This window comes from Rhodococcus sp. 5A-K4, assembly GCF_046097995.1.
Classification (GTDB): Bacteria; Actinomycetota; Actinomycetes; order Mycobacteriales; family Mycobacteriaceae; genus Rhodococcus_F; species Rhodococcus_F erythropolis.
The window spans coordinates 112,887-196,953 of sequence record NZ_JBJURM010000012.1; the positions used below are offsets into that span (position 1 = coordinate 112,887).

The 84,067-nt window shown below is 62.3% G+C and carries 80 protein-coding genes and 2 riboswitches (1 of these 82 running past the window's edge); of the genes, 39 read left to right on the forward strand and 41 right to left on the reverse strand.

Annotated features, from left to right (window positions below):
• Positions 1-353, reverse strand: the 5' portion of a protein-coding gene (locus tag ACKAMS_RS17535; RefSeq protein ID WP_141487504.1) for an NAD(P)H-dependent oxidoreductase. 262 nt of this gene lie to the left of the window's left edge; only the first 353 of its 615 coding nucleotides appear in the window; its start codon is at positions 351-353; its stop codon lies beyond the left edge, outside the window.
• A 77-nt stretch (positions 354-430) separates the two neighbouring features.
• Between ACKAMS_RS17535 and ACKAMS_RS17540 the strand changes: the two genes are divergently transcribed.
• Positions 431-1,015 (forward strand): TetR/AcrR family transcriptional regulator, encoded by a 585-nt coding sequence (locus ACKAMS_RS17540; protein WP_141487503.1) that lies wholly within the window; start codon positions 431-433, stop codon positions 1,013-1,015.
• Between the two features lie 25 nt (positions 1,016-1,040).
• Here the strand turns inward: ACKAMS_RS17540 and ACKAMS_RS17545 are convergent, their stop codons facing one another.
• Positions 1,041-1,955 (reverse strand): LysR family transcriptional regulator, encoded by a 915-nt coding sequence (locus ACKAMS_RS17545; protein ID WP_042951331.1) that lies wholly within the window; start codon positions 1,953-1,955, stop codon positions 1,041-1,043.
• Between the two features lie 81 nt (positions 1,956-2,036).
• Between ACKAMS_RS17545 and ACKAMS_RS17550 the strand changes: the two genes are divergently transcribed.
• A complete protein-coding gene (locus ACKAMS_RS17550) occupies positions 2,037-3,026 on the forward strand; it encodes a threonine/serine dehydratase (protein WP_408989302.1) in 990 nt (329 codons plus the stop codon).
• A gap of 380 nt (positions 3,027-3,406) precedes the next feature.
• Here ACKAMS_RS17550 and ACKAMS_RS17555 read toward each other — a convergent pair whose 3' ends face one another.
• From ACKAMS_RS17555 to ACKAMS_RS17570, 4 genes are all read right to left on the reverse strand, one after another.
• A complete protein-coding gene (locus tag ACKAMS_RS17555; RefSeq protein WP_408989303.1) occupies positions 3,407-3,730 on the reverse strand; it encodes a hypothetical protein in 324 nt (107 codons plus the stop codon).
• A gap of 169 nt (positions 3,731-3,899) precedes the next feature.
• Positions 3,900-5,894 (reverse strand): SDR family oxidoreductase, encoded by a 1,995-nt coding sequence (locus ACKAMS_RS17560; RefSeq protein ID WP_408989304.1) that lies wholly within the window; start codon positions 5,892-5,894, stop codon positions 3,900-3,902.
• Between the two features lie 50 nt (positions 5,895-5,944).
• Positions 5,945-6,067, reverse strand: a complete 123-nt coding sequence (locus ACKAMS_RS17565; RefSeq protein ID WP_019747629.1) for a hypothetical protein — start codon at positions 6,065-6,067, stop codon at positions 5,945-5,947.
• A 129-nt stretch (positions 6,068-6,196) separates the two neighbouring features.
• Positions 6,197-8,317 carry an MMPL family transporter gene (locus ACKAMS_RS17570; RefSeq protein WP_020906965.1) on the reverse strand — a complete coding sequence of 707 codons (2,121 nt, stop codon included), beginning with the start codon at positions 8,315-8,317 and terminating at the stop codon, positions 6,197-6,199.
• A 71-nt stretch (positions 8,318-8,388) separates the two neighbouring features.
• A riboswitch (cobalamin riboswitch) is annotated at positions 8,389-8,535 on the forward strand.
• Positions 8,536-8,650: 115 nt separating this feature from the next.
• On the opposite strand from ACKAMS_RS17570, the gene ACKAMS_RS17575 reads away from it, so the two are divergent.
• Genes ACKAMS_RS17575 through ACKAMS_RS17590 form a run of 4 tightly spaced genes read left to right on the forward strand, consistent with a single transcriptional unit; the run spans position 8,651 to position 12,298 of the window.
• Positions 8,651-9,646, forward strand: a complete 996-nt coding sequence (locus ACKAMS_RS17575) for an ABC transporter substrate-binding protein (protein WP_031330943.1) — start codon at positions 8,651-8,653, stop codon at positions 9,644-9,646.
• On the forward strand, positions 9,643-10,683 hold the full coding sequence (locus ACKAMS_RS17580) for a FecCD family ABC transporter permease (protein WP_408989305.1): 1,041 nt from the start codon (positions 9,643-9,645) through the stop codon (positions 10,681-10,683). Before ACKAMS_RS17575 ends, ACKAMS_RS17580 begins: the two co-directional genes overlap by 4 nt.
• Before the next feature lie 50 nt (positions 10,684-10,733).
• Positions 10,734-11,531: an ABC transporter ATP-binding protein gene (locus ACKAMS_RS17585; protein WP_179154659.1), complete on the forward strand. Its 798-nt coding sequence runs from the start codon at positions 10,734-10,736 to the stop codon at positions 11,529-11,531.
• The gene (locus tag ACKAMS_RS17590; RefSeq protein WP_408989306.1) at positions 11,528-12,298 is read left to right on the forward strand and encodes a (2Fe-2S)-binding protein; all 771 of its coding nucleotides are present in this window, start codon (positions 11,528-11,530) and stop codon (positions 12,296-12,298) included. The genes ACKAMS_RS17585 and ACKAMS_RS17590 overlap by 4 nt, the downstream gene beginning before the upstream one ends.
• A gap of 37 nt (positions 12,299-12,335) precedes the next feature.
• On the opposite strand, the gene phoA is transcribed toward ACKAMS_RS17590, so the two are convergent.
• Complete coding sequence (phoA, locus tag ACKAMS_RS17595) at positions 12,336-13,868, reverse strand: alkaline phosphatase (protein WP_021343627.1); 1,533 nt, start codon at positions 13,866-13,868, stop codon at positions 12,336-12,338.
• A gap of 269 nt (positions 13,869-14,137) precedes the next feature.
• Here phoA and ACKAMS_RS17600 point away from each other — a divergent pair, with 269 nt between their 5' ends.
• The 4 genes from ACKAMS_RS17600 to ACKAMS_RS17615 all read left to right on the forward strand — a co-directional run bounded on the left by ACKAMS_RS17600 (position 14,138) and on the right by ACKAMS_RS17615 (position 19,840).
• Positions 14,138-17,425, forward strand: coding sequence for an error-prone DNA polymerase (locus tag ACKAMS_RS17600; protein ID WP_408989307.1), 3,288 nt, complete (start codon positions 14,138-14,140; stop codon positions 17,423-17,425).
• 216 nt (positions 17,426-17,641) lie between these two features.
• Positions 17,642-17,989 carry a hypothetical protein gene (locus tag ACKAMS_RS17605; protein WP_007727425.1) on the forward strand — a complete coding sequence of 116 codons (348 nt, stop codon included), beginning with the start codon at positions 17,642-17,644 and terminating at the stop codon, positions 17,987-17,989.
• Between the two features lie 14 nt (positions 17,990-18,003).
• On the forward strand, positions 18,004-18,774 hold the full coding sequence (locus tag ACKAMS_RS17610) for a glucose 1-dehydrogenase (RefSeq protein ID WP_020906972.1): 771 nt from the start codon (positions 18,004-18,006) through the stop codon (positions 18,772-18,774).
• A gap of 58 nt (positions 18,775-18,832) precedes the next feature.
• Complete coding sequence (locus ACKAMS_RS17615) at positions 18,833-19,840, forward strand: zinc-dependent alcohol dehydrogenase family protein (protein ID WP_408989308.1); 1,008 nt, start codon at positions 18,833-18,835, stop codon at positions 19,838-19,840.
• Here ACKAMS_RS17615 and ACKAMS_RS17620 read toward each other — a convergent pair.
• Both ACKAMS_RS17620 and ACKAMS_RS17625 read right to left on the reverse strand, forming a co-directional pair.
• Positions 19,827-20,717 (reverse strand): alpha/beta hydrolase, encoded by an 891-nt coding sequence (locus tag ACKAMS_RS17620; RefSeq protein ID WP_378667330.1) that lies wholly within the window; start codon positions 20,715-20,717, stop codon positions 19,827-19,829. The genes ACKAMS_RS17615 and ACKAMS_RS17620 overlap by 14 nt on opposite strands.
• Positions 20,718-20,750: 33 nt before the next feature.
• Positions 20,751-21,590, reverse strand: a complete 840-nt coding sequence (locus ACKAMS_RS17625; RefSeq protein ID WP_031330946.1) for a CPBP family intramembrane glutamic endopeptidase — start codon at positions 21,588-21,590, stop codon at positions 20,751-20,753.
• An 85-nt stretch (positions 21,591-21,675) separates the two neighbouring features.
• Between ACKAMS_RS17625 and ACKAMS_RS17630 the strand changes: the two genes are divergently transcribed.
• The gene (locus tag ACKAMS_RS17630) at positions 21,676-21,984 is read left to right on the forward strand and encodes a rhodanese-like domain-containing protein (protein WP_019747641.1); all 309 of its coding nucleotides are present in this window, start codon (positions 21,676-21,678) and stop codon (positions 21,982-21,984) included.
• 48 nt (positions 21,985-22,032) lie between these two features.
• Here the strand turns inward: ACKAMS_RS17630 and ACKAMS_RS17635 are convergent, their stop codons facing one another.
• Both ACKAMS_RS17635 and ACKAMS_RS17640 read right to left on the reverse strand, forming a co-directional pair.
• The gene (locus ACKAMS_RS17635; RefSeq protein ID WP_029254966.1) at positions 22,033-22,674 is read right to left on the reverse strand and encodes a dihydrofolate reductase family protein; all 642 of its coding nucleotides are present in this window, start codon (positions 22,672-22,674) and stop codon (positions 22,033-22,035) included.
• A 74-nt stretch (positions 22,675-22,748) separates the two neighbouring features.
• Complete coding sequence (locus ACKAMS_RS17640; protein ID WP_153213034.1) at positions 22,749-23,834, reverse strand: TDT family transporter; 1,086 nt, start codon at positions 23,832-23,834, stop codon at positions 22,749-22,751.
• A gap of 90 nt (positions 23,835-23,924) precedes the next feature.
• On the opposite strand from ACKAMS_RS17640, the gene ACKAMS_RS17645 reads away from it, so the two are divergent.
• Positions 23,925-24,836: a LysR family transcriptional regulator gene (locus ACKAMS_RS17645; RefSeq protein WP_019747644.1), complete on the forward strand. Its 912-nt coding sequence runs from the start codon at positions 23,925-23,927 to the stop codon at positions 24,834-24,836.
• A gap of 25 nt (positions 24,837-24,861) precedes the next feature.
• On the opposite strand, the gene ACKAMS_RS17650 is transcribed toward ACKAMS_RS17645, so the two are convergent.
• Positions 24,862-25,533, reverse strand: coding sequence for a TetR/AcrR family transcriptional regulator (locus ACKAMS_RS17650; RefSeq protein WP_408989309.1), 672 nt, complete (start codon positions 25,531-25,533; stop codon positions 24,862-24,864).
• Positions 25,534-25,617: 84 nt separating this feature from the next.
• On the opposite strand from ACKAMS_RS17650, the gene ACKAMS_RS17655 reads away from it, so the two are divergent.
• From ACKAMS_RS17655 to ACKAMS_RS17665, 3 genes are all read left to right on the forward strand, one after another.
• Positions 25,618-26,781, forward strand: a complete 1,164-nt coding sequence (locus ACKAMS_RS17655) for an FAD-dependent oxidoreductase (protein ID WP_408989310.1) — start codon at positions 25,618-25,620, stop codon at positions 26,779-26,781.
• A 7-nt stretch (positions 26,782-26,788) separates the two neighbouring features.
• Positions 26,789-27,622, forward strand: a complete 834-nt coding sequence (locus ACKAMS_RS17660) for a DUF3626 domain-containing protein (RefSeq protein ID WP_020969117.1) — start codon at positions 26,789-26,791, stop codon at positions 27,620-27,622.
• 180 nt (positions 27,623-27,802) lie between these two features.
• On the forward strand, positions 27,803-31,987 hold the full coding sequence (locus ACKAMS_RS17665; protein WP_408989311.1) for a molybdopterin-dependent oxidoreductase: 4,185 nt from the start codon (positions 27,803-27,805) through the stop codon (positions 31,985-31,987).
• 6 nt (positions 31,988-31,993) lie between these two features.
• Here the strand turns inward: ACKAMS_RS17665 and ACKAMS_RS17670 are convergent, their stop codons facing one another.
• Positions 31,994-32,458: a tRNA (cytidine(34)-2'-O)-methyltransferase gene (locus ACKAMS_RS17670; protein ID WP_019747649.1), complete on the reverse strand. Its 465-nt coding sequence runs from the start codon at positions 32,456-32,458 to the stop codon at positions 31,994-31,996.
• A gap of 136 nt (positions 32,459-32,594) precedes the next feature.
• Here ACKAMS_RS17670 and ACKAMS_RS17675 point away from each other — a divergent pair, with 136 nt between their 5' ends.
• Together ACKAMS_RS17675 and ACKAMS_RS17680 are read left to right on the forward strand one after the other, a co-directional pair.
• Positions 32,595-33,275, forward strand: coding sequence for an excalibur calcium-binding domain-containing protein (locus ACKAMS_RS17675; protein ID WP_020969120.1), 681 nt, complete (start codon positions 32,595-32,597; stop codon positions 33,273-33,275).
• Positions 33,276-33,308: 33 nt separating this feature from the next.
• Complete coding sequence (locus ACKAMS_RS17680) at positions 33,309-33,929, forward strand: pentapeptide repeat-containing protein (protein WP_003940770.1); 621 nt, start codon at positions 33,309-33,311, stop codon at positions 33,927-33,929.
• A gap of 6 nt (positions 33,930-33,935) precedes the next feature.
• Here the strand turns inward: ACKAMS_RS17680 and ACKAMS_RS17685 are convergent, their stop codons facing one another.
• Both ACKAMS_RS17685 and ACKAMS_RS17690 read right to left on the reverse strand, forming a co-directional pair.
• Positions 33,936-34,211: a DUF1905 domain-containing protein gene (locus tag ACKAMS_RS17685; protein ID WP_408989312.1), complete on the reverse strand. Its 276-nt coding sequence runs from the start codon at positions 34,209-34,211 to the stop codon at positions 33,936-33,938.
• Positions 34,212-34,242: 31 nt separating this feature from the next.
• The gene (locus ACKAMS_RS17690) at positions 34,243-34,722 is read right to left on the reverse strand and encodes a GNAT family N-acetyltransferase (RefSeq protein WP_081328952.1); all 480 of its coding nucleotides are present in this window, start codon (positions 34,720-34,722) and stop codon (positions 34,243-34,245) included.
• 64 nt (positions 34,723-34,786) lie between these two features.
• Here ACKAMS_RS17690 and ACKAMS_RS17695 point away from each other — a divergent pair, with 64 nt between their 5' ends.
• The gene (locus ACKAMS_RS17695) at positions 34,787-35,644 is read left to right on the forward strand and encodes a bifunctional methylenetetrahydrofolate dehydrogenase/methenyltetrahydrofolate cyclohydrolase (protein ID WP_007727401.1); all 858 of its coding nucleotides are present in this window, start codon (positions 34,787-34,789) and stop codon (positions 35,642-35,644) included.
• A 5-nt stretch (positions 35,645-35,649) separates the two neighbouring features.
• Positions 35,650-35,934 carry a DUF3017 domain-containing protein gene (locus ACKAMS_RS17700; RefSeq protein ID WP_003940740.1) on the forward strand — a complete coding sequence of 95 codons (285 nt, stop codon included), beginning with the start codon at positions 35,650-35,652 and terminating at the stop codon, positions 35,932-35,934.
• 5 nt (positions 35,935-35,939) lie between these two features.
• Here ACKAMS_RS17700 and ACKAMS_RS17705 read toward each other — a convergent pair whose 3' ends face one another.
• From ACKAMS_RS17705 to ACKAMS_RS17720, 4 genes are all read right to left on the reverse strand, one after another.
• A complete protein-coding gene (locus tag ACKAMS_RS17705; protein WP_099697306.1) occupies positions 35,940-36,515 on the reverse strand; it encodes a hypothetical protein in 576 nt (191 codons plus the stop codon).
• Positions 36,515-38,344: a DEAD/DEAH box helicase gene (locus ACKAMS_RS17710; RefSeq protein ID WP_408989313.1), complete on the reverse strand. Its 1,830-nt coding sequence runs from the start codon at positions 38,342-38,344 to the stop codon at positions 36,515-36,517. Before ACKAMS_RS17710 ends, ACKAMS_RS17705 begins: the two co-directional genes overlap by 1 nt.
• A 118-nt stretch (positions 38,345-38,462) precedes the next feature.
• Positions 38,463-39,599: a homoserine O-acetyltransferase gene (locus tag ACKAMS_RS17715; RefSeq protein ID WP_408989314.1), complete on the reverse strand. Its 1,137-nt coding sequence runs from the start codon at positions 39,597-39,599 to the stop codon at positions 38,463-38,465.
• Positions 39,596-40,921, reverse strand: coding sequence for a bifunctional o-acetylhomoserine/o-acetylserine sulfhydrylase (locus ACKAMS_RS17720; RefSeq protein ID WP_113683047.1), 1,326 nt, complete (start codon positions 40,919-40,921; stop codon positions 39,596-39,598). The genes ACKAMS_RS17715 and ACKAMS_RS17720 overlap by 4 nt, the downstream gene beginning before the upstream one ends.
• A 143-nt stretch (positions 40,922-41,064) precedes the next feature.
• A riboswitch (SAM riboswitch) is annotated at positions 41,065-41,205 on the reverse strand.
• Between the two features lie 305 nt (positions 41,206-41,510).
• Between ACKAMS_RS17720 and ACKAMS_RS17725 the strand changes: the two genes are divergently transcribed.
• From ACKAMS_RS17725 to yhjD, 7 genes are all read left to right on the forward strand, one after another.
• Positions 41,511-42,734, forward strand: a complete 1,224-nt coding sequence (locus ACKAMS_RS17725; RefSeq protein ID WP_019747659.1) for an NADP-dependent isocitrate dehydrogenase — start codon at positions 41,511-41,513, stop codon at positions 42,732-42,734.
• Positions 42,735-42,863: 129 nt separating this feature from the next.
• A complete protein-coding gene (locus tag ACKAMS_RS17730; RefSeq protein WP_021332495.1) occupies positions 42,864-44,072 on the forward strand; it encodes an MFS transporter in 1,209 nt (402 codons plus the stop codon).
• A 36-nt stretch (positions 44,073-44,108) separates the two neighbouring features.
• A complete protein-coding gene (locus tag ACKAMS_RS17735) occupies positions 44,109-44,954 on the forward strand; it encodes an exodeoxyribonuclease III (RefSeq protein ID WP_099697309.1) in 846 nt (281 codons plus the stop codon).
• A gap of 26 nt (positions 44,955-44,980) precedes the next feature.
• Complete coding sequence (locus ACKAMS_RS17740) at positions 44,981-45,514, forward strand: ribonuclease domain-containing protein (RefSeq protein WP_099697310.1); 534 nt, start codon at positions 44,981-44,983, stop codon at positions 45,512-45,514.
• Entirely contained in the window at positions 45,514-46,008 is a 495-nt protein-coding gene (locus tag ACKAMS_RS17745; protein WP_092763762.1) for a barstar family protein, read from the forward strand. The genes ACKAMS_RS17740 and ACKAMS_RS17745 overlap by 1 nt, the downstream gene beginning before the upstream one ends.
• 26 nt (positions 46,009-46,034) lie before the next feature.
• The gene (gene trpS, locus ACKAMS_RS17750; protein WP_003941025.1) at positions 46,035-47,069 is read left to right on the forward strand and encodes a tryptophan--tRNA ligase; all 1,035 of its coding nucleotides are present in this window, start codon (positions 46,035-46,037) and stop codon (positions 47,067-47,069) included.
• Between the two features lie 51 nt (positions 47,070-47,120).
• Positions 47,121-48,155 carry an inner membrane protein YhjD gene (gene yhjD / locus ACKAMS_RS17755; protein WP_020969131.1) on the forward strand — a complete coding sequence of 345 codons (1,035 nt, stop codon included), beginning with the start codon at positions 47,121-47,123 and terminating at the stop codon, positions 48,153-48,155.
• On the opposite strand, the gene ACKAMS_RS17760 is transcribed toward yhjD, so the two are convergent.
• On the reverse strand, positions 48,152-49,465 hold the full coding sequence (locus tag ACKAMS_RS17760) for a D-alanyl-D-alanine carboxypeptidase family protein (RefSeq protein WP_029254980.1): 1,314 nt from the start codon (positions 49,463-49,465) through the stop codon (positions 48,152-48,154). The two genes, yhjD and ACKAMS_RS17760, sit on opposite strands and share 4 nt — an antisense overlap.
• Before the next feature lie 198 nt (positions 49,466-49,663).
• Here ACKAMS_RS17760 and ACKAMS_RS17765 point away from each other — a divergent pair, with 198 nt between their 5' ends.
• Positions 49,664-50,236, forward strand: a complete 573-nt coding sequence (locus ACKAMS_RS17765) for a dihydrofolate reductase family protein (RefSeq protein ID WP_019747666.1) — start codon at positions 49,664-49,666, stop codon at positions 50,234-50,236.
• A gap of 61 nt (positions 50,237-50,297) precedes the next feature.
• Here ACKAMS_RS17765 and ACKAMS_RS17770 read toward each other — a convergent pair whose 3' ends face one another.
• Genes ACKAMS_RS17770 through iolC form a run of 8 tightly spaced genes read right to left on the reverse strand, consistent with a single transcriptional unit; the run spans position 50,298 to position 59,500 of the window.
• Positions 50,298-51,803, reverse strand: coding sequence for a CoA-acylating methylmalonate-semialdehyde dehydrogenase (locus ACKAMS_RS17770; RefSeq protein ID WP_019747667.1), 1,506 nt, complete (start codon positions 51,801-51,803; stop codon positions 50,298-50,300).
• 24 nt (positions 51,804-51,827) lie between these two features.
• On the reverse strand, positions 51,828-52,712 hold the full coding sequence (locus ACKAMS_RS17775; protein ID WP_069145856.1) for a sugar phosphate isomerase/epimerase family protein: 885 nt from the start codon (positions 52,710-52,712) through the stop codon (positions 51,828-51,830).
• A gap of 2 nt (positions 52,713-52,714) precedes the next feature.
• Positions 52,715-53,755 carry a Gfo/Idh/MocA family protein gene (locus ACKAMS_RS17780; RefSeq protein ID WP_019747669.1) on the reverse strand — a complete coding sequence of 347 codons (1,041 nt, stop codon included), beginning with the start codon at positions 53,753-53,755 and terminating at the stop codon, positions 52,715-52,717.
• Between the two features lie 26 nt (positions 53,756-53,781).
• Positions 53,782-54,687 carry a sugar phosphate isomerase/epimerase gene (locus ACKAMS_RS17785; protein ID WP_019747670.1) on the reverse strand — a complete coding sequence of 302 codons (906 nt, stop codon included), beginning with the start codon at positions 54,685-54,687 and terminating at the stop codon, positions 53,782-53,784.
• Positions 54,688-54,739: 52 nt separating this feature from the next.
• Positions 54,740-56,695 (reverse strand): 3D-(3,5/4)-trihydroxycyclohexane-1,2-dione acylhydrolase (decyclizing), encoded by a 1,956-nt coding sequence (gene iolD, locus ACKAMS_RS17790; RefSeq protein ID WP_408989315.1) that lies wholly within the window; start codon positions 56,693-56,695, stop codon positions 54,740-54,742.
• A 14-nt stretch (positions 56,696-56,709) separates the two neighbouring features.
• Positions 56,710-57,582, reverse strand: a complete 873-nt coding sequence (gene iolB / locus ACKAMS_RS17795; RefSeq protein ID WP_020969138.1) for a 5-deoxy-glucuronate isomerase — start codon at positions 57,580-57,582, stop codon at positions 56,710-56,712.
• 21 nt (positions 57,583-57,603) lie between these two features.
• Positions 57,604-58,503 (reverse strand): aldolase, encoded by a 900-nt coding sequence (locus ACKAMS_RS17800; RefSeq protein WP_133728409.1) that lies wholly within the window; start codon positions 58,501-58,503, stop codon positions 57,604-57,606.
• Positions 58,496-59,500 (reverse strand): 5-dehydro-2-deoxygluconokinase, encoded by a 1,005-nt coding sequence (gene iolC, locus ACKAMS_RS17805; protein ID WP_153213022.1) that lies wholly within the window; start codon positions 59,498-59,500, stop codon positions 58,496-58,498. The genes ACKAMS_RS17800 and iolC overlap by 8 nt, the downstream gene beginning before the upstream one ends.
• Positions 59,501-59,699: 199 nt before the next feature.
• Between iolC and ACKAMS_RS17810 the strand changes: the two genes are divergently transcribed.
• From ACKAMS_RS17810 to ACKAMS_RS17830, 5 genes are all read left to right on the forward strand, one after another.
• Positions 59,700-60,437: a GntR family transcriptional regulator gene (locus ACKAMS_RS17810; RefSeq protein WP_003941006.1), complete on the forward strand. Its 738-nt coding sequence runs from the start codon at positions 59,700-59,702 to the stop codon at positions 60,435-60,437.
• Positions 60,438-60,543: 106 nt separating this feature from the next.
• A complete protein-coding gene (locus ACKAMS_RS17815) occupies positions 60,544-61,692 on the forward strand; it encodes a Gfo/Idh/MocA family protein (RefSeq protein ID WP_408989316.1) in 1,149 nt (382 codons plus the stop codon).
• 30 nt (positions 61,693-61,722) lie between these two features.
• Positions 61,723-63,108 (forward strand): MFS transporter, encoded by a 1,386-nt coding sequence (locus ACKAMS_RS17820; protein ID WP_134998747.1) that lies wholly within the window; start codon positions 61,723-61,725, stop codon positions 63,106-63,108.
• A gap of 121 nt (positions 63,109-63,229) precedes the next feature.
• Positions 63,230-64,666, forward strand: a complete 1,437-nt coding sequence (gene iri, locus ACKAMS_RS17825) for a rifampin monooxygenase Iri (protein WP_408989317.1) — start codon at positions 63,230-63,232, stop codon at positions 64,664-64,666.
• Between the two features lie 58 nt (positions 64,667-64,724).
• Entirely contained in the window at positions 64,725-65,150 is a 426-nt protein-coding gene (locus tag ACKAMS_RS17830; protein WP_029254990.1) for a hypothetical protein, read from the forward strand.
• A gap of 97 nt (positions 65,151-65,247) precedes the next feature.
• On the opposite strand, the gene ACKAMS_RS17835 is transcribed toward ACKAMS_RS17830, so the two are convergent.
• The 3 genes from ACKAMS_RS17835 to ACKAMS_RS17845 form a co-directional block, all read right to left on the reverse strand.
• The gene (locus ACKAMS_RS17835) at positions 65,248-65,565 is read right to left on the reverse strand and encodes a hypothetical protein (RefSeq protein ID WP_037119347.1); all 318 of its coding nucleotides are present in this window, start codon (positions 65,563-65,565) and stop codon (positions 65,248-65,250) included.
• A gap of 61 nt (positions 65,566-65,626) precedes the next feature.
• Positions 65,627-66,811 carry a phytanoyl-CoA dioxygenase family protein gene (locus ACKAMS_RS17840; RefSeq protein WP_408989318.1) on the reverse strand — a complete coding sequence of 395 codons (1,185 nt, stop codon included), beginning with the start codon at positions 66,809-66,811 and terminating at the stop codon, positions 65,627-65,629.
• Positions 66,812-66,906: 95 nt separating this feature from the next.
• The gene (locus tag ACKAMS_RS17845) at positions 66,907-67,902 is read right to left on the reverse strand and encodes a Gfo/Idh/MocA family oxidoreductase (RefSeq protein WP_408989319.1); all 996 of its coding nucleotides are present in this window, start codon (positions 67,900-67,902) and stop codon (positions 66,907-66,909) included.
• An 80-nt stretch (positions 67,903-67,982) separates the two neighbouring features.
• Here ACKAMS_RS17845 and ACKAMS_RS17850 point away from each other — a divergent pair, with 80 nt between their 5' ends.
• Positions 67,983-69,023: a Gfo/Idh/MocA family oxidoreductase gene (locus ACKAMS_RS17850; protein WP_317559268.1), complete on the forward strand. Its 1,041-nt coding sequence runs from the start codon at positions 67,983-67,985 to the stop codon at positions 69,021-69,023.
• Here ACKAMS_RS17850 and ACKAMS_RS17855 read toward each other — a convergent pair.
• Complete coding sequence (locus ACKAMS_RS17855) at positions 69,020-69,796, reverse strand: TIM barrel protein (protein WP_080945650.1); 777 nt, start codon at positions 69,794-69,796, stop codon at positions 69,020-69,022. The two genes, ACKAMS_RS17850 and ACKAMS_RS17855, sit on opposite strands and share 4 nt — an antisense overlap.
• The gene (locus ACKAMS_RS17860) at positions 69,793-70,818 is read right to left on the reverse strand and encodes a Gfo/Idh/MocA family oxidoreductase (protein WP_283568008.1); all 1,026 of its coding nucleotides are present in this window, start codon (positions 70,816-70,818) and stop codon (positions 69,793-69,795) included. Before ACKAMS_RS17860 ends, ACKAMS_RS17855 begins: the two co-directional genes overlap by 4 nt.
• 116 nt (positions 70,819-70,934) lie before the next feature.
• Here ACKAMS_RS17860 and ACKAMS_RS17865 point away from each other — a divergent pair, with 116 nt between their 5' ends.
• From ACKAMS_RS17865 to ACKAMS_RS17880, 4 genes are all read left to right on the forward strand, one after another.
• Entirely contained in the window at positions 70,935-71,936 is a 1,002-nt protein-coding gene (locus ACKAMS_RS17865) for a LacI family DNA-binding transcriptional regulator (protein WP_019747686.1), read from the forward strand.
• Positions 71,937-72,096: 160 nt separating this feature from the next.
• Entirely contained in the window at positions 72,097-73,098 is a 1,002-nt protein-coding gene (locus tag ACKAMS_RS17870) for a substrate-binding domain-containing protein (protein WP_007727338.1), read from the forward strand.
• Positions 73,099-73,161: 63 nt separating this feature from the next.
• Positions 73,162-74,220, forward strand: a complete 1,059-nt coding sequence (locus ACKAMS_RS17875; RefSeq protein WP_003940759.1) for an ABC transporter permease — start codon at positions 73,162-73,164, stop codon at positions 74,218-74,220.
• A 3-nt stretch (positions 74,221-74,223) separates the two neighbouring features.
• Positions 74,224-75,036 (forward strand): ATP-binding cassette domain-containing protein, encoded by an 813-nt coding sequence (locus tag ACKAMS_RS17880; RefSeq protein ID WP_007727336.1) that lies wholly within the window; start codon positions 74,224-74,226, stop codon positions 75,034-75,036.
• A gap of 58 nt (positions 75,037-75,094) precedes the next feature.
• On the opposite strand, the gene ACKAMS_RS17885 is transcribed toward ACKAMS_RS17880, so the two are convergent.
• The 4 genes from ACKAMS_RS17885 to ACKAMS_RS17900 are packed head-to-tail and all read right to left on the reverse strand — an operon-like array spanning position 75,095 to position 78,787.
• Positions 75,095-76,096, reverse strand: coding sequence for a Gfo/Idh/MocA family oxidoreductase (locus ACKAMS_RS17885; protein WP_336504797.1), 1,002 nt, complete (start codon positions 76,094-76,096; stop codon positions 75,095-75,097).
• Positions 76,093-76,959 carry a TIM barrel protein gene (locus ACKAMS_RS17890; protein ID WP_408989320.1) on the reverse strand — a complete coding sequence of 289 codons (867 nt, stop codon included), beginning with the start codon at positions 76,957-76,959 and terminating at the stop codon, positions 76,093-76,095. Before ACKAMS_RS17890 ends, ACKAMS_RS17885 begins: the two co-directional genes overlap by 4 nt.
• A complete protein-coding gene (locus ACKAMS_RS17895; RefSeq protein ID WP_080909718.1) occupies positions 76,956-77,996 on the reverse strand; it encodes a Gfo/Idh/MocA family oxidoreductase in 1,041 nt (346 codons plus the stop codon). Before ACKAMS_RS17895 ends, ACKAMS_RS17890 begins: the two co-directional genes overlap by 4 nt.
• Positions 77,996-78,787 carry an SDR family oxidoreductase gene (locus ACKAMS_RS17900; protein ID WP_408989321.1) on the reverse strand — a complete coding sequence of 264 codons (792 nt, stop codon included), beginning with the start codon at positions 78,785-78,787 and terminating at the stop codon, positions 77,996-77,998. Before ACKAMS_RS17900 ends, ACKAMS_RS17895 begins: the two co-directional genes overlap by 1 nt.
• A 75-nt stretch (positions 78,788-78,862) precedes the next feature.
• Here ACKAMS_RS17900 and ACKAMS_RS17905 point away from each other — a divergent pair, with 75 nt between their 5' ends.
• Positions 78,863-79,885 (forward strand): LacI family DNA-binding transcriptional regulator, encoded by a 1,023-nt coding sequence (locus ACKAMS_RS17905; protein WP_408989324.1) that lies wholly within the window; start codon positions 78,863-78,865, stop codon positions 79,883-79,885.
• A gap of 58 nt (positions 79,886-79,943) precedes the next feature.
• On the opposite strand, the gene ACKAMS_RS17910 is transcribed toward ACKAMS_RS17905, so the two are convergent.
• From ACKAMS_RS17910 to sdhC, 4 genes are read right to left on the reverse strand one after another with little or no spacing between them, the layout of a single operon-like run.
• On the reverse strand, positions 79,944-80,711 hold the full coding sequence (locus ACKAMS_RS17910; protein WP_003940925.1) for a succinate dehydrogenase iron-sulfur subunit: 768 nt from the start codon (positions 80,709-80,711) through the stop codon (positions 79,944-79,946).
• Positions 80,711-82,462 carry a succinate dehydrogenase flavoprotein subunit gene (gene sdhA / locus ACKAMS_RS17915; protein WP_019747692.1) on the reverse strand — a complete coding sequence of 584 codons (1,752 nt, stop codon included), beginning with the start codon at positions 82,460-82,462 and terminating at the stop codon, positions 80,711-80,713. Before sdhA ends, ACKAMS_RS17910 begins: the two co-directional genes overlap by 1 nt.
• Before the next feature lie 15 nt (positions 82,463-82,477).
• Positions 82,478-82,933: a succinate dehydrogenase hydrophobic membrane anchor subunit gene (locus ACKAMS_RS17920; RefSeq protein ID WP_003940699.1), complete on the reverse strand. Its 456-nt coding sequence runs from the start codon at positions 82,931-82,933 to the stop codon at positions 82,478-82,480.
• A 1-nt stretch (position 82,934) separates the two neighbouring features.
• Positions 82,935-83,339: a succinate dehydrogenase, cytochrome b556 subunit gene (gene sdhC, locus ACKAMS_RS17925; RefSeq protein WP_020969155.1), complete on the reverse strand. Its 405-nt coding sequence runs from the start codon at positions 83,337-83,339 to the stop codon at positions 82,935-82,937.
• A 253-nt stretch (positions 83,340-83,592) separates the two neighbouring features.
• Between sdhC and ACKAMS_RS17930 the strand changes: the two genes are divergently transcribed.
• On the forward strand, positions 83,593-83,997 hold the full coding sequence (locus ACKAMS_RS17930; RefSeq protein WP_019747693.1) for a cytidine deaminase: 405 nt from the start codon (positions 83,593-83,595) through the stop codon (positions 83,995-83,997).
• The last annotated feature ends 70 nt before the right edge of the window (positions 83,998-84,067 follow it).

Consider the following 84,067-nt stretch of genomic DNA (forward strand, 5'->3'; position numbering starts at 1 on the left):
TTCACGAATTCGCTTCCCGGGGTGAACTCGTACGCCCATCCGCTGACGAAGACTCGATCGATCCAACCTTTGAGTAGTGCGGGCATCGACCACCAGTACATCGGAAACACGAGAATCAGATCGTCTGCTCGATCGATTCGGTCCTGCTCGGCTACAACGTCGGCCGGGGGAGTCCCCTTGCCGCGGAACAGGTTCACATCGGCTTTGGAGAATCGGGGATCGAAATTCTCGGCATGTAGGTCCGCGATGTCGACATCGCCACCCAGGTCGCGGATCGCGTCGGCGGTAGAACGGGCGACATGCTGGGTAAGTGACTGTGGATCGGAGTGGGAGACTACGACGAGTGTGGTCATGAGCGTTCCTTCGGTAGATGGTGCGCTTATGTACTAAGAGTAGGTTACTATTGGTATATAGCGCAAGGAGGTGTCCGATGGCACGAACGAGACTGTCGCGGGCCGACAGGTACGAACAACTCGTGGAGGTGTCGTGGGCACTGGTGCGAGAGGAGGGCGCGGATGCGCTGACCCTCGGCCGGTTGGCTGAACGTGCCGGCGTTGCAAAGCCGGTCGTCTACAGCCATTTCGCCTCCCGCGCTGCGCTGTTGGCGGCCCTCTTCAAGGAATTCGACGATCGTCAGACGGTGATGCTCGGGGAATACCTCGAAGCTGCGGAGGAGTCTGTGAACGGGCGGGCGAATGCCATCGCCGACTCCTATGTCGGATGTTCACTGGCACAGGGGCGTGAACTGACGGGAGTGCTTGCAGCGCTGGAGGGCTCGCCCGAGCTGGAGCAGGTCAAGCGCGAGTCGGAACGCGCCTATTCAGAGCGTTGTCGCGAGGTGCTGGCTCCTTTCAGCGCCGACGGGCTTGGACAATCATCGATGACTGCGATATTCGGTGCTGCAGAGGCCCTCTCGCACGCGGCGGTAGTCGGAGTGCTCTCGCCCGAGGACGCCGAAGGTGAACTTGCCGCGCTGATCGTCGCGGTCGTCGGCAGGCCATCACTGACTGGGTAGTGCGGTGCAGCCGTGATCTCATCGCCTACAGGTGCCCATCCAGTTCGAACCGCTCTCGCACGGAGTCGGATATCGCCGCGAGGGTGCTGACGAACGCGTCGATGGCGGGAGCGAGCGGAGGTTTCCCGTAGGTTGCGACGGAGACAGTGCGTCGCTCGCCGGGAATGCGGTGTGCGCGGATACCCGGGTTCTGATGTGCATGGAGAGCGAGGGCCGGAAGGGTGCTGACTCCGCTTCCGGAGGCGACCAGCGCTTGGACCGCGACGTAGTCGTCGGTCTCGAACTCGATCCGTGGAACGAACCCAGCTCGATTGCAGGCGGTGAGAAGGTGGGCGCGGCAGCTCGGACAGCCTGCAATCCAGGTCTCACCGGCGTAGTCCGTGATCTCGTTGGCGGCATCTGCATTCCGCGCAGAGGTGATCAGGTACAACGGATCGTCCAGCAACGTCGTTAGGGTGACGTGCTTCAGCCCCACATCCGGGGTATCCGCGTGTGCGAAAACGACAGCTACGTCGACGTCGTTGTTACGAAGCATTGCAAGTGCTTTGGGTGGTTCTGCATCAACGAGGCTGATGGACACGTCGGGGTACTGGGATGTGAACGCTGCCATCGCCTGCGGAATCAAACTCGCCAGGGCTGACGGGAATGCGGCAAGTCGTACCCGCCCCGCCCTCAGTCCCGCGTACGTTTCGACTTCGGCTACGGCAGCGTCGACGTGACCGAGAATTTCCGTGGCGCGCCGAACCAGTACCGCACCGGCATCCGTCAGACGAAGCCCACGACCGGCTCGCTGGAACAGCGGAACTCCGACTTCCGATTCGAGCTGTCGAAGGTGGTGACTGATGGAGGGCTGCGCGTAACCGAGCGAATCGGCGGCGGCTGTCACCGATCCTTCCTGCGCGACAGCGACCAAGACCCTAAGTCGAATTAGATCGAGCATGACGAAATCATAGAGGATTTCGATGCTTTCGACGAAAACATGTATTAGACCTATGAATCAGTGTTTGACAGGGTGATCCACATGGCACAGGTACCTGATCTCGCGGCAACAACCGGGCTACAACCACCCACATGGGCGGACATTCAGCGTGCAAGTCAGGTTGTCCGACGCCACCTACCGGTCGCGCCCCTGATATCGCACCCGACCTTGGGAGCGGGCTCGTGCAGCCAGTTGTTCGTCAAACATGAGAACGTGCAACCCACAGGTGCGTTCAAGGTTCGTGGTGGACTGAACCTGGTGGCTGGACTCGATGAGCCGACGCGGGCCCGAGGCATCATCGGCTACTCGACGGGAAATCATGCTCAGTCCCTGGCATATGCCGCAGCGGATGCGGGCGTGCGGTGCGTAATTGTGATGCCGGCTGGGGCGAATCCGGTCAAGGCTCACGCTGTCCGCATGCTTGGGGCCGAGCTCATCGAGCACGGCGCAAACTTCGACGAGGCACGCGCTCACGCAGAGTTCATCAGCGAACGTGACGGCCTGCGTCTCGTCAGCGCCGCCAATGAGCCGGCAATCCTCGCCGGTGTTGCCACGGCGTACGTCGAACTCGTCGAGCAGCAGCCAGATCTGGACGCCGTGGTCGTCCCCGTCGGTGGTGGCAGTGGTGCGGCGGCCGCTTGCCTCGTCGCCAGTGCGCTTGCACCGCACCTGGAGGTGTTCGCGGTGCAGTCGGAGGCCGCACGAGCGGCGCACGACTCGTGGACTTCCGGCACTTGTGTCGAGCGCCCGAACGCCACTCGTGTCGAAGGGCTCGCGACCGGGGCCGGATTCTCATTGACTCAACGTGTCATGCGAGAACGGCTAGGTGGTTTCCTGCTCGTCACGGACGATGACATCACCCTCGCTCAGCGGGCTCTCCTCTTCGACGCACACACATTGAGTGAGGGCGCCGGTGCGGCCGCACTTGCTGCGGTCTACGCACATCCGAACACCTTCGCGGACAAGCGTGTTGCCGTCGTCTGTACGGGCGCCAATGCCTCCGAGAGTGAGATCCGCAGGGTCGTCAGCTAATTGATCTCGCATTCGGAACAATGTGCAGTGTCAGCGAACTGACGGAAAGCCGAAGTACTGTGTGCCAATGACTTCACCCCGAGAAAAGTCACGTACTCTCAATATTTGCGCACTCATGCTGGTCGTCGGTGTTCTTGGATTGATCGTGAGTTTCGGAGTGACCTCACGTTGGGGGTTCCCAGCGTCCGCATCGGAGCTTTGTAGATCAAGTTCGTATGGAATCGGATTACTCGAAGAAACACGATGGGCCTGGATCCCGTTTCCCGTAGCCTCTTGCAAGGCAGTGGATTTCGATTCTTCCGCAGTTTACTTCGCCCTCGGATGGGAAAACTCGATCACTGCCGCAGTATCGATCGCATTCATCGCCATGGCTCTGAAACTCATTTGGGGTGCAGGAGTTCAGTGATGCTTATGTGCCCGGCCTTGGGTTCGTTCGGAAGGCTGACCGGCACAAGCCCCATGCTTTCCCGACGCTCGTTGACCGAAAAGACGTACTGGGCAAATTCAGGTTTGACGTGCACGTCCGGAAACCGTGCGCGAAGTTCGCCCACGATCCGATAGCCCTCGTCGTACCAGTCGAAAACGTTGATCCCTGGACGCCACCTCGGTCGCATCGCGAAGCCGTCGATCTCAGTCACAAAGAACTTTTGGAAGTGATCAGTCCACGCCAGTATCTTCTCTCCGAGTTCGTCGTCGATCCCCATTTGGCTCGGGAGAACGTATGCCTGCGGGAACCGTTGCGGCGGGACGACAATCAATTCCTTCGACGGCCATAGTGAACTGGGATGGCCATGGTCAGGATAGATTCTGATGACTAGCACTGCAGATCCCTTGCAGTGGCCAACACGCTACGAGGCGAAGTCACACCACCGGTCACCAGTGCGTTCCGGGCACGAGTCGGGCGGCGCGTCGGCCGAGTTTGCGGATGCGTGAGCGTGAATGGCGTTGACGCGACGGTGTTGCCGGAACGTCTGACGGAGTTTCTTTGTCTACCTGCCCCTTTGCCGCCGGAGAGTCGGGGAAGGCCTGGTACATCTGGTTGAGAATCCGGTCCTTGGTGTGCGGTGCGAACAAGGTTCCCAGATCACCCAGAGTGCCCAGTGGCACGTCGATGCGCTTGGGGCGTTCGATCAGCGCGCGGATCACCATTGCCGCAGCCTTTTCCGGGCTGGTGATCGGGCCGTTGTTGTATTCGCCGGTCGGAGCGATCATCGGCGTTTCGACCAGCGGCATGTGGATGGTCGTGAAAGTGATTCCGTCTGCCAGGGTTTCGGAGGCCGCTACGTCGGAGAAACCGTCGAGGGCGGCCTTGCTCGCCACGTAGGCCGAGAATCTAGGCGTTGCCGCTTGGACTCCCGCGCTGCTGATGTTCACGATGTGACCGAAGCGGCGAGAACGCATGGTGGGCAACAATGCGAGAACCAATCGCACAGCGCCGAAGTAGTTCACGGCCATCGTTCGTTCGTAGTCGTGGAAACGATCCGTGGAATGGTAAATGCCGCGCCGAATGGATCGGCCGGCGTTGTTGACCAACATGTCCACGTGATCATGTTCTGTCAGAATGCTTTTGATCGTGTGCTGGACCGACTCGTCGTCGGTGATGTCGCAGGGATAACCGAACGCTTTGCCTCCGCTTGATCGAATCTCCTGTACCGCGGCATCGAGTTCGTCGGTGCGGCGTGCGATCAGGAGAACTGTGGCGCCTTTCTGGGCGGCGGCGATGGCAGAGGCCTTGCCGATTCCGGACGAGCCACCGGTGATCAGGACTATCCGACCGACAAGTGGTCCTTCGGGATGGTTGCGACGTGCGCGATTGGGATCGAGGTTTGCGCGCCAGTACTTCCACAAGACCGTCGAGTAGGAGCCGAACTCGGGGACCGTCAGGCCTGATCCGGCGAGGGCGGCAACGGTTCTCTCGGAGGTGAAGGTCGGCGCCATCGTCATGTTGTCGAGCAACGCTGCAGGCATGCCGATGCGATCGAGGAAGACTTTCCGTGCCGATTCTGCCGAGTCCATCGGCAATGGCGAGACAAAGGGTTTGGCGATCACGCCCGGCAGGCTGAGCGCGGGCCGCGGTGCTCCGGCGGCCTTGGCGAGGCCGGCATAGATTTCGCGTACCGGTTGAGGTTTCGGATTGACGAGATGGAATGCTTCGCCGTCACGGCCGGGCACATGCATCAACTCGACGAGGGCAGCGGCCACATAATCGACCGGCACCACGTTGGTTGCCCCGAGGTTGGGGATCGGGACAGGTAGTGCTGCAGGTAGTTTCGCGAGTAGCGCCAGACCTGGGAACAAGTAATACGGTCCGTCGATCTTGTCCATCTCTCCGGTGACGGAGTTGCCGACCACGGCAGACGGCCGATAAACACGCCAGGTGAGGCCTTCTCGTTCTCGAACGAGCTTCTCGGCCTCGAACTTGGTTCGGTGGTACGGCGTCGGAAAGCCTTGGCCGCAATCGAAATCGGTCTCGCTGAACGTGCCCGGATAGTCGCCTGCGACTGCGACCGATGACACGTGATGAAGGGTGGCTCCCAGTTTCGCAGCAAGTTCGACCACGGAGCGTGTGCCCTCGACATTCGTCGAAGCCTGCTCGTCTCCGGCCGTGATGTCGTAGATCGCGCCGAGGTGAAGGACATGGTCGGCCGGCGGGGGAGAGTCGATGCCCAGCTCGGGCTCGGTCAGATCGCCAACGAGCGGATGCACTCGATCGCCGCCGGGAATTGCCGACACCTGTGCTTCGAGTTTTGCGACAGAACCCGCTCTGACCAGCACGTGGATCTGAGCAGTTTCATCATGCTCGAGCAGGAGCGGTAGTACAGCTCGTCCGAGGAACCCGGTACCGCCAGTGACGATGTATGTGGCCATGGTCGGTAACTTACTCCAAAGTAAGATCGACGGCTAGAGGGAACCGGACATCAGTGCGTCATGACGCCATCCTCGGTGTCGAAGTCGATGCCCGCAGTGATGATTCCGGAAAACAGGAACGCGACGGCAAGTGCAAGAGCGGGGATTGCAAGGATCCATTCGAAAATTGTCATGCTCCAAGTCTGACGAAATCAGCTTCGGAGAACATCGCCCTGCGGAGCGATTTCCCTGATCGGGCAGTCATCCTCGAGGACGACTGCCCGATCAGGGAAATCCACTAGTGCGTGATCAGTGGCCCGAAATCAGTGGCCGATGCCGACCTTCGCGTGAACTTTTTTCATCCAGGCCGGAGCCCACCAGTTCGCTTCGCCCATCAACTTCACCAGCGAGGGCACGAGCAACATGCGGATGATGGTCGCGTCGACGATCAGCGCGACGATCATGCCGACGCCCAGGAACTTCATCACCGACAACCCGGACATCGCGAATGCCCCCGTCACCACGATCAGGAGTAGGGCGGCGGCCGTCACGATTCGGCCGGTGCGTTCGGTTCCGAACTTGACTGCTTCCTCCGTCGTCGCTCCCGCGTTCTTGGCCTCGACCATCCGGGACATCAGGAAAACCTCGTAGTCCGTGGACAATCCGAACACCACCGCCAGGATGAGCACGACGAACGTCGCCTCCAGCGGAGTTTGACTGACCCCGAGGAGTTCGACGCCGTGACCGTCCTGGAAGACGAAGGTGAGGACACCGAAGGTGGTCGCGAGGCTCAGCGCGGCCATCAGTACCGCCTTGATGGGCAGGACCACCGAACCGAACGCGAGGAACAACAGGATCAAGGTCGATCCGACCATGATGAGGATCATCACCGGCAACCAGTGCAGGACGGCGTTGTTGCCGTCGTCGACCATGGCTTGACCGCCACCGACAAGCAGCACTGTTCCGTCAGGAGCGGAGATCGCACGCAGATCTGTCACTGCGGTGCTCTGTGATTGGGGCGTAGAGCCCTCGCTGTAGAGAGCCTGAACCGCGATGAGTTGATTGGTGCTCGCGACGACGGTCGCCTGACCGATGCCCTCGACCTGACCGGCGGACTCGGCGATCGCTGCACCTTCGGCCGGGGTGAGAGTGTTCCCGTCCTCGGCCTGAAGGATCATCGTCGCGCCGTTGCCGGTCTGCGGGAAGTCGTTGACCAACGTGTCCATTGCGACGCGAGCGGGGTCGTTGTCCGGGAGTGCGGTGTACGAGAGTTCTCCCAAACGGGCACCGAGCAGCGGCGAGGCCATCACGAGCAGCACGGCCACGATCGTCACCGAGACCGCGACCGGACGCTTCATCACCCACGTGACGACGCGGCCCCAGAACTTGCGCGAGCGTTCCTCGCCGCGTTGCGCCGCATCCTTGCGCCACGTCAGGGCGTTGATGCGATGCCCCAGAATGGCAAGCAGCGCAGGCACAGCGGTCAGCGACAGAACCGCCGCGCTCAGTACTGCTGCGATCGCACCGAAACCCAAAGACCGGATGACGGCCTGCGGGAAAACGAGCATGCCGCTGAACGCGCAGATCAGCAGCAGACCCGAGAACATGACGGTGCGACCCGCGGTCAGAACTGTCCGCTGCGCAGCCGCTCCCGGGTCCGAGCCCGAATTCAGTTCTTCACGGAACCGACCGACCACGAACAGTCCGTAGTCGATTGCAAGTCCCAACCCGAGAAGAGAAGCGACGTTGATCGAGAACGAGGACACATCGGTGATCAACGTGAGGATTCGCAGAACCGCCAAGGCGCTCAAGACACTGAGTACACCCACGAATACCGGAACCGCCGCAGCGACGATGCCGCCGAAGATGAAGACCAACAGCACCAGAGTGATCGGAATGGCGATGGCTTCGGCGACCACCAGATCCTTCTCGAGCTTGGTGTTGAAGGCAACGCCGACGACGGTATTGCCCGCGAATTGTGCCTCGGCACCTTCAACTTCGAGCTTCGGCAAGAGATCGGCGAAAGTAGCAGGTGTGACGCCCGAGTCCGGTGCCAACGTGATCGCAACGGCCGCCATGGATCCGTCGTTCGAGAGCAGACTGGCCTTGGCCGCGGCGTCCGTTCCCCAATACGACTTCACCGACGCGGTCGGCACTTCCGTTTTGAACTGGTCGACGGCGGCCGTCACTGCCGGCCCGATGTCGTCGAGGGTCTTGCCGTCGGTGGGTGAGTAGATCGCGATGATGTCCGGGGTCTGCGGCCCAAGATTGTCTTCGATGATGTCCGCAACCTTCGCGGAGTCGCTGCCCGGATCGATGAAGCCGCCCTGGCTGAGCTTGCCGAACACTCCGAGTCCCCACACCCCACTGATGAGAACTATCAGAACCGCGAGGCTCAGTACCCACCATTTCCGGGCGACGACGGTTTGGGCCCAGCGTGTCATGTATCAACTCCGGTGTGTGGGGGCGTCTGGCCAGATCGACTGTAGTGGGCGTTTGGTCTTGAATCGGAAACGTCATGCATACTGCTCGAAGCACTTGCAAGCCACGCGTGTGGGGGAAGCCGGTCCGAATCCGGCGCTGACCCGCAACGGTAGGTCGATTCTCGGTAGTCACCGAGCGTCGGCAAGCCCGATTACCCACCGCGCGGTGTGCGACATCCATTCGTCGTGGTCTACGAAAAGGAAGTCCAGCAGGAGCTCTGGCCGAGTATCAGTGTGCGGGCGGAGTTGTCTGTCGGATTCTCATTCGTGGCTCAGAGCCCTTACGAGGTCCCCGTGTCACTTCAGTTCTCCCCGTCCCGCGCCGCCGCCGTTCTCATCGCGGTCGCCTTGGTTTCGGCAGGTTGTTCCAAAGGCCAGGAATCAGAGTCCGCGTCTGCGGCGGAATCCTTCGCACAGCCTGTGTCCGTGACCAACTGCGATCGAGAGATGACCTTCGACTCGCCGCCGCAGCGCATCGTGTCTTTGAACGGGCATGTCACCGAGGCGCTCATCGAAATCGGTGCGGGTGACCGGATCGTCGGTCGGGCGTACAGCGACAACCCGCCAACTGCCGAGACCGCCGATGTATTCAACAAGATTCCCAGCCTCTCCGATACGTTCCCCAGCATGGAGCAGGTTCTCGACGTCGACCCGGACTTCGTGGTCGGAGGAATGACCAGTGCCTTCAACGAGAAGCAGGGCCGTTCCCGAGACGCCTTCGGCGAGCGCGGAATCAACACCTTCTTGTTCTCCGAATACTGTGGCACCGGTTTCCCCGACATCGGATTGCTCGAGAACGACTACACGCAACTCGGTCGAGTCCTGGGCGTTGAAGATTCCGCCCGCGAGGTCGCAGAGGAGATCAGCGATGGTCTCGATACCGTCCGCGCTTCGGTCGGGGACGCGGCGCCGGTACCGACCTTCTTCTACGACAGTGGTGACCAGGTTCCGACGACTATCGGCGGAGTCGGCGTCGGTCAATTGGTCGCGGAATACTCCGGTGTCTCGAACATCTTCGCCGAAGGGACAAAGCCCTACATCGACGCATCGTGGGAAGCTGTTGCCGAGCGTGCACCCCAGGCGATCGTGGTCATCGACTACGGCGACAAGACGGCCGACCAGAAGATCGACTTCCTCCGTGCCCAGCCGTTGATGGCGACCACCCCTGCTGTGCAGCAGAACCGGTTCGTCGTGGTTCCTCTCGCGGACCTGTTCGAGAGTTCACGGTTGGTGCGTTCGGCACAGACCATCGCGACGGCCTTCCATCCGGGCGCTGACGCGGCGAAGTGACCCGCACGCGTTACGGGTACGGCGCCCTACTTGTCGGCTTGGCGGTCGCCTTGGCGATCGTCCTGGGGTTGGCCGTCTCCTTGGGATCGGTTCGCATTCCCGTCGGTGACGTCTGGGCGATAGTCGGAGCCCGTTTGGCGCCAGGGACTTTCGAAACGTGGTGGACCGCGGCGCGGGAGTCGATCGTGATCGACTCCCGCCTGCCACGTGCACTCACGGCTGCGGTCGTGGGTGCTTCCTTGGCGATGTCGGGTGCTGTTGCTCAGGCTGTCACACGGAATCCTCTTGCCGACCCGTATCTGCTCGGAGTTTCGTCGGGTGCGGGATTCATGGTGGTGCTCGTGTCGGTGCTGGGTTTCGGCGCCGGCCTCCTCGGGGTTTTCACGATTCCGGTCGCAGCATTCGTCGGGGCGATGATCCCGTTGTTTCTCGCACTGCTGATCGGCGGCCGGTATCCGCAGCCGACCGCGATCATTTTGGTGGGTGTAGCGCTCGCCCAGATATTCTCGGCGCTCATCACCTTTTGCATCCTGGTGTTGGCCGATGATCGGCACGTGACGTCGGTGATGCACTGGATTGCCGGCGGATTCGGTGATGCGCGATGGTCGACGCTGATCTTCCCGACGATCGCACTGGTCGTCGTCGGCACGGCCCTTCTGTTCAGTTCGCGGTGGATGGACGTCTTGCAGACCGGTGACGACGGGGCTGCAGCACTCGGTATGAACGTCCGACGGTTCCGAGTGTTGTCCTTGCTTGCGGTCTCCGTACTGGCGGGCGCGGCAGTCAGCGTTGCCGGTGGAATCGGATTCATCGGCCTCCTGATCCCACATCTAGCCGGTTTCATCGTCGGCACCAGAGCAATTCGACTGCTCCCTGCTGCAGCCCTTCTGGGCGCCGTCGCGATGGTTGCCGCGGATACCGCTGCGCGCTCGGTGGCACAATTCACCGAAGTTCCGGTCGGAGTGATCACCGCCCTCGTGGGTGCACCGATCTTCGTCTGGATGCTCTACCGGCAGTATCGGAGGCTCGAACAGTGACGCAGACCAGAACAGTGACACAGGCCAGAACAGTGACACAGACCAGAACAGTGACACTCCCGAAGGACGCCGAAGCTGCGCCTCTGCTCGAACTCGTCGAGACCCGGGCGCGGCTCGGTAATCGCGAAGTCTTGCGCGGCATCACTTTCGCGGTGACGTCCGGTGAAATATTGGGCTTGGTCGGACCCAACGGCAGTGGCAAGACGACGGCGCTGCGCTGCTGCTACAACGCTTTGACTCCGACAGGTGGCGCAGTTCTGATCGATCAAGCCGACTCGACGACGCTCTCGCGTAAGGACATCGCCAAAACCATTTCGGCGAGCGTCCAGGAACCTACTGTCTCGGCAGGACTTTCGGTTCGTGAATCGATCGCGCTCGGACGAACTCCGCACCGTAGCTGGTTGGACCGAAGCACTGAGCGAGATACCGCCATCGTGGACCGGTGCATCGAGCAGGTTGGTTTGGTCGAGCTTGCCGGACGCGACGTGTCCACCCTGTCGGGTGGTGAGCGGCAACGTGTCTCGATAGCGCGCGCATTGGCTCAGGAGCCCAAGGTTCTGTTGTTGGACGAGCCGACCAATCATCTCGATCTTCGTCACCAGTTGATCGTGATGGAATTGCTCGCCGAACTTGCGTCGGCGGGGCTCGCGGTTGTGGTCACGATGCACGATCTACGGTTGGCAGTCGAGTACTGCGACAACCTTGCCGTGCTCACCGAAGGTGAACTCCGCGCGTGTGGGTCTACGGTCGAGGTGTTGGACGAGCCGTTGTTGGCCGAGGTTTTCGGCATCAAGGCGCGAGTCGAACGCGGAGTACGTCCGCGGATGGAGATATTGGGGCTGGCATGACGGAATCGGTAGCCGGGGTCTACGCCCGTATGGCATTAGCGGTGCCGTTCTTCGACAACCTGAGCGCGTATCCGGATACGGTGCCCGCGGTGTTGATGACCGACCCCCAGTGGTTGGCAGCACGTGTCGCCGATACGGCCGAGCGATGGGGGAGTTCGGACAGCCGAGTGAACGGCACGTTGTGGTGGTACTCGGCCAGTTCCACGCTGACTGGCATTCCGATCGGAACCGGAATGGTGACCGGGTTCGCGGCCGATCCATCGTTGGACGGTGGGCGGATCTTCTTGCGTGACAACGGCTATCTGGGCGGGTTTGCTGCCGGGTCGGTCATTCCGATCTCGCGGAGTGTGGCGGAGTTGGGCCACGCGATGTTCCGCTCACTCAGTCCCGTGATCGAGGTACTCGCCGAGGTGTCCGGCGTTCGGCAGCAGGCGCTGTGGGCGATCGCGACGGACTCCATCGCCAATCGCAGCCTCGACGCCGCCGGTAGCGCGAGGGAGCGCGGAAGTGCATTTGCTGCCGGCCTGATCGATGTTCTCCGCGGTGAGAACCCGGGCATTCCGGTTCCGCGTTTCGTCGATGTCGACCGCAATGAAAGTGTTGTTCGCGTTTCTAATCCGTTGACACCGGTGGCATCCGGGCGACGCAGATTCACGCAGCGCGCGTCGTGCTGCCTGATTTACGAGGTGCCCGGTGAAGGTAAGTGCACCAGTTGCCCGAAGCGCGCACCCGAAGATCGGGTGCGTGCCTTGGCTGCTCTGGTGTGACTGGACCCAGGCTTTTACCGGGTCGGGTGTTGTCAGGTCAGTGAGCTGCGACCTTGGAACGGTCGAGTCCCAGCGCATCGGTCATCGTGAAGAACAGGTCGGTCTGGTCCGTGAGGCCGCTGACATTGGCCGCGTGCGGGCCGAAAGCTGCTACGCGCAACTGAGTTCCGGTATGCCCTTCGGATTCGACGGCCGGATCTTCGGACGTTCCGTAGCTGATCGTCATCTCCGAGCCGTCCTTCGTGGTCAGCTTGCGGGTCAGACCGGGGTAGACGATTTCCTGGGCGCGCTCGACCGGGATGTTCTGGTCCTTGGCGATGGTGGCGATGTCGTCTGCGCTGACGTTGGTGACGATCTGGCTGGTGTGAGCGTGGTCGGCTGTGACGATGACCAGGGTTTCTCCGTCGGTCTTCGCAAATTCGAGTGCCTTCTGCACAGCTTCGTCGAGGTCGACGGTTTCACCGATCTGACCGCACGCGTTGGCTGCGTGATCTTGCTTGTCGATCGAGGCACCTTCGACTTGGAGGAAGAATCCGTTGTCGTTGACCTTCAGTAGGTCGATTGCCTTCTGCGTCATGTCCGCGAGCTTCGGTACGTCGGAGGTTCGCTTGGGGTTGTCGATGCAGGTTTCGGCGGGCTGCAGGTAACCGTCGCGGGTGGCGACAGAGCCTTCCCAGCGGACGGGCATGTTGCCGTCGGCGAACAGCCCGAGCACGGGTGCGTCCTGATCGGCCTTGCCGACCTCGTTCATCTCGGCGGCATTCTTCACCAGCTGGTAGCCACGAGCGGCAGCTTGCTCGTTGAGGGTCTTGCCCTGCCAGTCACCGGCTTTCGCGGTTTCAGCGAAGGACTTGGCGCCGCCGGCAAAGGTGACGTCGGCGCGGGTGTCGAGGAGCTGTTCGCTGATCGACCCCTTGCCGCCGTTCTCGATGGCGTTCTCCGGGCAGGACTTGGACGTCGCCTCGGGTCCGTAGCACTTGCGGCCGCTGACGTGCGCGACCTGCACTGCGGGGGTGGCATCCTGCACCTCGGCGGTGGAGACGTTGCCGGTGGCCTTGCCGTTCGCCTTGGCGATCTCGAGGACGGTCGACTGGGCCTGCCCCTTGATGTCGACGGAAATCGCGCCGTTGTAGGTCTTGGTGCCGGTGGACCATGCCGATCCACTGGCAGCGGAGTCGGTGACGTAGTCGGGCTTGCCGTCCTTGGTCAACGCGTAGTGCGTGTACTGGCCGGTGATCGGCAGGGCGTCGAGGCCGGCGAAGCTGCCAGCAGCACCCTCGGCGTAGTTGCGCGCGGCGGTGATCTCCGAGTCGCCCATGCCGTCCCCGATCAGGAGGATGACGTTCTTCGCGCCGGAAGCGTTGACGGCGTCACGCACCGCGGCCGACTGATCACCGTCGATGCGGCGAGCACCACCGTTCGAGGACAGTTCGCCGGTCGCGGCGCGATCGACGGTCGTGCCGTTCGAGCCTGTTGCCTCGTCGGCACTGCTGCTGCAGCCGGCAGCGGCCAGAACGGCGACGGCGCCGGCGACGGCCGTCAACCTACGTGTGTTGCGCGAGAACGACATACGAGTAGTACTCCTGGAAACAGTATGGATGGAGATTATGAACGCCGCTAATGATCTGGGGCCAAAGTGAACGGAGTGCAGACATGCGTACATCTGAATGTGACTAGACGGTGAGGGTTGAGATTCGCTCTGTTGACTGCGGGTGAGTGACCTGTCAGACTGAATCTGCATCGAACATCAGTTCGATGCATGTGGTGCGTCTTCCCTTTCGGCATCCTCGAGCAGTCGGTCGTCCCGTGACGGCCGGCTCGATCAGGTGCGAGGTCAGTGTGGGTTGGGGAAATGGGCCGCCGACGTGGTCCGAGATGGAACGGGTGCTGTCCGGACGGCCAGGCCGCGTGGAACACGAGGATTTGTTCCCGGGCGACGGAAGTGACAGTCCCGCCTGGTCACGAAAGCGCGGCGAGTATCACGCAGGCGAACTCACTCGTGGCACCGGCGTGGTTCCTTACGCAGAACTGCACGCTCACTCGGCCTTCAGCTTCCTCGACGGCGCATCACCGCCGGAAGAACTGGTCGAGGAAGCTGTGCGTCTCGGGCTCGAGGCGATTGCCGTCACCGATCACGACGGGTTCTACGGCGTGGTGAGGTTTGCGGAGGCTGCGCGTGAATGGGGAATGCGGACCGTGTTCGGGGCCGAGTTGTCGCTCGATTCGGTACCCAGAACCGGGACGGCAGATCCCGGTGGAACGCATCTTCTGGTACTTGCCCGTGGGCAGGAAGGATATCGCCGTCTTTCGCGGGAGATAGCCGCCGCACATCTGGCGGGCGGTGAGAAGGGCAAACTGCAGTACAACTACGACGTGCTGACCGAAGCCGCCGGTGGGCACTGGCAGATCCTGACCGGGTGCCGCAAAGGTCATGTGCGGCAAGCCTTGACGTCGGGTGGTCGCGAAGCCGCGGCGGAGGCCTTGCAGGATCTGGTCGAGCGTTTCGGGGCGGAGCGAGTGTCGGTGGAGCTCACTCATCATGGGTTGGCGGAGGACGACGAGCGCAATGCCGTTCTTGCAGAACTGGCGAGAGAACGTGGACTACGTACGGTGGCGACCACCGCCGCACACTTCGCCGCTCCTCCGCGTCGACGCCTCGCCATGGCAATGGCAGCTGTGCGGGCGCGTCAAAGCTTGGATGAGGCAGCTGGATGGTTGGCTCCGACCGGCGGAGCACACCTGCGGTCCGGCGCGGAGATGGCGACGCTGTTCTCGCTCTATCCCGAGGCTGTCAGTGGTGCCGCCGATCTTGGTCGTGAGTGCGCTTTCGATCTCAAGCTCATCGCGCCCAAATTGCCACCGTTCGAGGTTCCTGCCGGGCATACCGAGGCGTCGTGGTTGCGTGAGCTGACCATGGTCGGGGCGCTGGAACGCTACGGACCCCCGGAAGGTGCACCGAAGGCATACAAACAGCTCGAACATGAACTTGCCATCATCGAGGGATTGAACTTTCCCGGATACTTCCTGGTCGTGCATGACATCGTGTCGTTCTGCAAGAACAACGACATCCTCTGTCAGGGAAGGGGTTCCGCTGCGAACTCTGCGGTGTGTTACGCGATCGGTATCACCAACGTCGATCCGGTTCGCAACAAATTGCTGTTCGAGCGGTTTCTTGCGCCCGAGCGCGACGGCCCACCGGATATCGACGTGGACATCGAGTCGGATCGCCGGGAAGAGGCGATCCAGCACGTGTACGCGAAATACGGGCGTACGTATGCCGCGCAGGTAGCCAATGTCATCACCTATCGAGGAAAGTCGTCGGTGCGGGACATGGCCCGCGCGCTTGGCTTTTCGCAGGGCCAGCAAGATGCGTGGAGTAAGCAGGTCGGCCGGTGGGGTGGTATCGACAAGAATGCGGATACCGATATTCCGCGTCCGGTACTCGAACTGGCGGCGCAGATCGAAGGCTATCCACGGCACCTCGGTATCCACTCCGGCGGAATGGTCATCTGTGATCGTCCCATCGCCGACGTTTGCCCGGTGGAGTGGGCGCGGATGGCCAATCGCAGTGTCCTGCAGTGGGACAAGGACGATTGTGCTGCCGCTGGGCTGGTCAAGTTCGATCTACTCGGGCTCGGCATGCTCTCGGCTTTGCATTACATGATGGATCTGGTGGCCGAACACAAAGGCATCACAGTCGATTTGGCGCATCTCGATCTGTCGGAAACAGCGGTGTACGAGATGTTGCAGCGGGCAGATTCGGTAGGGGTGTTCCAAGTGGAATCACGTGCGCAGATGGCGACACTGCCGCGTCTGAAGCCTCGAAATTTCTACGACCTGGTGGTCGAAGTCGCGCTCATCCGTCCCGGGCCGATTCAAGGCGGATCAGTCCATCCGTACATCCGCCGGCGCAACAAACTCGAACCTGTGTCCTATGACCATCCGTCGCTCGAGAAGGCACTCGAACGCACATTGGGGGTTCCGTTGTTTCAGGAACAGTTGATGCAGATGGCCGTCGACGTTGCGGGTTTCACGCCGTCCGAGGCCGATCAATTGCGTCGGGCAATGGGATCGAAACGTTCCACCGAGAAGATGGAGCAACTGCGAGCGAGGCTGTACCAGGGCATGCGAGACCTACATGGCATCGGCGACGAGGTTGCCGACCGAATCTACGAAAAGCTGTACGCATTCGCTAATTTCGGTTTTCCGGAAAGTCATTCACAGAGTTTTGCCGCACTGGTCTTCTACTCCTCGTGGTTCAAGCTTCATCACCCCGCCGCGTTCTGTGCCGGGCTTCTGCGAGCGCAGCCGATGGGTTTCTACTCACCACAGTCCCTGGTCGCCGATGCGCGCCGGCACGGAGTGCAGGTACACGGTGCAGACATCAATGTCAGCCTCGCGCATGCCACCGTCGAGGCAGGTGGATTCGAGGTTCGGCTGGGACTGGGGGAAGTGCGCAACATCGGCGATGCGCTCGCCGAGAAAATTGTCGAACAGCGCGACCTCGGTGGACCGTTCACGTCGTTTCTCGATCTGACCGGTCGGGTGGAACTGACTACCGCGCAAGCTGAATCGTTGGCGACTGCCGGCGCGCTTGCCAGCTTCGGCATCTCGCGTAGAGAAGCGCTGTGGGCTGCGGGCGCTGCGGCAGGGGAGCGTCCGGACCGCTTGCCCGGTATCGGTGCGTCGGTCACAGCTCCCACCCTTCCCGGCATGGGCGACGTCGAATTGGCGGCAGCGGATGTCTGGGCGACAGGAGTATCTCCCGACACGTATCCGACACAGTTTCTTCGCCCACAGCTCGACGCGCTCGGCGTGGTGCCGGCTTCGAGGCTGCTCGACATCCCGGACGGCGACCGTGTGCTGGTAGGGGGAGCGGTCACACACCGGCAGCGTCCGGCCACAGCTGCGGGCGTCACGTTCATCAACCTCGAAGACGAAACCGGCATGGTCAATGTCGTGTGTTCGGTGGGGTTGTGGGCAAAGTACCGAAAACTGGCAAATATGGCGCCGGCGTTGCTTATTCGAGGAAAGGTGCAAAATGCGGAAGGCGCTGTCACTGTCGTGGCAGACCGGATGCAGCTGATGGATCTGCGAGTCACAGCCAAGTCGCGAGACTTTCGCTAATGCCCGATTCTGCTCGGAGTTTTGTGCCGAGAGGACAAATGTGGAGCTCAACTCTGACCTCCGAGCATATGGCGCGGGTCACAATCCCTACCTAGGGTTGTCGCTTGAGCGGCCATCGAATCGCCTGGCACCGCCACGACCAGTGGCCTCGCTGGTGAATATTGTCGCCTTCCAAACATGCTGAATCCAAAGCACTTCGAGTTGAAGAGGAACTCCATGAGCACAGCGATTCTCGTCGCACACGTACACCCTGCCGATCCGTCTTCGGAGGACGCGTTCAACCGCTGGTACGACGACGTGCATATTCCGCAGGTCGTCGAACGAGTGCCTGGAGTTGTCTCCGCCTCCCGATTCTTCCTGGCGGATGTGCAGTTGCTGCCCGAGGATGCATTGCCCGCGCGCCGCTACCTGAGCATCTATCAACTCGACACGGAAGATCTCGCGGGCACGGCGCAGGCGTTGGGAAGTGCTTTGGGCGACGGGACTCTCGACATGTCCGAGGCCATCGCGACTACCGGCGACACCGGACCCGAATTGCTTTTCTACGTCCCGACCGAGAACTGAAGGGGAACGCTGACATGTCCGATCTTCTCGCGAACAAAGTTGCAATTGTCACCGGCGCAGGTGCCGGAATCGGCGCCGCCATTGCCCGGGCATTCGGGGCGGAGGGCGCGAGCGTCGTAGTCTCCGACATCAACGGTGACGCAGCACAGGCAGTGGCGGACTCGATCGACGGAGCTATCGCTGTCACCACTGATGTCACCGACGAACAGCAGGTCAAGGATCTCGTCGCCAGGGCGGTCGAAGAGTTCGGCGGACTGAACGTCGTAGTACCCAACGCCGGCATCGCCACCACGACTCCGCTGATCGAGACCTCGTTCGAGGACTGGCGGAAAGTCATGTCGGTCAACCTCGATGGAGTGTTCTTGACCGTCCGTCATTCGCTACCCGCGCTCGTCGCATCCGGAGGCGGTTCGATCGTGAACATCTCGTCGATCTCGTCGACCACCGGGTCGCCCTTGATCGGTAGCTATGCCGCCGCCAAAGCAGCAGTTCGCAATCTCACCGAAACCCTGTCAGCCGAACTTCGCTTCCACGGAATCCGAGCCAATGCCCTGCTACCCGGATTCATCGACACAGACCTGGTCAAGAGTCACCAACAGGATTTCGAGAACGCACTCGGCCTCGAGTCCGGCGGCTTCGACGACCTGATGGTCACGAAGCAAACCCGCTACGGCCGGACCGAGGAAGTCGCCGCCGCCGCAGTGTTCTTTGCGAGCGACCAGTCGTCGTGGTGCAACGGCAGCAGCCTGGTTCTCGACGGAGGGTTCACCGCTTCTCTCCTCTGAGCAGCGGAACCCTTTCCGAACGTCACCCGAAATCGTCAATCGTGCGAGGATCCACACCATGACCAACCGCGCTGTATACGTACTTCCGCCTGGAGGGTTGAACAACCTCGAATCGAGGACGATCGAGACGCCAGCGCCAGGTGCGGGTGAGGTGAAGATCGCGATCCGCGCGAATTCGCTCAACCACCACGACTACCTCGTGGCGACCGGCGAGATACCGACCGACGGCCCTCGCATTCTCTTGTCCGACGCAGCGGGCGAGGTAGTTGCCGTCGGCGACGGCGTCACACAGTTCGGGGTCGGGGACCGTGTGATGAGCACCTATCTGCCGCATTGGCGCAGCGGTGCACCGGATTTCGACGGATTCGGAAATTCACCCGGTGACGGCGTCGACGGGTTCGCCCGTGACACCGTCACCGTGCCGGTATCGGCAGTGACGTCGATGCCGCGAAACTACACGTACGAAGAAGCCGCTACCTTGCCCACTGCGGGCTTGTCCGCGTGGCGTGCATTGTTTGCCGGCGTCCCGATCATCCCAGGTTCGTCGGTGTTGATTCCCGGGACCAGCACGGTAGCGCTGTTTGCCGTCCAGCTTGCCAAAGCTGCTGGAGCTCAGGTGATCGCAACCTCGTCGGCTCCCGACAAGATGGCTCGATTGACCGAGCTAGGTGCCGATCACGTGGTCAACTACCGTGAGCGCCCGGACTGGGGATCGGAAGCGATGCGGCTCAGCGGCGGGATCGACCTTGTGCTCGACGTGGGCGGGCCGTCCACCCTCGGTCAATCTCTGGCGGCAGTCCGACCAGGCGGCCGGATCTGCGCGCTGGGCATCATGAACGGCCCGTCGTCGTCGATCGACCTGACTTCGCTACTGACCAAACAGGTCACCATCGAAGGTGTTCTGGTGGGCAGTCGTGCACATCAGGAGGAGATGGTTGCAGGGCTGGAGAGCCTCGCGCTTCGTCCCGTCATCGATTCGTCGTACCGTCTGGACGATCTTGCCGAAGCGTTCGAGCAGCAGAAATCCGGGCAGGCCTACGGCAAGATCGTCATCACAAACCCTTGATCGCTTGCCGGTCCCAATGGGGATCGGTGAGGATTTCCGCCGAGTCGCCGACAAACGCACGTCCGGCAGTCTGGTCGCCGCTGAGGGCGAACCTCAGCCACGCGGTCAGGTAACCCCGGAATCCTTCGCCGTCGGCGGCCCAATTGTGGCCGACGCCAAGTAGTCTGCCCCGGACCGCCGGTGCTGCGGTTTTGTCGAAGTACTCAGCTTGTGGATCGGCGGTGGAGACCGGATCGTCGGCGCCGGTCATGAAGAACGTCGGCCCGGTCAACTTCGCCACGTCGACGACATCGACAGGTCGCGAAGCCCACCACGGGTCCGGCAGGTCGAGCACCGCAGTGGCGGTGATCAGATTCGCCGACTGCGTTGCAGCGTTGATCGCGCCACCTGCCCCCTGGGAGTGTCCGACCGAGGCGATGTTGTCGGTATCGATCCTCTGGTGAAAAATGCTCTCAGCGTTGGTGTTCTGATCGACGAGGTACTGAGCGGCACCCAAGATTTCAGTACCGTCGCCGGTCACACTGCTGTCGGCCACCACAACAACAAAACCCCACGACGCAAAGTGTCGGAGGAGGGCCTCGTACTCTTCGAACGTCGCGTAGCTGCCGTTGCCGAACGTGATGACGGGATGCCGCTTGCCATCAGCGGTCAAGTCGGCTGGGTAGAACAATTGGTATCCGGGAACCGAGTCGGCCGCCACCTCGTGCGCACCCTGGGCTGCGTACAGATCGCTGATCGACTCCGATGCGATGGATTCGGTAGTCGCGGCTTCGGGAGCGGCCGGAACCCCCGCACTGGCGTGTGTGACGGCGCCCGATAGTGCCAGAACAAAAGATGCGGTCACGACGGCGATCGAATGTGTGGTCCGAGAAGGCATGGGTACAAGTATGTCTTGTACCCATGCGATCAGTCAGGCCGAGACGCGCGTGGGCTGCTCTTCGCCGACCCGGCCGCGGATGAAGAAGATGGCAACTACGCCGAAGGCGACCAGCACGACAGTGAGCAGTGTGGCGATCGTGGTGGCTCCGCTGGCACCCGTCGTCACCGAGGTGTCGAGCCCGCCGGTCGAGAGAATGGTGGTGGGGTCGGTGAGGCCGTGCAACACGATTGCGGCCCAGATCGTGCCCGTCACGCGCATGGTCAAGTACATGCACATTCCGAATCCGAAGGTGTAGACGACGGTGGCAAGGACTGTTGCCAGTTCCATTCCCGCGATGAAGTTCACCGTGTGCATGAGTGCGAACAGTAGGGACGACACAACAGCGACGAAGCGTTCTCGGTGGCCGGCATCACGAAGCATCTTCACTGCAATACCTCGGGTGACCAATTCCTCTGCGAGACCGACACATACACCGAGGGCGATCAACGAGACGATTTCGCCGGCCGACCACGCGCTCCAGTCGGTTCCGGCCAGGTGGGCAGCGATGGCGGCAACGACGATAATCGGCCCGATCCACATCCAGCCGCGTCCGCGTACCGGTTGAGGACCGAAGATACTGCTGAGCCAGCCGACCTTGACCGTGAAGATCAGCAACGCAACTGCACCGATCGCGATGGGCAACATGACGCCGAAGATGATGCTCGAGGCACTCGAGACCACGTTGTCCGTGTCGATCTGGTCGGCGAAAACACGCGAGATCACCTGCCCGGCGGCAAGGTAGAAGACCAAATAGGCAACGATGAGAAGGAGCAACTTCCACAAAGTGGGTCGACTCCAAAAACCCGACTTTTCGGGAACAGTATTGGTCATTGTCAGATCGTAAAGGCAACCACACGAAATCACGCGGTACCGTCTATTCGGACAGCAGCGAACACGAAGGCAGGACGCAGAAGACATGTTGGAAGTCGACTTGAATGCACTGGACACGGCATTGGCGGCAGGTGAGCCGCTGATCGACGTCCGTGAGCCCGACGAGTTCGCTCAGGTCCGAGTTCCCGGTGCGGCGCTCATTCCGCTCAGCGAATTCGTCTCTCGCGTCGGTGAAATTCCGGACGCGGAAACGGTGTACATCATCTGCGCCGTCGGTGGCCGTAGCCTGCAGGCCGCGGAGTATCTGCAGGCCCGTGGCATCAATGCCGTTTCGGTGGCCGGTGGAACAATGGCGTGGTACCAGTCGGGGCGCCAGGTCGAGACCGGAGCCTAAGACACAACTGATGGGGGCAGTTCCCGTTTCGGGAGCCGCCCCCACCGGTCACTTTCGCCAGAACAGGTGATGCGTCACGCCGCTCGGGCTCGGCACGATTTCGAGGTTGAAGCGGTCGCGCAACTCATCAGGTGTCTCCCACAGGCGTAGACCGGATCCGAATTCGATCGGGCAGACAGCGATGTGCATCGTGTCGACCAGATCGGCGTCGAGGAATTCACGGATAGTGCTGACCCCGCCGCCGAGTCGAACGTCCTTGCCCTGCGCTGCCTCACGTGCCTGCTCGAGGGCCGTCGCCGGGTCAGCGTTGACGAAGTGGAATGTCGTGTCCGATAGCGTGAACGACGGCCGCACGTGGTGGGTCAAGACAAAAACCGGGGTGTGGAACGGCGGCTCGTCGCCCCACCACCCCTGCCACTCGAGATTCTCCCAAGGGCCGCGGTATGGTGCGAATTTGTTGCGGCCCATGATTTCGGCACCGATGTTGTTGGAGAAGTCCCGCGTGAAATAGTCGTCGATGCCTCGGCTGCCGCCGGGATCGGTGCGATTGGGCCAGCTCGCTGTAGCTCCCGCCCACGCAAACATTTCACCGTGGTCCAGGCCGAACGGGCTCTCGAAGCTTTGGTCCGGACCGCAGGCTATTCCGTCACTGGAAACGCTGAAATTCTGTACTCGTAATAACTGACTCACCGTGTACTCCCGCTCTCGACAATGGTCTACGTGAGTACAGACCGTACGGCGAGGTAAAACTCATCGGTGCGAATTCATGCAGCCGCCGGGAGAGCTCCACTGCGGATCGATCGGACGGTCCGCACCGCGACGGTTGCCCAGATGGGGATCAGCACGGTCAGCAGGGCAAGTGCGATTCCCAGAATCAGCGTCGAACCGGTGGCGACTCCGAAGGCATTCGCTCCGACTGCACATGCTCCGATGGGGAAGGTGAAGCTCCACCAGCCGAGCGAGAAGTCCAAGCCGCGGCGCAGTGCGTGGATGGTCACGGTGGTGACGGTGACAAATGCGATGACGCCGATGATTCCGACGACGGTTCCGTATGCGATTCCGAATTCGTGCAGGGTGTCGGCGTGCTCGGTACTGAGTGCATGCCGTGAGGCGGCGGCCAACAGGTTGGATGCTGCGATCGACTGTCCGATCACGCCCAACGGAATCCACAGCGAGGGAATGGCATTGAACGGGATCACGTCGATGCCGGCCGAGCGGTTGCGTGCGAACTGCCTTGCGACGGCTATCAGAATGCCGATAGCGGCGGTCAGTGCCAGAGCGAACAGGATGTAGCAGAAGATCAGTACCGCGATGCGCGGAGCGCCTTCGGGCATGTGGGTGCTGACCGCTGCGCCGGTGGTGGCCGAGACCATCGGAGGTACGACGGGCATCAGCCAGAATGGCATTGCCGTCGCCATCCCAGCATCTCGAACGAGACGAATCATCATCACGACGTAGGTGACCAGGCCGAGTGCCGTGCCGAGTATCCACAGAGTCAGCGAGACGGTGATCGCCACGTCGTGGCCGAGGAAGTCCGGCCCGGTGATGCCGGTTGCCGATCCCACGGTCAGCAGGGCCATGGCGACGGCTCCGTAGAACGGGAACATCGCGGGGCTGTGCAGGTAGGCGAGGGCCTGACATCGATGTTGTGACCAATGGGTGGCAAATGCGCCGATCAAGGCGCACAGTACGAGAACCGCCAGAACCCAGAAGATTTCAGAGACCAGCTTCAAGCCTTCGATCTCCGGTTCGAGCGAAGCTGCGGCCACCGAGACGATTCCCGTTCCCATCGCTGCCGCGAACCAGTTCGGGGTGATGTGGGCGAAGGTGGGACTCGTTGTGGTGGTCATGTATTTCACTGTCGTCTCATCCGGTTCGTACCGGTAGACCGGTTGTCCTTGAATGCCCACAAACTCGCCTTGTGGGTCTAATCTTGGTCTATGTCGTTGTCTCCTCGGGTGCCGGAACTCAGTGCCCTCGACGTCCTGCTTTCCGTAGGGCGTCTAGGCAGCATGGGTGCTGCCGGCCGGGAGCACGGACTCAGTCAGCAAGCGGTCAGCGCCCGGGTGCGTTCGGTCGAACGGCAGCTCGGAATCAAGGTTTTCGATCGAGCGGCGACCGGTGTTCGTCCCACCGCCGAGGGCGGTCTGATTCTCGAGTGGGCAAGTCACATCCTCGTCAGTGCCGAGGAAATGGCATCGGGAGTTGCCGCACTTCGCGGTGAACGCGACGCTGCCGTCACCGTCGCGGCCAGCATGACCATCGCCGAGTATCTGGTCCCCGGGTGGACAGTTGCGATGCGGCACAAGTTCCCCAACGTCGTGGCGTCGGTGAGCTTGCACAATTCCTCGGATGTCTCTGCTCAAGTGCAGGCAGGCCAGGCCGATATCGGATTCGTCGAAGGTCCGGATGTGCCGTCGGCGCTCGCGTCGTGCGAGGTAGCGCGTGATCACCTCGTCGTGGTTGTGCCGCCGGGACACGACTGGGCCAATGGTGTGCCCGTTCCGGTTGCGGACCTCGCACGCACGCCGCTGATTCAGCGCGAGTCAGGGTCAGGGACGCGTCTGACGCTCGAGAATGCTGTTCCCGATTGTGTGCCGCCGTTGCTCGAGCTCACCTCGTGCACCGCAGTCAAGGCTGCGGTGGTGGCAGGCAACGCGCCCGCCGTTCTGTCGTCGTTGGCCGTTGCTGCCGACCTGACGGACGGCCGACTGGTCGCGGTCAACGTCGACGGCTTGCGGATGCCGAGGCGACTCCAAGCCGTCTGGGATCCCGATCGCGGATTGCGCGGTGCGGCAAGAGATTTCCTCGACATAGCGCTCGGCTCCAACACCGCTGTTCACTCGCGTTGACGGCTGCGGCTGACGGGAACGGCTGCTATCGGACGGTGTCGATCCCCGCGAGGATGAGGTCGATGCCTGCCAGAAACTGTTCTCGGTCGTCGTGGTCGCGCAATTGCGCCGTCACCTGATTGAGGAACGGGTACTTCGCGGAATCGAGTTCTTCCCACCGCTGCGCGACGGTGGCGAGGAAGGCGGACCGATCTGTCTCGCGGGGGAGGAGGCGGGCGCCCGCGGCATACTGTCCGGCGAGGCCGAGCACGTAGTTCAGGAGTGCGGACGCACAATCGAACTGTGCCGGTTGGGGAACGCCGAGTGCTTGGAGTTGCCCTCCCAGACTCTCGAAGATCTGCATCACCGCTGATTGCCACGGCTCGCGAGAGAGTTGGGTGCCGACCCACGGGTGCGCGTCGATCGCGTCGAACACACCGAGAGTGATGATCCGGATCGCCTCCCGTGGGGTTGCGCTTTCGGTTCCTTCGGTGGTCACGCGGGCGATGACGTCGTCGGTCGCCGCGGCAAGCAGTTCGCTCTTGTTGGCAACGTGCCAGTAAATCGCCCCGCTACCTGTTGCCAGGCGTGCGGAGAGTGCGCGAAATGTCAGCGCAGCTTCGCCCTCGTCGTCGAGGATCTCGATCGCAGCCTCGACGATTCGCTCCTTCGAGAGCGCGTTCGTACGCCGTTCGGTCCGCTGATTCCTGGTCGCCATGCGCACCATCTTGACATATCTGGAACGCCGTTCCAAGATGGTCACTGGAACGACGTTCCAATCGGAGCCTGAAAGGAAACAAACATGAGCAACTCGATAACGATCATCGGGGCGGGCCTCGGCGGTCTGACCCTCGCGCGCGTCCTACACGTTCATGGAATTCCGTCGAAGATCTACGAGGCGGAACCGTCGGTCGAAGCTCGCACGCAGGGCGGCCAACTCGACATCCACGAACACAACGGTCAGGCGGCGCTCGACGCTGCCGGCCTCATCGACGAGTTCTGCGCGATCATCCACGAGGGCGGTGCCGCGTCGCGCGTACTCGACCAACATGCAGCTGTACTCCTCGACGAACCCGACGACGGCACGGGAGCGCGTCCTGAAGTGCTGCGCGGAGACCTCCGGCGGATCCTTCTCGAATCCCTTCCGGACGGCACGATCGAATGGGGACGCAAGGTCGACAGTGTCCGCTCGCTCGGCTCACGGAACACCGCCGACGAGCGCGCTGACGGCCGACACGAACTGACCTTTGCCGACGGTTCGACGGTGACTACCGACCTCCTCGTCGGCGCCGACGGTGCCTGGTCGAAGATCCGCCCCTTGCTCTCCGATGCGAAGCCCGAATACGTCGGCACCACGTTCGTCGAGACGTATCTGTACGACGTCGACGAGAAGCATTCGGCTGCAGCCGAGGCAGTCGGTGACGGGGCGATGTACGCGCCCGCGCCAGGAAAAGCGATCGCCGCGCATCGAGAGGCGGGGGACATCGTGCACACCTACGTCCAGCTGAACCGTACGGCGGAGTGGTTTGCCGGTATCGATTTCACCGACGCCGCTGCTGCGACAGCGCGGGTCGCGGCCGAGTTCGACGGTTGGGCAACGGAACTCACTGCGCTGATCACAGACGGCGAAACCGCTCCGATTCCGCGCGCGATCCATGCACTTCCCGACGAGCACCGATGGGATCGCGTGCCTGGGGTCACGCTCCTCGGTGACGCGGCACATCTGATGGCTCCGTCCGGTGAGGGTGCGAACTTGGCCATGTTCGACGGCGCCGAACTGGGAAGGGCGATCGCCGCGCACCCGGACGACATCGAAGCGGCACTGAGCGGCTACGAGGAAGCGATGTTCGTGCGCAGTGCATCCGAGGCCGCTGACTCGCACGTGATCCTTGATCTCTGCCTCGGTGAAGGCGCACCGTATTCACTGGTCGACTTCTTCACCGGCGCTGCTTCCGCATCCGGATAATGGACGAATGCCTGTTGATTCCACTCCCTCGTCCGCCGCGATTGCGCACGTGCGCGGTCTCTCGAAGGGTGACCAGGTGGATCGAAATCACCGGGTGACGTTGCACTTTCATCCGGACCTCCCGTCTGAACGTGGTCTGACACTGGCCTCGATCGCACGTCAAGGCACCTACGTGACCCAGTTCGAGACTCGTACCAGCAACGGCGGACTGACGGCGCATCACGGTGGCGACCGTTGGCGTTGGGAGAGTCGGATATTCGGCGGGGCTTACGACGAGCGAGAGCCGTCGGAACGGCCGAAGTACGGATCGTTGAACTTCTCCGCCGATCCGTACGGGGCATCCCCTCGGTTCGGCTCGTCCTACTTCCGGCTTGCCGAGCACACACTCGACCGCACCACCTTCTGCTTTCCGGACAGCGTCTTCGAGCCTGATCTCTTCGGAACGGCCGAAGCGATGAGCTTGGTCGGCGCCGCCAGAGCCGCCGAGTTCGACGATCCGCTCGACCACTACATCGAGGCGCACGTCCACGGCGTCGTCGACATCGGAACGGACGTCGAGGCACTCGTCCTGGACCCGAGTTACCGGGGCACACGGATCGAAGAGATCGCCCACTCACTCACGTGCCCGGTGCTGTGGCACGACGGTTACGCGGTCGATGTCGAAGAGATAGCCGAACATCCCGAATACCGGGGAGCGACCGTCGTCGACCTTGCCCGAGAAATTGCCCGCGGCAGGCGACTGACGCCTGCCGTACTGGGGCTCGCACGGAGCGCGTCCTTCGATCCGCAGGACGTCAAAAAGGTCTGGCACTATATCGCTCGATTCGGCGGCAGGGCGTAGAACTGGGCATTCGCGTATCGCTGCCCGTCGACGACCGCCGGTTCGGAGACCGCACATCGGTCCGAAGGGCGCGGTGAGGAAAGAGTGATTGATACGCAACATCGAGCATGAACTCCCGAAACAACTGCATCCGAAGATAGAAGTCGACCTTGATCCTCGGTCGAAGGGATGCATGAATCGATGGGCGCTCAACTCACCACCACCAGTGTCGACACACTCTGCGCGTACTGCGGGGTCGGCTGTGGTCTTGTCCTCGACATCATCACCGATCCGGAGACGGGACGCCGGAAGGCTGCGAAGTCTTCCGGTCTGAAGACACATCCCACCAACTTCGGGCGTCTGTGCACCAAAGGGACCACGACCGCAGACATGCTCGCAGGTCCGGGGCGAATGGACTCTGCATATCGCCGTCCGCACCGAGGGGATGCGATCGAAGCCGCGGACATGGACGCCGTCATCACTGACACCGCCCAGCGTCTACGGGCAATCATCGACGAGCACGGCCCCGACGCATTTGCGTTGTACGTGTCCGGGCAGATGTCTCTCGAAGCCCAGTACTTGTCGAACAAGCTGGCCAAGGGATTCATCGGGACCAATCAGATCGAATCGAATTCCCGGTTGTGCATGGCGAGTGCCGGCACCGGCTACAAACAGTCTCTCGGGGCCGACGGACCGCCCGGTTCCTATCAGGACTTCGAACACTCCGACGTGTTCTTCGTGACCGGCGCGAACATGGCGGACTGCCATCCGATCCTCTTTCTGCGGATGCAGGAGCGGATCAAGGCAGGCGCGAAGTTGATCGTCGTCGACCCTCGACGCAGTGCCACCGCCGACAAGGCGAACTTGTTCCTGCAGATCGCTCCCGGCACCGATCTCGCGCTACTCAACGGACTACTCCACCTGCTCGTCGTGAACGGCCACACCGACCCTGACTTCATCGCCGACTTCACCGAAGGCTGGGAGGTGATGCCCAGTTTCATCGCGGAGTACACCCCGGAGAAGGTCAGTGAGATCACCGGTATCCCCGAAGCCGACATCCGCACTGCAGCCCAGTGGATCGGTGAGGCTGCAAACTGGATGAGCTGTTGGACAATGGGTTTGAACCAGAGCACCCACGGCACGTGGAACACCAACGCCATCTGCAACCTTCACCTTGCGACCGGTGCGATCTGCAAGCCCGGCAGCGGTCCGTTCTCGCTGACCGGGCAGCCGAACGCCATGGGTGGGCGTGAAATGGGCTACATGGGTCCAGGTTTGCCCGGCCAGCGCGCCGTGATGGTCGACGCCGATCGCGAATTCGTCGAGGAGAGGTGGGGGATCCCGCAAGGCTCGCTGCGCACCGACATCGGCGGTGGCACCATCGACATGTTCTCCCGCATGGCGGCGGGTGACATCAAGGCATGCTGGATCATCTGCACCAATCCCGTTGCAACGGTAGCCAACCGAAAGACCGTCATCGACGGCTTGGAGAAGGCTGACCTCGTCATCACCCAGGATGCGTTCCTGGGCACCGAGACCAACGAATACGCCGATGTTCTGCTGCCCGCGTCACTGTGGACAGAGTCCGACGGAGTGATGATCAATTCCGAACGCAACCTGACGCTCTTCCAGCAGGCACTGGATCCGGTCGGGCAGGCGCTGCCTGATTGGCAGATCATCGCCCGGATCGCCTGCGAGATGGGGTATACCGAGGCGTTCACCTACACCTGTGCCGAAGAGGTGTTCGAAGAGATCAAGCAGTTCTGGAATCCGAAGACCGGCTACGACTTACGCGGCGTCACCTACGAGCGCCTCCGCAAGACATCAATCCAGTGGCCGTGCCCGCCAGACAGTGATCAGGACCGTCATCCCATCCGATACGTCAATAACGGTGTCAGTCAAAGGCTCCTGATCCGCGAGGACGGCAGCACTCCGCGGCTCGCATTTCCCACCGCCACTGGCCGTGCGATGTTCTTCGCACGGCCGCACATGCTTCCCGCCGAAATGCCCGACGACGACTATCCATTCCTGCTCAACACCGGTCGTCTCGCGCACCAGTGGCACACCATGACCAAGACAGGCAAGGTCGCCAAGCTGAACAAACTCAACCCAGGTCCCTTCGTCGAGATCCATCCCGACGACGCCGCCAGGCTCGGCGTCGTCGACCAGGATGCGATCGAGGTTGCCTCACGCCGCGGTCGCGCTGTGCTTCCGGCCGTCATCACCGACCGAGTGCGTCCGGGGAACTGCTTTGCCCCATTTCACTGGAACGACGCCTTCGGCGAATATCTGTCCATCAACGCCGTCACCAACGACGCCATCGATCCAGCCTCGCAGCAACCGGAGTTCAAAGCCTGTGCTGTCACTATGACGAAGGTCGCCGTGAACACACCTGAAACAGTGCTCGCCGAGGCGCCGCTGGTGGCTTCCGCGCCAGCTGATCGGGCTTTGTCGCGAACCGATGTCCTCGCGGATGTCATCGGTCAAACAGGAACACCTGCAGTGGTATTCGATGCGCTCCAGCAGAGCTACCTGGCCGGTCTTCTCGCCGCGTTGCGTGCGGACGCTGATCGCACTGCCGGGGTACCGACGTTGCCGTCGACGGCGCCGTTCGATGCCGAAAAGCGGATGTGGGTCGACGGGGTATTGGCCGGCCTGTACTCGCGAACCTCGCTCCCTGACACCGACGGGCCCGCGTTGTCCTCGGCTCCGAGCATTGCGACAGAACGCGCGCCGATCGTGGTGCTCTGGGCATCGCAGACCGGAAACGCGGAAGAATTTGCCGCCGCCTGCGCTGCTCGCCTTGGGGAAGTTGGCTTGCCCGTGGTGATGCATGCAATGGACGAGTTCCCGGCCGCCGACCTGGCGGCCACCCGAGAGGTCCTGTTGATCACCAGTACCTCCGGTGACGGCGAATCCCCGGACAACGGCAGCGGTTTCTGGGATGCGTTGGCTGCTGACACGGCGCCCCGCATGGCCGAGACACGGTATGCAGTCATCGCTTTCGGTGACTCGAACTATGACGACTTCTGTGGGCATGGACGAAAGCTTGACGCCCGCCTTGGTGAACTGGGGGCCAGTCGTATCGTCGATCGCGCCGACTGCGAGCCCGATTTCGAGGACACCGCTGCTGGTTGGCTGGACTCTGTCACGGCTGAACTTCAGCGCTCGGCGGCTGGTGAGACGGCCGACGTCGTCGTTGCAAAGAAGAATTCTGGGACAACCGTTGCGGCCACGCCGATTTCACCGGCGATGTCGGCGCCGCTGCAGTACAACAAGAAGGCGCCGCTGACCACAGCCTTGACGCGCAATGTCGTGCTCAACCGGCCAGGCTCTTCCAAAGACGTGCGGCAGTTGGGCTTTCACCTTCCGGACGACACGGTCAGTTACGAAGCCGGCGACGCTCTCGGAGTCTGGCCCCGAAACAGCTCTCCGTTTGTCGACGAGTGGCTCACCCTCACCGGCCTCGACGGTGAGGAGGTCGTCGAACTGGGGCAGTACGGCGATATGACCCTGCGTGCCGCGCTCACCGAACGCCTGGAGATCACTCGAATCTCGAGCGAGATGATTCGGTTCGTGCATCAACGAACTCGCGACGCGGACCTCGCCGAGTTGATGAAGCCGGAGAACATCTCCACGCTCAAAGACTGGTCGTGGGGACGACAGTCCGTCGACGTACTTGCGCAGTCACCCGTTCGTGCCTCGACGGACGAATGGCTCTCCCTCCTCAAACCGCTTCAGCCGCGGCTGTATTCGATATCTTCCAGTCCGAAGGAGAACCCACGCGAAGTGCAGCTGACGGTGTCCGCGGTGCGCTACAACGTCGCGGGTGTCCCACGGCGTGGGGTGTGCTCGACCTACCTCGCAGACCACGCCCACGATGATGACATCGGCATCTTCGTGCAGAAGTCGACCCATTTCCGGCCACCGTCCGATCCCGAAACCCCGATGATCATGGTCGGTCCGGGAACCGGCATCGCGCCGTTCCGTGCTTTCCTGCATGAGCGTCGGGCATTGGGGCACACGGGCCCGAACTGGCTGTTCTTCGGGGAACAGCACGCCGCGACCGACTTCTACTACCGCGAAGAAATCGAAGAATTGCGGAAAGACGGATTCCTCACCGAACTCGACCTCGCATTTTCCCGGGATCAAGCCGACAAGGTCTACGTGCAGGACCGGATGCGTGAGCGCGGTGCGCTGCTGTGGGAGTGGTTGCAGAAGGGCGCCCACTTCTACGTCTGCGGCGATGCCAACCGGATGGCCAAGGACGTCGACAGTGCCCTCAACGGGGTGGTCGCTCAACACGGAAAACTGGCACCTCGTAGTGCGGAGGCGTACGTGAAGGCACTCTCGGCCGAGAAGCGGTACGTCCGAGACGTCTACTGACGTCGATCAGACGGCGCCCTTGAACCCGTGCTGACGCCACGCCTCGTACGTCACGAGGGCGGCAGCGTTGGACAGGTTGAGGGACCGGCGTCCGGGAAGCATCGGGATACGCAGGCGCTCGGTGATGTGTTCGTCCGCCAATACCTCTTCGGACAGTCCGGTGGGCTCGGGCCCGAACAGCAGGACGTCGCCGGGTTGGTAGGCGATATCGGCATAGGACGTGGTCGCGTGCGCGGTGAAGGCGAACACGCGCGCGGGCGTGACGGCTTCCCACGCCGCAGCAAGGTTCTCGTGGACCGTGACAGTCGCCAGATCGTGGTAATCCAAGCCTGCGCGCTTGAGTTTCGGCTCCGACAAGTCGAACCCGAGAGGCCCGACCAGGTGGAGTTCGCAACCGGTGCCCGCGACCATGCGGATCGCGTTTCCGGTGTTGGGTGGGATGCGGGGCTCGTGGAACATCACTCGGAACACTCGAGGAACTGTACCGGGCGTCGTATCGGTGCCCGCGTCCGTGAGAAGACCGGTCGGGAAGTGTGGGCGAATTGGTAACAAACCGGCCAGTCCGTGCGAATCTATTTCCGGCACTCTTCGCAGAACGGACATTTTGATGAACCCTCCCGCCGGTTGGAACCCCGACCCCTTCGACCCCACGATCGACCGTTACTGGGACGGTCAGCAGTGGACTGCACAGACACGGCCCAAGGGCGTCGACGCACCCACTCAAGCCTTCGGCACTCCCACCCAGGTCTTCGGTGCTCCCGGTTCGCCGGTGCCGGACGCAAACGCCGAGGAAGGCAAGACGCGGCGTAAGTGGCCGTGGATCGCCGGCGCAGCAGTCGTGGGGCTGGTTGCCATCGCCGCGGCGACGGGCGCGGGCAAGTCGGAAGAATCAACGACGCCTGCTGTGACCTCTTCCACGACAGCGGCGGCGACGACAACCAAAAGCACGGTCCCGTCGACGACGAAGACCACGACGTCGTCCCTCTTGCCGACGACGACAACGATCGTGCCGCCACCAACGACGACAACCGTGGCAATCGTGCCGCTGGTTCCGCAGGTTCCGGTAACCACGACTACGCCGTACGTTCCGCCCGCCCCGGCGTACACCCCGCCGAAGACAACGGAACCCGCGTACGTTCCGCCGCCGGCAAAGGTGCCTGATGCAGGGGTGTATTACGCCAACTGCTCAGCGGTGCGAGCGGCTGGTGCTGCCCCGATCTACCGCGGCGATCCCGGCTATTCGTCCAAGCTTGATCGTGACGGTGACGGCGTGGCCTGCGAGACCTAGGCGATCGAAGCGGTGTCGGTGCGGCGGGGCAGTATGGACGGCATGCTCCCCGAAGAATCCGACGACGTCGTCGGCGAAGACTATTCAGACGCGCGGCTGGCCGGGCAGAAGTGGCGTCAGCGCACTTTCACCAATTGCAATTTCCGAGATGCCGACCTCACCGGACTCACGACGGAGTCGGTGGTGTTCACGGATTGTGATTTCACCGGCACCGATCTGGGGGAGTCCGTGCACACGGGAACGGCGTTTCGCTCCTGCAATTTTGCTCGGACCAGCCTGTGGCACAGTACGTTCCGAAACTGCAGTCTGCTCGGGTCGACGTTCGACGGTTGCCGTATCCGGCCGTTGACGCTCGACGAAGTCGACTTCTCGTTGACCTCACTCGGTGGGGCGGACCTGAGGAAGATCGACTTCACCTCATGCCGATTCCGTGAAGCGAACCTGGTTCGGGCCGACATGCGGGGCGCGGTGCTGGCGTCGGCGGATCTGTCCGGTGCTCGTACGGGTGGACTCAAACTCGAAGGTGCAGATCTGCGCGGCGCGCGGATCGATCCGAGCCTGTGGACGTCCGCATCCGTCGGAAACGCGCAGATCGAGTTGATGCAGGCGGTGGCTTATGCGTCGGCGCACGGTCTTGTCGTAGACATGAAGTAGAGGCGCCTAGCTCTCCACGCGCTCCTTGAGGCGCACTGTCACCATCTCGCCGGTCTCCTTGCCGATGGCCTTGCGAAGATCGGCTTTGACCGGCAGCTTGTGGTTGCCGTCTCCCAGCGCCATGAACGAACTCTGGAACGGATGTCCGTCGATCGTCCCGCGTACCTTGACCAGGCCGCGGGTGCCGAAGAACTCGGCGGACTCCGGCCAGATCACGTAGGTCCACCCACCCTTGGCGTCACTCTTCTGCAAGGTGGCCGTGAATTCCTTGTCCAGCAACATGATGACTGTCCCTTCGGGTCGTACCTTGTGATCAGCGGATGAATTCCCGTGCGAGCAGATCCATCAGCAGTCCGTCCTTCCACACACCATGGCGATCTCGCGAGTACTCGCGCATCACCCCGACGTCTTTGAACCCCACCGATCGGTAGCAAGCGATGGCGACGGAGTTGTCGACTTCCGGGTCGATGACCAGACGGTGGAATGCGAGGTCGTCGATCAGGTGGGCACACAGCACCCGAATCGATTCGCGACCGAACCCTTGGCTGTGAAAGTCGGGATCGAGGAACAAGTCGAGCCCGGCGTGGCGGAAGTCGGGGTTGTCCTCCGCCTCGTACCACTGGATGAAGCCGATCAGGCGGTCGCCGTAGAAGATGCTGTAGCGCGTGGTGCCGGCCTCCGGCGCTGCAGGCCAGTCGTCGTCGGGATTTTGCCACCACTGCACGACGTCCGGGTGCAGGTGAATTGCCCGCAGACGGGCGTGATGATCGGGCGCGACGGGGGAGAGGAGCACCCTCGGGCCGCGTAGTTCCGGAGCCGTTGTCACTCATCGACCCTAACCTGGAACAATGGTCGCCGTGACTGCAACGATCCTCGACGGCAAAGCTACCCGCGACGAAATCTTCGAAGACCTGAAGGTGCGGGTGAGCGCTCTGAAGGCAGAGGGCATCACACCCGGCTTGGGCACCATCCTGGTGGGCGACGACCCGGGATCCGCGGCTTACGTGCGCGGCAAGCACAACGACTGCGCCAAGGTCGGTATCAATTCTTTGCGACGCGACCTGCCTGCCGACATCACGCAGGAACAGCTCAACGCGACGATCGACGAGCTCAATGCCAATCCCGAGTGCACCGGCTACATCGTGCAGTTGCCGCTCCCCAAGCACCTCGACGAGAACGCGGCCCTCGAGCGTATCGACCCCGACAAGGATGCCGACGGCTTGCATCCGGTCAACCTCGGTCGACTGGTGTTGGGCAAGGAAGCCCCGCTGCCGTGCACCCCACGTGGAATCCTCCACCTTCTGCGTCGCTACGAGGTCCCGATTGCCGGTGCACACGTGGTGGTTGTCGGACGCGGCGTCACGGTCGGTCGTCCGATCGGATTGCTGCTGACGCGTCGTAGCGAGAACGCGACGGTCACGCTCTGCCACACCGGTACCCGCGATCTCGCGGCCGAGGTTCGCCGCGCCGACATCATCGTCGCTGCCGCCGGCGTTCCCGGCCTCATCACCGCAGACATGGTCAAGCCCGGGGCAGCGGTCCTCGACGTCGGCGTCAGTCGGACCGACGACGGCCTGCGCGGCGACGTCGCAGCCGACGTGAACGAGGTCGCCGGCTTCGTCTCACCCAATCCCGGTGGTGTCGGACCGCTGACCCGCGCGTTCCTGATCACCAACGTGGTCGAGCGCGCCGAGCGGGTTCTGGCCGGAGTCTGAGTCCGATGTCCTCACTGGTCGGCCTCGCGAAGAAGAATCTGCCCATGCTCGCGGTCCTCGCCGTGATCGCGGCGGCCGTGGTTCTCGTGCTGGCCGACCGGTGGCGTCGCGGCGCCCTCGTCTTCGGTGTTGCCGTCATCATCGGAGCTGCCGCTCGGTGGTTCGTTCCCGAGAATCGTGTGGGGTTGCTCGCGGTGCGTGGAAGGGTCTTCGACACTGCGGCGATGGGTGTGATGGGTGTGTTGATCGCGACGCTCGCCCTGACCATCGATCCGCTCGGCACCGACTGAGAAGATCAGTCTCCGTAGAACGAGCGAATGTCGATATCACTCAAGGGGATCCACTCCGGCGAATCTGTGGATGTCGACTTCTTTCCAGCCTTGACCGGTGCACTTCGCAGCGTCACCGCAAGTGCAGGTTCCTCGTCGATTCGCCCGGCCAGGGCGTAGATCGCGGCGAGATGGTGAACGCACGGCGAGCGTCGACCTGAGCAGTCGCAGCTGGCAGTGCACTCCGAAAGATCAACGGCTACTGCGATATTTCGAGCCTGCAGGTCGGTGACGATGCTGTCCGGCAGTTCGCCGGTGGAGACGGATCTGTTGGCCTTTCCCGCCGAACGGAGAAGGCTCTTCACTGCGGCGATTTCGGATTTGGTCCAGAGCGGGACACAAATTGTCACCGACGAAGTTTTTGCTTTGGTGCTCACCTCCGCGACGACGGTCCCCGATGAGACCACGGTGAACTCCACGGAACCGTTGCGTGCGAGGGTACGAGCCGTCGGCAGGGACGGGTTCGGACCGGATGCCGCGGTCCGCTCCACCGTGCGCAGCCATGCTCGACCCCAAGCAGTGACACCGAATTCGTTGGCCATCAGATGATCACCGCGCCGTCGAGTTCGAGGAGTTCACGCAGTTCGGTGTCAGGTAGATCGGCCAGGGCGGCCTCGACGTTCCCGGAAACAGCATCGGCCACAGCTCGTTTGGACTCGTGCATCGCTGCGATGTGATCCTCGACGGTACCGCCCGTCACCAAGGTGTGGACGTTGACGATGCGCTTCTGGCCGATGCGGTGTGCCCGGTCGGTTGCTTGGTCCTCGACGGCTGGGTTCCACCACCGGTCGTAGTGCACGACGTGACTTGCGCGCGTGAGGTTGAGGCCGAAGCCGGCCGCGCGCAAGCTCAGAATCAGAACCGGTGGTGAATCCGTGTCGTTCTGGAATGCGTCGACCATCGCGTCGCGCTTGTCGGTGTTCAGGCCGCCGTGAAGGAAGGGGATTGCGCCGATTCCCAACTCGGAGCCCAGGTGCCGTGAGAGCATCTCGCCCATCGTCCGGTATTGCGTGAATATCAGCGCGCGATCGCCGTCGTCGACGATCTCGGCGATCATTTCCGTTGCGCGGTCGAGCTTTCCGGATCTTCCGTAGAGGTCGTCCGTATCGCCGGTGACCTGCGCCGGATGATTGCATACCTGCTTGAGGGTGGTCAGCAGTGCAAGGATATTGCCGCGCCGGGCAATTCCCGTACCCAAACCGGTGTCGAAAGCATCTGCAACTGCAGACCGATAGATGCGCGCCTGTTCCGACGTCAGAGTGCACGAGACGGTGGAAAATTGCTTGGGCGGAAGATCCTTGGCCACTGTGTCTTTGGTTCTGCGCAGAATGAAGGGATCGATGACTGCGGCAAGCCTGGTCGCCGCGGTGGCCGATCGACCGGATTCGATCGGTACGGCAAAGCGTTGACGAAACCGTGCGCGAGTTCCGAGGACTTCGGGATTGGCGACGCGAAAGAGCGACCACAATTCTTCGAGACGGTTCTCCACCGGCGTGCCGGTCATCGCTACCTTGACGTCGGCCGACAACTGCATTGCTGCTTTCGCTGCCAGCGAAGAGGGGTTCTTGATCTGTTGTGCCTCGTCGAAGACCACTGAACTCCAATGGATCGGGGCCAATTGTGCTGCGTCGGAACGCAAGACGCTGTAGCTGGTCAGAACCGTGGTGCCGGCAGGAACACGAGTGGGAAGTGTGCGAGCAGTCCCGTGATGAACGTGTAGTGGCAGATGCGGAGCGAATCGCTCGATCTCGCGGCGCCAGTTTCCTATCACCGAGGTGGGACACACAACCAGGTGCGGACCGTCGTCGGCGCGGATCGCGATCATCGAAATCGCTTGCAGTGTCTTGCCCAAACCCATCTCGTCGGCGAGGATTCCACCGCCCGAACCCGACAGTGCAGTCAGCCAGGCAACTCCGTGCACTTGATACGGGCGCAATGTCGCCTGAATCTTTGCTCGGCGAAGACTCTCGATGGCCGCGCGCGCTTCCGTGAACAATTGCACCGTCGACCGGGCGCTTCTGATTCTCGTGTCGTCGCTCTCGATCGCGGCATGCGCTGCAGTCGGAATGTCATGTGCGCCGGTGTCGATGACGCGCTTCCATGCGAGCAACGACGGTCCGAGGTCGTCGCGACGTGCATCGAGGGTGTGCATGGCGTCGATCGCGGTGGCGAGGTCGAGCTGTTGCGCTTCGACGTCGGTCGCTGTGATCGACTCGTCGACCGGGATCGCCAGCCGGCAGATGCCCGGCGATCCCGTCGGCATCCCCAGCGCCGACAAGCGCGCTGCCGGATCTGGGTCACCCCAGAACGCGAAGGACATGTGCTCGGGAATGTACGTAGCCTGCAGGCGCGTCGAGCATGGCTGATTCACGTTCGCCGATGCTAGCCGCGCCGGCTCAGGGACGCCAATGAAAATGTCGGGAAAACCTGCAGATCAGCTGTGGTTTTCCCGACATTGACGGATCCTGAAATTGTGCCTCTGTGCCGGATCAGCGGGCCGTGCGTGCGAACTCCATCGTTCGGCGAAGCAGTCCGGCGACAGCGTCCGCCTCCGTCAGGAAGCCGTCATGGCCGTCTCTGGACTTGAGAATCTCGAGGCCAGTGCACGTCGAAATGCCGTCCGCGATCTCCTCCTGCAAACGAAGGGGATACAGCCGATCCGAGTCCACGCCGCCCACGACGACCTGCGCCGTGATCGATGCCAGCGCCGCTGCAACGCCGCCGCGTCCACGACCGATGTCGTGCCGGTTCATGGCCTCGGTCAGGAGGACGTACGTGCTCGGGTCGAAGCGGTCGACCAGCTTGTCTGCCTGATGTTCCAGGTAACTCTGGACGGCGTATCGTCCACCGTTCCAAGGATTTTCGTCGTTCCGGGCGGAGTTCTCGAAGCGCGCATCGAGTTCGGACTCGGTGCGGTACGTCAGGTGCGCGATGCGACGGGCGATGCCGAGTCCGGCGCGAGGTACCCGCCCCGTTCCGTGGTAGTCACCGCCCTGCCAATCCGGATCGGAGACGATGGCAGCGATCTGCGTCGTCTGGGTGCCGATCTGATCTGCAGTGGCTCGTGAACCGGTTGCGAGAACCAACGCGGAGCGAATGCTGTCCGGGTAGGTAACTGCCCATTCGAGGGTGCGCATGCCGCCCATGGATCCGCCGACTACCGAGGCCAACTGGTCTATCCCGAGGAGATCGACGAGCTTCTTCTCCGCCGCGATCTGATCCCGGATGGAGATCTCGGGGAACCTGCTGCCCCACGGCTTGCCGTCGTCGGCCAGTGAACTGGGACCGGTCGTGCCGCGACAACCGCCGAGGACATTGGTTGCGATGACGCACCATTCGCCGGTGTCGATCGGTTCGCCGGCGCCGACCATCCCGTTCCACCAACCGGGGGAGGGCTGATTTGCGGAGATCGGTCCGGTGACGTGTGAGTCTCCGGTCAGTGCGTGCTCGACGAGTACGACGTTGTCGCGGTTCGGGGACAGCTCACCCCACCGCTGAACGGCGAGCGAAACCGAGGGGAGTACCGCGCCGCTCTCGAGTTCCAGGGCGCCGATGTCGACGAACCCCACCTGGCCGTCGGGCGGGGGAAGGAGGTCGATCCTGGGCTCCAATTCGTTCACGGTCACGAGTTTGCCACCGCAGCCAGGCCGACGGTGATATCGGCGAGGATGTCGTCGATTCCTTCGATACCGACCGCGAGGCGGACGAGTCCGGGCGTGACACCGGAGGCGAGCTGCTCTTCGGGGGTGAGCTGCGAGTGTGTCGTCGAGGCGGGGTGGATGACGAGTGAGCGAACGTCACCGATGTTGGCGACGTGGCTGTGCAGCGTCAGGGCGTTGACGAACGTCTTGCCCGCATCGATACCTCCGGGCAGCTCGAAGGTGACGATGGCGCCGGTTCCCTTGGGCGTCAGCTGCTTTCCGCGTTCGAACCATGGCGAGGAGGGGAGTCCCGCGTAGGAAACGGAGGCCACCTCGCCGTGGCCGTCGAGGAATTCGGCGACCTTCTGGGCATTGGACACGTGGCGCTCGATGCGCAGGCTCAAGGTTTCGATGCCCTGCGCGATGAGGAACGCGTTGAACGGCGCCACGGCGGAGCCGAGATCGCGCAGCAGTTGGACGCGCGCCTTGAGTGCGAATGCCGGCGCGCCGAGGTCTGCGAAGGTGACGCCGTGATAGCTGGGGTCAGGCGTCGTGAAGTTCGAGTGGCGACCCTGCGTCCAATCGAAGGTGCCACCGTCGACGATCACGCCGGCGATCGCGGTGCCGTGTCCGCCAAGGTATTTGGTGGCGGAGTGAACGACGATGTCGGCGCCGTGTTCGAGTGGGCGGAGCAGGTACGGCGTCGCGACAGTGTTGTCCACGATCAACGGAAGACCGTTCTCGTGGGCCAACGACGAGATACCGGGGAGGTCGAGAATGTGGTTCTTGGGATTGGCGATCGTCTCGCCGTAGAACGCCTTCGTGTTCGGGCGAATGGCTTCGCGCCACTGCTCGAGATCGTCGGGATCCTCGACGAAGGTGACTTCGATGCCCAGCTTGCGAAGGGTGTAATGCAAGAGGTTGTACGTGCCGCCGTACAGGTACGGGCTCGAGACGATGTGGTCGCCGGCCTCGGCGATGTTGAGGATCGCGATGGTTTCGGCAGCCTGACCCGAGGAGAGGAGGAGTGCGGCGACTCCGCCTTCGAGGGCAGCGATGCGCTGCTCGACGGCGTCCTGTGTGGGATTCATGATCCGCGTGTAGATGTTGCCAGGCTCGGCGAGGCCGAACAGTGCCGCAGCGTGATCGGTGCTGTCGAAAACGTAGCTGGTGGTCTGGTAGATCGGCAGAGCGCGCGCATTGGTGGCGGTGTCCGCTGTCTGCCCGGCGTGCACCTGCTTGGTCTCGAACGACCAGTTCGCGGTCGGATCAGAAGTTGCTGCGGCGTCGGCTGTGTTGTCGGTCATGATTTGTTCACTCCAGTGGTCTGACGGATAGATGTCGGACGGGGGCGAAGGATCGCCGCCCCGTGCTGGGGTCTATCTACAAGTGCGACACATACTGAGTTACCTCCGTGGGGCTCGGCCCGGTCTGGGGTCCGTCCCTGTCGGACCCGCGCTTGTCACCCGAATTGCGGTGGAACTGCGTGAGCAGATCCACGTCGGGAAACCTGGTCATCACCCGGGGCACCCCACCGCGGTTGGAGGGTTGCCGTCCAGCGAGCCGGGGCTTGACGCTGGCACTCATGACCAAGTCGGATTCTACCGGGAAGTGAGCGCAGTCCTGACGCGGGGCGAATTGTGAGCCGCAACCGCACGCGAGACAGAGCGACGCAGCCCACTAGCAGGCAAAAGTTACTCGCGAGTAGAGACCGATGGGTGGACCTGCCGGTTGCGGCTTCACGGGTTAGCAGTACGCTTGTCTTGTTTGGGACTCATCTCCCGAGATCAGTCCACACCGTCTAGGTTTGATAATCGAACCGTTCGCGGACCCACTCACAAAGTGTGACCGCAACCGTGTAACCAGGGAAACTTCCTAGGAGGACGCGAAGCACCCATGTCCAAAATCAAGGTTGAGGGCACCGTCGTCGAACTCGACGGCGATGAGATGACGCGCATTATCTGGCAGTTCATCAAAGACAAGTTGATCCATCCGTATCTCGATGTGAACCTCGAGTACTACGACCTCGGTATCGAGTACCGCGACGAGACCGACGACCAGGTCACCATCGACGCAGCGCACGCGATCCAGAAGCACGGCGTCGGCGTCAAATGCGCCACGATCACGCCGGACGAGGCACGTGTCGAGGAATTCGGTCTCAAGAAGATGTGGCGTTCCCCGAACGGAACGATCCGCAACATTCTCGGCGGCACGATCTTCCGCGCACCGATCATCATCTCCAACGTTCCGCGACTCGTTCCGGGCTGGACCAAGCCGATCATCATCGGCCGTCACGCATTCGGCGACCAGTACCGCGCCACAGACTTCAAGGTCCCCGGCCCCGGCAAGGTGATGATCACCTACACGCCTGAGGACGGCAGCGCACCGATCGAGCACGAACTGGTCAACTTCCCCGAAGAGGGCGGCGTCGTCCAGGGGCAGTACAACTTCACCACGTCCATCCGTGACTTCGCTCGCGCGTCGCTCACCTACGGACTGCAGCAGAACTACCCGGTGTACCTGTCCACCAAGAACACCATCCTCAAGGCGTACGACGGTGCCTTCAAGGACATCTTCCAGCACGTCTACGAGACCGAGTTCAAGGCTGAGTTCGATGCCGCAGGTCTGACCTACGAGCACCGCCTCATCGACGACATGGTCGCTTCCGCACTCAAGTGGGAGGGTGGATACGTCTGGGCATGCAAGAACTACGACGGCGACGTCCAGTCCGACACCGTGGCCCAGGGCTTCGGCTCGCTCGGCCTCATGACGTCGGTTCTGCTGACACCGGACGGAAGGACCTGTGAGGCAGAGGCTGCTCACGGCACCGTGACGCGTCACTACCGTCAGCACCAGCAGGGCAAGCCCACCTCGACCAACCCGATCGCGTCCATCTTCGCGTGGACCCGCGGACTCGAGCATCGTGGCAAGCTCGACAGCACCCCTGAGGTCATCGGCTTCGCGCAGGCGCTCGAAGACGTTGTCATCAAGACCGTCGAAAGCGGCCAGATGACCAAGGACCTCTCGATGCTGGTCGGCGGCGATCAGGGCTACCTGACCACCGAGGAGTTCCTCGGTGCACTCGACGTGAACCTGCAGAAGGCCATGGCCGCGAAGTAGATTCACTGTTTCACCTTCTGATGGGACGTCCGGGAAACCGGGCGTCCCATTTGTGTTCGCGGTCTCACGTGAGTGAACTCACCCGCTCTCACTTGGAAGTTCAACCAGGTGTGAGACCACAATTGATCAGTGACGTCGTCTACCCTCTCCCGTTCTGACACCTCGACACCCGGGGTTCGTTCCGCCAGAGGTCCGGCGATGCTCGCTCTTGCCCTCGGCGGTTTCGGTATCGGCACAACCGAGTTCGTCGCCATGGGATTGCTCCCGGAAATGGCATCCGGGCTCGGCGTCTCGGAACCCATCGCGGGTCACGTGATCTCGGCGTACGCGCTCGGGGTTGTCGTCGGTGCTCCGCTGATCGCTGCTCTCACCGCACGGGTACCGCGCCGCACCCTGTTGATCGCACTCATGGTCGCATTCACCGTCGGCAATGCCGCTTCGGTCTTTGCGCCCTCGTACACGACGCTGATGATGGCTCGATTCGTCGCTGGATTGCCGCACGGCGCGTACTTCGGAGTCGCCGCACTGGTCGCCGCTCATTTGGCCGAACCAGGCAAACGCGCGAAGGCCGTGGCGATGGTGATGATGGGTCTGTCCGTGGCCAATGTGATCGGGGTGCCGGTCGCGGCCTGGATCGGCCAGGCACTCGGCTGGCGCAGCGCCTTCGCCTTGGTGGCTGTGATCGGGGTGGCAACGGTTGCTTCGCTGTTCGTCTGGATTCCGCGGTTGGACGGTATGCCGGTGACGAATCCGATCACCGAACTCGGGGCACTGGGCCGCGTTCAGGTGTGGATGACCCTGATCGTGGGAATGGTCGGATTCGGCGGGATGTTTGCCGTCTACACCTACATCAGTACGACGCTCACCGACGTGTCCGGTCTCGGTGCTTCGTTCATTCCTCTGGCGCTCATGCTGTACGGACTGGGCATGGTGGCCGGCAACTTCGTCGGTGGATACCTCGCGGATCGCGCACTGATGAAGGGTTTGTTCCTGTCGATGGGATCCCTCGTGGTGATCCTCGCGGTCTTCGTGATCGCTGTACGCAATCCGTACACGGCGCTTGTCTTCGTCTTCCTCATCGGGCTTGCCGGGTCCTCGATGGTTCCTGGCCTTCAAACACGGTTGATGGATGTCGCCGAGGACGCTCAGACCTTGGCTGCGTCTCTCAATCACGCCGCGCTGAACATCGCCAATGCCTTCGGAGCGTGGATCGGCGGCGTCGTCATCGCGGCCGGTTACGGGTATACCGCACCGGCAGCGGTTGGGTCGTTGCTGGCCGTCGCGGGTCTCGTCGTGCTGGCGGTTGCGGTGATTCTGCAGCGTAGGGCCGTGCGCTGACCTGGGCGCCCATCCGCGTCGGTGGAATCGGCTACGGTGCTTGCCGTGCCACAAACTGCTGACTCCCACATTCTTGCGCCCCACACCATCACGTCCGTGAACGTCAACGGCGTTCGAGCAGCTGCCCGCAAGGGCATGCTCGACTGGCTGGAGAAGACGTCGGCGGATTTCATCTGCCTTCAGGAAACGCGTGCGTCGGACGATCAGCTTCGCGAGACTCTCGAACCAGCGCTCGGCAACGGATGGTTCCTCGTCTCCGCCGAGCCGTCCGCGAAGGGACGCAACGGAGTCGCGGTGCTCTCACGCACGGAACCTGACGCGGTGCGGATCGGTCACGGGGACGACGAGTTTCTCGACGTCGGTCGATACATCGAAGCCGACTTCGCGGATCTGACCGTCGCGAGCCTGTACCTGCCCTCCGGTGAGGCGCTCACGCCGAAGCAGGAGGAGAAGGAGCGGTTCATGGCGTCCTTCTCAGTTCACCTCGCCTCCACCGCTGCGGCGGCCGAGGCTGCCGATCGTCACGTGGTGGTCAGCGGCGATTGGAACATCGCGCACACCGAACTCGACCTCAAGAACTGGAAGACCAACAAGAAGTCTTCGGGATTCCTCCCCGAGGAGCGCGCCTGGATGGATCTGCTGTTCGCCGAAGATTCCGCGTGGGTCGATGTCTTCCGCACCCTCCATCCGGGTGTCGACGGTCCGTACTCGTGGTGGTCGTACCGCGGCAAGGCATTCGACAACGATTCGGGTTGGCGTATCGACTACCAGGTTGCCACCCGCGGATACGCCGAGCGGGCCAAGGTTGCCATCGTGGAACGCGCTGAGTCCTACGACCTCCGTTGGTCGGATCACGCGCCTGTCACCGTCTCGTACCGGTAGGAGCGCTCGTGCCTGAAGGACTGAAAATGCCGAGCGCAAAGACGCGCAACGCCATCATCACCGTCGTGGTGGCGGTGGTGGCGCTCGTACTGGCGGTCACCCTTTCTTCACGTGACTCCGACAGTTCGGCGTCGTCGGTTGCGAAGTCCTCGAGTGCCCAGTCCTCGACTGTTCAAGCCAAGCCGGGTGCTACCACCAAGGCCGCGCCGTCGAGTTCCGCGCCGTCGAGTTCCGCGCCCTCCAGCTCCGCCGTCAAGACAACGCAGCAGACGAACAGCGATGCGCCGACGCGCGTTCTCGCCACGCTCGTGGAGATCGACGCCGGGCGGTGGCCGGATTCCGCCAATGCGCCGGGCACCAAGGGCGGCATCACCTTCCGCAACAGCGAAGGGCGTCTGCCCGCTGTCGGTGCCGGTGGCGGACGTGTCGTCTATCAGGAATGGGACGTCAACGCGAAGAAAAACGGCCAAGGTCGTGATGCCGAGCGAATCGTCACCGGTAACGACGGTTCGGCGTGGTACACCCTCGATCACTACGACACGTTTGTGAGGATTCGCTGATGTCCGACTCGTCTACGGTCAGCGTGGCGCAGTGGCTGGATCCGTCTTCGGATGTGGCTTCAGTGGCCCTGCAGAGCGACCCGGCCGTCGCAGATGATCTTGCACGTGAACTCCGTGGCGAGAATTTTGTCGTTCGGGTGGTTCGCGGCGAGAACATGCGAACAACGGCGCAGGTCTTCGACGAGTTCGCGGCAGCCTTCCAGTTTCCGTCCCACTTCGGGCGCAACAAAGACGCTTTCGACGATGTCATGCGCGATCTCGACGGCGTACTCGGACTCGGCGCCGGATATGTAGTTGTGATCCGAGGTGCGGGTTCTCTACTGTCCGAGCAACAGGATCAGTTGGAGTGGTTCCGCGAAACGATGGACTTCTACACCGAAGAATGGGAACCCGTCGTTTTCCGGACCGTCTACCAGTTCGGTGCGGAGGACCTCACCGCCCACGGTGAAGACCTCGTCGAACTCGACTACCCGGGCACCACGCCACTGCACTGATTTCCACTCGTGAAAAGATCGGAACCATGTCGACCCCTGCAGAACAGAAGCCCACCGCAAAGCCTCGCGTGCTTTCCGGAATCCAGCCGACGTCGGATTCTTTCCACCTCGGCAACTACCTGGGTGCGCTGCAGCAGTGGGTTCCGTTGCAGGACGATTTCGACGCTTTCTACTTCATTCCGGATCTTCACGCCATCACGGTGACGCAGGACCCGAAGGAATTGCGTCGTCGCACCAAGGTTGCGGTGGCTCAGCTCCTTGCGGTGGGGATCGATCCGGATCGGGCGACGCTGTTCGTACAGAGTCAGGTTCCCGAGCACGCACAGTTGGCGTGGGTCCTGAACTGCATCACCGGTTTCGGTGAAGCCAGCCGTATGACGCAGTTCAAGGACAAGTCCGCCAAGCAAGGCAGCGACAACGCCAGTGTCGGTTTGTTCACGTATCCGGTTCTGATGGCCGCGGACATCCTTCTGTACCGCCCGCAGCGAGTTCCGGTGGGTGAGGATCAGCGTCAGCACCTCGAACTCGCACGCGATCTGGCCGGCCGGTTCAACACCCGCTACGGCAAGGCGTTCGTTGTTCCCGAGCCGCAGATCATCAAGGGCACGGCAAAGATCTACGACCTGCAGGATCCGACCGCCAAGATGAGCAAGTCCGCCGCCAGTGCGGCCGGACTGATCAATCTGCTCGACGATCCGAAGGTGTCGGCAAAGAAGATCAAGTCGGCCGTCACCGACAACGAGCGCGAGATTCGTTTCGACCCGCAGGCCAAGCCGGGCGTCAGCAACCTGCTCACCATTCAGTCGGCTCTCTCGGGAGTGCCGATCGAGACTCTGGTGGCCGGTTACGAGGGCAAGGGGTACGGCGACCTCAAGACCGATACCGCTGACGTGCTGACCGAGTTCGTCACCCCACTCAAGGCGAAGGTCGACGGTTACCTTGCCGACGAGGCAGAGCTGGATCGCATCATCGCGGCTGGAGCGCACCGCGCCCGTGAGGTGTCTTCACGCACTCTCGCCGCTGTCTATGACAAGGTCGGATTCCTGGCACCGAAGGGCTGACTTACGCGAATTCGGACTCACGACGCCTGACCGAACATGAGGGGGACGGCAATGGCTGACACGGACGACGACGCACCGAGCTTTCTCGAGAAGCAACGAGCAGCGCGACCCTGGCTCGATCATCTGGTTCGCGCCGCAGGACGTTTCCAAGAGCAAAAGGGCGATTACTACGCTGCGGGAATCACGTACTTCAGTGTTCTCGCATTGATTCCGATCATGATGGTCGCGTTTGCAGTGGCCGGTTTCGTATTGGCCGGGCATCCCGAGTACCTGGAGTCGATTCAGGAGCAGATCACCAAGAGCATTCCGGGCAGCTTGGGTGACACCATCAACACGCTGATCGATTCGGCTATCGACTCGCGCGCGAGCGTCGGAATCTTCGGTCTCCTGGGTGCCGCGTACGCGGGTCTCGGTTGGATGGCAAATGTTCGCGACGCGCTGACGGCGATGTGGGAGAGCAAGCGCGAGCCGAAGGGTTTCGTTCGTACCAAACTCGGTGACGCAGGGGCCCTCATCGGTCTGGCTCTCGCCATGGTCGTCTCACTGGGAATGTCGGCGCTGAGCAGCGGGCCGGTTGCGACTCAGATCGTGAAATGGCTCAACCTCGAGAACATCACCGGTGTCGGCGTGGGGCTCAGAGTCGTTTCACTGTTGCTCTCACTCCTGGCGACGTGGGCGGTGTTCCTGTGGGTGATTGCCCGGCTACCGCGCGAGCCTGTCACGCTGCGCAGCGCCGCGCAGGCAGCGCTTATCGCCGCGGTCGTGTTCGAAATCTTCAAGCAGGTAGGTGCGATCTACCTCGCGGCCGTCACCAGTGGCCCGGCGGGCGTGGCATTCGGCCCGATCATCGGTTTGCTCGTGTTCGTGTTCACTGCGTCGAGGATGCTGCTGTTCTGCACGGCGTGGGCGGCGACGACAAAGGAAAGTATGGCTCTCGCCTTCGTTCCGCCGCCGGATCCGGCCGTGATCTCGCCGCGAATCGTTGTCAGTGACGGAGCTTCACCGTCTCGCGTGGCTGCGTTGATCGCCACGGGTGCGGTTGCCGGCCTGGGTCTTTCGGGCTTCATGCGCCGTCGGCCGCGCTAGCGCCTTCGACGGTTCAGGGCAACGGCTCCCGCCACCAGCGCGATCACCACAACTCCGCCGACAGCACCGATGAGGATGCGGTCAGTGGTGTCCGACTCGGTGTCGGTAGCGGTGGGTGCTGCCGAAATCGAGCCTGGTGCAGCGGCAGACGGTGTGCGAGTGACATCGGGCGTGGCATCGTCGGTCGATCGGTCCGTCAACGAGCCGACGGTTGTGCTCGCGGGGAGGGCATATCCGTAGTCGAGTAGACGGGCAGCCTGCTCCCACGGACGGATCGGCTTGGCTTCGCCGCCCATCAATGTCACCAGTAGTTTCCGGCCGTTGCGCTCCGCAGCACCGACGTACGTGTGGCGGGCGTCGTCGGTGAAGCCGGTCTTGCCGCCCAATGCGCCGTCGTAGTTGTAGAGCAACTGATTGTCGTTCGCGAGAGTGAATCCGGGGCGGTCCTGATCGTCAGGAATCGTCGGATCTTTGGGGAAGCCGGGAAACTCGACGGTTTCGGTATGGATCAGTCCGGCAAACGTCGGATTCTGGAGGGCTGTATGGAAGATTACGGCCAGGTCGTACGGTGAGCTGCTCATCCCTGGGCCGTCGAGTCCGGATGGAGTTGCCGTGCGGGTGTCGAGGGCGCCGAGTTCGGCCGCGAGCGCGTTCATTTTCGACACGGCTGCAGCGTCACCGCCGAGTTGGCGGGCAAGAGCGTGCGCGGCATCGTTTCCCGACGCCATGACCAGACCCTGCATCAGTTGCCGGTTGGTGTACTTGCCGCCCTTGCCGATGCCGACAGCGCTACCTTCAGCGTCCGCGTCTTCGGCAGTTGCGGTGATTTCGGTGTCGAGATCGAGTTCGTCGAGCGCGACGAGAGCCAACAGCATCTTGATGGTGCTGGCCGGTCGGTAGCGACCGTGCGGATCTTTCGCGGCGAGGACCTCACCGGTTTCGGCGTCCGCGAGTACCCATCCGGATGCCGCGATGTCGGCCGGGAGCGGGGGAGCGCCGTCAGGAAGTACGACGCCACACTCGCCGAGCTTGTCTCCACCGACGGGGCTTTCCGGAATCGGGACGGCAGTCGGGGCCGTGGATCCGGGCGCGGGTGCTTCGGAGAGATCGATCGCCGGCGCCGGGCTACTCGTGAACGGGCAGCTGTCGGTGTTGGGTGTTGTGAACGGTGCCTCGGTGGTGGTGGTGGGCGGCGGCGGGGCCGGTTGGGCGCCGGCCACTCCCGAGGTCCCTACGACACCGGTAAACGCAATGCTCCCTGAGAGCACTGTTCCGGCCACTGCCACTGCACACTTTCGACGCCACATCATCGATATACGAGGGTATGCGAACGTGAGGGAACGTCCGAATCGCCACGCAAGCAGAGGGATCGAAAACAGGCGATTCGGTTTGTACATCGGTCATAGTGGACGATCGCCGCTGATGAGTTCCACCACCACGCAGAGTCTGTAACAGTGGGGTAGTCGACTACTCGAATGGCGCACACGCACTGACGACAGGGGATCGGTATGGGCAAGATCGTGGTGACAGAATTCGTGTCTTTGGACATGGTTATGGAAGCGCCCGGTGGCGAACCGGGCTATGCGCACACTGGATGGGTCTTTCCGTACCAGGAGGGCGATCAGATGAAGTTCAAACTCGACGAAACCCTCGCCGCGGACGTGCTTCTACTCGGTCGACGGACCTACGAGAGCTTCGCCGGTGCCTGGCCTGAGCGCGAAGACGACCAAGGCTTTGCGGACAAGATGAACGAGATGCCCAAGTACGTCGTCACGAGTTCGACGGAGCCGCTCGAATGGAACAACTCGACGGCGCTCGACGGTCCCATCGAGGAATCCGTTCCGAAGTTGAAGGAGCAGATCGACGGCGAAATCCTGGTCGCGGGAAGTCGGACGCTCGTCCACGCGTTGTTGCTGGCCGGTCTGGTCGACGAGCTACGGCTGATGGTCTTCCCGGTCATTCTCGGGTCCGGCGGGAGAGTGTTCCCCGAATCGGCCGACAAGATCGACCTCGAGTTGAAGGACGATCGTCGGTACGAATCCGGAGTTCAGGTGCTGACGTACCACCCCACGGTCGCGTAGACCTCTCGAAAACATCTGTGGCCGAGCCTCTTCGAGAGTCTCGGCCACAGATGTCTTGCGGCTAACTGTTTTCGGGGAAGCCGAGGTTGATGCCGCCGTGGCTGGGGTCGAGCCAGCGACTGGTGACGGCTTTACCTCGCGTGAAGAAATGAACACCTTCTGTCCCGTGAGCGTGGGTGTCACCGAAGAGGCTGTTCTTCCAGCCGCCGAAGCTGTAGTAGGCCATGGGAACCGGGATGGGGACGTTGATGCCGATCATGCCGACCTCCACCTCGTTCTGGAAGCGTCGGGCAGCGCCGCCGTCGTTGGTGAAGATGGCGGTGCCGTTTCCGTACGGGTTGTTGTTGATCAGTTCGAGGGCTTGGTCGTAGGTATCGACGCGCACGACGGAGAGAACAGGCCCGAAGATTTCGTCGGTGTAGATCGACATGTCGGTGGTGACGTGGTCGATGAGGGTGGGTCCAAGCCAGAAGCCGTCCGGTCCACCATCGGCCTGGACTGTACGTCCGTCGACCACGATGGTGGCGCCGTCCTTCTCGCCTGCATCGACGTATGAGGCGACCTTGTCGCGGTGGGCCTTGGTGACGAGCGGACCCATGTCGGAGTTCTTGGTGCCGTCACCGGTGACGAGGGGAGTGGTCCGCTCGACGATCTTGGCGACCAGTTCGTCGGCGATGTCGCCGACTGCGACCAGGGCGGAGATCGCCATGCATCGTTCGCCCGCGGAGCCGAATCCCGCGTTGACCATTGCGTCGGCGGCGAGGTCGAGGTCGGCGTCCGGCAGAACGATGGCGTGGTTCTTGGCGCCGCCGAGTGCTTGCACGCGTTTGCCGTTGGCGGTGCCGGTGGCATAGACGTACTGGGCGATGGGGGTGGATCCGACAAACGAAATCGCTTTGACTGCTTTGTTTTCCAGAAGTTCATCGACGGCGAGCTTGTCACCTTGGAGGACGTTGAAGACGCCGGGGGGCAGACCGGCTTCGGCCCAGAGTTCGGCGAGCCAGATCGCCGCGGTGGGGTCCTTCTCCGAGGGTTTGAGAATCACGGTGTTCCCGGCGGCGATGGCGACCGGGAAGAACCACATCGGGACCATCGCGGGAAAGTTGAAGGGGGAGATGATGCCTACGGGGCCGAGGGGTTGGCGGATGGAGTAGACGTCGACCTTGGTCGATGCATTCTCGGTGTATCCGCCCTTGAGGAGATGCGGTATTCCGCAGGCGAATTCGACTACTTCTTGTCCTCGGCTGATTTCGCCGAGGGCGTCGGAGAGAACCTTGCCGTGCTCGGCTGTGATGATCTCGGCGAGTTCACCTTTGCGAGCGTTGAGGAGTTCGCGGAAGCTGAACAGTATCTGTGTGCGCCGGGCCAGGGAGGTGTCACGCCAGGCGGGGAAGGCCGCCGCAGCAGCGTCGATGACGGTGCGGGCATCCTCGAGGTTCGCCAGGGCTAGTCGGCCGGTGATCTGTCCGGTGGCGGGGTTGGTGACGGGGGCGGTGTTCTCGGATGTTCCGGCGAACGACTTGCCGTCCAACCAGTGTGCGATGACACGAGTATCAGTGCTGGTCATGGTATTTCCTAGTGGTCTGGTGGCTCAGGAGTTCGGGGAGGTGTACTTGGCGACATAGTCGTTCATCGTCTCGCGCTGGTACCGGGAAACCTCGTGTGCGTTTTCGTTCTCGGCGAAGACGCTCGACACCATCACGGTGTTGTCACGATCGTAGAAGCCGAGTTTGCCGAGGCCGCCGAAGAATTCGTCCCAGTTGACGTCTCCGTCCCCGATTTTGAGGTGCTGATGCACTCGAACGGCATTGCCTGGCGGATTGGTGATGTAGCGAAGTCCGTGGGAACGGTGATGATCCATGGTGTCTGCCACATGTACGAGACGGACCATGTCGCCGGCGGCCTCCATGATGGCGGGAAGGTCCCCACCCATGTGGAATTGGTGGCACGCCACGATCACCATGCCGAGGTTCTTGGAGTTCACGCCACGGATCGTGCGGATCGCGGCAAGTCCGTCTTCGACAAAATCGTCCGGGTGCGGGTCGATCAGGACGTCGATCCCCTCGCGTTCGATGATCGGAAGCAGTTCCTCCATCGAACGATAGAACGCACGCTCGGACTCTTCGGCCTTCTCGGGGCGGCCGGAGAATTCGGTGTTCATGACGTTGACACCGAGATCGACCGTGATCTGGATGGCCCGCTTCCAGTAACGCACTGCTGCTTCGCGAGCGTCCTCGTCCGGGCCGGACCACCGAAGGACCGGGAGCACCGACGCGATGCCGACTCCCGCACTCGCGCAGGCCTTCCGGAACTCGGTGACGAGCGCGTCGTCGGCTTTCGGGTGATTGAAGAACGGGATCATGTCGACGTGCGGTGTGAGCTGCAGGTACTCGTACCCGAGATCGGCAACAACTCGGGGAAGCTCCAGCAGCGAGAAATCGTGATGGAACGGTGTGGGATCGAGAGCGACCTTCATCGCTACGCTCCGGCCACAGAGTCGCGCGCAACCATGTCCACGACGACGCGTTGACCCGTCTCCAGAGACTTCACGCCAGCGGCGCAGACAGCGGCCGCGGCGTACCCGTCCCAGGCACCTGGCCCGTCGATGTAGTTGCCGGTGCCGGCGCCCGTCTTCACTGCCTTGATCCACCGGGCGAACTCGGTGTCGTATGCCTGCCCGAAGCGTTCGCGGAATCCTGGGGTGATCTGCCCACCCCAGTTTCCGGGCTTGGTCTTTCGGATCAGTCCCACGTCGAGTCCGATCATCGCGCTTCCGAGTTCGCCGACAACTTCGGTGCGCACCTCGTAGGCAACTCCGGTGGTGACAAACACCTCGGCGTCGACGTGTCTACCGGACTCGGTCTCGAATATCGCGATCTGTGGGTCTTGAATGCCCTCGGGAGCAAGCGAATTCGCAGACGGCCGAATTATCTGCACCGAGGTGATCTCTTCGTCGAGCAGGAATCGCGTCACGTCGACCTCGTGGACGAGTGAGTCCTTGACGATCATCGCGCTGTCGAAGCCGTTCGGAACCGCAGGATTGCGGTGCGCGCAGTGCACAACGAGAGGGCGACCGAGATCGCCGCTGTCGATCAAATCCTTGAGCTGGGTGTATTCGTGGTCGAACCGGCGCATGAAACCAACCTGGATCAGTTTCTTTCCCAGCGCTGCTTCGGCTTTGACGATCGCCAGCGAACTGTCCGCGTCGGTGGTCAGCGGCTTCTCGCAGAGAACCGGCTTGCCTGCTTCGAGGCAGGCAAGTACCTGCTTCTCATGGGTCGGGCCCGGGGTTGCGAGCACAACGGCGTCGACGTCCTCGGCTGCGATGGCATCGAACGGATCGACGACGACGCGTGACCCCGGCGTCAATGCTGCGATTTCCTCGGCGCGGGCAAGAGAGTAGTCGTTGACGACAGTGACTCGGGCGCCGCCGATTTTGTTGGTGATGCGGTCGACGTGATCGGCCCCCATGATGCCGACGCCGAGCACTGCGATCCGGAGATCCTGGTTGTCAGACATGCGGTGGTACTCCTCGATTGTGTTGCTCAGCTGAAACGGACGGCGGGGACGCCACAGGTGGACAGGTATTTCTGAGTGCGCTGTGCGATGGGCAGCGGTGTGTCGGGATGGCAGGGATACATGTCCTGCTCGACGATCGCGAACACGTCGATGCCGAGCTTCTCGATGGCCTCCAGAAGCGGCGGCATGTCCGGGATTCCACGCGGTGGTTCGATCATCGCGCCGAGTTTGACGGCTTCGCCGAACGGCAGGTCCTCCGCCTCCACCTTGGCGACGATCGCCGGATCCACCTGCTTGAGGTGCAGGTACCCGATGCGCTCCGGATGCTTGTTGATGATGGCGAGATTGTCGCCGCCGCAGTAGCTGATGTGGCCGGTATCGAGGCACAGGTTCACGAAACGCTCGTCTGTACCTTCGAGGAACTTGTAGACGTTGTCCTCGATATCGACATGGCTGTCGGCATGAGGGTGGTACTGCGCCATGACGCCGTACTCCTCGAGCATCGCCTTGCCGAGAGCGTTCATGCCGTCGGTCTTCTTGCGCCACTGCTCGGGAGTCAGATTTCGATCCTCGAGTACCACTCCGGTGGAAGGATCGCGCCACATCTCGGGTATGACCACTACGTGCTTGCCGCCGACGGCTGCGGTCAACTTGGCGACGTCCTTGATCTGATTCCAGACGGCATCCCAGGAATCGTCCTGGTGCAGGTGTTCGAAAACGGTACCGGCCGAAAGCTTGAGGCCGCGTGCTCCGAGTTCGTCAGTCAGCTTGGCTGGATCGGTCGGAAGGTATCCGAACGGACCGAGTTCGATCCATTCATATCCCGACGCGGACACCTCGTCGAGGAATCGCGTGTACGGGGTCTGCTGAGGGTCGTCCGGAAACCACACACCCCAGGAGTCGGGGGCTGATCCGACGCGAATCGCGCTCATGTCTAGATTCCTTTCGCGGGCAGGCTTTTTGGGGTGTGGTTGTGCGGAAATTTCATTCGGATGGACGGAGGTACGGTCGCTGGATCTTCTTCCAGGACTCGTAGGTTGTCCGGGCGTTCTTGGTCGATTCCAGTTCGGAGGTGGCCGATACCGGTACATCCCACCAGGATTCGCTGTCCGGGGCGCCGATCAGCGGATCGGTTTCGACGTGGATGACCGTGCTGGTGTCGCTTGCTTTGGCGACTTTGATCGCGTCGGCGAACTCGGCGGCGGTGTTGGCGCGGATGACGTCGACACCGAGGCTGGCGGCGTTCGCAGCCAGATCGACCGGGAGAACACCTCCGTCGAGACGTCCGTCATTCGAGCGGTAGCGGTACTGCGTGCCGAAGCGCTGGGAACCCAGCGACTCGGACAGCGAACCGATGGAGGCAAATCCGTGATTCTGCACCAGGACGACGATGACCTTGAGGCGTTCCTGTACGGCGGTGACCAATTCGGTGGCCATCATCAGATAGGAACCGTCGCCGACCATCACGAACACGTCGCGATCGGGGCACGCCATGCGGACGCCTAGACCGCCGGCAACTTCGTATCCCATGCACGAGTACCCGTATTCGACGTGATACCCCTTGGCATCACGGGTTCGCCACAGCTTGTGGAGGTCACCCGGCATGGACCCGGCAGCGCACACCACGACGTCACGTGCATCGGACAACGTGTTGACCAGGCCGATGACCTGATTCTGATTCAGTGAGCCGTCAGCCGCGGGTTCGGCTGGGTTGTAGACGGATTCGACGATCGCATCCCAATTGCGGGCGAGTTCACCGATCCTGGACGCGTATTCGTCGTCCACCCGGTAGTCGTTCAGTGCAAGTGCCAGCGCGTCGAGTGCCTCACGTGCGTCGGCGACAACACTGACTCCGCCCTGCTTCACGGAGTCCAGTGAAGCGACGTTGATGTTGACGAAGCGAACGTCGGGATTGGTGAATGCGGTGCGGGACGCGCTCGTGAAATCGCTGTACCGCGTGCCGATTCCGATGACGACGTCCGCCTCGGTGGCCAGTGCGTTTGCAGCCGTAGTGCCGGTGGACCCCACCGCCCCGACGGATTGTGGATGGTCGTAGACCAATGAACCCTTGCCGGCCTGGCTCTGCCCCACGGGGATTCCGGTCTGCGCGCAGAACGCTGCCAGAGAGTCGGTGGCCTGGCTGTAGATCACGCCGCCGCCGGCGACGATCAGTGGCTTGCGAGCCGAGCGGATGATCGCGGCGGCGCGTTCGATCACCGATCGCTCGGGGAGCGGGCGGGCCACGTGCCACACCCGTTCGGCGAAGAAAGACTCGGGCCAGTCGAATGCCTCGGCCTGCACGTCCTGCGGGATGGCGATGGTGACTGCGCCGGTCTCGACGGGATCAGTGAGAACGCGCATCCCGGCGAGCAGAGCGCTCGGCAACTGCTCCGGGCGCCATACCCGATCGAAGTATCGTGAGACCGGCTTGAAAGCGTCGTTGACTGTGACGTCGCCGCTCGACGGGAGTTCGAGTTCCTGCAAGACGGGGGCACTGGCGCGGGTCGCGAAAGTGTCTGCGGGAAGGAGTAATACAGGTAGACGGTTGATGGTGGCCAGCGCCGCGCCGGTGATCATATTGGTGGCACCTGGGCCGACGCTGGACGAGACTGCCCACGTCTGCAGGCGGTCCTTCATGCGGGCGTGCGCGACAGCCGAGTGCACCATCGCCTGTTCATTGCGGCCGAGCACGTAGGGGAGTGTCGGCTCACGGCCGGCGTCGAGATCCTGGATCTCGGCCTGCAAGAGTGCCTGCCCCAGTCCGGCGACGTTGCCGTGCCCGAAGATTCCGAAGCAGCCGGCGAACAGCTTGGTGCGCTGGCCATCGCGTTCGGTGTACTGGTTGGCGAGGAAGCGGACGACAGCTTGAGAAACGGTGAGGTGTACGGTCGGCTCGTCGCGAGGTAGACGATTGCCGGTTGCGTTGTTGGTGGGTGCCACAGCTTTCACTTCCGTCAGTTGTGGGACTGCAACGGCAGTCGAGGGTCGATGTCCTGGTGATCCCAGCTTCCACGTAGCCAGGTGTGTTGCGGATCGTCACAGATGTTCCACGCCCGGATCTCGCCCGAACCTGCCATGACATTGAGGTAGTACATGTGGTGGCCCGGCGCTGCGATGGACGGGCCGTGATAGCCGTGCGGCACGAGGACGACGTCGCCGGAGCGGACTTCCTCGAGCACCTCGATAGGTCTCTCGGCGGTTCCGTACACGCGGTGGTAGCCGAAACCTTCGGTCCCAGTGGGGCTTCTGTCGATCTCGAAGTAGTAGATCTCTTCCAGGGCCGATTCGACGTCGCTGTTCTCGTCGTGCTTGTGGCTGGGATACGACGACCAGTTTCCACCCGGGGTGATGACCTCACACGCGATGATGGAGTCTGCCTCGAAAGTGTCTGCGGTGGCGAAGTTGTGAACCTGTCGGCTGCAGTTACCGGCACCGCGGAGTTCGACGGCAACTCCTGATGCGGGACCGTAGCGATGGGGGAGCTTTGCGCCGGCGCGCGCTCCGCACAGGGCGAAGCGGCCTCCACCTGCGCTGGCCACTGTGTAGTCGGAATCGCGTCCTATGTAGGCGAAGTCGCTCGGTCCGTCGAAGACCGACGCGCGGCCGGTCAGGGCGATCTCCGTCCCCTCGGCAACGATCACGGCCGAACCCGACAGTGGAACGACGACTATCTCGTTCTCGCCGGACTGCAAGCGGACGCTCGCGCCAGGGGCGAGTTCGAGTGTCCATAAGCTGGATTCGGTCCAACCCGCGGACTCCGGCGTGACCACTGTCGTGAAATCACCGTCGGCGGACGATCCGGCGGGGACGTAGTACTTGCTGAACATCTTGCTCCTGCCAGGTCGGTTCTAGTGGACGAGCTTGACTGCGGTGTCGACGGCCGCGGTCACGTCGCCGTCGGGTGGGTATAGCAGCGCGCGCCCGACTATCAATCCGCGCACGGACGGCAACTGAAGTGCAGCGCCCCACTTCGCGTACGTTTCTTCCGGCGCGATCTGCGGATCGCCCCCCAGGAGGAGCGTCGGGAGGGTGGTCGCATCCATGACGCGTTCCATCTCGTCGACGACCGGCAGTTTCATCCACGTGTACGCCGAGGTGGAGCCGAGCCCTTGGGAGATGTGGATGGACTTGATGACGGCGTCGGGGCTGAGATCGTTGACGACCTTGCCGTTCACGCGGCTGGAGAGAAACGGCTCGAGCATCGCGATCAGTCCGGCCGCGGCCAGTTCGTCAACGGCTTCGGCACATGCCGTCATGGTGGGCAGGGTGCCCGCGTCGTCGAGGGCGATGCGCAGCAGCATCTTTCCGCCGTTCATTCCGAACTTCGCGGTGCCCGCCGCGGTATATCCGGTCATGCGGTCGTCGAGTTCGAAGCTCGCGCCCGCCAGGCCGCCGCGGTTCATCGACGAGAAGACGACCTTGTCCTCGAGGGCCCCGAGGAGGAGCAGATCGTCGAGAATGTCCGCGGTACCGAGAACGCCGTCGACTCCGGGATTGTCGAGCGCCGTGCGTAATCTGTCGAGCAGATCGGTACGACTGTTCATCGCTGTCGGCTTGCCGCCGACAGACAATGCCCCACGCGCTGGATGATCGGCAGCGACGATCATCAGTCGTCCGTTGCCTCGAACGGTGGCACGAGGAGTTCTTGCTGCCCAGGACTTTTCGATGATCTGCGGATCGCTCGCACGCAGTTCCGTCACGTCGGCGTAGGTGGTGGCGAGGGGGCGGGCGGCGAGCTTGTCAGACATTGACTGCCTCCGTGGCTGTGGCTTCGGCGAGATCGTGGACTTCTTCAGCGGTTGGCATCGCAGTGGAGCATTCGAGCCGAGATGCGACTATGGCACCGGCCGCGTTGGCGTAGCGCAGTACCTTCTCCAGTGGCCACCCGGCCAACAGTCCGTGGCACAGTGACCCGCCGAAGCTGTCGCCGGCACCCAGCCCGTTGACCACGTCGACGGCATTGGGCGGCACGGTGATCGATTGCTTTCGTGTTTTGCCGAGAACACCCTTCGGGCCCTGCTTCACGATCGCCAGTTCGACTCCGAGGTCGAGAAGCGCGTCAGCGGCCTTGTTCGGGTTGGTCTCACCGACCGCGATCTCGCACTCTTCGCGGTTTCCGACGGCTACCGTCACGTGCGCGAGAGCGCGCTGCACCTGAGTGGTCGCTTCTTGGGGTGTCGACCAGAACATCGGGCGGTAGTCCAGATCGAGGATCGTCAGCGGGCGTCGTTCGCGGGCTTCCCAAGCAGCGAAGTGTGCACTGCGACTCGGTTCTTCGGACAGTCCCGTCACAGTCGACCAGTAGAGGGACGCTCCTCGAACGGCGTCGAGGTCGATATCTTCCGGGGTGATCCGAAGATCGGGCGCATGCGGCTTGCGGTAGAAGTACAGCGGGAAGTCGTCAGGGGGGAAGATCTCGCAGAACGTCACCGGTGTCGGGTACTCGGAATTGGTGACGACAAACCTGTTGTCGACGCCCAGACGTGCCAACTCGCGTGTGACGAACTTTCCGAAGGGATCGCTGCCTACGCCGGAGATCAGTGCTGCTCGCCGGCCGAGGCGTGCAGCCGCCACCGAGACGTTTGCTGCGCTGCCGCCGAGAAACTTGCCGAAGGTCTCGACGTCTTCGAGTCCGACACCGGTTTGAAGTGGGTAGATGTCCACCCCCGATCGGCCGATGGCAAGCACGTCGAAAGGTGCGTCAGGGATGTGTGACCCGCTCTGGTGAGTGTTGATGCTTGTCAAGACTGACTCCCGAGAGTTCGTGGTGGGCTGCCCGCGCAGGGCACCGTTGTATGACTGAAACTGTGCGCCGCGACACAGCGATTGTCAATAGTTTGTCTGGACATTATGACTTGCGGTCAAGTGAATGTTAGTGTTCGCATACACTGCCGAGAGAAGTAGCGTCGATACGGCGCCTTCCCAAGACAGATCGGAGTTGACCGTGGTCGCAGCACTCGCCGTCGAGTTGGACCGCTCGAGCCCGGTGCCGCTGTATTTTCAGCTGGCCCAGGCAATCGAGGGCGCTATTCTCGGTGGCGAACTTGCCCCAGGTGATCGCTTCGAGAACGAACTGGCGTTGGCCAAACGGCTCAATCTCTCACGTCCGACCACTCGACGTGCGATCCAGGAACTGGTGGACAAGGGCCTACTTGTTCGTAAGCGGGGAGTCGGAACTCAGGTGGTGCAAAGTCCGGTGCACCGCCCGGTCGAGCTCACCAGCCTGTTCGACGACCTTGCGAGGGCCGGCCAGGCGCCGACGACCAAGCTGCTCGAGTTCACGGTGGGAGTTCCCGCCGAGGACGTTGCCGCGGAACTCAACCTCGAACCTGACGCCGAAGTGGCCACCATCAGGCGTCTGCGAAGCACCAACGGCGAACCGCTTGCAGTGATGACCAACTACATTCCGGTGGACATCGCACCCGATCCCGAGGAGTTGGAGACGCAAGGGCTGTACCAAACCTTGCGAACTCGCGGCGTTCACATCCGTGTGGCGCGGCAGCGAATCGGCGCTCGGGCGGCGACTCGCGAAGAAGCAGGATTGCTCGACGAGAAAGTGGGTGCTGCCCTCTTGACCATGAGCCGCACTGCATTTGACGATTCAGGTAGTGCCGTCGAGTACGGCAGCCACTGCTACCGAGCGTCGCGTTACTACTTCGACACCACCGTGGTCGACCGCTAGACCTCGATCCCGGTGACACGAGTACCCGCCTGACCGAGTCAGTGGGGGTGATTTGTGATCCCAGCATTTCTGCGATCCTTCGATCATTTGACCCGAACGGAGCCTCATGACAGGCATTTCAGTAGCAGTTGCCGGATTCGGATGGATGGGCCGCGTCCACACGCAGGCGTATCTGCGTCTGCGGCAGCACTATCCCCAGCTTCCCGTGATCCGCCTGGCCGCCGTCGCCGACGAGGTGCCTGGCCGAGGGGAGGAAGCAGCGGACCAATTCGGTTTCGAAGCTTTCACCCAGGACTGGCGCGATATCGCAGCCGATCCGGCCATCGACGCGGTGAGCATCACGGCCCCGAACTTCTTGCACCGTGAAATCGGCGTCGCAATGGCAGAAGCCGGCAAACACATCTGGATCGAGAAGCCCGTCGGCTTGTCCACGGAAGACGCCAAAGCTGTTGCCGCAGCGGTCTCGAAGGCCGGTGTGCAGTCGACCGTCGGCTTCAACTACCGAAACGCGCCGGCTGTAGCCCTGGCAAAGAGCCTGATCGACTCAGGGGAGTTGGGCACGATCACGCACTCGAGGTTTCGTTTCCTCAGCGACTATGCGGCCCACCCTGAAGGCGCTTTGAGTTGGCGATACGAGCGTGAGCGCGGCGGCGCCGGCGTCCTGGGCGACTTGGCTTCGCACGGCATCGATCTGATTCGTCATCTTCTCGGTGACGTCGACGCTCTCGTTGCTGATACTGCGATCTTCATCCCGGAGCGTGCGCGTCCGTCCGCCGCTACCAGTGGACATGCCCGAGCCAGCGGCGGGGAGATGGGAGCTGTCGAGAACGAAGACTTCGTCAGCGCACTGCTGCGGCTCGGCTCGGGCGGCCGCTGCACCCTCGAAGCGTGCCGAGTCGCCGTGGGAGAGCAGAACAACTACGGATTCGAGATTCACGGTACGAAGGGTGCCGTGTTCTGGGATTACCGCCGGATGGGTGAACTGGGCACCAGCCTCGGCTCGAAGTACCAGGACCAATCCGTCACGACGGTTTTGGTCGGCCCCGAGTCAGGTGAGTTCGGACGCTTCCAACCCGGCGCGGCCAACGCCATGGGTTATGACGACCTGAAGGTCATCGAGGCTCGCAATTTCGTCTCTTCGATCTTGGACGGAGCGCCGCAGGGCGCGACCATCGCTGATGCTGTCGCGTCGGCGCAGGCTCTGGACGCGATGGTTACCTCGGTCTCCTCCGGTGGCTGGATTTCTCTCGGCTGATCGAGAATCGCTCCGAAAGGCTCTGGTGCAGTGACATTTCCCCGCGGACTGGCGTTGCTCGTGGCAGCAGCACTGTTCATGGAGATGCTCGACGCGACGATTCTCGCAACCGCACTGCCGTCGATCGCCCAATCCTTCGGAGTTGACGCCGTCGACGTCAATGTCGCCGTTTCTTCGTACCTCCTGGTGTTGGCCGTCCTGATCCCGGCGAGCGGATGGATGGCCGACAGGTTCGGAACGCGACGTGTCTTCATCTCTGCCATAGCCGTTTTCACGGCGGCGTCGGTGGGATGTGCACTGAGCACCTCCCTCCCGATGCTGGTGGGGATGCGCGCACTACAAGGGGTAGGCGGCGCCATGATGGTGCCGGTAGGGCGGCTCGCAGTATTGCGGGTGACGTCGAAGGCGGAACTCGTACGGGCTATCGCTTACTTGACGTGGCCGGCGCTCACAGCGCCGGTTCTTGCGCCCGCTGTGGGTGGAGCCATCGTGTCGATCGCTTCGTGGCGCTGGATCTTTCTGATCAACGTTCCGATCGGGATCGTCGGGTTTCTGCTGGCATTGCGCATGGTGCCCGACATTCGGCAAACACAGAAACGGAGCCTCGACTGGCTGGGATTGGTGGTGATCGGAGCAGGCGTCGCAGTCCTTGTCGTGGCGCTCGACAGCGTGCACAGTGCCGGAACCGACTGGCTACGAGTGGGCCTCGGGATCATTGCGGCTCTGATCTTGTTGAGCTTGGCCGTCATTCACCTCATCCGGTCGGATCACCCGCTCATCGCGCTCCGCGTCCTCCGACTTCGATCGTTTCGGCTCGTCGCGTCGAGCGGCTCGCTGTACCGGCTCGTGATCATGGGCGTGCCGTTTGTGCTGCCGTTGTTGTTCCAAGTGGGATTCGGAATGTCGGCGTTCAAGGCCGGTCTGCTGGTGATGGCTCTGTTCGCGGGGAATATCGCGATCAAACCGCTCACCACTCCGCTCATGCGCAGATTCGGGATCAGACGAGTTCTGGTGGGAAACGGAGTTCTGTCCGTGGTGTGCTTCGGTGCGCTGGTACTGATCTCGTCGACGACACCGGACGTCGTTATCGCTGTCGCACTGTTTGTCAGTGGCGCGTTGCGATCCATCGGGTTCACCGCGTACAACAGCTTGGCGTTCGCCGACGTCGACTCGGGTGAGCTGACCGATGCAAATACTCTGCATGCAACGCTGCAAGAGTTGGCATCCGGTCTAGGTATTGCACTGTCCGCGTTGGTGATCACGCTCTGCACACCGTTGGCGGAGTCGGAGGATCTGAGCGGCGGAGTGCCGTTTTCTCTGACGCTGGGTGTTCTCGGGGCCATGCTGGTGCCGACGGTGATCGAGAGTTGGCGGCTCCCACGCGATACAGGTGCTGTGGTGTTGGTGCGCCGATAATGAAGCGTCTTCCGCCACCTTCATCATAACGCGGGACCCGGGGCTTGCGGCAAGGCCCCGGTGATGGTGCACACTCGTCTGCTGCGAGCAAGCAAAAGCCTTGCCCGAAGGAGGGGATCGCATGAGTGACGTCATCATTGTCGGTGCTGGACCAACTGGATTGATGCTGGCAGGTGAGCTCCGGCTACAGGGCGTCGATGTCGTCGTCGTGGACAAGGACGAGGAGCCGACTCAGTTCGTCCGTGCCCTCGGCATCCATGTGCGCAGCATCGAAATCATGGAGCAGCGCGGGTTGCTGGACAAGTTCCTCGCGCACGGCCGCAAGTATCCGCTCGGTGGATTCTTCGCGGGGATCAGCAAGCCGGCACCCGCGCACCTTGATACTGCGCACGGGTACGTACTGGGAATACCTCAGCCCGAGATCGACAGGATTCTTGCCGAACATGCCACCGAAGTCGGCGCGGACATTCAGCGAGGGAAGCGCGTCGTCGCGATCCGTCAAGATACCGACAAGGTCACAGCGGAATTGTCCGACGGCACAACACTTCACGCGCGGTACCTTGTAGGCTGCGACGGCGGCCGCAGCACTGTTCGGAAGCTGATCGACGTCGGGTTTCCCGGCGAGCCGTCGAGCGCCGACACGTTGATCGGCGAAATGGACGTGACCATGCCGGCTGATGAACTGGCCGCCGTTGTCGCCGAAATCCGGGAAACGCACAAACGATTCGGAGTCGGTCCCGCCGGCAACGGTGCTTTTCGTGTCGTGGTTCCTGCGGCCGAAGTTGCCGACGGTCGCGCAACACCGACCACCCTCGACGACATCAAACAACAGCTACTGGCCATTGCCGGTACCGACTTCGGTGTGCACTCGCCGCGGTGGCTCTCGCGCTTCGGCGACGCCACTCGTCTGGCGGAGCACTACCGGCGCGACCGGGTGTTTCTCGCCGGCGACGCCGCACACATCCACCCACCGATGGGCGGTCAAGGTCTCAATCTCGGTGTGCAGGACGCCTTCAACCTCGGCTGGAAGCTCGCCGCCGAGATCAACGGCTGGGCACCGGTGGGCCTGCTCGACACGTACGAATCGGAACGGCGTCCGGTGGCTGCCGACGTGCTGGACAACACGCGCGCCCAGGCCGAGTTGATCTCCACCGCTGCCGGACCACAAGCGGTGCGGCGCTTGATCTCCGAGCTGATGGAATTCGAAGACGTCAAGCGCTATTTGACCGAGAAGATCACTGCGATCTCGATTCGCTACGATTTCGGCGAAGGCGACGACCTACTCGGTCGGAGGCTGCGTAACATCGCGTTGACCCGCGGCAACCTGTACGACCTGACGCGATCCGGCCGCGGACTTCTTCTCGACCAGTGTGGCCAACTGTCCGTCGATGGTTGGAGCGATCGCGCCGACCACATCGTCGACACAAGCACTGAATTGGAAGCTCCGGCTGTCCTGCTTCGGCCGGACGGTCATGTGGCATGGGTCGGGGATACGCAGGCGGAGTTGGATACTCAGATGTCCGCGTGGTTCGGCCGGCCGGCGAGGGACCGCGCGTGACCCTTCGATTTCGGTAACCGAGCACCGTGACACCTCGGGTGCACTACCGTTGCCGTTTATGGGACAAGGATTGGGGCAGATCGCGCCCGCGGCCTTGATCGCCGTCGGAGTGCTGATACTCACGGGCTGCACGACCAATGTCGATGTGCCGAAGACATTTGCTGCCACATTGACGGTGACCGGTCAGGCAGAGCAAGTCGAGGCCGGCTCTGGAGAGTGCGTGATCGACTCGATCCGTGTCGCTCCGAACGACCAGATTCAAATTTTCGGGGGCAGTGGCGCTGCGTCCGTCAGGTCGACACTCGAGGTCGAGGCAATCGATCAACTTCCTGACGGAATGAGCACGTGCTCCTACACCGCACATTTTGATGCCGTCCCCGCAAACCAGAAAAACTACGAGGTGAGCTTGGGCCGCTTTTCCCCGAAGTCGTTCAGCTCGGACGAGTTGGAAAACGGTGTCACCTATCAACTGCGCCGGCCCTGACCGAACCAGTTCTCCCTCACCCGAATTCTCGAACAGTAGCGATCCCTGTACTGCACGTCGAAAAAACCCGTACAGCATGTTGTATCCGGCGCGACTTTCAGTCAGCGTGCTTGGCGGTCCCTTCGCCTCCACGCTGTCGAGCCCTACCTGGATTGATGTGGAGCCGAACACCCTCATAGGTGACTGTGTACGGCACATCGTCATCGTTGTCCGGGTCGCCGGAGTCCGCAGGATCCGGCAGTTCCGCGATCTGTTCGATGACCGTCTGTGCTCGCGCCGCACCAGGATCGAACATTTCCTGAAACGGCCCGACGAAGGAGCCGCCGAGTCCGCGGCGCTTCGCCCGAACAGCCGCCCACCCGAACGTCGCCAACGGGCCGATCATGGCGAACAGCACTAACAAGTCCCACCCCATGCTTCGAGCGTACCGACCGATCGGCATTAAGCGGCCCAAGTCTCTTCAGTGCTGCCGTCCCTCAGCTCATTCGTCTCTCGGACTGTGCCTTCAGTAGATCGGCCAGTCGACCAGGTGAGATCCGCTCGCGAACCGCCTCCGTCACGAGTTCGGCCTGCGTCTGAGACGCGAGGCCGTCGATCGGTTGGTCTCGGTCCAGATTGGTCGGGAAGGCGTAGCCCTCGGCCGAGGCGGCGACGGCGCACCGAACTGCCTCGTCTGACCCCGCCTCGCTGAGAGCGAGCAGTGCCGGATAGATCGCGTTGACGAGTGCCTCCCGGTCGATGGTTCCGAGGGCTCGACCGAAGGCCGACGACACCTGGAGAAGATTTGCCATACGCAGGACGTCGGCGGACTTGTTGTGGCCTGCCGCGTGGAACAGGGCTGGGTTGAAGAAGACGGCATCTCCCTTCTTCAAAGGTAATTGGACGTAGTTGGCTTCGAAGAACTCCTTGAACTCGGGACGCTCGAATGCGAGGTATCCGGATTCGAATTGCTGCGAGTACGGCAGATACTTCGTCGGCCCCGTCTCGGCCGGCATATCCACGTGGGCGACTGCACCTTGCAAGGTGAGGGCAGGGGTCAAGCGGTGAACATGCGCCCGAAACTTCGCGGCTACGTCGCTCGACATGAAACCGAGGTGGTAGTCGCGATGTGGATTCTGTGCGGCGCCACCGGGATTGACGACGTTGACGTCCGACGTCACCTGATACATGGGGCCGAGCCACGCTTCCGAAGCCAAAGCGACAATGCTGTTTGCGTAGTAGTCGACGTAAGCCTTGGGATCTTCGAGCGCCAACTTCAGTTGTGCGCCCCAGATTCGGTCATTGGCACCAGGTTTGGCGAAGTGATCTCCGGACGCTGCACCGGATTCGTGTTGGCGTGCAATGAGTTCACGGAAGACCGCGCTGGCGCGATCCAGTATCTCCGCGTCGAATGCGCCTTGAAAGACTGTGATGCCGGGGCCGGTGAGTAACGCCCGGGCGATCTCGTCTTGGATCTCGGCCCGGGTTTCAGGATTCGACGATTGCTCTACCAATGCTTCGGAGCGGTACAGAAGAACCCCGTCGGCCACTGAATGGGCGTACGGGTAATCGGCAAGGTCGGTGTCGTGCGCGACCAAAGCGGCGAAGTCGTCGATGTTGCAGTCTTCTCGGTGCAACCTACCTGCGGACGGCACGGTGTGGTTGGTCAGTGATGGAGTCATTCGGGGCCTTTCCTGCGGTGTTCAAGATGCGCTGTACCTCAAAGACTGCCAAGGAGAACCCATCGAAACTACCCCTGAAATCCATCAAAAAGACCTCAGAAACTTTCCCCCACGGGCTCGACCGAGACAGTTGTCCCCGCGGAGTGCATCGACTTGATCACGGCAGCTGCCACGAGATTTGCCCGCAGGCCGTCCGCGGCTGTGGCCAAGGTCGACGGTCTTCCGGTGCTCAATGCGTCGATCCACTCTTGAAATTGGCGCCGATACGACTCGGCAAAACGCGGAATCCAATCCGCCGCATAGCCGTACGAGTGGGATCGATCCGCGTCGGTGTGGATGACCACCGGTTCGACGAGACGAGCGGCGCCGATTTCGCCCACGACCTCGCACCGAGTGTCGTAGCCGTACCGCGCGTTGAGAAAGACCTCGACCGTGGTGAGAACGCCGTCGGCGGTGCGCAGCATGATTATCTGCGGATCCTGGCGATCGTTCACCAGCGAACTCGAGCGCCCGCAGTGCCAGCTGGCTGCGACGACGGGGGAGTTCAAGATCCACGGCACGATGTCGAGTTCGTGAATCGCGGAGTTGGTCACCGTGGATTCCGAGCTGCCACCCGGGTAGGCGCTGACAGTGCGACTCGAGCAGTGCACGATCAGTGGGTCACCGATACGGCCGGAATGTGTTTCGGCCTTCAGCGCCACGTATCCCGGATCGAAGCGGCGCATGAATCCGACGCTCACAAGGGGGCTTTCGGGGTTCTCGGCCGCAGCGACGCGTCGGCAGTCCTCTGCTGTCACTGCGAGGGGCTTTTCACACAGAACCGGTATTCCGGCTTCGACAGCAGCAGGCGTGAGGTCGGCATGCGTTGAATCATGGGAAGCGATGACTACGGCGTCCACACCGGCGTCGTTGATCAGTTTCAACGGATCGGTCACCCACCGTGCGCCGACTGCGGACGCTACGGACTTTGCTCGCTCTTGATCGAGGTCTGCAACCACAGAGACCGTTGCCCCGGAGACCGTGGAGTGGAGATTGCGGACGTGGTCGGTGCCCATGACGCCGGTTCCGATCACACCGACACGAATCGACATGAGGTTCCTACTTTCAGAGGATTGAAACGGACAACCTAATGTCCTTACATATTTCGAGATTCGACTCTACAGTTCGAGGCATGACTTCTTCTACAGTTCTGGAACTCCCTCGCACCCGGGTCCCCGATCCGGTCGACGCTCCGACTTTGCGCTGGGGGATCCTCGGGCCTGGCTGGATCGCACAGCGCTTCGTGGAGTCACTCCAGAGAAATACAGCGCAGGAAGTCACGGCCGTCGCTTCGCGCGGACTCACCCGCGCTCAGGCCTTCGCGGACAATTGGGGGATCCGACGCGCTCACGGTAGCTACGACGCTTTGCTCGCCTCCGAGGATGTGGACGTCGTCTATGTCGCAACACCGCACACTGCTCATTTCGATTGCGCGATGGCGGCATTGGATCACGGCAAGCATGTCGTGATCGAAAAGCCGCTGGCTTTGAACGGAGCGCAGGGACGGGCGATTCAGGAGCGGGCGGCTGCGCTCGGATTGTTTTGCATGGAGGCGATGTGGACGTCGTTTCTGCCCAAGTTCGACGTGATCGACCAGATCCTCGAGGCGGGGCTGCTGGGAACCATACGTACGGTTCTGGCCGATCACGGCGAACGGTTCGAGACCGATCATCGTATCTACGATCCAGCGCTTGCGGGTGGGCCACTTCTCGACCTCGGGACCTATCCGGTCAGTCTCGCGTATCGGGTATTGGGTGTTCCTACTGCGGTTGCTGCCCTGGGCGAGCCGGCGAATGACATGGTGAACGGCCAGATCTCAGCGGTTCTGTCCTGGGCAGGCATTGCTCAGGCCAGTCTGAACACCACGATCCTTGCTGACACGCCCAACACGGCCTCGATCTGCGGCGACAAGGGGCTGATCGTTCTGGACTCGACGTTCTACCGGCCCGGGGCCTTCACTGTCCGGCTAGGTGACGGAAGATCTGTGCGCTACGACGATCCGGTCGACGGATACGTCGGAGGTCTCGCGTTCGAGGCGGCCGAGGCGGCGCGGCGGATCACCGCCGGGGATATCGAGTCGCCGGTCCATCCGCTCGACGCGGCCATTGCGACGCTCGACATCCTCGACGAGATCCGCCGTCAGGTGGGGATCATGTTCCCGGGTGAGGGCTAGAGCGTAAAGGCCTTCCGGAAAGCAGTGAGTGCGGTGTCACTGTCTCCCGATGCCCAGCCCTCCAAACCGATCGTGCCGGTGTAACCCTGGTCGGCGAGCACGCGTGCGATGGCGGGGTAGTTGATCTCGCCGGTTCCGGGTTCGCATCGGCCGGGTACGTCGGCCACCTGAATCTCGCCGATGTTGTCACCACAACGCCGCACGAGTTCGATGAGGTTTCCTTCGCCGATCTGTGCGTGGTAGAGGTCGAGCATCATCTTGAGGTTGGGGTGTGAGACGGATTCCACCAGTGCCAGGGTGTCTTTGGCGCGGGCCATCGGTACGCCGGGGTGATCGACGATCGTATTGAGATTCTCGAGGCAGAAGACGACTCCGGCTTCTTCGCCCAGTCTCGCGATCTTCTCGAGAGCGCGTTGGGCCGTCAGCCACATCGTTCCCGTAGTTCGATACTGCGGGCGCGCAGCCTGTCCGTCGATCAGCTCGCCGGTATGGAAGTTCAGCCGGGGAACGCCGAGTTTCGCTGCCGGAGCGAGGCATAGCGCCGCTGTACGTACCAGTTCGGCGCTGCCGGCGTCATCGAACAAATCGCCGTGGAGGTAGCCGGTCATCGAGGAGAAGCGAGCCCCGGTGGCGACCAGAGCATCGAGGTCCTTGTCTTGCCAACTCCAGATCTCGGCTGCGAACCCCGCCTCCGAGATCCGCCGAACACGCTCGACGACAGGGAGTTCGGTGAACGTCATCTCGGCGGAGACCGCCAAATCGAAGGGGCTCACTGCGGCACCGACAACAATGATACGGGCAGTCCGGTTTCCACGGATTCCTTTGCGGCCAATGCAATTTCCAGGGCGTTGCGAGCGTCGAGACCGTCGACCGACGGCGCACTGCCGGAGAGGATGCAGTCTGCGAAGTGCACCAGCTGGGCAACATAGGCGTCGTGAAACAGTTCGATGTTCACCCGAGGTGTGTCGGCCAGAACGCCCGGTGAGCTGTAATGACGCATCGCGGTCCGCGTGACCTCGCCTGCACTCACCATTCCACCGGAACCGAAAACTTCGCCGCGCACGTCGTAACCGTAGGTGGCTTGGAAGTTGGCCTCGGCCGACGCGAGGGCGCCGTTGTCGAAGCGCAACTGAACCATCGACGTGTCGAGGTACCCCTGCTCCTTGTACTGCGGATGGATGAGAGCATCGGCCTGCGCGAACACCTCGACGACGCGTGCCCCGGGGTTGAGCCAGAGCAGAGCGTCGAAGTCGTGAATCAGCGTCTCGTTGAAGATGGTCCACGGCTTGACTCGGGAGGCGACGTCGGCTGTGATTCCTGGGTCGCGGGTCAGAGAACGAAGTAGCTGTGGGGTTCCGATCCCGCCGGCGGTGATCACGTCGTGGGCCGCGGTGAAGTCGGCGGCGAAGCGCCGGTTGAAACCGACTTGCAGCGCAACGTTGTTCGCGGCACATGCGCCGATCGCGCGATCGGCGTCCTCGAGTGTCAAGGCCATCGGCTTTTCGCAGAAGACATGTTTGCCGGCCTCCGCGGCTGCCACCACGAGATCGGTGTGAGTTGATGCGGGCGTGCTGATGAGCACCGCTTCGACGGTCGGATCGGCAATCAGCTCAAGGGCGTCGGTGTACGCGCGGGCGTCGGGACTGACACGTTCGATCAACGACGCCGCAGCGCCGGGCGCAGGATCGGCGACGGCGACGAGACGGGTGCCGGGGATACGCAGCGCGACGGACTCGCCGTGGAAGCGGCCGATCCATCCGGCGCCGATGAGACCGACTGCAACAGAGGCAGACATGGGGGCTCCGTTCGGAGTGAGAATGAGGAACTAGATCGTTCTAGTCCATGCCAGTAAAGCGCCGGATGCGGCGCGCGTCAATGCTTCGGTGCTTATTCGCTGGAACGATCTAGTCTGTGGAGGTGAACAGTCGACGCCCCACCTTGCAAGACGTAGCAGACCTGGCCGGTGTGTCACGCGCTCTGGTGTCCATCGTCATTCGTGATGTCCCAGGTGCCAGCGATGCGACGCGGGTACGGGTCAAGGCGGCCGCGGACGAACTCGGCTATCGACCCGACAACGCGGCGCGACTGCTGCGCCAACATCGCAGCCGCCTGATCGGTGTCAGTTACGTTGCGGCGCAAACGTTTCACGCGGAGCTGCTCGACGAAATCTATGTGGCCGCCGAACGGTCGCGCTACGACGTCGTCCTCAGTGCGGTCTCGGAGCGACGGCCGGATTCTCGTGCAACGCGGACCCTGCTCGACGACCGGTGTGAGGCGATCTTGCTGTTGGGTTCACAGGCGCCGGAAGCAGAGATCGTCGACCTGGCCGACAAGGTTCCCGTTGTCGTAATCGCGCGGAAGATGTCGTCAGTGCACGTGGATGTTGTCCGAACAGATGACGAGGCGGGCGCGGTGATGGCTGTGAATCACCTTGTCGAACTCGGGCACCGCTCGATCGCCCACGTCGACGGCGGGCGAGGCCCGGGCGCCCAGGAACGGCGTCAGGGCTACCGCAAGGCCATGCGAGCGGCAGGTCTGGAGCCGAGAATTCTTCCCGGCGGTCTCACGGAGGAGTTCGGCGCAGCTGCCGCCAGGTCGATGGTCGAGGGTGGGTTACCCGGGGCGGTCTTCGCTTTCAACGATCGCTGCGCGCTCGGAGTTCTCGACGTCTTCCTGCGTGCCGGGATCTCGGTGCCTGGCGACGTTTCCGTGATCGGATTCGACAACAGTGCATTGGCAGGTTTGGCGCACATCGATCTGACCAGTGTCGGGCAGGACACGGCGTTTCTGGGCGGCGCCGCGGTGGAGCGGATCTCCGAACGCCTCGACGGCGGAAGTGGGCCATTGGGCAAGGACATTGTCGCGCAGCCACAACTTGTGGTTCGAGGTTCAACTGGACCCGCAGGGCATTGACCTGCAGTTTCGACTTCAATCAGTTTGTTCGGTCTTTGATAAGCAGTCCTAATGTCAGAACAAACTATTGACATTCGACTGTGACGGGTATTACATCTTTCACATACAACCGAGCACCATCCGTTCGCGGGCCGTTGGTTGATGTCGAGAGGGAGTTCACATGTCGTTTCTCACGGGACGCAAGAGCGTTGCCGTACTGGCCGGAGCCTCAGTCGTGGTCTTGGGTCTGGCCGCCTGTTCAAGCACCGGCGGAAAGCCGGATTCTTCCGGATCCGGAATGGGCGCGGGTACGGCGGACACGCCCCGCGCCACTATTGCGATGATCACTCACGAAGTTCCCGGTGACACGTTCTGGGATCTGGTGCGCAAGGGAGCCGAAACCGCAGCGGCCAAGGACAACATCGAGCTTCGGTACTCCGCCGATCCCGAGGCGCCGAATCAGGCCAACTTGGTTCAGAGTGCGATCGACAGCAAGGTCGACGGGATTGCTGTGACCCTCGCGAAGCCCGACGCCATGGTTGCCGCGGTCCAAAGTGCCACCGCCGCGGGCATTCCGGTGGTCGCCCTCAACTCGGGCCTCGAGACCTGGAAGGACATGGGCGTCAAGGAGTACTTCGGTCAGGACGAGTCGATTGCCGGTGAAGCTGCCGGCGAGCGACTCAACACCGAAGGTGCCACCAAGGTGTTGTGCGTCATTCAGGAGCAGGGCAACGTGAGCCTCGAATCACGTTGTGCCGGAGTGAAGAAGTCGTTCAAGGGAACGACGGAGATTCTCAACGTCAACGGCAAGGACATGCCGTCGGTGGAATCGACCATCACCGCGAAACTTCAACAGGACCCGGCAATCGATCGAGTTCTCGCACTCGGTGCTCCGTTTGCCTTGACGTCCGTGACGTCGGTCGGCAATGCGGGCAGCAAGGCGAAGGTCGTCACTTTCGACACCAACGCGGCGCTCGTCGACGCCATCAAATCCGGTGACGTGCAGTGGGCAGTGGACCAGCAACCCTTCCTGCAGGGCTACCTCGCCATCGATTCGCTGTGGCTTTACCTCAACAACGGCAACGTGATCGGTGGCGGCTTGCCGACCCTGACCGGACCCGCGTTCATCGACAACACCAACATCGACTCGGTCGCCGAGTACGCCAAGAACGGAACTCGCTGATCCGGGCGCACGGAGGGCTGAGAGTCCGCCCTCCGTGCGCCTGTCCAGCACGGAAGGGAAATCATGTCCACTCAGGCAGATCTCGACCTTGCCGCCCACAAAGTCGTGACCGATGAACGGGTGAAGGAGCAAAAGCGCATTCAGCGCCTACTGCTCCGCCCGGAGATGGGTTCACTTGTCGGCGCCATCGCCATCTTCATCTTCTTCTGTATCGTCGCGGCACCGTTCCGTACGCCGGAAGCGCTTGCGACAGTGCTCTACTCCAGCTCCACGATCGGCATCATGGCTTGCGCGGTCGCCCTGCTCATGATCGGCGGCGAGTTCGACCTATCCGCCGGCGTCGCAGTCACCACGTCCTCGCTCGCCGCGTCGATGATCGCCTACAACCTGCACCTCAATCTGTGGGTGGGTGCGATTCTGGCGCTCGTCGTTTCGCTCGCAGTCGGATTCTTCAACGGCTACCTCGTCATGAAGACGAAGATTCCCAGCTTCCTCATCACCCTGAGCTCGTTCCTGATGCTGACCGGAATCAACCTGGCCGTCACCAAGCTCGTGAGTGGTCAGGTTGCCACACCCAGCGTCTCCGACATGGCCGGATTCGATTCCGCGAAAAAGGTATTCGCGTCGTCGTTCTCGGTCTTCGGGGTGTCCGTCAAGATCACGGTCGTGTGGTGGCTGCTGTTCACCGCGATTGCAACATTTGTTTTGTTCAAGACCAAGATCGGCAACTGGATCTTCGCGGTCGGCGGCAATCAGGACAGTGCCCGCGCGATCGGTGTGCCGGTGACCGCAGTCAAGATCGGTCTGTTCATGACCGTCGGCTTTGCTGCCTGGTTCGTGGGCATGCATCTGCTGTTCTCGTTCAACACCGTTCAGTCCGGTCAGGGTGTCGGTAACGAGTTCCTGTACATCATCGCCGCAGTCATCGGCGGTTGCCTGCTCACCGGTGGGTACGGAACCGCGATAGGTGCTGCGATCGGCGCATTCATCTTCGGTATGACCAACCAGGGCATCGTCTACGCAGGCTGGAACCCGGACTGGTTCAAGTTCTTCCTCGGCGCCATGCTGCTGTTCGCGGTCATCGCCAACAACGCATTCCGCAACTACGCTGCGAAAAGGTGACACATGAGTACCACAGCTGAAGTTCCGGCTCTCTCGAACTCGGGCGGCAACGTGCCACTGATCGAGCTCAAGGACGTCGGTAAGCAATACGGAAACATCATCGCGCTCAAGGGAATCAACCTGCGCGTCGGTGCGGGTGAGGTGACCGGTGTGCTCGGTGACAACGGTGCAGGCAAGTCCACGCTGATCAAGATCATCGCTGGTCTGCACCAGCAGAGCGAAGGTGAACTACTCGTCGACGGCGAACCGACAACGTTCCACTCGCCGAAAGAGGCGCTTGGCAAAGGCATTGCCACGGTCTATCAGGACCTCGCCGTTGTTGCGTTGATGCCGGTGTGGCGCAACTTCTTCCTCGGGCAGGAACTGCGCAAGGGTGGTCTGATCAAGTCGCTCGACGCCAACGCCATGCGCGCGACGACTCTTTCGGAACTGTCGAAGATGGGCATCGAACTGCCTGACGTCGACGCACCGATCGGTAGTCTCTCCGGCGGTCAGCGTCAGTGTGTTGCCATCGCCCGCGCCATCTTCTTCGGTGCCCGCGTGCTGATTCTCGACGAGCCGACAGCAGCGCTCGGCGTCAAGCAGTCGGGAATGGTGTTGCGCTACATCACCGCTGCCAAGGAACAGGGATTCGGCGTCATCTTCATCACGCACAATCCGCACCACGCGTACATGGTCGGCGATCACTTCGTGCTCCTCAACCGAGGCAGGCAGAAGCTCGACGCCAAGTACGACGACATCTCACTCGAAGAACTGACCAAGGAGATGGCGGGCGGTGACGAGCTCGAGACACTGACCCACGAGCTTCGCCGTTAGATCAAAACCTCGCGACTACAGCCTCGGTTCGAATCGAACCGAGGCTGTAGTCGTTTCGTCAGAGGATGGTCGTCGGCCGAACCCCGAGGCCGGAATGCATGTACGCCTCGTCGATCATCGTCATGTTGGCTACCGCGTCGCCCGGTCCGATCGGCAGCGCCGAGACCCCGGACAGATGATCGGCGAACGCTTCGAGTTGCCAGGTGTACGACGACTTTGTGCCCAGATGCTCGATACTCGTGCGCCCATCGACAGTGACGGAGACACGGTCGTCGACGTCCGGCTGGAGGAAGTTGTGCACCAGGACGTCTCCGTTGGTTCCGAAGACCCGGAAAGTGAAGTGGTACTTCTCGTCCAACATCGTTGTCACAACGGATGCCCGCGCTCCGCCGGGATACTCGAGTTCGATGTCGAACCACGAATCGACCCCCGAAGCGTATTCCTCGTGGCGGGTCCCGGTCACCACTGGCGCACCACCACAGACGTCACTCAGCATCCGGGAAGCATGTAACCCGTAGCAGCCCAGGTCCATCAGTGACCCGCCTGCCAAGGCGAGCTCCCACCGCGGGTCGTTCTCGGATGGTTTGGGCATCCGCAGTACGGTTTCCACCCGAGTGACCGCGCCGACTGTGCCGCTCCGAACCACATCCAGCAGGCGCCGGTTCACCGGATGAAAGAGGTAGTGGAACCCCTCGAGCAGCGTCACTCCGCTCACGCGCGCTGCCTCGGCTACAGCACGCGCTTCCACCGCGTTGCTCGAAAACGGTTTCTCCGTCAGCACGTGCTTGCCGGCCTGAACGGCGGCGAGATTCCACGGTCCGTGCAGGCTGTTGGGCAGCGCGTTGTAGACGACGTCCACCTCCGGATCCGAGATCAGCTCGGCGTACGAACCGACCACCCGTTCGATCCCATGCCGGGCCGCATAGGCTCTGGCCCGCTCGGGGCTGCGTGCGGCAACGGCCACCAGGCGGTGCCCGGTGGCCGTTGCAGGTTTGATCATCGCGTTCTCGGCGATGCGTGAGGCTCCCAGAATGCCTATCCGCAGCGGGGTAGGTGTCACAGAACCGACCGCAGATACTCGACGCTCGCTCGCACATCACGCACCGGTCCCTCGTCGGACGGAGCCTCGGTCAGAATGGTGTCCTGCTCGAGCACGTACCATCCGTCGAAACCGTGGCGCTGCAATATGGCTGTGACACCGGCGATGTCGACGTCGCCGCCACCGAGTGGACGGTACATTCCCGCCTTCACGCCGTCGGTGTAGGTGAGCTCACCACTGCGAACGCGTGATGCGAGGGCATCGTCGACGTCCTTGAGATGCACGTGGGTGATGCGCTCGGGAGCTTGACGCGCCAGGTCGACCGGATCGGTGCCGCCGATCAACAGGTGGCCGGTGTCCAGGCACAGTGGGATGGCCGAGCCGTCGAGCACTCGCAGGACCTCGTCGCGCTGCTCGATCATCGTTCCGACGTGAGGGTGGACAACTGCCCTGATTCCACGCTCGGCGGCGGCGTCGGTGAGGCGATCGAGATTGTGCAGCAGGGTTTTCCAACTCTGCTCGTCCAGTTCTGGGCGTGAATCGTAGCCGTGGGAACCCGTCGCGGCGGCCAGAACCAAAACCTCGGCACCCGAGGCGACAAAACCGTCGAGGATGGGGGAGATGCCGGGTACCGGATCATGATCGTCATCGTGCAGCAGTACTGGTGCAAACCCGCCGACTGCGCTCAGGTCGTGATCCGCGAGCACCTTGGCCATTTCGGCGGGTGCTGTCGGCAGAAAGCCCTCCGGTCCGATTTCCGTTGCCGCCAGACCGACTTCGCGCATTTCCCGGAGGACTTGCGCAGGGTCGAGTTGGTAGCCCCAGCCCGGGACTTCGCACACGCCCCAGGAGATCGGTGCGCCGGCGATGCGAGGAGTGCTCATGTGTGTGCCTCATTCTTGTCGTGAAGGAACAGATCTTTTACTTCGGTGATCGTGACGGGCCGACCCTCGCGCAGAGAGTGCGTTGCAGCTTCGGAGATCCACGCCGACTCGACCGCATCTGTGGGCGTGCACGGTGATTCCCGACGCCCGGCGACAACGCCGAGGAATGCTTCGAGTTCCGCACGGTAGGCGGACGTGAAGCGGTCCATGAAGAACGTGTACGGCTCCTTCGAGGGGAACGATGTTTCGGGGTCGAGAGAGCGGAGTGGCAAGCGGTCGTCCAGCCCGGCAACGACGGAGTCCGCCGAGCCGAGTACCTCGAGTCGGCAGTCGTAGCCGCGGCCGTTGTAGCGGGTATTTGACACGACCGCGATGGTTCCGCCTTCGAAAGTGAGAACCGTTGCGGCGGTGTCGACGTCACCGGCATCGGCGATCCCGCGATCACCCTGATTCGAGCCGGTGGCAAAAACCGTGGTGACTTCGCGGCCGCTGACCCACCTGACGATGTCGAAATCGTGGATCGAGCAGTCGCGGAAGATGCCGCCGGAGTGTGCGATGTACGAGATCGGCGGGGGAGCGGGGTCGAGGGTGGTCGATCGGAGAGTGTGGATCCAACCGAGTTCTCCGGATCGAACTGCGTCGTACGCCGCCACAAATGACGGGTCGAATCGGCGCTGAAATCCGATCTGTACTGGTACCGACGTCTGCTCGGCAGTCGCGAGGACACGAACCGAGGATTCGATCGAGTCGGCTACCGGCTTTTCGCAGAACGTCGGGATGTCTCGGCGGACAGCGGCTTCGATCAGGTCGGCGTGCGAACTCGACGACGCGGCGATCAGAACGCCGTCGATGCCTGACGCTAAAAGCGCGTCGGGATCGGCAGCGGACTCCACGTCGAGTTCGCTTGCCACGTCCGAGGTTCGACGTGCGTCGACGTCGGTGACAACCAGTGCGTCGACGCCGTCCGTCGTCAGCAGGTTTCGGGCGTGGTAGCTGCCGATTCGTCCGAGGCCGATGACTCCGATACGAGCGCCCATCAGTCCAGCCCTCCGAAGACGTTCTGGTCCCAGTCGATGATCGAACCTGTCACGACTCCGCTGCGATCGGAGAGCAGGAAGACGACGAAGTCGGCGATTTCGTCGACCTGTCCGGGGTTGCCCATGGGGAGGGTGCTGCCCGCACGTTCCTGCCAATCGTCACCAGCGTCGTGAAAAGCTCTCTGCGTGAGGTCTTCTCCCTCGGTCTGTGTCCACCCGATGTCGAGACCGTTGATCCGGATACGATCCCAGCGATGCGCATGGGCGGCGTTGCGGGTCAGCCCCGCCAGCCCGGCCTTCGCTGCCACGTACGGCGCGAGATACGGTTGCCCGCCGAGTTCGGACGTGGAGATGATGTTGACGATGGACCCGGGGACCGCACGCTCGCGCATGTCCTTGACGGCTGCCTGCATCGTGAAGAACGGACCGCGAAGGTTCACCGCGATGTGCTGGTCGAAGAGTTCCTCGGTGGTGTCGAGCAGCGTGCCGCGCGAGGTGAGTCCGGCGGAATTGACGAGGGCATCCACGCGGCCGAAATGTGAGATCGTCTCGGCCACGCTGGCGAGCGCGGAATCGGTCTGCGCCACATCGGCTTCGATGAAGTGGGTTCCCGAAAGTTCTGCCTCGAGAGCCTTTCCGACGTCCGGGCGTCGGCCGGTGAAAGCCACCTGAGCGCCCTCACGGACTGCGGCGCGTACGACGCCGGCGCCGACGCCTTGCGAGCCGCCACTGACCAGTACGACGGTGTCGGCTAGGAGTGCGGGCCTGGTTACGCCCGGCGGAGAAGTCATGGGTTTAGTCTGGCTGTGACGAAGACCTCGAGCAACAGCGAAAAACCATCAAATATCCATCATCGTGAGGTAGTTGTGGCGCATCGATTCAAAGTACGGGAGATCGCTCAGCAGTCGGGCCTGAGTGAGGCCACCGTCGACCGGGTGCTCAACGACCGTCCTGGAGTTCGGGAGGGCACACGATCGGAGGTTCGCCAGGCGATCACGGACCTGGAACGTCAACGCTCGCAACTGAAACTGGTCGGGCGCACGTTCATCGTCGACGTCGTGTTGCAAACCCCCGCAAGGTTTTCCGACGCCGTCCGTGACGCGCTCGAGGACGAACTGCCGACCCTTGCGCCTGCTGTCGTTCGTTCCCGGTTCCACTTTCGTGAAACCGGTTCGGTCGAAGCGATGACGTCGACGCTCGACAAGATTCGCCGACGCGGATCCCACGGAGTCATCGTCAAGGCTCCCGACACTCCGGAAGTCGTGGCGGCGATCGACCGGTTGGTGGCGGCAAAGATTCCGGTCGTCACGTTGGTGACCGATGTTCCCGGTAGCAGGCGAGCCGCCTACATCGGCATCGACAACCGAGCCGCCGGAGCCACCGCCGCGTACTTGATCGATCAGTGGCTGGGGGATCGGGACGGCAACGTGCTGGTCAGCATGAGTAGCGGATTCTTTCGCGGGGAGGAAGAACGGGAGATGGGATTTCGATCCGCCATGCGCGTCGCGGCTCCGCATCGACGGTTGATCGACATTCCGAACAGTGACGGTCTGGATCAGACGAGTAGGAAACTGGTGCGAGCGGCACTCGAATCCGATCCGCAGATCCGGGCTGTCTATTCGATCGGTGGTGGCAACCTGGCCACGGTCGACGCGTTCGAAGAACTGAACCGGGAGTGCAGTGTCTTCATCGCCCACGATCTCGACGGTGACAATCGAAAGTTGCTGGGGGAGAGGCGAATATCAGCGGTGCTCCACCACGATCTGCGTGCGGATGTTCGCACTGCCTGTCAGGTGGTCATGAAAGAACACGGCGCCATGGGCGCTCACTTCGGCTTTACGACGTCACCGGTTCAAGTCGTGACACCGCTCAACATGCCCCCGACATAGCTGTGCGCGGTTAAGGAGTCCGGAGACTCCCTAACCGCGCACAGGGCCGAAGGCCTGACTATCGAGCGAAGAGCAGAGCTCGCTTGACTTCCTGAATTGCCTTTGTCACCTGGATGCCGCGGGGGCATGCGTCGGTGCAGTTGAACGTGGTGCGGCAACGCCACACGCCGTCCTTGTCGTTCAGGATGTCGAGACGCTCGGAAGCGGCCTCGTCACGGCTGTCGAAGATGAACCGGTGTGCGTTGACGATGGCAGCGGGACCGAAGTAGCTGCCGTCGCTCCAGTACACGGGGCACGACGTGGTGCAGCATGCGCAGAGGATGCACTTTGTCGTGTCGTCGAAACGAGCACGGTCGTGCTGGCTCTGGATGCGCTCACGAGTGGGCTCGTTGCCACTGGTGATGAGGAACGGCTTCACGGCGCGGAATGCGTCGAAGAAGGGTTCCATGTCGACAACCAGGTCCTTCTCGACGGGCAGGCCCTTGATGGGCTCGACCGTGATGGTGACCGGCTTGCCGTCCTTGGGCAGCATGTCCTTCATCAGCAGCTTGCAGGCCAGACGGTTCACACCGTTGATCCGCATGGCGTCCGATCCACAGACACCGTGTGCGCAGCTGCGACGGAACGTGAGGGTGCCGTCGAGGTAACCCTTCACGTACAGCAGCAGGTTGAGCAAACGGTCGGTGGGCAGTGCCGGGACCTGGAAACTGTCCCAGTGCTGGCCCTCGCCCGATTCGGGGTTCATCCGCGCGATCTTGAGAGTGACCATGACGGCCCCCTCGGGAACAGCGGGGAGTTTGGGTGCATCTACAGCAGGCGCAGACATCAGTACTTACGCTCCATCGGCTCGTAGCGGGTCTGGATCACCGGCTTGTAGTCCAGACGGATGTCGGAGAGCAGGCCGTCACCCTCCTTGTACGCCATCGTGTGCTTCATGTACTCGGCGTCGTTGCGATCCGGGAAGTCCTCACGAGCGTGGCCGCCGCGCGATTCCTTGCGGTTGAGGGCGCCGACGACGGTGACCTCTGCCATTTCGAGGAGGAAGCCCAGCTCGATGGCCTCGAGCAGGTCGCTGTTGTAGCGCTTGCCCTTGTCCTGGACCGTGATGTGGTTGTAGCGCTCCTTGAGAGCACGCACATCCTTGAGTGCCTGGGTGAGGCGCTCTTCGGTGCGGAAGACGGAGGCATTGTTGTCCATCGACTGCTGCAGCTCGGTGCGGATGTCCGCAACGCGCTCGTGGCCGTGATCGGACAGGATGACGCCGACCCAGTCTTCGACCATCGCAGCCGGGGTTTCCGGCAGGTCGACGAACTCGGTGGAGTTCGCGTACTCGGCGGCAGCGATGCCGGCGCGGCGGCCGAACACGTTGATGTCGAGGAGCGAGTTGGTGCCGAGGCGGTTTGCACCGTGCACGGAAACGCAGGCACATTCGCCGGCGGCGTACAGGCCCTTGACGACCTCGTCGTTGTTGCGCAGAACCTCACCGTTGATCTTGGTGGGGATACCGCCCATGACGTAGTGGCACGTCGGGTAGACGGGCACGGGCTCCTTGACGGGGTCCACGCCGAGGTAGGTGCGCGAGAACTCCATGATGTCGGGGAGCTTCTCGTCGAGAACTTCCTCGGGGATGTGCGTCACGTCGATGTAGACGTAGTCCTTGTTCGGGCCGGCGCCGCGGCCTTCCAGAACCTCGAGGACCATCGAACGGGCCACGATGTCACGCGGAGCGAGGTCCTTGATGGTGGGGGCGTAGCGCTCCATGAAGCGCTCGCCGTCGGCATTACGGAGAATGCCACCTTCACCACGGACGGCTTCCGAGATCAGGATGCCGAGACCGGCGAGTCCTGTCGGGTGGAACTGGTGGAACTCCATGTCCTCGAGGGGCAGGCCCTTGCGGAAGATGATGCCCATGCCGTCACCGGTGAGGGTGTGCGCGTTGGACGTCGTCTTGTACATACGTCCCGAGCCGCCGGTCGCGAAGATGATCGACTTGGCGTGGAAGATGTGCAGCTCGCCGGTCGAGAGCTCATAGCAGATGACACCGGTGGCAACCGGGCCGTCCTCGGTCTCGGTGATGGCGATGTCGAGCGCGTAGAACTCGTTGAAGAACTCGACGTCGTGCTTGACGCAGTTCTGGTACAGCGTCTGCAGGATCATGTGACCGGTGCGGTCGGCTGCGTAACACGCACGGCGGACGGGTGCCTTGCCGTGGTCACGCGTGTGGCCACCGAATCGACGCTGGTCGATCTTGCCTTCGGGCGTGCGGTTGAACGGCAGACCCATCTTCTCGAGGTCGAGCACCGCGTCGATGGCCTCTTTGGCCATGATCTCGACGGCGTCCTGGTCGGCGAGGTAGTCGCCGCCCTTGACGGTGTCGAAGGTGTGCCACTCCCAGTTGTCTTCCTCCACGTTCGCCAGTGCGGCACACATGCCGCCCTGGGCCGCGCCGGTGTGGCTGCGGGTGGGGTAGAGCTTGGTCAGTACGGCCGTGCGGGCACGGGGGCCAGCTTCGATTGCCGCACGCATGCCTGCGCCGCCGGCGCCGACGATGACCACGTCATAACGATGTTCCTGCATGAAGTCTGTGCTCCCCTAGCTCGCCGAGATATTGGGGTCGAAGGTGAAGATGACGTACGTGCCCAGGCCCATGATCAGGATCATCGAGAGAACGAGGATCGTGGTCAGCCAGAAGCGCGTGGAGTCCTTGCGGGAGTAGTCCGCGATGACCGTGCGCAGGCCGTTACCGCCGTGCAGCTGTGCCAGCCACAACATCGTCAGATCCCAGAACTGCCAGAACGGGCTGGACCAGCGACCTGCGACGAATGCGAAGTTCAGACGGTGAACGCCACCGTCGAGCATCAGCATGATGAACATGTGGCCCAGGACCAGAACGATCAGGGCGACGCCGGAGAAGCGCATGAACAGCCATGCGTACAACTCGAAGTTGTTCCGAGCCTTCGCGCGCGGGGACCGCGGGTTGTCCAGGCTTGCGGGACGGTCGTATGAGGTGCCCAGGCTCTTGGCTTCGGGTCCGTGAGTAGTCGCCATGTCAGTGCTCCGCAAACATGTTGATGAGGATGCGTCCGGCGCCTGGGATCATCACCAGGAACCAGATCGTCAGAATGGTCCAGAGCATGACGCGCTGGTACTTCGGGCCTTTCGACCAGAAGTCCACCAACATCACGCGCACGCCGTTGAGGGCGTGGTAGAGGACTACGCCGACGAGGCCGATCTCCATGAGGCCGACGAGGGGGTTCTTGTACGTGTCGATTACGGCGTCGTACGTATCGGGATTGACCCGAACGAGTGCCGTATCGAGAACGTGTACGAATAGGAAGAAGAAAGTAGCGACGCCTGTGATCCGGTGTAGAACCCAGGACCACATTCCGGGGTCGCCCCGGTAAAGCGACCTCGTGCGCTCCTTCTGAGGAGCGGCTTCAGTCGTAGTACTCATCGAGTGCTGTGCCTCCAACGTCATTGGTGGACGCGTCGAGCCTGCAGAGAGCTTCGATGTACCTCAGCCCGGGCTCGACGGGATCCTGAACCGACTTGACTCAGACTCTAAACCTATGTGAAACCGGGAACTAATCAGATGCGGGATTCGTACGCGTACCAAACTCTTTGTAAGGTTTGCCTTTCCAATCTCACCTAGCCGGTTTCGGCGTGGTTTCTGCATCCATTCAGTCGGCGTGATTGGATAACGAACCATGGGTGACATCGACTGGAAGTTGTTGCGGCACAACGCGCAAGTGGTCATGCGGCAGGCTTATGCACCGTACTCGGGCTATGCAGTGGGTGCAGCTGCCCTGGTAGACGATGGTCGGATCGTCTCAGGATGCAATGTGGAAAATGTCTCATACGGTTTGAGCCTGTGTGCCGAATGTGGACTCGTCGGTAACTTAGCCGCCACCGGGGGCGGGCGGCTGGTTGCCTTCACGTGCTGCGACGCGAAGGGCTCGATTCTGATGCCATGCGGCAGGTGCAGACAGCTTCTTCTCGAGCACGGCGGGGGTGAGATGCTTGTCGACACGAGCAGTGGGTTCAAGCCGCTGAGCGAGCTGTTGCCTGATGCTTTCGGGCCGGAACAAGCAGAGGGGCTCCGCCATGTTTGACGCAGTTTCCATCATCGGCGCCAAGCGTGACGGCCGCGAGTTGTCGGGAACCGAGATCGACTGGATAGTT

Excerpts from the sequence above, each read along its gene's own strand:
- ACKAMS_RS17910 (WP_003940925.1), bottom strand. The coding sequence starts at position 80,711 with ATGTCTGCGCCTGCTGTAGATGCACCCAAACTCCCCGCTGTTCCCGAG.
- ACKAMS_RS17720 (WP_113683047.1), bottom strand. The coding sequence starts at position 40,921 with ATGACCGACAACACAGCCGACGCCGCAGCAACTTCTGATCCGACCGCG.
- ACKAMS_RS17655 (WP_408989310.1), top strand. The coding sequence starts at position 25,618 with ATGAGCAACTCGATAACGATCATCGGGGCGGGCCTCGGCGGTCTGACC.
- ACKAMS_RS17675 (WP_020969120.1), top strand. The coding sequence starts at position 32,595 with ATGAACCCTCCCGCCGGTTGGAACCCCGACCCCTTCGACCCCACGATC.
- ACKAMS_RS17615 (WP_408989308.1), top strand. The coding sequence starts at position 18,833 with ATGACCAACCGCGCTGTATACGTACTTCCGCCTGGAGGGTTGAACAAC.
- ACKAMS_RS17780 (WP_019747669.1), bottom strand. The coding sequence starts at position 53,755 with ATGTCTGACAACCAGGATCTCCGGATCGCAGTGCTCGGCGTCGGCATC.
- ACKAMS_RS17630 (WP_019747641.1), top strand. The coding sequence starts at position 21,676 with ATGTTGGAAGTCGACTTGAATGCACTGGACACGGCATTGGCGGCAGGT.
- phoA (WP_021343627.1), bottom strand. The coding sequence starts at position 13,868 with ATGTCGTTCTCGCGCAACACACGTAGGTTGACGGCCGTCGCCGGCGCC.
- ACKAMS_RS17570 (WP_020906965.1), bottom strand. The coding sequence starts at position 8,317 with ATGACACGCTGGGCCCAAACCGTCGTCGCCCGGAAATGGTGGGTACTG.
- sdhA (WP_019747692.1), bottom strand. The coding sequence starts at position 82,462 with ATGCAGGAACATCGTTATGACGTGGTCATCGTCGGCGCCGGCGGCGCA.
- ACKAMS_RS17760 (WP_029254980.1), bottom strand. The coding sequence starts at position 49,465 with ATGATGTGGCGTCGAAAGTGTGCAGTGGCAGTGGCCGGAACAGTGCTC.
- ACKAMS_RS17815 (WP_408989316.1), top strand. The coding sequence starts at position 60,544 with ATGACAGGCATTTCAGTAGCAGTTGCCGGATTCGGATGGATGGGCCGC.
- ACKAMS_RS17560 (WP_408989304.1), bottom strand. The coding sequence starts at position 5,894 with ATGGCCACATACATCGTCACTGGCGGTACCGGGTTCCTCGGACGAGCT.
- ACKAMS_RS17845 (WP_408989319.1), bottom strand. The coding sequence starts at position 67,902 with ATGTCGATTCGTGTCGGTGTGATCGGAACCGGCGTCATGGGCACCGAC.
- ACKAMS_RS17555 (WP_408989303.1), bottom strand. The coding sequence starts at position 3,730 with ATGGGGATCGACGACGAACTCGGAGAGAAGATACTGGCGTGGACTGAT.
- ACKAMS_RS17590 (WP_408989306.1), top strand. The coding sequence starts at position 11,528 with ATGACGGAATCGGTAGCCGGGGTCTACGCCCGTATGGCATTAGCGGTG.
- ACKAMS_RS17785 (WP_019747670.1), bottom strand. The coding sequence starts at position 54,687 with ATGAGCGCGATTCGCGTCGGATCAGCCCCCGACTCCTGGGGTGTGTGG.
- ACKAMS_RS17875 (WP_003940759.1), top strand. The coding sequence starts at position 73,162 with ATGTCCACTCAGGCAGATCTCGACCTTGCCGCCCACAAAGTCGTGACC.
- ACKAMS_RS17700 (WP_003940740.1), top strand. The coding sequence starts at position 35,650 with ATGTCCTCACTGGTCGGCCTCGCGAAGAAGAATCTGCCCATGCTCGCG.
- ACKAMS_RS17640 (WP_153213034.1), bottom strand. The coding sequence starts at position 23,834 with ATGACCACCACAACGAGTCCCACCTTCGCCCACATCACCCCGAACTGG.
- ACKAMS_RS17930 (WP_019747693.1), top strand. The coding sequence starts at position 83,593 with ATGGGTGACATCGACTGGAAGTTGTTGCGGCACAACGCGCAAGTGGTC.
- ACKAMS_RS17880 (WP_007727336.1), top strand. The coding sequence starts at position 74,224 with ATGAGTACCACAGCTGAAGTTCCGGCTCTCTCGAACTCGGGCGGCAAC.
- ACKAMS_RS17620 (WP_378667330.1), bottom strand. The coding sequence starts at position 20,717 with ATGCCTTCTCGGACCACACATTCGATCGCCGTCGTGACCGCATCTTTT.
- ACKAMS_RS17725 (WP_019747659.1), top strand. The coding sequence starts at position 41,511 with ATGTCCAAAATCAAGGTTGAGGGCACCGTCGTCGAACTCGACGGCGAT.
- ACKAMS_RS17920 (WP_003940699.1), bottom strand. The coding sequence starts at position 82,933 with ATGGCGACTACTCACGGACCCGAAGCCAAGAGCCTGGGCACCTCATAC.
- ACKAMS_RS17740 (WP_099697310.1), top strand. The coding sequence starts at position 44,981 with ATGCCGAGCGCAAAGACGCGCAACGCCATCATCACCGTCGTGGTGGCG.
- ACKAMS_RS17745 (WP_092763762.1), top strand. The coding sequence starts at position 45,514 with ATGTCCGACTCGTCTACGGTCAGCGTGGCGCAGTGGCTGGATCCGTCT.
- ACKAMS_RS17765 (WP_019747666.1), top strand. The coding sequence starts at position 49,664 with ATGGGCAAGATCGTGGTGACAGAATTCGTGTCTTTGGACATGGTTATG.
- iri (WP_408989317.1), top strand. The coding sequence starts at position 63,230 with ATGAGTGACGTCATCATTGTCGGTGCTGGACCAACTGGATTGATGCTG.
- ACKAMS_RS17835 (WP_037119347.1), bottom strand. The coding sequence starts at position 65,565 with ATGGGGTGGGACTTGTTAGTGCTGTTCGCCATGATCGGCCCGTTGGCG.
- ACKAMS_RS17890 (WP_408989320.1), bottom strand. The coding sequence starts at position 76,959 with ATGAGCACTCCTCGCATCGCCGGCGCACCGATCTCCTGGGGCGTGTGC.
- ACKAMS_RS17650 (WP_408989309.1), bottom strand. The coding sequence starts at position 25,533 with ATGGCGACCAGGAATCAGCGGACCGAACGGCGTACGAACGCGCTCTCG.
- trpS (WP_003941025.1), top strand. The coding sequence starts at position 46,035 with ATGTCGACCCCTGCAGAACAGAAGCCCACCGCAAAGCCTCGCGTGCTT.
- ACKAMS_RS17800 (WP_133728409.1), bottom strand. The coding sequence starts at position 58,503 with ATGTCTGACAAGCTCGCCGCCCGCCCCCTCGCCACCACCTACGCCGAC.
- ACKAMS_RS17550 (WP_408989302.1), top strand. The coding sequence starts at position 2,037 with ATGGCACAGGTACCTGATCTCGCGGCAACAACCGGGCTACAACCACCC.
- ACKAMS_RS17665 (WP_408989311.1), top strand. The coding sequence starts at position 27,803 with ATGGGCGCTCAACTCACCACCACCAGTGTCGACACACTCTGCGCGTAC.
- sdhC (WP_020969155.1), bottom strand. The coding sequence starts at position 83,339 with ATGAGTACTACGACTGAAGCCGCTCCTCAGAAGGAGCGCACGAGGTCG.
- ACKAMS_RS17770 (WP_019747667.1), bottom strand. The coding sequence starts at position 51,803 with ATGACCAGCACTGATACTCGTGTCATCGCACACTGGTTGGACGGCAAG.
- ACKAMS_RS17685 (WP_408989312.1), bottom strand. The coding sequence starts at position 34,211 with ATGTTGCTGGACAAGGAATTCACGGCCACCTTGCAGAAGAGTGACGCC.
- ACKAMS_RS17850 (WP_317559268.1), top strand. The coding sequence starts at position 67,983 with ATGACTTCTTCTACAGTTCTGGAACTCCCTCGCACCCGGGTCCCCGAT.
- ACKAMS_RS17680 (WP_003940770.1), top strand. The coding sequence starts at position 33,309 with ATGGACGGCATGCTCCCCGAAGAATCCGACGACGTCGTCGGCGAAGAC.
- ACKAMS_RS17870 (WP_007727338.1), top strand. The coding sequence starts at position 72,097 with ATGTCGTTTCTCACGGGACGCAAGAGCGTTGCCGTACTGGCCGGAGCC.
- ACKAMS_RS17900 (WP_408989321.1), bottom strand. The coding sequence starts at position 78,787 with ATGACTTCTCCGCCGGGCGTAACCAGGCCCGCACTCCTAGCCGACACC.
- ACKAMS_RS17545 (WP_042951331.1), bottom strand. The coding sequence starts at position 1,955 with ATGCTCGATCTAATTCGACTTAGGGTCTTGGTCGCTGTCGCGCAGGAA.
- yhjD (WP_020969131.1), top strand. The coding sequence starts at position 47,121 with ATGGCTGACACGGACGACGACGCACCGAGCTTTCTCGAGAAGCAACGA.
- ACKAMS_RS17860 (WP_283568008.1), bottom strand. The coding sequence starts at position 70,818 with ATGTCTGCCTCTGTTGCAGTCGGTCTCATCGGCGCCGGATGGATCGGC.
- ACKAMS_RS17830 (WP_029254990.1), top strand. The coding sequence starts at position 64,725 with ATGGGACAAGGATTGGGGCAGATCGCGCCCGCGGCCTTGATCGCCGTC.
- ACKAMS_RS17645 (WP_019747644.1), top strand. The coding sequence starts at position 23,925 with ATGTCGTTGTCTCCTCGGGTGCCGGAACTCAGTGCCCTCGACGTCCTG.
- ACKAMS_RS17775 (WP_069145856.1), bottom strand. The coding sequence starts at position 52,712 with ATGAAGGTCGCTCTCGATCCCACACCGTTCCATCACGATTTCTCGCTG.
- ACKAMS_RS17705 (WP_099697306.1), bottom strand. The coding sequence starts at position 36,515 with ATGGCCAACGAATTCGGTGTCACTGCTTGGGGTCGAGCATGGCTGCGC.
- ACKAMS_RS17610 (WP_020906972.1), top strand. The coding sequence starts at position 18,004 with ATGTCCGATCTTCTCGCGAACAAAGTTGCAATTGTCACCGGCGCAGGT.
- ACKAMS_RS17565 (WP_019747629.1), bottom strand. The coding sequence starts at position 6,067 with ATGACAATTTTCGAATGGATCCTTGCAATCCCCGCTCTTGCACTTGCC.
- ACKAMS_RS17840 (WP_408989318.1), bottom strand. The coding sequence starts at position 66,811 with ATGACTCCATCACTGACCAACCACACCGTGCCGTCCGCAGGTAGGTTG.
- iolB (WP_020969138.1), bottom strand. The coding sequence starts at position 57,582 with ATGTTCAGCAAGTACTACGTCCCCGCCGGATCGTCCGCCGACGGTGAT.
- ACKAMS_RS17660 (WP_020969117.1), top strand. The coding sequence starts at position 26,789 with ATGCCTGTTGATTCCACTCCCTCGTCCGCCGCGATTGCGCACGTGCGC.
- ACKAMS_RS17540 (WP_141487503.1), top strand. The coding sequence starts at position 431 with ATGGCACGAACGAGACTGTCGCGGGCCGACAGGTACGAACAACTCGTG.
- ACKAMS_RS17625 (WP_031330946.1), bottom strand. The coding sequence starts at position 21,590 with ATGACCAATACTGTTCCCGAAAAGTCGGGTTTTTGGAGTCGACCCACT.
- ACKAMS_RS17605 (WP_007727425.1), top strand. The coding sequence starts at position 17,642 with ATGAGCACAGCGATTCTCGTCGCACACGTACACCCTGCCGATCCGTCT.
- ACKAMS_RS17895 (WP_080909718.1), bottom strand. The coding sequence starts at position 77,996 with ATGGGCGCTCGTATCGGAGTCATCGGCCTCGGACGAATCGGCAGCTAC.